Annotated in this window: 100 protein-coding genes; 35 read left to right on the top strand and 65 right to left on the bottom strand. The window is 62.8% G+C overall.

Features of this window, described 5'->3' with window-relative positions; all coding sequences use genetic code 11:
* Positions 1-41: 41 nt before the first annotated feature.
* Entirely contained in the window at positions 42-2,342 is a 2,301-nt protein-coding gene (locus tag P3T42_RS30815) for a heavy metal translocating P-type ATPase (RefSeq protein WP_429308172.1), read from the top strand.
* Here P3T42_RS30815 and P3T42_RS30810 read toward each other — a convergent pair.
* The gene (locus P3T42_RS30810) at positions 2,335-3,642 is read right to left on the bottom strand and encodes a type II toxin-antitoxin system HipA family toxin (RefSeq protein ID WP_429308171.1); all 1,308 of its coding nucleotides are present in this window, start codon (positions 3,640-3,642) and stop codon (positions 2,335-2,337) included. The two genes, P3T42_RS30815 and P3T42_RS30810, sit on opposite strands and share 8 nt — an antisense overlap.
* Complete coding sequence (locus tag P3T42_RS30805) at positions 3,623-3,964, bottom strand: helix-turn-helix domain-containing protein (protein WP_074294056.1); 342 nt, start codon at positions 3,962-3,964, stop codon at positions 3,623-3,625. The genes P3T42_RS30810 and P3T42_RS30805 overlap by 20 nt, the downstream gene beginning before the upstream one ends.
* A gap of 314 nt (positions 3,965-4,278) precedes the next feature.
* Here P3T42_RS30805 and P3T42_RS30800 point away from each other — a divergent pair, with 314 nt between their 5' ends.
* The gene (locus P3T42_RS30800; protein ID WP_429308170.1) at positions 4,279-6,255 is read left to right on the top strand and encodes a methyl-accepting chemotaxis protein; all 1,977 of its coding nucleotides are present in this window, start codon (positions 4,279-4,281) and stop codon (positions 6,253-6,255) included.
* A 59-nt stretch (positions 6,256-6,314) separates the two neighbouring features.
* On the opposite strand, the gene P3T42_RS30795 is transcribed toward P3T42_RS30800, so the two are convergent.
* Entirely contained in the window at positions 6,315-6,968 is a 654-nt protein-coding gene (locus P3T42_RS30795; RefSeq protein ID WP_074294054.1) for a glutathione S-transferase family protein, read from the bottom strand.
* A 228-nt stretch (positions 6,969-7,196) separates the two neighbouring features.
* Between P3T42_RS30795 and P3T42_RS30790 the strand changes: the two genes are divergently transcribed.
* The gene (locus P3T42_RS30790; protein WP_429308169.1) at positions 7,197-8,600 is read left to right on the top strand and encodes a polyhydroxyalkanoate depolymerase; all 1,404 of its coding nucleotides are present in this window, start codon (positions 7,197-7,199) and stop codon (positions 8,598-8,600) included.
* On the opposite strand, the gene P3T42_RS30785 is transcribed toward P3T42_RS30790, so the two are convergent.
* The 8 genes from P3T42_RS30785 to P3T42_RS30750 form a co-directional block, all read right to left on the bottom strand.
* A complete protein-coding gene (locus tag P3T42_RS30785; protein ID WP_429308168.1) occupies positions 8,590-9,024 on the bottom strand; it encodes a cupin domain-containing protein in 435 nt (144 codons plus the stop codon). The two genes, P3T42_RS30790 and P3T42_RS30785, sit on opposite strands and share 11 nt — an antisense overlap.
* A gap of 101 nt (positions 9,025-9,125) precedes the next feature.
* Positions 9,126-9,740 carry a flavin reductase family protein gene (locus P3T42_RS30780; RefSeq protein ID WP_074294051.1) on the bottom strand — a complete coding sequence of 205 codons (615 nt, stop codon included), beginning with the start codon at positions 9,738-9,740 and terminating at the stop codon, positions 9,126-9,128.
* Positions 9,741-9,779: 39 nt separating this feature from the next.
* Positions 9,780-10,655, bottom strand: coding sequence for a 3-hydroxyacyl-CoA dehydrogenase family protein (locus tag P3T42_RS30775; protein WP_429308195.1), 876 nt, complete (start codon positions 10,653-10,655; stop codon positions 9,780-9,782).
* Between the two features lie 189 nt (positions 10,656-10,844).
* Positions 10,845-11,150, bottom strand: coding sequence for a hypothetical protein (locus P3T42_RS30770; protein ID WP_074294049.1), 306 nt, complete (start codon positions 11,148-11,150; stop codon positions 10,845-10,847).
* Positions 11,151-11,573: 423 nt separating this feature from the next.
* Positions 11,574-11,732, bottom strand: coding sequence for a hypothetical protein (locus P3T42_RS30765; RefSeq protein WP_171991580.1), 159 nt, complete (start codon positions 11,730-11,732; stop codon positions 11,574-11,576).
* Positions 11,733-11,944: 212 nt separating this feature from the next.
* Positions 11,945-12,253, bottom strand: coding sequence for a hypothetical protein (locus tag P3T42_RS30760; RefSeq protein ID WP_074294048.1), 309 nt, complete (start codon positions 12,251-12,253; stop codon positions 11,945-11,947).
* A gap of 258 nt (positions 12,254-12,511) precedes the next feature.
* Positions 12,512-13,804 carry a hypothetical protein gene (locus tag P3T42_RS30755; RefSeq protein WP_429308167.1) on the bottom strand — a complete coding sequence of 431 codons (1,293 nt, stop codon included), beginning with the start codon at positions 13,802-13,804 and terminating at the stop codon, positions 12,512-12,514.
* A 119-nt stretch (positions 13,805-13,923) separates the two neighbouring features.
* Positions 13,924-14,610 (bottom strand): MgtC/SapB family protein, encoded by a 687-nt coding sequence (locus tag P3T42_RS30750; RefSeq protein ID WP_429308166.1) that lies wholly within the window; start codon positions 14,608-14,610, stop codon positions 13,924-13,926.
* A gap of 150 nt (positions 14,611-14,760) precedes the next feature.
* Here P3T42_RS30750 and P3T42_RS30745 point away from each other — a divergent pair, with 150 nt between their 5' ends.
* Complete coding sequence (locus P3T42_RS30745) at positions 14,761-15,858, top strand: AGE family epimerase/isomerase (protein ID WP_429308165.1); 1,098 nt, start codon at positions 14,761-14,763, stop codon at positions 15,856-15,858.
* Between the two features lie 45 nt (positions 15,859-15,903).
* On the opposite strand, the gene P3T42_RS30740 is transcribed toward P3T42_RS30745, so the two are convergent.
* Positions 15,904-17,532, bottom strand: a complete 1,629-nt coding sequence (locus tag P3T42_RS30740) for a methyl-accepting chemotaxis protein (RefSeq protein ID WP_429308164.1) — start codon at positions 17,530-17,532, stop codon at positions 15,904-15,906.
* Positions 17,533-17,778: 246 nt separating this feature from the next.
* Between P3T42_RS30740 and P3T42_RS30735 the strand changes: the two genes are divergently transcribed.
* Entirely contained in the window at positions 17,779-18,213 is a 435-nt protein-coding gene (locus tag P3T42_RS30735) for a PaaI family thioesterase (protein ID WP_074294044.1), read from the top strand.
* A gap of 155 nt (positions 18,214-18,368) precedes the next feature.
* Here the strand turns inward: P3T42_RS30735 and P3T42_RS30730 are convergent, their stop codons facing one another.
* From P3T42_RS30730 to P3T42_RS30690, 9 genes are all read right to left on the bottom strand, one after another.
* Positions 18,369-19,217, bottom strand: coding sequence for an ureidoglycolate lyase (locus P3T42_RS30730; protein ID WP_074294043.1), 849 nt, complete (start codon positions 19,215-19,217; stop codon positions 18,369-18,371).
* 88 nt (positions 19,218-19,305) lie between these two features.
* Complete coding sequence (locus tag P3T42_RS30725; protein ID WP_429308163.1) at positions 19,306-20,049, bottom strand: SDR family oxidoreductase; 744 nt, start codon at positions 20,047-20,049, stop codon at positions 19,306-19,308.
* 65 nt (positions 20,050-20,114) lie between these two features.
* The gene (locus P3T42_RS30720) at positions 20,115-20,945 is read right to left on the bottom strand and encodes an amidohydrolase family protein (protein WP_074294041.1); all 831 of its coding nucleotides are present in this window, start codon (positions 20,943-20,945) and stop codon (positions 20,115-20,117) included.
* Positions 20,946-20,951: 6 nt separating this feature from the next.
* Positions 20,952-21,992 carry an aldo/keto reductase gene (locus P3T42_RS30715; protein ID WP_429308162.1) on the bottom strand — a complete coding sequence of 347 codons (1,041 nt, stop codon included), beginning with the start codon at positions 21,990-21,992 and terminating at the stop codon, positions 20,952-20,954.
* A gap of 73 nt (positions 21,993-22,065) precedes the next feature.
* The gene (locus P3T42_RS30710; RefSeq protein ID WP_171991579.1) at positions 22,066-23,388 is read right to left on the bottom strand and encodes a UxaA family hydrolase; all 1,323 of its coding nucleotides are present in this window, start codon (positions 23,386-23,388) and stop codon (positions 22,066-22,068) included.
* Positions 23,389-23,416: 28 nt separating this feature from the next.
* Positions 23,417-23,740 carry a UxaA family hydrolase gene (locus P3T42_RS30705; protein ID WP_143788239.1) on the bottom strand — a complete coding sequence of 108 codons (324 nt, stop codon included), beginning with the start codon at positions 23,738-23,740 and terminating at the stop codon, positions 23,417-23,419.
* 25 nt (positions 23,741-23,765) lie between these two features.
* Entirely contained in the window at positions 23,766-24,809 is a 1,044-nt protein-coding gene (locus P3T42_RS30700; protein WP_074294038.1) for an ABC transporter permease, read from the bottom strand.
* Positions 24,799-26,361 carry a sugar ABC transporter ATP-binding protein gene (locus P3T42_RS30695; RefSeq protein WP_429308161.1) on the bottom strand — a complete coding sequence of 521 codons (1,563 nt, stop codon included), beginning with the start codon at positions 26,359-26,361 and terminating at the stop codon, positions 24,799-24,801. Before P3T42_RS30695 ends, P3T42_RS30700 begins: the two co-directional genes overlap by 11 nt.
* Positions 26,358-27,314, bottom strand: a complete 957-nt coding sequence (locus P3T42_RS30690; RefSeq protein WP_253190105.1) for a sugar ABC transporter substrate-binding protein — start codon at positions 27,312-27,314, stop codon at positions 26,358-26,360. The genes P3T42_RS30695 and P3T42_RS30690 overlap by 4 nt, the downstream gene beginning before the upstream one ends.
* Before the next feature lie 419 nt (positions 27,315-27,733).
* On the opposite strand from P3T42_RS30690, the gene P3T42_RS30685 reads away from it, so the two are divergent.
* From P3T42_RS30685 to P3T42_RS30675, 3 genes are all read left to right on the top strand, one after another.
* Entirely contained in the window at positions 27,734-28,522 is a 789-nt protein-coding gene (locus P3T42_RS30685; protein WP_074296991.1) for an IclR family transcriptional regulator, read from the top strand.
* Between the two features lie 207 nt (positions 28,523-28,729).
* The gene (locus tag P3T42_RS30680) at positions 28,730-29,206 is read left to right on the top strand and encodes a hypothetical protein (RefSeq protein WP_074294035.1); all 477 of its coding nucleotides are present in this window, start codon (positions 28,730-28,732) and stop codon (positions 29,204-29,206) included.
* 278 nt (positions 29,207-29,484) lie between these two features.
* Complete coding sequence (locus P3T42_RS30675; RefSeq protein ID WP_429308160.1) at positions 29,485-30,027, top strand: hypothetical protein; 543 nt, start codon at positions 29,485-29,487, stop codon at positions 30,025-30,027.
* A gap of 75 nt (positions 30,028-30,102) precedes the next feature.
* Here P3T42_RS30675 and P3T42_RS30670 read toward each other — a convergent pair whose 3' ends face one another.
* The 4 genes from P3T42_RS30670 to P3T42_RS30655 all read right to left on the bottom strand — a co-directional run bounded on the left by P3T42_RS30670 (position 30,103) and on the right by P3T42_RS30655 (position 32,183).
* Complete coding sequence (locus P3T42_RS30670; protein WP_429308159.1) at positions 30,103-30,597, bottom strand: septal ring lytic transglycosylase RlpA family protein; 495 nt, start codon at positions 30,595-30,597, stop codon at positions 30,103-30,105.
* Between the two features lie 168 nt (positions 30,598-30,765).
* Positions 30,766-31,458: a murein hydrolase activator EnvC family protein gene (locus P3T42_RS30665; protein WP_429308158.1), complete on the bottom strand. Its 693-nt coding sequence runs from the start codon at positions 31,456-31,458 to the stop codon at positions 30,766-30,768.
* 46 nt (positions 31,459-31,504) lie between these two features.
* Positions 31,505-31,720 (bottom strand): hypothetical protein, encoded by a 216-nt coding sequence (locus tag P3T42_RS30660; RefSeq protein WP_074294031.1) that lies wholly within the window; start codon positions 31,718-31,720, stop codon positions 31,505-31,507.
* Positions 31,721-31,868: 148 nt separating this feature from the next.
* Entirely contained in the window at positions 31,869-32,183 is a 315-nt protein-coding gene (locus P3T42_RS30655; protein WP_074294030.1) for a hypothetical protein, read from the bottom strand.
* A gap of 343 nt (positions 32,184-32,526) precedes the next feature.
* Here P3T42_RS30655 and P3T42_RS30650 point away from each other — a divergent pair, with 343 nt between their 5' ends.
* A complete protein-coding gene (locus tag P3T42_RS30650) occupies positions 32,527-34,083 on the top strand; it encodes a tetratricopeptide repeat protein (protein ID WP_429308157.1) in 1,557 nt (518 codons plus the stop codon).
* Positions 34,084-34,122: 39 nt separating this feature from the next.
* Here P3T42_RS30650 and P3T42_RS30645 read toward each other — a convergent pair whose 3' ends face one another.
* Positions 34,123-36,489 carry a GNAT family N-acetyltransferase gene (locus tag P3T42_RS30645; protein WP_429308156.1) on the bottom strand — a complete coding sequence of 789 codons (2,367 nt, stop codon included), beginning with the start codon at positions 36,487-36,489 and terminating at the stop codon, positions 34,123-34,125.
* Between the two features lie 458 nt (positions 36,490-36,947).
* On the opposite strand from P3T42_RS30645, the gene P3T42_RS30640 reads away from it, so the two are divergent.
* A complete protein-coding gene (locus tag P3T42_RS30640) occupies positions 36,948-37,817 on the top strand; it encodes a LysR family transcriptional regulator (RefSeq protein WP_074294027.1) in 870 nt (289 codons plus the stop codon).
* A 168-nt stretch (positions 37,818-37,985) separates the two neighbouring features.
* Positions 37,986-38,354 (top strand): hypothetical protein, encoded by a 369-nt coding sequence (locus P3T42_RS30635; protein WP_074294026.1) that lies wholly within the window; start codon positions 37,986-37,988, stop codon positions 38,352-38,354.
* Here P3T42_RS30635 and P3T42_RS30630 read toward each other — a convergent pair.
* From P3T42_RS30630 to P3T42_RS30605, 6 genes are all read right to left on the bottom strand, one after another.
* The gene (locus tag P3T42_RS30630) at positions 38,335-38,694 is read right to left on the bottom strand and encodes a hypothetical protein (protein ID WP_143788238.1); all 360 of its coding nucleotides are present in this window, start codon (positions 38,692-38,694) and stop codon (positions 38,335-38,337) included. The two genes, P3T42_RS30635 and P3T42_RS30630, sit on opposite strands and share 20 nt — an antisense overlap.
* A gap of 375 nt (positions 38,695-39,069) precedes the next feature.
* Positions 39,070-40,671 (bottom strand): peptide chain release factor 3, encoded by a 1,602-nt coding sequence (locus tag P3T42_RS30625; protein WP_074294024.1) that lies wholly within the window; start codon positions 40,669-40,671, stop codon positions 39,070-39,072.
* A 327-nt stretch (positions 40,672-40,998) separates the two neighbouring features.
* Positions 40,999-42,027 carry a fimbrial protein gene (locus P3T42_RS30620; protein WP_074294023.1) on the bottom strand — a complete coding sequence of 343 codons (1,029 nt, stop codon included), beginning with the start codon at positions 42,025-42,027 and terminating at the stop codon, positions 40,999-41,001.
* Between the two features lie 374 nt (positions 42,028-42,401).
* Positions 42,402-45,062, bottom strand: coding sequence for a fimbria/pilus outer membrane usher protein (locus P3T42_RS30615; protein WP_429308155.1), 2,661 nt, complete (start codon positions 45,060-45,062; stop codon positions 42,402-42,404).
* 133 nt (positions 45,063-45,195) lie between these two features.
* Positions 45,196-45,936 (bottom strand): fimbria/pilus periplasmic chaperone, encoded by a 741-nt coding sequence (locus P3T42_RS30610; RefSeq protein WP_074293983.1) that lies wholly within the window; start codon positions 45,934-45,936, stop codon positions 45,196-45,198.
* Positions 45,937-46,015: 79 nt separating this feature from the next.
* Positions 46,016-46,588, bottom strand: a complete 573-nt coding sequence (locus P3T42_RS30605) for a fimbrial protein (protein WP_074293982.1) — start codon at positions 46,586-46,588, stop codon at positions 46,016-46,018.
* Positions 46,589-47,306: 718 nt separating this feature from the next.
* Between P3T42_RS30605 and P3T42_RS30600 the strand changes: the two genes are divergently transcribed.
* Positions 47,307-49,361, top strand: coding sequence for an alkyl/aryl-sulfatase (locus P3T42_RS30600; protein ID WP_429308154.1), 2,055 nt, complete (start codon positions 47,307-47,309; stop codon positions 49,359-49,361).
* A gap of 51 nt (positions 49,362-49,412) precedes the next feature.
* A complete protein-coding gene (locus P3T42_RS30595) occupies positions 49,413-49,928 on the top strand; it encodes a hypothetical protein (RefSeq protein WP_429308153.1) in 516 nt (171 codons plus the stop codon).
* A gap of 97 nt (positions 49,929-50,025) precedes the next feature.
* Here P3T42_RS30595 and P3T42_RS30590 read toward each other — a convergent pair whose 3' ends face one another.
* The 9 genes from P3T42_RS30590 to P3T42_RS30550 all read right to left on the bottom strand — a co-directional run bounded on the left by P3T42_RS30590 (position 50,026) and on the right by P3T42_RS30550 (position 58,834).
* Entirely contained in the window at positions 50,026-51,465 is a 1,440-nt protein-coding gene (locus tag P3T42_RS30590; RefSeq protein WP_074293979.1) for an NAD-dependent succinate-semialdehyde dehydrogenase, read from the bottom strand.
* The gene (locus tag P3T42_RS30585) at positions 51,462-52,499 is read right to left on the bottom strand and encodes an aldo/keto reductase (protein WP_429308152.1); all 1,038 of its coding nucleotides are present in this window, start codon (positions 52,497-52,499) and stop codon (positions 51,462-51,464) included. The genes P3T42_RS30590 and P3T42_RS30585 overlap by 4 nt, the downstream gene beginning before the upstream one ends.
* 71 nt (positions 52,500-52,570) lie before the next feature.
* Entirely contained in the window at positions 52,571-53,095 is a 525-nt protein-coding gene (gene fae, locus P3T42_RS30580; RefSeq protein ID WP_074293977.1) for a formaldehyde-activating enzyme, read from the bottom strand.
* Between the two features lie 620 nt (positions 53,096-53,715).
* Positions 53,716-54,006, bottom strand: coding sequence for an H-NS family nucleoid-associated regulatory protein (locus P3T42_RS30575; protein WP_074293976.1), 291 nt, complete (start codon positions 54,004-54,006; stop codon positions 53,716-53,718).
* A 117-nt stretch (positions 54,007-54,123) separates the two neighbouring features.
* Complete coding sequence (locus tag P3T42_RS30570) at positions 54,124-55,323, bottom strand: serine hydrolase domain-containing protein (protein ID WP_429308151.1); 1,200 nt, start codon at positions 55,321-55,323, stop codon at positions 54,124-54,126.
* Positions 55,324-55,506: 183 nt separating this feature from the next.
* Positions 55,507-55,734: a hypothetical protein gene (locus P3T42_RS30565; protein WP_074293974.1), complete on the bottom strand. Its 228-nt coding sequence runs from the start codon at positions 55,732-55,734 to the stop codon at positions 55,507-55,509.
* A 650-nt stretch (positions 55,735-56,384) separates the two neighbouring features.
* A complete protein-coding gene (locus tag P3T42_RS30560) occupies positions 56,385-56,627 on the bottom strand; it encodes a hypothetical protein (protein WP_171991575.1) in 243 nt (80 codons plus the stop codon).
* 107 nt (positions 56,628-56,734) lie between these two features.
* Complete coding sequence (locus P3T42_RS30555) at positions 56,735-57,271, bottom strand: BON domain-containing protein (protein WP_429308150.1); 537 nt, start codon at positions 57,269-57,271, stop codon at positions 56,735-56,737.
* 72 nt (positions 57,272-57,343) lie between these two features.
* Entirely contained in the window at positions 57,344-58,834 is a 1,491-nt protein-coding gene (locus tag P3T42_RS30550; protein WP_429308149.1) for a sigma-54 interaction domain-containing protein, read from the bottom strand.
* 353 nt (positions 58,835-59,187) lie between these two features.
* Between P3T42_RS30550 and P3T42_RS30545 the strand changes: the two genes are divergently transcribed.
* Entirely contained in the window at positions 59,188-60,588 is a 1,401-nt protein-coding gene (locus tag P3T42_RS30545; protein WP_074293970.1) for a GntP family permease, read from the top strand.
* Positions 60,589-60,746: 158 nt separating this feature from the next.
* Here P3T42_RS30545 and P3T42_RS30540 read toward each other — a convergent pair whose 3' ends face one another.
* Complete coding sequence (locus P3T42_RS30540; protein WP_074293969.1) at positions 60,747-61,229, bottom strand: hypothetical protein; 483 nt, start codon at positions 61,227-61,229, stop codon at positions 60,747-60,749.
* Between the two features lie 256 nt (positions 61,230-61,485).
* On the opposite strand from P3T42_RS30540, the gene phaP reads away from it, so the two are divergent.
* A complete protein-coding gene (gene phaP / locus P3T42_RS30535) occupies positions 61,486-61,980 on the top strand; it encodes a TIGR01841 family phasin (RefSeq protein WP_429308148.1) in 495 nt (164 codons plus the stop codon).
* Between the two features lie 105 nt (positions 61,981-62,085).
* Here phaP and P3T42_RS30530 read toward each other — a convergent pair whose 3' ends face one another.
* Together P3T42_RS30530 and P3T42_RS30525 are read right to left on the bottom strand one after the other, a co-directional pair.
* Complete coding sequence (locus P3T42_RS30530) at positions 62,086-62,424, bottom strand: hypothetical protein (protein WP_429308147.1); 339 nt, start codon at positions 62,422-62,424, stop codon at positions 62,086-62,088.
* 137 nt (positions 62,425-62,561) lie between these two features.
* Entirely contained in the window at positions 62,562-63,161 is a 600-nt protein-coding gene (locus P3T42_RS30525) for a J domain-containing protein (protein WP_429308146.1), read from the bottom strand.
* Between the two features lie 175 nt (positions 63,162-63,336).
* On the opposite strand from P3T42_RS30525, the gene P3T42_RS30520 reads away from it, so the two are divergent.
* A complete protein-coding gene (locus tag P3T42_RS30520; RefSeq protein WP_074293965.1) occupies positions 63,337-63,738 on the top strand; it encodes a RidA family protein in 402 nt (133 codons plus the stop codon).
* A gap of 90 nt (positions 63,739-63,828) precedes the next feature.
* On the opposite strand, the gene P3T42_RS30515 is transcribed toward P3T42_RS30520, so the two are convergent.
* Positions 63,829-64,482, bottom strand: a complete 654-nt coding sequence (locus P3T42_RS30515; protein ID WP_074293964.1) for a hypothetical protein — start codon at positions 64,480-64,482, stop codon at positions 63,829-63,831.
* Between the two features lie 192 nt (positions 64,483-64,674).
* Complete coding sequence (locus tag P3T42_RS30510) at positions 64,675-68,193, bottom strand: ATP-binding protein (protein WP_429308145.1); 3,519 nt, start codon at positions 68,191-68,193, stop codon at positions 64,675-64,677.
* A 331-nt stretch (positions 68,194-68,524) separates the two neighbouring features.
* Here P3T42_RS30510 and P3T42_RS30505 point away from each other — a divergent pair, with 331 nt between their 5' ends.
* Positions 68,525-70,174: a methyl-accepting chemotaxis protein gene (locus P3T42_RS30505; RefSeq protein WP_429308144.1), complete on the top strand. Its 1,650-nt coding sequence runs from the start codon at positions 68,525-68,527 to the stop codon at positions 70,172-70,174.
* A 191-nt stretch (positions 70,175-70,365) separates the two neighbouring features.
* On the opposite strand, the gene P3T42_RS30500 is transcribed toward P3T42_RS30505, so the two are convergent.
* Together P3T42_RS30500 and P3T42_RS30495 are read right to left on the bottom strand one after the other, a co-directional pair.
* The gene (locus P3T42_RS30500) at positions 70,366-70,905 is read right to left on the bottom strand and encodes a methylated-DNA--[protein]-cysteine S-methyltransferase (protein ID WP_074293961.1); all 540 of its coding nucleotides are present in this window, start codon (positions 70,903-70,905) and stop codon (positions 70,366-70,368) included.
* On the bottom strand, positions 70,902-72,344 hold the full coding sequence (locus P3T42_RS30495; protein WP_429308143.1) for a DNA-3-methyladenine glycosylase 2 family protein: 1,443 nt from the start codon (positions 72,342-72,344) through the stop codon (positions 70,902-70,904). Before P3T42_RS30495 ends, P3T42_RS30500 begins: the two co-directional genes overlap by 4 nt.
* A 456-nt stretch (positions 72,345-72,800) precedes the next feature.
* Here P3T42_RS30495 and P3T42_RS30490 point away from each other — a divergent pair, with 456 nt between their 5' ends.
* From P3T42_RS30490 to P3T42_RS30475, 4 genes are all read left to right on the top strand, one after another.
* Positions 72,801-73,052 carry a hypothetical protein gene (locus tag P3T42_RS30490; RefSeq protein WP_074293959.1) on the top strand — a complete coding sequence of 84 codons (252 nt, stop codon included), beginning with the start codon at positions 72,801-72,803 and terminating at the stop codon, positions 73,050-73,052.
* A gap of 286 nt (positions 73,053-73,338) precedes the next feature.
* A complete protein-coding gene (locus P3T42_RS30485; RefSeq protein WP_074293958.1) occupies positions 73,339-74,325 on the top strand; it encodes a DedA family protein/thiosulfate sulfurtransferase GlpE in 987 nt (328 codons plus the stop codon).
* 129 nt (positions 74,326-74,454) lie between these two features.
* Positions 74,455-76,176, top strand: coding sequence for an FAD-dependent oxidoreductase (locus P3T42_RS30480; RefSeq protein ID WP_429308142.1), 1,722 nt, complete (start codon positions 74,455-74,457; stop codon positions 76,174-76,176).
* Between the two features lie 120 nt (positions 76,177-76,296).
* Positions 76,297-77,520: a winged helix-turn-helix domain-containing protein gene (locus P3T42_RS30475; RefSeq protein WP_074293956.1), complete on the top strand. Its 1,224-nt coding sequence runs from the start codon at positions 76,297-76,299 to the stop codon at positions 77,518-77,520.
* Between the two features lie 15 nt (positions 77,521-77,535).
* On the opposite strand, the gene P3T42_RS30470 is transcribed toward P3T42_RS30475, so the two are convergent.
* From P3T42_RS30470 to P3T42_RS30460, 3 genes are all read right to left on the bottom strand, one after another.
* The gene (locus tag P3T42_RS30470; protein ID WP_074293955.1) at positions 77,536-77,793 is read right to left on the bottom strand and encodes a hypothetical protein; all 258 of its coding nucleotides are present in this window, start codon (positions 77,791-77,793) and stop codon (positions 77,536-77,538) included.
* Positions 77,794-77,898: 105 nt separating this feature from the next.
* A complete protein-coding gene (locus P3T42_RS30465) occupies positions 77,899-80,091 on the bottom strand; it encodes a hypothetical protein (RefSeq protein WP_429308141.1) in 2,193 nt (730 codons plus the stop codon).
* A 202-nt stretch (positions 80,092-80,293) separates the two neighbouring features.
* A complete protein-coding gene (locus tag P3T42_RS30460) occupies positions 80,294-81,163 on the bottom strand; it encodes a LysR family transcriptional regulator (RefSeq protein WP_429308194.1) in 870 nt (289 codons plus the stop codon).
* 109 nt (positions 81,164-81,272) lie between these two features.
* Here P3T42_RS30460 and P3T42_RS30455 point away from each other — a divergent pair, with 109 nt between their 5' ends.
* The gene (locus P3T42_RS30455; RefSeq protein WP_429308140.1) at positions 81,273-82,703 is read left to right on the top strand and encodes a DHA2 family efflux MFS transporter permease subunit; all 1,431 of its coding nucleotides are present in this window, start codon (positions 81,273-81,275) and stop codon (positions 82,701-82,703) included.
* 148 nt (positions 82,704-82,851) lie between these two features.
* Here the strand turns inward: P3T42_RS30455 and P3T42_RS30450 are convergent, their stop codons facing one another.
* Complete coding sequence (locus P3T42_RS30450; RefSeq protein WP_074296981.1) at positions 82,852-83,748, bottom strand: DMT family transporter; 897 nt, start codon at positions 83,746-83,748, stop codon at positions 82,852-82,854.
* A gap of 163 nt (positions 83,749-83,911) precedes the next feature.
* Here P3T42_RS30450 and P3T42_RS30445 point away from each other — a divergent pair, with 163 nt between their 5' ends.
* A complete protein-coding gene (locus tag P3T42_RS30445) occupies positions 83,912-84,835 on the top strand; it encodes a helix-turn-helix domain-containing protein (RefSeq protein ID WP_429308139.1) in 924 nt (307 codons plus the stop codon).
* A gap of 6 nt (positions 84,836-84,841) precedes the next feature.
* On the opposite strand, the gene P3T42_RS30440 is transcribed toward P3T42_RS30445, so the two are convergent.
* The 4 genes from P3T42_RS30440 to P3T42_RS30425 all read right to left on the bottom strand — a co-directional run bounded on the left by P3T42_RS30440 (position 84,842) and on the right by P3T42_RS30425 (position 91,390).
* Positions 84,842-87,886 carry an FAD-binding and (Fe-S)-binding domain-containing protein gene (locus P3T42_RS30440; protein ID WP_429308138.1) on the bottom strand — a complete coding sequence of 1,015 codons (3,045 nt, stop codon included), beginning with the start codon at positions 87,884-87,886 and terminating at the stop codon, positions 84,842-84,844.
* Between the two features lie 21 nt (positions 87,887-87,907).
* On the bottom strand, positions 87,908-88,672 hold the full coding sequence (locus P3T42_RS30435; RefSeq protein ID WP_429308137.1) for a 2-keto-4-pentenoate hydratase: 765 nt from the start codon (positions 88,670-88,672) through the stop codon (positions 87,908-87,910).
* A gap of 50 nt (positions 88,673-88,722) precedes the next feature.
* Positions 88,723-90,009 carry an MFS transporter gene (locus P3T42_RS30430; RefSeq protein ID WP_429308136.1) on the bottom strand — a complete coding sequence of 429 codons (1,287 nt, stop codon included), beginning with the start codon at positions 90,007-90,009 and terminating at the stop codon, positions 88,723-88,725.
* 160 nt (positions 90,010-90,169) lie between these two features.
* On the bottom strand, positions 90,170-91,390 hold the full coding sequence (locus tag P3T42_RS30425; protein ID WP_429308135.1) for a pyridoxal-phosphate-dependent aminotransferase family protein: 1,221 nt from the start codon (positions 91,388-91,390) through the stop codon (positions 90,170-90,172).
* A gap of 168 nt (positions 91,391-91,558) precedes the next feature.
* Here P3T42_RS30425 and P3T42_RS30420 point away from each other — a divergent pair, with 168 nt between their 5' ends.
* On the top strand, positions 91,559-92,284 hold the full coding sequence (locus tag P3T42_RS30420; RefSeq protein ID WP_074293947.1) for a GntR family transcriptional regulator: 726 nt from the start codon (positions 91,559-91,561) through the stop codon (positions 92,282-92,284).
* A 298-nt stretch (positions 92,285-92,582) separates the two neighbouring features.
* Here P3T42_RS30420 and P3T42_RS30415 read toward each other — a convergent pair whose 3' ends face one another.
* Together P3T42_RS30415 and P3T42_RS30410 are read right to left on the bottom strand one after the other, a co-directional pair.
* Positions 92,583-93,098: a hypothetical protein gene (locus P3T42_RS30415; protein WP_429308134.1), complete on the bottom strand. Its 516-nt coding sequence runs from the start codon at positions 93,096-93,098 to the stop codon at positions 92,583-92,585.
* Entirely contained in the window at positions 93,095-95,563 is a 2,469-nt protein-coding gene (locus P3T42_RS30410) for a DUF6531 domain-containing protein (protein WP_429308133.1), read from the bottom strand. The genes P3T42_RS30415 and P3T42_RS30410 overlap by 4 nt, the downstream gene beginning before the upstream one ends.
* A gap of 387 nt (positions 95,564-95,950) precedes the next feature.
* Between P3T42_RS30410 and P3T42_RS30405 the strand changes: the two genes are divergently transcribed.
* The 3 genes from P3T42_RS30405 (at position 95,951) to P3T42_RS30395 (ending at position 99,633) form a co-directional block, all read left to right on the top strand.
* The gene (locus P3T42_RS30405) at positions 95,951-97,537 is read left to right on the top strand and encodes a Na+/H+ antiporter (protein WP_429308132.1); all 1,587 of its coding nucleotides are present in this window, start codon (positions 95,951-95,953) and stop codon (positions 97,535-97,537) included.
* A 306-nt stretch (positions 97,538-97,843) separates the two neighbouring features.
* The gene (locus tag P3T42_RS30400; RefSeq protein WP_429308131.1) at positions 97,844-98,803 is read left to right on the top strand and encodes a GlxA family transcriptional regulator; all 960 of its coding nucleotides are present in this window, start codon (positions 97,844-97,846) and stop codon (positions 98,801-98,803) included.
* A 74-nt stretch (positions 98,804-98,877) separates the two neighbouring features.
* Positions 98,878-99,633 (top strand): SDR family oxidoreductase, encoded by a 756-nt coding sequence (locus tag P3T42_RS30395; protein WP_429308130.1) that lies wholly within the window; start codon positions 98,878-98,880, stop codon positions 99,631-99,633.
* A 540-nt stretch (positions 99,634-100,173) separates the two neighbouring features.
* Here P3T42_RS30395 and P3T42_RS30390 read toward each other — a convergent pair.
* Positions 100,174-100,635, bottom strand: coding sequence for a hypothetical protein (locus P3T42_RS30390; protein ID WP_429308129.1), 462 nt, complete (start codon positions 100,633-100,635; stop codon positions 100,174-100,176).
* Between the two features lie 681 nt (positions 100,636-101,316).
* Between P3T42_RS30390 and P3T42_RS30385 the strand changes: the two genes are divergently transcribed.
* From P3T42_RS30385 to P3T42_RS30360, 6 genes are all read left to right on the top strand, one after another.
* Complete coding sequence (locus P3T42_RS30385; RefSeq protein ID WP_429308128.1) at positions 101,317-102,030, top strand: OmpA family protein; 714 nt, start codon at positions 101,317-101,319, stop codon at positions 102,028-102,030.
* Positions 102,031-102,729: 699 nt separating this feature from the next.
* Entirely contained in the window at positions 102,730-103,041 is a 312-nt protein-coding gene (locus tag P3T42_RS30380) for an ArsR/SmtB family transcription factor (RefSeq protein ID WP_074293939.1), read from the top strand.
* On the top strand, positions 103,038-104,042 hold the full coding sequence (locus tag P3T42_RS30375) for a 3-oxoacyl-[acyl-carrier-protein] synthase III C-terminal domain-containing protein (RefSeq protein WP_429308127.1): 1,005 nt from the start codon (positions 103,038-103,040) through the stop codon (positions 104,040-104,042). Before P3T42_RS30380 ends, P3T42_RS30375 begins: the two co-directional genes overlap by 4 nt.
* Positions 104,043-104,113: 71 nt before the next feature.
* Positions 104,114-105,310, top strand: a complete 1,197-nt coding sequence (locus P3T42_RS30370) for an ATP-grasp domain-containing protein (RefSeq protein ID WP_429308126.1) — start codon at positions 104,114-104,116, stop codon at positions 105,308-105,310.
* Positions 105,307-106,422 (top strand): hypothetical protein, encoded by a 1,116-nt coding sequence (locus P3T42_RS30365; RefSeq protein WP_429308125.1) that lies wholly within the window; start codon positions 105,307-105,309, stop codon positions 106,420-106,422. Before P3T42_RS30370 ends, P3T42_RS30365 begins: the two co-directional genes overlap by 4 nt.
* Positions 106,419-107,447 carry a Rieske 2Fe-2S domain-containing protein gene (locus P3T42_RS30360; protein ID WP_429308124.1) on the top strand — a complete coding sequence of 343 codons (1,029 nt, stop codon included), beginning with the start codon at positions 106,419-106,421 and terminating at the stop codon, positions 107,445-107,447. Before P3T42_RS30365 ends, P3T42_RS30360 begins: the two co-directional genes overlap by 4 nt.
* A gap of 203 nt (positions 107,448-107,650) precedes the next feature.
* On the opposite strand, the gene P3T42_RS30355 is transcribed toward P3T42_RS30360, so the two are convergent.
* Together P3T42_RS30355 and P3T42_RS30350 are read right to left on the bottom strand one after the other, a co-directional pair.
* Positions 107,651-107,800 carry a hypothetical protein gene (locus P3T42_RS30355; protein ID WP_429308123.1) on the bottom strand — a complete coding sequence of 50 codons (150 nt, stop codon included), beginning with the start codon at positions 107,798-107,800 and terminating at the stop codon, positions 107,651-107,653.
* 173 nt (positions 107,801-107,973) lie between these two features.
* Positions 107,974-109,434 carry an amino acid permease gene (locus P3T42_RS30350; RefSeq protein WP_074293934.1) on the bottom strand — a complete coding sequence of 487 codons (1,461 nt, stop codon included), beginning with the start codon at positions 109,432-109,434 and terminating at the stop codon, positions 107,974-107,976.
* 222 nt (positions 109,435-109,656) lie between these two features.
* On the opposite strand from P3T42_RS30350, the gene P3T42_RS30345 reads away from it, so the two are divergent.
* Together P3T42_RS30345 and P3T42_RS30340 are read left to right on the top strand one after the other, a co-directional pair.
* A complete protein-coding gene (locus P3T42_RS30345; RefSeq protein ID WP_429308122.1) occupies positions 109,657-110,796 on the top strand; it encodes a sterol desaturase family protein in 1,140 nt (379 codons plus the stop codon).
* A gap of 57 nt (positions 110,797-110,853) precedes the next feature.
* Positions 110,854-112,212 (top strand): cytochrome P450, encoded by a 1,359-nt coding sequence (locus tag P3T42_RS30340; RefSeq protein ID WP_429308121.1) that lies wholly within the window; start codon positions 110,854-110,856, stop codon positions 112,210-112,212.
* Here the strand turns inward: P3T42_RS30340 and P3T42_RS30335 are convergent.
* From P3T42_RS30335 to P3T42_RS30320, 4 genes are all read right to left on the bottom strand, one after another.
* Positions 112,209-113,141 carry a lysophospholipid acyltransferase family protein gene (locus P3T42_RS30335; protein WP_429308120.1) on the bottom strand — a complete coding sequence of 311 codons (933 nt, stop codon included), beginning with the start codon at positions 113,139-113,141 and terminating at the stop codon, positions 112,209-112,211. The genes P3T42_RS30340 and P3T42_RS30335 overlap by 4 nt on opposite strands.
* Positions 113,142-113,354: 213 nt before the next feature.
* Positions 113,355-113,873, bottom strand: coding sequence for a hypothetical protein (locus P3T42_RS30330; protein WP_074293930.1), 519 nt, complete (start codon positions 113,871-113,873; stop codon positions 113,355-113,357).
* Between the two features lie 268 nt (positions 113,874-114,141).
* On the bottom strand, positions 114,142-114,621 hold the full coding sequence (locus P3T42_RS30325) for a DUF1348 family protein (protein ID WP_429308119.1): 480 nt from the start codon (positions 114,619-114,621) through the stop codon (positions 114,142-114,144).
* A gap of 14 nt (positions 114,622-114,635) precedes the next feature.
* Positions 114,636-115,274, bottom strand: coding sequence for a TetR/AcrR family transcriptional regulator (locus P3T42_RS30320; protein WP_074293928.1), 639 nt, complete (start codon positions 115,272-115,274; stop codon positions 114,636-114,638).
* Positions 115,275-115,343: the final 69 nt, after the last annotated feature.

Below are 115,343 nucleotides of genomic sequence, written 5' to 3'. Positions count from 1 at the left end.
GACTCATGACGCGGCCCCATGCCGCCCGAGCCCCTATCACCATGACCGATCTTTCTACTCCCGAACCCCTCGCGCAGACAAGCGCCGAACTCGATATCAGCGGCATGACCTGCGCGTCGTGCGCCATGCGGGTCGAAAAGGCACTGGCGAAGCTGCCCGGCGTCGCCAGCGTGTCCGTCAATCTTGCGACCGAGAAGGCCACCGTCAATCTCAGCGATCCCGCCACCGGCATCGATGCGCTTGTTGCCGCGGTGACCAAAGCGGGTTATCAGGCAACGCCGATCGTCGAAGAAGCCGCTCCGGACGCCGCGCCTTCCGTCGCGCAGCGCGCCCAGCAGCTCACCCGCCGCGAACTCGCGGCGGTCGTGGTGTGCGCGCTGCTGACGCTGCCGCTTATGTTGCCGATGATCAGCGAAGGCTTCGGCGGCGCTTTCGGCTCGCACGGCATGAACACGCTCGTCCCGCCATGGCTGCAGTTCGGACTCGCCACGCTCGTGCAAGTGGTCTTCGGTGCACGCTTCTACAAGGCGGCCTACCGTGCGGTGCGGGCCGGCGCGGGCAATATGGACCTGCTGGTCGCGCTCGGCACCTCGGCCGCGTACGGCATCAGCGTCTACGAGCTCATCGTGCATCCGGGCGAGCAGATGCACCTGTACTTCGAGGCATCGGCGGTCGTGATTACGCTGGTGCGCTTCGGCAAGTGGCTCGAAGCGCGCGCCAAACGCCAGACCACGGATGCGATCCGCGCGCTGAACGCGCTGCGGCCCGAGCGCGCGCGCATTCGCGTCGGCAGCGAGGAACACGAGTTGCCGCTGGCGCAGGTGCGGGTCGGCATGATCGTGGTTGTGCGGCCCGGCGAGCGGCTGCCGGTGGATGGCGTGATACTCGAAGGGCGCACTCACATCGATGAATCGCTGATTACCGGCGAGAGCCTGCCCGTGCCCAAGCAAGCGGACGATCCGGTCACGGCCGGTTCGATCAACGGCGAAGGCGCGATCGCCGTCACGACGAAAGCGGTCGGTGCGGAGACCACGCTCGCGCGAATCATTCGGCTTGTCGAAACGGCGCAGGCCGAGAAGGCGCCGATTCAGCGGCTGGTCGACCGGGTGAGCGAAATTTTTGTGCCGGCAATTCTGGTGATCGCTCTGCTCACGCTGGCAGGCTGGCTAATCGCCGGGGCCGGCGGCGAAACCGCGATCCTCAACGCGGTCGCCGTGCTGGTGATCGCCTGCCCTTGCGCGCTCGGCCTGGCGACGCCCGCAGCAATCATGGCGGGCACCGGTGTCGCTGCGCGCCACGGGGTGTTGATCAAGGACGCCGAGGCGCTGGAAATCGCCCATCGCGTCAACCTCGTTGCCTTCGATAAAACCGGCACGCTCACCGTGGGGCAACCGTCACTGACGGCTTTCGAGCCGATCGGGATCGAGCGGGGTGCGGCGCTGGCGCTTGCCGCGGCCGTGCAGCGGCAGAGCGATCATCCGCTCGCGCGGGCGGTGGTGAAGGCGTATGAAGAGGCAGCGCGGGCAATGGACGATGACGAGGCCACGACGGCCTCCAAGGCCCGTGCCGTACCAGGACGTGGTGTCGAAGCCGAGATCGACGGCCGCACCCTCGCGATAGGCAGCACCCGCTGGCTAAACGAACTGGGCATCGCGCTGCCTCCTGCGCTCGCAAGCCGCGCGCAACAACTCGAAAGCGCCGGCAATACAGTCTCGTGGCTGATGCGCGTGGGGAACGGCGCAAGCGGCAACGTCACCCCGCCCGCCGCGCTCGCATTGCTTGCCTTCGGCGACACCGTCAAGCCGACTGCGCGCGCCGCGATCGAGCGCCTCAAACAGATGGGCATCCGCAGCGTTCTCGTGACTGGCGACAACCACGGCAGCGCGGCCAGTGTCGCGGCGGCGCTCGGTATCGACGAATTCCATGCCCAGGTGCTGCCGGAAGACAAAGCCCGGGTGATCCGCGATTTGAAGATCCGCACCGCCGGCATTGTCGCGATGGCGGGTGACGGCATCAACGACGCCCCCGCGCTCGCCGCCGCCGACCTGGGCATCGCCATGGCAACTGGCACCGACGTCGCGATGCACGCGGCCGGCATCACGTTGATGCGCGGCGACCCCGCACTCGTGGCCGACGCCATCGACATCTCACGCCGCACGTGGCGCAAGATCCAGCAGAACCTGTTCTGGGCGTTCGTCTACAACCTGATCGGCATTCCGCTCGCCGCCTTCGGTCTGCTGAATCCGATGCTGGCGGGCGCGGCGATGGCGTTTTCGAGCGTCAGTGTCGTAACCAATGCGCTGTTGTTGCGCACCTGGCGTGGGGCGAAGGGGACTAACTGAGGAGCGCGAGTCCGATGTCCTTCGGATTACGGAAAGCACTCGCCACCTTGTCGCATTCGCTTTGCGGAACCCCAAATTCGTCGAAATAGGTTCGCCATTCCCGCACAACGCTCGCGATCTCGTTGATGTAAGCCACCGCGTCGTTGGCCCGAATGCCAAACTGGCCGGCGGCGGAGGACGCGTTGTCGAGCGTTGCCAGTCGGCCTTTCCGGCCGACGCCAAGAACGAGATACCGCTGTGAGGCGACCTGAGGTTTCGGCACCACGTCATACAGGTCGCTCAACCTCCAACCGCCGCGCGCACCCTCCCAAACAAAGGCATGGTTGCGCAAATGATCGTCGTCGTTAGAGACAAGGATGTTGAACACCATTCGCCGGAACAGTTCGACCTTGTCGTGCGCAACAAAGCCGCTGGCGCCATGAGTGTTTAGGACCTCAGCGAGGTCGGCATACTGCGCCCTGGTCGTATCGTTCTCATGCAACTGGAGCATCGTCAAGGCGCTGACGATATGACGGCGAGCGAACACGCCCGTCGCCAACGGCACCCGGTCAAATCGCTCGATCAGCATGACATCACGCCCATCGGCAAGTTGTACCATCGCAAGTTCCGGCACACGCAGGCCACATTGGCGCGCTAGCTCCAACGTAGCGCGTTCGATCAGAGGCACGTTGAAGCCGTCGTTGAGCGCCGGAAACTTCGCCAGCCATTGCCGCCCCTTGTCCAACAGAACCGCCTTGGGGCGCGCGCCGCCGAACGTTGCGCCGACAGTAAAGTAAGCCTCCAGATTCCGGGGCACAGGCCTGCCCTCTTGAATCATTGCTGAAGCATCGAGCAGATATTTGAGGTCCTTCGCGCCCGGCAGCTTGCCGGTTTCGGCTTTCGCCGTGGGCGAATCGCGGAAGTCGAGCGCTCCCGTCCTGTGCGGCCCTGCGTGCATAAGATAGTCGGTTTCCGGCAGCGAATTCGGTACGGCCTGGACCATGTTTTCGATCACGCGCCGCCCCCACGAGTCGGGGGCCGCATCCCGTATCGCGCCGAAGAGGGCGAGCTGCGCCGGCGGCTCGAATGTCACCGGCTTGCCTGTTCTGTTTGCTGCGACAAGCGACAGTCCCTCTGGATCGACCGAAATCGCGTTCTTGCGCTCGCGGTAACGGTTGCCGTAAACGAAGGTCGAGCGAACCGGCCTGATGCCCTGCTCGTAAACGGTGAGCAAGCCAGCGGGGACGGCTTCACTATCACCCTCGAGCCAAATAAATACGGTTTTCGTCCAGTCCTTCGTGTCAGAAGTCGTAGGGGTCATGCTTCGTATCGCTCCTGCGAGGCCGCTTGCGTGCCTCGGCCTTTCGTTTCGACTCGCCTATGACGTCGGCCTGCAAATTCGACAAGGGCTCGAGAAGCCCAAGCAAACCGGCACGCTCCAACGCCTGAAGCCACGCCAGAAAATTCACGGATACGTCGCCCTTCTCTATCCGAACAAGGGTGCTCGGACTGATGTTTGCTCGCTCGGAAAAGTCTTGCCGACTCATGTTGCGGGCAATGCGGGCAGCAGAAATCGCCGCACCCAGCGCCTCGGAGCGTCGGCTCAGATCCGACGAGACAAATTCCTTGTTCTGGCGTCGCATGGGTCTATATTGACAAATGAGATGACTTATTAGATCAACATAGACCAAATTTTACAAATTCTCAAGGGATGCATCGACGTAATTTATCTATGCTGACTAAATATGACATTTAAATACTCAACATAGACCAAATTATCCGTAACATTGACATCCGCACGGGCTCATTTGAACGCCCCCAACTTCCCCCTGAAAACCCGTCCGTAACCGTTTCCAATCTCAAGAAATCGGGAAATTTGCCGTAAATGGAGCAATAGCGCGATCCGCAGCGACGCACGGACCGCGCGCTCTCCTTGATCCTTACCCGCAGAAATCCCATGGAAATTTTCTCTTTGCGCCGCGCCAGCGTCGGTGCCAGGCTCGCCATGCTTTCGTGCGCGCTAGTGGCGCTGATCTTCGCCGCCTTCACATGGGCACTCACCCGCTCGGCCGGCGCGCAGGTCAGCGAGCAGGTACTGGCGCGCATCGCCGAAAAAGACCGTTCGATTGCCGCGATGATCGCCCTGTTCGACAAGGGGCTTTCGGCGGAAGTCGGCCGCTCCATGACGTTGTTTGCCAGCCTCCTGCCGGCCACGTACACGCTCGACGAAACCCAGAAGGTCGATATCAACGGCGTCGCCACGCCCACCCTCAAGGCCGGCGACAAAGTCCTCAACATGGATTTCTCGATCCCCGACCAGTTTCTGCAAAACAGCGGCGCCATCGCCACTGTCTTCGCCCGCACCGGCGACGACTTCATGCGCGTCACCACGTCGCTGAAGAAGCAGGACGGCAGCCGGGCAATCGGCACCTTGCTCGACCGCAACGGCCCGGCCTACGCTCTGCTCCTGGCGGACAAGCCCTACACCGGGCTCGCCGCCCTGTTCGGCAAGCGCTACATCACCCAGTACCGGCCCATCGCGGATGCGAGCGGCCGGGTCATCGGTGCGCTGTTCGTCGGCGTCGACGTGGGCGCGCAGATCCAGTCGGTCCAGGACGGCATCAGCCAACTCAAGATCGGCGACAGCGGTTACTACTTCGTGCTCAATGCGGCGAATGGCGCGGACCGCGGCAAGTTCCTCGTGCATCCGGCCGCCGCCGGCCAGCTCGCCGACGAGGCCAACGCGCCCTACAAGCAGATGCTCGACATGCAGCAAGGCCAGTTGGAATACCGCTCCGCCGACGCCACGCTAGGCGAAACGTCCGCGCGCGACAAATACGTGTCGTTCACCACGGTGCCGGAATGGCACTGGCTGGTGGGCGGTGTCGCGCCGCGCGACGAGGTGATGGCCGAGGTCACCGCCACCCGCAATCACTTTCTCCTCATCGGTTTTGTGCTGGTAGCGGGCTTCGCCGTGCTGTTCCTGATCGCCGTGCGGCGCCTGGTAAGCCGTCCGATCGAGGCAGCCGCGAGGGCCTCCGAGCGTCTTGCGGCGGGCGACCTCAGCGTACGGCTCGCGGCCGGCCATAGCCACCGCACCGACGAAATCGGCCGCTTGATGCAGGCCATCGACGGCATCGGAGAAGGGCTTGCACGGATCGTGACCCAGGTGCGCAACGCGTCGTCCGACATGACGCAGGGCACCGCGAAGATTGCCGCCGGCAGCGGCGATATCGCCTCGCGCATCGCCACGCAGGCAAGCAGCCTCGAACAAACCGCCGCGAGCATGGAACAGATCACGTCGAACGTGCAGCAGAACGCGGACCACGCCGCACAGGCCAATACGCTGGTGACGAGCGCATCCGAGGCGGCCATGGAAGGCGGCCGCGCCGTGGAGCGCGTCGTCTCGACGATGGGCGAGATCAGCCGCTCGTCCCAGAAGATCTCCGACATCACCAGCGTGATCGAAGGCATCGCGTTTCAGACCAACATCCTCGCGCTGAATGCAGCCGTCGAGGCCGCGCGCGCCGGCGAGCACGGCAGAGGTTTCGCCGTCGTCGCCTCCGAAGTGCGCGCGCTCGCGCAGCGCAGTGCGGCGTCGGTAAAGGAAATCGAAACGCTGATCGCGGAATCGACGGCGAGGGTGGAAGGCGGTTTCAAGATCGCCGAGGAAGCGAGCGCGACGATGCACAGCATCGTCGAACGGGTCGGCCAGGTACGCGCGATCATGGGCGAGATCAGCGTCGCGTCGCGCGAGCAGTCGGGCGGCATCGAGCAGGTAAACCTCGCCGTCACGCAGATTGGCGAGGCGACCCAGCAAAACGCGACAATTGTCGGCGACGCGGAACACGCCGCCGCGGAACTACAGGATCAGGCCGACCGGCTCGCGCAGGTGGTGAGCGTGTTCAAGCTGGATGCGCAGCGGCGGGACTAAGCGTTGGCCGCGGGATAGGCAGCAGCGGGCGAACGGTCGTAGGCTAACGGCCGCCCTGCTCAGAACTCGACGTCCAGTTCATCGATCTCATCCACTTCCTGCTGCGCGTCCGCCATCCATTGCTGCATCTCCGGCAGCGCGAGGATGCGCTGCCCGTATTCGACGATATCCGGGTCGAGCTTGACGTCGTAGGTGACGAAGCGGGTCACCACCGGCGCATACATGGCGTCCGCGGCGCTGCGTTCGCCAAACAGATACGGGCCGCCATACTGCTCCAGACACTCGCGCCAGATGGCAACGATTCTGTCGATATCGGACTGCGCGCGCGCCCACACCTTGAAGCCCGGGAAGTGCGCTTTCAGGTTCATCGGCAGTGCCGAACGAAGCGAGCCGAAGCCCGAATGCATCTCGCCGCTGATGGCCCGGCAATGCGCCCGCGCGCGCCGGTCTTGCGGCAACAGTTTGGCATCGGGCTGCACTTCGTTCAGATACTCGGCAATCGCCAGCGTGTCCCAGACCTTGATGCCGTCATGGAACAAACAAGGCACGAGAATCGATGGCGAGAGCAACAGCAATTCGGCGCGTGCGCTGGGGTCGTCGACCGGCATCACGATCTCTTCGAAAGGCAACCCGCTGAACTTCGTCAGCAGCCAGCCTCGCAGCGACCATGACGAATAGTTCTTGCTGCTAAGGGTAAGCGTGGTATTCGCCATACGAATCTCCTCCTTAAGCGGGCGCACGTTTGTGCCGCGCGGCGTACCGGAGCCGCCGCGTGCACGCCATGGTGCGTCGGCGCACCAAATCACGGCAAAACCAGCACCTCGGGTGAAATAGCGCAAATGCTATGCCAGCGCGAGCCCCTATCGAACGCTTCGGTTAGCGTTGGCACACGTATTGCCTCTATTCGGTCTCCTTTCCTTCTGGGCATTCGTGCGAAGGCTATGAACCTGTTCGCATATCCCGCATACCAGGCGTTCGCCGACCTGATGCTTCCGGCCCGGCACGGCGCTGCGCTCATCAACCGTTCGCTGGATGCCTGGCCGGCCTTCAGCGACACGCCGCAAGGACGCTCGCTGCGCGCGTCGTGCGATCTGATTACCCTGGCGGGTCTCACGCATACCCGGCCGCCGTTCGCGCTGGATGAAATCGAGGTGGACGGCAAGCCCGTCAACATCGTCGAGGAAGTCGCTGCCCACACCCCATTTTGCTCGCTGCTGCATTTCCGCAAGGAAACCGCCCCATCGCCTGCCCAGCCGCGCGTGCTGGTGATCGCGCCGATGTCCGGCCACTTCGCGACGCTGCTGCGCGGTACCGTGAAGACGATGCTCGCCGAGCACGACGTCTACATCACCGATTGGCACAACCCGCGCGACGTGCCGCTGTCGCAGGGACGCTTCGGCTTTGACGAGTTCGTCCAGCACGTGATCGATTTCACCGCGAAAATCGGCCCCGGCACCCATCTGCTGGCGGTGTGCCAGCCCACCGTCGCGGCCCTCGCAGCGGTTGCGTTGATGGCTGCGGACGATCATCCCGCGCAACCCGCCAGCATGACGCTGATGGCGGGCCCACTCGACACGCGCATCAACCCGACCAAGGTCAACGCGCTCGCCAAGAGCAAGCCGATCGAGTGGTTCGAACGCAACCTGATCAGCGCGGTACCGTTCGGCTTTGCCGGCGCGCATCGCCGCGTCTATCCGGGCTTCGTGCAGCTCAACGCGTTCATGGCGATGAATCTCGGCCGTCACCTCGACTCCTTCGAGACGATGTACTACGAGCGCGCCAAAGGCGATCCGGCCAAGGCGGACACGATCCGGGTCTTCTACGAGGAGTACTTCGCAACGATGGATCTGACGGCCGACTTCTATCTGGAGACAGTCGAAACCGTGTTCCAGCGTCATGCGCTGCCGCTGCATGAACTGGAGGTGGGCGGCCGCCTGATCGAGCCGTCGAAGATCCGCCGCACGGCGCTGTTGACCGTGGAGGGCGAAAAGGACGATATCTGCGCGGTCGGGCAAACGCTCGCGGCGCAGGACATGTGCGACAAGCTGCGGCCTTACCTCAAGACGCATCATGTGCAGACGGGCGTGGGGCACTACGGGGTGTTTAACGGCCACCGCTGGGAGCGGCATATCTATCCGCGCGTGCGTGCGGTGATCTACGACAACGAGCCGCGCGCGGTCGCCGTGAGCTCGCGCGCGCAGGCGATCAAACCGGGGGTACCGGTGGCGTTGGCGCCTATCGCCGCGCCGGCGGCTTCCGCTGTCACGGCAGATGTCGCCGCCGCCTCAGCGACCACCGGCGAGGCGCTTGCGCCGCCTCGAAGCCGCCCTCACGTCACGCGGTGACGCCTTTCCACGGCGTGACCGCCGGAACGTCGCATGGCCCTTCGACGTCGATCGACTTGAAATCGGCCGGCGAAACTATTTCGATGTACTCCATATCTTCGGAGTAGTCGAACAGGTAGTGAACAATACCGGGCGCCTGATGCACGCAATCGCCGGCGGCGACCAGCGTCTCCTTGTCACCGTACATGAAGCGCGCCCAGCCCTTCAGCATGATCACAATGTGGAAATCAGCCTCATGACGGTGCCAGCCAGTGCCTTCCTCTGGTGCATGGTTCGCCTTCACGAGCTGGGCCAGCACCTTGCCGCCCGTCGCCTGCGCGATGCCCAGATCGCGGTAGAGAAAGAAGTCGCGCAGCCCCTCGCCCTGATACGAAGTGTCTTGCGGACGGACATGCGAAAACTGCGTGGCGAATTCGGTAGACATGGTCGCGCTCCTGAAGGATGAACGGGCAAGGAAAACGGCACGGTGAGCGTCGTTTCCAAGCATCAAATGTTCCAGCCTGTGGAGCGGCGGCGGAGTCGGTTTCAGGCCGTTGGCCGGAACATCTGGAACATCTCGCCGATCTGCGCATAGTCGGCGCGATAGCCCGCGCGCATGATCGGCTGGGCTGCGTGCGTGTCGAACAGGCCGTCCTTCAGATAGGCGTTCTGGATGTGGACGCCGACCACCTGGCCGAGCGCGAGGTAATTGTCCATCGGTTCGCCGTCGAGGTTGTTCAGCCGCACGATCTGCAGCAGCTTGCATTCGAGCGCCGCCGGCGATTCGCCGACGTGCGGCACCGAAACGCTGCGGCCCGGCGCGGGCGTCAGTCCGGCGAGTTCGAATTCGTCGACCTCCGGTCCAACCGGCGCCGAGCTGCGGTTCATCTGTTCGGCGAGCGGCTTCGTAGCGAGGTTCCAGACGAATTCGCCGGTTGCTTCGATATTGCTGATGCTGTCTTTGCGGCCTTCGCTGCAAAAACCGATGATGGCGGGAAAGGTCGCAAACGCGCCGAAGAAGCTGTACGGCGCGAGGTTGAGGTGACCGTCGGCGCTGCGCGTCGAGATCCAGCCAATCAGGCGAGGGGCGACGATGGCCTTGAACGGATCGTGCTTGAGACCGTGGCCCTTGGCGGGATCGTAGAAATAGGTGTCGTTCATGTCATGCGCTTTGGAATATGAAAGTGATACTGGGACGTGTCAGCCGCGGCTGATCACCCGCTTGCGGCCTTCCTTCACCTGCGCCAGATGGGCGTCATCCCAATCGTAGAAACCGGCGCCGCTGCGGACACCGACGCGCCCCGCTTCGACCTGCTCGCGCAACAGATCGAGCACGTCTTCGTCTTTTGCCAGCTCAGGCATCAGGTGCGTGGAAATATCGAGGAAGGTATCGAGCCCGCCGAGGTCCGCGCCTTCGAGCGGCCCGACGATGCCCCAGCGGCGGCCCAGCGAGGCCTTCATGACACGGTCGACCACGTCAGGCGTCGCCGCGCCGGAGCGCACGATGTTGAGCGCCTCGCGCAGCACGGCGAACTGCAGGCGGTTGCCGACAAAGCCCGGAATCGCCTTGGTCAGCACCACCGGTTCCATGCCGATGGCGCTCATCAGAGCAACGGTCTGCTCGGTGACATGCGGGTCGGTGGCCGTGCCGGGCACCACTTCGACGAGCGGAATCATATGCGGCGGATTCCAGAAATGCGCAATCAGGAAACGCTCTTTGGCACGCAATGGCACCGCCAACTGATCGGGTGTAAAACCGCTGGTATTGCTGGCAAGGATGGCGTCGTCGGCGAGCAGTTGCGCCAGCGACGCATACAAGCGGTGCTTCAACTCGAGCACCTCGGGAATCGCTTCGATCACGAACTGCGCGGCTGACATCGTTTCGAGCGTAGTGTGCGTTTCGATGCGTGCGAGGGCCGCGCGCTTCGCTGCGGCATCGATCCGGCCGGCGTCGATCAGTTCGTCGAGCACCGCCTCGGCCTTCGGCGCCACGCTCGCCAGACGCGCGGCATCGACGTCGTGGACGATCGTCCGATGTCCGTGCAATGCGCTCTGCGTCGCAATACCGACGCCCATCAAACCGGTCCCTACTACGCCCACCACCGCCTTGTCCACGCCGCTCTCCCGCTGAATCGTCGCTGAAAGCGTTTAAGGATAGCGCAGTGCGGAGTTTTGCGAGCCCAAAGCAACAAGGCCGGTCCCCCTTGCGGAAAGACCGGCCTCATCAGATCTCACGACGCATCGACCGCGTCGCTACGCGCTGCATCAATAATCGTGCGGGGGCGGACGATGGTCGTCGTGGTGGCGCGGATCCGGATCGTGCGGATGGCGGTGCATCCAGTCGTCATGCGCCCAATAACGATGGCCGTCCCAGTAACGATCGCCGTGCCAGCCGATGTCGATCTGCACCCCAACCGGAATCATCTGCGGCTGACCATACGTCACAACCGGACCCGGCGCGGAGATGATCACGCGGTCTGCCTGGGCAAACGCGCTGCTTGCGGTCAGCAGCGCGCCGCCGGCCAGCAGGGTTGCGAGAATCGAACGCGATGTCTTGTTCCACGTTTTCATATTGGACCTCCCTTTCAAGATTGATGTCGCCCGGACCGCATGACAGAAACCGCTGTCTAGCACCGGCGCTTGAGAAGGACTTTAGCGAGCCCGAATGCTTAAAGACGTGAGCGCTTGTAAGAGGAAGTTTCCAAATCGGGGAGCAATGAGCGCCCTGCTCCGCAGGCAATGCGCAAGCTTGATAGTGGCTTACCGAAGGCTGTAGGGCGACCCGATGCAATAGGGCTGTCAGCCCCTGTTACATTCATTTCGGCCAGGAAATATTCGGAAACGGGTCTTGGCGACCCCATTTCTTTAGACGTTTGCCGGCGACACGCAAGAACGTAAACAAACAAAAGCCACGGCAAGACCGTGGCTTAAATACAGCATCGCGCGTCCGAAACCACGCGACCGGCGCGACTGACCGCGCCAAAGTCTGGCGAATTAATCGCTCAGCTTGATACCGAACAGCGTAGATTGCGCGCGACGCTGACGTTCTGCTTCGCGGTGACGCGCTTCGTACGAGTAGTCCGAATCCATCGGAAGATGCGGCGACGCAAAGAGGTCGCTGACCTTTTGGAACAATGCAAAGATAACGCTCATGGCGACTCCCGGTTAATTTGGTGCTAGGGTTTTCCCTTAAGAAGAAGTATAGGGTTTTCCCTAGGAAAAAGCTAGTGCAATGCAACATTTCTTTAGTGTGGTCCGTTGTCGCATCGCTTTGGCGGGATGTTGCGTTGCGTCATTACAACGAGAAAGCTTCCTGGAGGGTCATCTTCAGCATCGGGCGTTTTGGCCCTATCACCTTCTCAAAGTCACTGTAACGTGCTGGTGTGCGGCTTCCTGGCGCGGGCGGGGCGCGCCTCCACGGCGCGTTTCCTCGGATTGACGACTGCCGCGTCGATCGCCCCGTGCACCGTACCCTCGGTCCGTACCAGCGTCGCGCTGTTGACCGATACGAGCAGCGCCGGCAGCGTCTTGCCCGGACCGGCAGGCGCATTCGCAGCCGTTCCGGTCGCCAGAAATTCGACATTCAGTGCCCAGTGCCCTTCGTGAATGCCTTGGGCGCGCAGCAGCGCCTGGATCAGCTCATCAATCGAAAACTTGTGCTCGCTCGTCGCCATCGTCGCCCTCGTCAGGAAGCTGGCCGGGGGTCCGGTCCATCGCTTGTGCGTCAGCCATGAAAGTTTAAGTCCCGCGCTTCGCCACGGGAGGCGCTACCGCGGCATCTCTCCTTACAGCGCCTATCACCGAGGACAGGCGCGCACAAAAAAACCACAGCGGATCAAGCCGATGCGGTCAATCGATCGTCGCGAAACGTAAGGAACAGCCGGTTGAGCGGGAGACCGGCGCGCGGGCTCGCGGCCGGCCGGCTCGGTCGATCAGTGGGTCGGCGCCGCTTTGGGCTTGTGAACATGCGCGTGGGCTTTGTGCTTGCTGGCCGGCGCAGGGGCCGTGGCAGGGGTACGAGGCGCCACAGCCGGAGTGGAAGAAGCGGAAGCCGTGGACGGCGCGGGAGCCGTCGCGTTCGCCGCAGCCAGATGTGCGTCGAGGAGACTCGTCATCGCTGCTTGCTGGTTCTGCATCAGTTGTTCAATACGGTGCTGCTGCGCGGTGGTTTCGCGCGTCAGACGCATCAGCAGCACGGTTTGCGTGATGCCGATCGCCACCGTCGCGAGCAGCGCGCCGACCACAATCGATAGCATCCATTTCATCCGGCGCGAGTGATCGGTCGCCGCGCGACGCTGATCGGAAATCACGCCGTAGAGGGCGTCGACGGTATCGGCGAAGGCCGTCGCACGGGCGCGGTCGAGTTCGGGCGCAGTGGGCGGTCCCTCTGCTCCCACGGCATCGTCCACCAACGGCCTTACCGCGTCAGCAGCAGGCGCCTTGACCTGTGCAGCCGCAGAAACAGCAGCGGCCGCCGCCGCACCCTCCGGCGATGCTCCACCGCTCGCCACAGCGCTGTCGCCCGGAGCCGCAGCGGCCTTGGCAAAGGCCGCATCAAACCGCTGAGGAGCCGCGCCCGTCTGCACAACCGCGTCCGTCGGAACAGACGAAGCCCCACCAGCCACCTGACGCCGCGCAGTCACACTGCGCACGAGATTCGCCGCCGCCATCGACGGCGAGATCAACGTCGGACCAACCGGCAACACCGGTTGCGAACCGCCCACCGGCGCTGAGGCATCCGCCTTTTCAGACACCGAACCGCTCGCGCCCACAACACGGTCAGACTCATCCTTAGGCTCACTGACCTTCCGCGTCGGCTCGATACGTTCAAAGCCGTCCAGCGGCACCGAAGCATAGGCTGGCTCGACCTTCTCGCGCGGCGCCCGACGCGCGGCCCGCGTATCGGACGAGGCGCTTGCCACGGCATCCAGACTAGTGGTCCCACCCACCGCAGCCAGCACCACGTCCGGCAATTCAAAGCCATGCAGCGTGCCTTGCCGGATGTCGATATTCATCGCCTCCACGGTCGCGCGGGTCGGATCGTCGGGGAACATATCGAGCGTGCTGTCGTCGCGCGACGCATCGCTCAGTTGGGCGAGGCGCTGTGCCGAGCGGGCGGCGCGCGCCAGTTTGTTTTCGGTCTCGGTGGAGACAGTGTTCGCGCGCCGCTTTGTCGAGCTGGCGCGGGTCGTACGGGACTGCGTGGATGCTGCGGAATCTGCCATAGAGAAAGAAGCGGTCGTCGCCGGCCACCGGGCGCCGTACACCGCTACAAAATGCCATCAGTTTTTTCGAGACCGCATTGTCTCATGGCCACGCGCGCGTGCTAAAGCCAATCGCCTATTTAAGACGTCGAATCGTCTTCGCGGAATTCCTTCACGCAGGGCAATTGACGTAAGCGGTCGCGAATCGCCGCATATTCGGTCGTCGAGACGCGGTGCAACGTAATCATCACCACGTCGTATTCGGGCGCATCGTCGCTCTGCTGCATCACGAACTGCTTGACCCGCGGGCTTGCCGCGCCAAGCGCTTCGTGCAGCGAATGAAACGTCAGCGCGCCGCGCTCGACCAGCAGCGTCACCTGACGCCGCTGCTTGACCGTGATGAAGCGCCGCTCGAGCGGCTTGATGCCCGCCAGGATGATCAGGATGATGATGGTCGCCGCAATCGACGCCGTGTACATGCCGCCACCCACCGCCAGCCCGATGGCCGCCACCGACCACAGGCTCGCAGCCGTCGTGAGCCCTCGCACGATCTCGCCGCGCATCAGGATCGAGCCCGCGCCCAGAAAGCCGATGCCGGAGACCACCTGCGCGGCCATCCGCGAGGGGTCGAGCACGACGTTCTGGGTGCCCAGCACATCGGCAAAACCGAACGCCGACACGATCATGATGAGCGCCGACCCGACGCACACCAGCATGTGCGTGCGCAGCCCCGCAGCCCACGACAGGCGCTCGCGCTCCACGCCGATGACGCTGCCGAGCGCCGCCGCCAACACCAGTCGCGAGATGAGTTCAAGATTCCCCAGCATGCCTGTTCCTCCTTGTCCGAATGGTTGGTAGTGCGTTTGAGTACTGGCCGGCGTGCCATCGCCGACGGTTTGCTTTATGCTTGGTCGCGCGGCGCCCTTGTCGCATCAGGCGCCGCCCCTTTCACGACCTTACCGAAGCCGCTTCTCAGCATGAACACACCCGCCTCTACGACTACCCTTGCCGCCACGCTACGCGATCATTTCGCCCGCGTCGTTTTGCCGATCTGGCGTGGAGCGGGTTTCAATACGGCACTGAAGCTGCCCTACGAGGCGGTCAGCGCCGAAGGCCACCGTCCGCTGCCTGCCGAACGCTACCGCGCGATGGCGTGTGCGCGCCAGTTGTTCGTCTTCTCCCAGGCAGGCGAGGCGGCCCACGCCAACGGGCTGTTCGATTCCCTCGTGCACTACTTTCAGGACAAGCAGCGCGGCGGATGGTTCTTTAGCGTCGACGCACAAGGTGCACCGCTCGATACGACGAAGGACCTCTACACGCACGCGTTCCTGGTCTTCGCGTGTGCCGAATATGGCGCACGTTCCGGCAATCCTGATGCGCTCGCCATTGTTCACAGCACCTCCGATCTGATCGAAGACCGCTTTGCAGCGCAACACGGCCTGTTCAACGCCGCCCTCGACGCCGACTTTTCGAGCGTGACCGGCACACCGGTGCAGAACCCGATGATGCACCTCACCGAAGCGTGGCTCGCCGCGCGCGCGGCCACCCAGGATAGCGCATTCGATGCCGCCCTGCGCAAGCTGGCCGATGCGATCGAGCGCACCTTCGTGCATGTGCCGACGGGATGCATCGCAGAACTGCCGTTGGGCGCGGACGACAATCGTCTTGAGCCTGGCCATCAGTTCGAATGGTTCTGGCTGGTCAAGCAGGCGGGCGCGCTGCTGGATGGAACGGGTCTCGACGACGCGCTCTCACGGGCCTTCGGCTTCGCGCAGCAACATGGCGTGGATCCGGTCACAGGCGGGGTGTGTGCGTCGCTGGACGAAGCCGGGCGCATCAAGGATGCGACGCAGCGAATCTGGGCGCAAAGCGAATATCTGCGCGCACTCGCCACGCGCGACGACGCCGCGGCGCGCGCTGTGCTGCCGGGACAAATCGAACGGTTCCAGCAGCGCTTTCTGCACGCCCAGGGTTGGTACGAGTGCAAGACGGCGGCGGGCGAAGTCTCACGCGCCGACATGCCATCCACGACGCCTTACCACCTCGCCACCGCTTACGCGGCATTGCCAGCCTGAGCGGGGCGGTTGCCGCCTCGGCGGCTACACGCTACCCGCTACCCGCTAGCGCCAGGCAGCAGGCCCGGCGCTCAGCGAAAACTCCTGCTCATGCGGATTGACCGCACCGAACTGCTGCGTCCTCAACACCGCATCGGAAATCTCGAACACCGAGACGGCGTCCTTCAACTGCTGGGTCTGTTGATGCAGCGAAGACGCAGCCGCGGCCGCCTCTTCGACGAGTGCCGCGTTCTGCTGCGTCATCTCGTCCATCTGCACCACGGCCTGATTCACCTGCTCGATGCCCGCACTCTGTTCGAGCGACGACGCGCTGATCTCCGTCATCATCTGCGTGACGCGCGAGATCGACGCCGAGACGTTGCGCATAGCGTCGCCGGCATGCTCGACGAGCGTCGAGCCGCCCTTGATCTCCGCAACCGATTCGCTGATCAGCGTCTTGATCTCCTTGGCCGACTGCGCGCTGCGCTGCGCCAGCCCGCGCACCTCGCCGGCCACCACCGCGAAGCCACGGCCTTGCTCGCCCGCACGCGCCGCTTCGACGGCCGCGTTCAGCGCGAGGATGTTGGTCTGGAAGGCAATGCCGTCGATCACCGAGATGATCTCGGCGATCTTGTCCGAGCTTTGCGCGATGCCGTGCATCTTCTCGACCACCTGGTTGACCACTTCGCTGCCGCGCGAGGTAGCGTCCAAAGCGGTCTGCGCCAGCGCGTTCGCCTCGCGGGCGTGATCGGCGTTCTGACGCACGGTCGCGGTCAGTTCCTCCATGCTCGAGGCGGTTTCTTCGAGCGAAGCGGCCTGATTCTCCGTGCGTGCGGACAGATCCGCGTTACCCGTGGCAATTTCGTCCGCGCCCAGGTGAATCGAATCGGCCGATTCGCGCACCGTCTTCACCGTGCGCGCCACGCTCGCCTGCATGCGCGCCAGCCCCGAGAACAGATGACCGATTTCGTTCGTGCCGCGTGATGCGATGGGTTGGTCGAGCCGGCCTTGTGCGATGCGGTCGAAGTGACGTCCCGCCTCTTCAAGCGGTGCAACTACGCCGCGCTTCAACCCCACGTAAACGGCAATCGTGCCGGCCAGCAGCAACAGCAGGATTACGATGCCCACGGTACGGAACAGCGCGAGCCGGCTATCGATCGAATCGAGCGAGGCCCGGCCCGCGGCGTCGCCGAACTGTACGAAGTTATGCAACTCGGTGAGGTAGGCGTCCTGGAAGGATTGGGTCGGCTGATCGAGGAAAGCCTGAATATTGCCCGCGTCCAGGTCTTGCGCCAGTTCGCCCAGCGCCGAATGCAGCTTCTGATAGCGATCGGCGAGCGCGGCCGCGCGGGCGCTGTTTTCGTCGCTGGTCTTGGGGGCGTTCGAGAAAGCCGCGAAGGACTGATCCGCCGCGGCCAGTTGATCGCGCGCGTGCTGGACGATCTCGGCCGGTTCGGCGCCGCCCTTCACCATCCGCGTACCGGCGCGCGACAGGTTGATACGCGCGTCCATCAGCGCCTGGGTGGTGCGGTTCACCGCGTCGACCTGCGTCATTGCCACGTTCGACAGATCGCCGACGTCATCGTGAGTGCGGGTCAGCGACCAGAACCCCAACCCTTCCGTCACCAGTTGCAGCACACAGAAAGCGGCCAACACACACAACAGGCCGGATGCGACCTTGATCTTGCTAAACATCTTGAACACCTGAATTGCAATGAATGACGGGAGCTACGGGCGTGTTTACGGCAACGCAGACGTTCTCTTGAGAAAAGTGCCGAAAAAGCTGCCTTTCACGCGCTTTCGTCGTGCATCCCCTCTATTTGCGCCGTTTTACGCAATAGTGCTGAAGTCATTTTTGCGATTCACCTTGACGCGGCGCGTTGGCGCTTCCTAGAGTGGGTAGGGACGCCACCACGGGTTTCATCCCCGAAGGACTCGATAATGACCGATCTACTGGACCGGGCGCGCGGCGCGCTGCATGCCCAGCCGTTCAGCATGCTGCTTGGCGCCGAACTGATGCACACGAGCACCAACGAGCTGACGCTATGCCTGCCGATTCGCGACGAGTTGCGGCAACAGCACGGCTTCGTCCACGGGGGAGTGATCAGTTATCTTGCCGACAATGCGCTCACCTTCGCCGGCGCGCTGGCGCTTGGACCGCGCGTCGTCACGGGCGAATACAAGATCAACTATCTGCGGCCTGCCATGAACGGCACACTGGTGGCGCGGGCGCAGGTCGTCTACGCCGGACGGCACCAGGCGACCTGTCAATGCAATATCTTCGTGATGGACGGCGACCGCGAGCGGCTTGTCGCCGTCGCACAGGGGACCATCAACCGGATTGGCGACGGCGGCGAGAGCGTGGCGGCAAGTTGAGGGCCGGCGGACCACGTCGCCGGTCAGCAATGGCGCACGGCTCGCGCTGAGCCACGCCAAGGATCGACGCCGCACAATAAAAAAGGCCGCTCCCGCAAAAACAGGAACGGCCTACGTTCAGACGTAGCGCTTAAGACGCACCAGGCGCCGCGGCGTTACTCCGCCGCGTAAGTTTTCTGCTGCTGCTCGCCCAGCCCTTCGATGCCGAGGCGAATCGTCTGGCCCGGCTTCAGGTAGATCGGATTCGGTTTCACGCCCATGCCGACACCCGGCGGCGTGCCGGTCGAAATCACGTCGCCCGGTTGCAGGCTCATGCAGGTCGACAGATACGACACCAGCTTCGCCACACCGAACACCATCGTCTTCGTGTTGCCGTTCTGATAGCGATGGCCGTCCACTTCGAGCCACAGGTTCAGGTTCTGCGGATCGGCCACTTCGTCGCGCGTGACCACCCACGGGCCGATCGGGCCGAAGGTGTCGAAACCCTTGCCCTTGTCCCACGTGCCGCCGCGCTCGATCTGCCATTCGCGTTCGGAGACGTCGTTGATCACGCAATAGCCGGCGACGTAATCGAGCGCGTTGGCTTCGTCGATGTACTTGGCCGGCTTGCCGATCACCACGCCGAGCTCGACTTCCCAGTCGGTCTTCTTCGAGCCGCGCGGGATTTCGACGTTGTCGTTCGGGCCGCTGATCGCGCTATTCCACTTGTTGAACACCACCGGTTCGGTCGGCACGGGCAGATTCGATTCCGCCGCGTGATCCGCGTAGTTCAAGCCGATGCAGATGAACTTGCCGATCTTGCCGACAGCCGGCCCCAGGCGCGGATTACCCTCGACCACCGGCAGCGAGGCCGGATCGAGCGCGCGCAGTTTGGCGAGGCTGGCATCGCTCAGCGCGGCGCCGTCGATATCGCCCACTACGCCCGACAGATCGCGAATCTTGCCTTGCGCGTCGAGCAGGCCGGGCTTTTCCTGACCTTTCGGTCCATAACGAAGCAGTTTCATCGTTGCACTTCCCTTTCAATCCAGAGTGTCCAGTGAAAAAACAGGCGAGTCCTTGCTCGTGCACCACGCATGCACTGCGCCCTGCCGACTAGTTCGACCAGCCGCCGTCGATTACATGCGCGTGGCCGGTGGTGAACGCCGACTCGTCGGAGGCCAGATACAGCGCCAGTGCCGCGATCTCTTCGGGCTTGCCGATGCGGCCCATCGGCTGGCGGGCGACAAAGGCCGCCTGCACTGCGTCGACGGTGGCACCTTGCGCCTGAGCCTGTGCCGCGATCCGCTGTTCGAGCGACGGCGAAGCCACCGTGCCCGGGCAGATCGCGTTACAGCGTACACCACGTGTGATGAAGTCTGCAGCGACGGCCTTCGTCAAGCCGATCACAGCGGCCTTGGACGCACCGTAAACGAAGCGGTTCGGCACGCCCTTCACGCTCGATGCCGCCGACGACATATTGATGATCGACCCGCCGCCCTTCTCCAGCATGGCCGGCAAAAACGCGCGAATCGTCCGGTACATCGCTTTCGCGTTCAGATCGAACGCGAAGTCCCAATCTTCTTCCGTCGCTTCGAGAATCGAACCAGCGTGCACGTAGCCTGCGCAGTTGAACAGCACGTCGATCGCACCGATCTCGGCAGCAAGCGCGTGGATCGCAGCGCTGTCGCGCACGTCGAGCTTGCGCGCTTCGACCGGTTTGCCGGCGAGCGAATCGATGCGGATGTCGGTCGCAATCACGCGCGCGCCTTCGCGCGCGAACAACTCGGCGGTCGCGAGACCGATACCTTGTCCGGCGGCGGTAATCAGGGCCGTCTTCCCGGCCAGTCTTTGTGTCATCTACGGCTCCAGTCGAAATGGAAATGGCAGTTGCGTCATATCGGGTATTGCAATGCGCGCCCGTCTCACAGGCGATAGAACGCGACGGCATTCGCCCCGAACACCGCGTCGCGCTCCCCGTCGGACAGCCCGGCGAGCAAGGTGTTCGCCACCGAATGCCACAGCAGGTAGTCGCCGTTCAGGTTGAGCACCGGCCAGTCGCTGCCCCACATCAAACGCGCCGGGCCGAACGACTGCAGCAGATGATCGACATACGGCTGCAGCGTCGCTTCGGTCCAGCCGGGTGCGGCCTCGGTCGCGAGTCCCGAGAGCTTGCAATGTACATGCGGCAGACTCGCCAGACGTGTGATGCCGTCTGCCCAGCTTTGCCAGCCGCTGCGGCCGTCGCGGATCGGCGGCTTCGCGCCGTGATCGATCACGATACGCAGCGTCGGAAAGCGTTTGGCGAAGGTTTCGAAGGCGTCGACGTGGCGCGTGAAAATCAGCGCATCGAAAGCGAGGTCGTGCGCAATCAGCGCTTCGACGGCAGGCGTGAGGTCAGGATTGGCGATCCAGTTGTCGTCGGGGATGTCCTGCAGCATCGGGCGAATGCCCTTGAATTGCGGATGACGTGCGAGCTCGGCGATCAGAGCGGGCGCGTCGCCCAAGAGCATCGGCACCCAACCGACCACCCCCGCAATGGATGCATCGCCCTGCGCAAGTTCCAGCAGATAGCGGCTTTCCTCGACCGTGGGCGCCGCCTGCACCACCACCGTACGCTGCACATCGGCGCGCTCGCGCAGCGGTGCGAGATCGGCCGGCCCGAAGATCCGGTACATGGGCTTCAGGTCCGGCGTCAGCCAGCCGTAGTCGCCACGAGCCGGGTCCCAGTAATGCTGGTGCGCATCGATGTGCATGGTCCGTCAATCCTTCGGCACCGGCGCTCGCGGATCCAGCAGACCTTTGTCGCGCAATGCCGTCCACAACTCTGCAGGAATCGGACGCTCGAACGATGCGACGTTCTCGCGCAACTCTCCAACACTGCGCGCGCCGGTCAACACCGTTGCAACGGCCGGGTGGGCATACGGGAACTGCAACGCAGCGGCCGCCAGCGGCACATCGTGCTCGCGGCATACCGCTTCCAGTCGAGCCACGCGTTCGATCACCTCTTTGGGCGCGGCAACATAGTTGAACTTCAGGTCGCCTTGCACGCCACGCGCCAGGATCCCCGAGTTGAATGCGCCACCCAGCAGAATGCCCACGCCGCGCGCTTCGCACGCGGGCAGCAGGTCGTCGAGCGTGGCCTGCTCAAGCAGCGTATAGCGGCCTGCAAGCAGCGCGCAGTCAATGTCGAATGCGGCCATCACCTCGAGAATCGCCGCCCCTTCGTTAACCCCTAGACCGACGGCTTTCACCACGCCCGCCGAGCGCAATTCGTCGAGCGCGCGAAAACCGCCGCCGTCCGTGAGTTGCTTCCAGTAGTGCGGATTTTTCTCGCCATGCGTGACACGGCCAATATCGTGGATCAGCAGAATGTCGATCTCGACGATGCCGAGCCGCTGCTGGCTGTCCTCAAACGACCGCAGGATGCCGTCGTGCGTGTAGTCGAAGATTGCCTCGAACGGCAGGGGGTTTTGCCAGCCTTCGCTACCGTCGTAGGGCGTGGTGCGCGGCACAAAATGCCGGCCGGTTTTGGTCGACAGTCCGTATTGATCGCGCGGATAGCGGCGTAGCGCGTCGCCCAGACGGTGCTCGGCTTTCGTATGGCCGTAGTGCGGCGCCGTGTCGAAAAAGCGCACCCCTGCCTCGAAGGCGGCGGCCACCGTGGCCAGCGCTTCTTCCTCGGACAGATCGTTGTACAGACCGCCAAGCGGCGCGGTGCCCAGACCCAGTCCTGTGACTTGCAAGCCGCGCCGGCCGATCGTGCGGCGCTGGCTGACTTTTGAACGAATCGCCTCTGTCATGCCGAAGTCTCCTGTGTCGATCCCGCGCGGTCTCACGCCGCGCGTAACGGGCCATTCAACGCCATGGCGTCGATCAATGCGAAGCGACCTCAACCACCCGATGCCTCGGCGCGGCGCCCGAAGGCAGGCACGACGGCCCGACCGGTTCGAAGGTCTTATACGTAAGAATAAACTCCTGGTGCCCGAGCGTCTCCGATTTCGACGCCGCGCCCTGCGCCACCGCCAGCGTCTGATCGAACACTTCGCGGCCCACCTCTTCCAGCGTGCCGCGGCCTTCGAGAATCCGGCCGGCGTCGACATCCATATCGCCGGCGAGATTGCGATAAGTGGCCGGATTCGCGCACACCTTGATGACGGGCGAAATGGCCGAGCCGACCACCGAACCGCGTCCGGTCGTGAACAGGATCACATGCGCGCCGCACGCGATCAGCTCGCCGATTTCCGCGTTGTCGCTGATGTTCGGAAAACCGAAACGCGGTTCACCGTCAGGCACGACGTCGAGCAGATAGAGGCCGCCGGTCGGCGGCACATCGCCCGGTTTGATGATGCCGACAATCGGCGACGCCCCGCTTTTCGCATAGGCGCCAAGCGATTTTTCTTCCTGCGTGGTCAGGCCGCCGTCGGCATTGCCCACCGCAAAACTGCCGTGACCGAGAATCGAGTAATAGCGCGCTGCCTTGGCCACGCAGGCGACGATCTCGTCGCCCAGCTCGGGCCGCGCCGCACGCGTTTTCATATGAAACTCGCAGCCGACCAGCTCGCCCGTTTCTTCGAAGATGCAGGTAGCGCCGGCCTCGATCAGATGATCGAACGCGCGGCCCACCGCCGGATTCGCGGTGATGCCGCTGGTGCCGTCCGAGCCGCCGCAGATCGTGCCGATCACCAGTTCGTCGAGCCCCATCGGCACGCGCTGTTGTGCCGCCAGTTGCTTGCGCGCATCGCGTACCCAGTCCACGCCGTACTGAATCGTGCTGCGTGTGCCGCCCTTTTCCTGGATCGTCAGGACTTCGACAGGTCGGCCGGTCGCGCGCACCACGTCGACCAGGTAGTGCTTGTTCATGCTCTCGCAGCCGAGCGATACGAACAGCACCGCCCCCACATTGGGATGCGTGGTGAGCTGTTCGAGCATCTTCTCCGCGTAGCCGTTGGGATAGCACCCAGGGAAGCCGATCAGATGCACGGCCGGTTCGCGTTCTGCTGTGGGGTCGTCGAACGCGTCGAGCGGCTCGCGGAACTGCGTGACGATCTCGCGAGCGACGTGGTGCGCGCATTCGACGAGGTACGCCACCGCGACCACATTGCGGATGCCTTTACGCCCGTCGCTGCGCAAAAAGCCTTGCAGCACGGGTTGCAAGCCGGCGGTTGAGGAGATCGTTGCTTCGGAAGTGTCAGTCATGATCGTTCCAGCGCGGTATCACACCGCGTCAATGATGCACGAATTCGTGGCCCGCATCGTGGGTGTACGTGGGCAGGTAGTCGCTTTCGAGGTTGTGGGTGTGCAGATGCTCGCCGCGCGCGACGGCTTCGGTCACGTGGCCGATCACCGCGCCATAGCGCAGCACCTTGTCGTCTTTGGCCAACGCGCCGCGCGCAACCTTGTGGCCCAGATCGATCGCCTTGCTGAGCGTGACGCGCTCGCCTTCAATCTCGACTTCGGTACCGGCTTCGAGCCGCGCCGCCGCAATCAGACAGTTGTCCTGCGGACTGAGCAGGATCAGGCGGACATCGGTATGCAATGGGCTGCTCAAGATACGTCTCCGTGAACGTGTGCGTTCAATTCTGGCCTTCGCCGCTTGCGAGGCGTGCCACCATCAGCGAGCCAAGGATGATCGCGCCGTAGATGGCCTGAATCCAGAACGACGGCACCTGTGCCAGTGTTAACAGATTCTGCACCACACCGAGCAGCAACACACCGGAAAGCGCACCGAGCATGGTGCCCTTGCCGCCGTCGAGCGAAATGCCGCCGATCACCGCAGCCGCGAACACCGTGAAGATCATGCCGTTGCCCTGATTCGCGTTGATCGCACCCACATAGCCGGTGACGATCAGGCCGCCAAGCGAAGCGAGCACGCTGCCGAGCACGAACACGCCCCACGTAATACGCTCGACGCGAATCCCGGCGGCGCGCGCCGCTTCGGGATTACCGCCGATCGCATACAGCGCGCGCCCAAGCCGATGGTAGCGAAGCATAAAAGCGGCCACCGCGAATGCCACCGCCGCAAGCCACACCGACAACGGCAGCCCAAGGACAATCGTCGTAGCGAGCGTGAAGAACGACGACGGCATATCGAACAGCGTGCCGCCCTTGGTCGCGCCCACCAGCATGCCGCGCAGCACAATCAGCATGGCGAGCGTGACGATGAAGGCGTTCAGGCGTAAGCGGACCACCAGAAAGCCGTTGATAAAACCGATCACCGCGCCGACTACGAGAATCGCCAGCAAACCCGCCGCAGCGGGCCATTGCCAGCCAAAGCCCGCGGAGGCGGCCGGCATCACCAGCATCGCGCCGACCGCAGGCGCAATCCCCACCGTGGACTCGAGCGACAGATCGAACTTGCCGGTCAGCACGATCAGCGATTCGGCGAGCACCACCAGCGCGAGCGCCGCGGACGCACCGAGCACGCTGATCAGGTTCGCCTTGGTCAGAAAGCTCGGGCTGACAAATGCGCCGATCACAATCAACAGGGCAAGCGCGGGCACCAGGGCGAGGTCGCGCAGCCGCGCGAATTCGATCCGCACCCGGCCGCGCTGCGCGGCCTGCGCACCAACCTGTCCTTGGGCCGCGCCGAATGCAGGGCTTGGCACACTATTCTTCATGGAGACTGACTCCTTCAACGGATGCGATCAGGTCGTGGTCCTGCCAACCCGCGGGGAATTCGGCCGCGATGCGGCCACGGAACATGACCAGCACACGGTCACAGGTGCGCAGGTCGTCCAGTTCGCCGGAGACCACCAGCACCGCCTTGCCTTCTTCGCGCACACGGTCCACCACGGACAGCAGCGCTTCTTTCGATTTGACGTCGACGCCCGCAGTCGGGTCGATCAGGACGAGGACGTTCGGATCGGTCGCCAGCGCGCGCGCCATCACCACTTTTTGCTGGTTGCCGCCGGACAGGCCCGATACCACGTGCTCCGGCCCAGGCGCCACGATGCCGAGCGCGTCGATCATCTTGCGACCGAAGGCGTTCTTCTTTGCGGGCGGCGTGAGGCCGAACTTGCCGAGCAGACGCGTGATCGTCATGGAGGCGTTTTCCGCCACCGATTGCGTCAGCACAAGGCCTTCGTGATGGCGGTCTTTCGGCACGCAGCCGATGCCGGCTGCCAGCGCCGCGGGCACATCGCCGCGCGGCAAGGATTGGCCGGCCACGCGGATGTCGCCGCGCTTCGGCGAGCGCAGACCGGCAATCGCCTCCGCGACACTGGTGCGGCCGCTGCTCGTGGCTCCCGTCAGACCGATGACCTCGCCGCGTTTCACCGTGAACGACACGTCTTCATAGTCCGCGCCGCCCAGACCGGCGACTTCCAGCGCCACTTTCGTACCGGCGGGCAGCGGCGCGCGGGCGGCGGCGTCGGCAACGGCGAGGCCGCCGCGTTCGCCGGTCATCGCTTCGATCAACTGCTCGCGCGGCAACGCAGACACCGGCGCGCTGACGATATGCCGCGCATCGCGCAGCACCGTCACGGCCTGGCAGATCTCGTACACCTCCTGCAGATGGTGCGAGATAAACAGAAACGTCACGCCTTCACGCTGCAGCTCCGTGATGCGGCGAAACAGCCGTTTGATTTCGTCGCCGTCGAGTTGGGCAGTGGGCTCGTCGAGAATGATGAAGCGCGCGCCATACGATAGCGCTCGCGCAATCTCCACCAACTGACGCGCCTCGACGCTCAGATCGCCGGCGCGGGCATCTTCGCGCACGTCGATCTTCCAGTGGTCGAGCAATTCACGCGCATCGCGGCGCATGGCTTGCCAGTCGATCATGCCGCGCCGCTCAGGCTGACGGTTGATGAACAGATTCTCCGCGACGCTCAGATCGCGGATGATGGTCGAATGCTGATAGACGCAGGCCACGCGTTCGCGCCATGCGTCGCGGTCGGCGAGCGACGGCGCGGGCACGCCGCCGAAGCGCACTTCGCCGGTGTCGGGCTTGCGCAGGCCGGTGAGAATCGACACCAGCGTCGATTTACCGGCCCCGTTGCGCCCGACGAGTGCATGCGACTCGCCCGCCATCACGCGGATGCTCACGTCGTTCAATGCGGCGTAGGAGCCGAAGCGCTTGGTGACGTCCAAGGCTTCGACGACCGCGGCCGCGGCCCCGGCCGTTGCTGTTTCTGTTGCCGCAATGCCAGGCGTGTGCAGGGGCTCGCTCATTTGACCGTGTTGCCCCACAGGTTCTTGTCGTCGACATTCGCCTTCGTCACGAGCGGCGCAGGCAACTGATCTTCCAGCATGCCCGGCGCGATCTGGATGATCGTGCTGCCGTGATCGGTCGGACCCGGCTTGAAGGTCTGTCCGGCGAGTGCGGCCTTGATGTAGTACAGGCCGTACTTCGCGTACAGGTCAGCCGGTTGCGAGACTGTCGCGTCGATCTCGCCCTTGCGGATCGCGTCGAATTCCTGCGGAATGCCATCGTTGCTGACGATCACGACGTGTTTCGCATCGCCCACCGGAAACAGCATCTGCTTGCGGCGCAGCGTCTGCAGCGTCGGCGACAGGTAGACCCCGCCCGCTTGCATGTAGATGGCCTTCACATCCGGGTTGGCGGTCAGCAAGCTGTCGAGCGCGGTCGCGGCGACGTCGCCCTTCCAGGCAGCCGGGATCTCCAGCAGCGACAGCGCCGGATAGTGCTTCAGGCAGGCGCGGAACGCTTCCGAACGGTCACGTCCGTTCACCGATGCCAGATCGCCCATGATCTGCACCACCTTGCCGGACTTCACGTGCTCGCCGATGTACTTGCAGGCCATCTCGCCGTAGGCGTGGTTGTCGGCGCGCACCACCATGGCCACCTTGCCTTGCGTCGGCGCCACGTCCACGGCCACCACCGGGACGTTCCTGGCCGAGGCGGAATCCAGCGCACGGCTGATCGCGGCCGAATCCAGCGGCCCGACGACGATGCCCTTCGCGCCCAGGTTGAGGATGTTGTTCATATCGGTGATCTGCTGCGCAGGGTCACCGTTCGAGTTGACGGGCGCGAGGATGTCGAGACCCATCTGCTTCGCGTACACCGGCAGGTAGTTGTTGTACGACTGCCAGAACGGCGAGGTCAGCAACGGCAGACCGAGACCGATCTTGCCGGTATCGGCGGCGCGGGCGGCGCCACTCATCGCAAGGCCGGCCACACATGCGGCGGCGACCCCGACGGATAAAGCGCTCTGGATGAAACGGCGGGCCGCGTGCGGCCCTTTTGCGAACGTCATGACTTTGTCTCCTTTCGACCGGGTGGGTGCTTCAACACCTGCTCCGGTCCCATGCGTTGTTGAACTAGCTGAACCGGTTCCGAGGGGAGCCGGAACGTCGTCCTGCGCTTTCTTATGAATATTGGTGTGCGTCAATTCACCAATGAACGTATTATTCATATACGGACTTTTCTAAGTCAAGGACTGTGCACTGCACCATCCGTCCGTACTTTCCCTGGCCACGTGCGGTCCGCTACGCTCTACACTCACGCGCCGGATAACAATGGGGCCTGCACAGCCGTGCATGGGACAGCCATACGACTGCATGGGACCGGAACCTACTCATGATGGATGCGGAAGAAAGAGACGACGCCGACCGTTACCGCGCACCTGCGCTGGACAAAGGCCTCGATATCCTCGAACTGCTTGCCGAGCAGAAGGACGGGCTGACGCGCGCCGAAATCACCAAGCTGTTAGGGCGCAACGCGAGCGAGATGTACCGGATGCTCGAGCGTCTGGTTGCGCGCCAATATGTGGTGCGCTCGGCGGCGGGCGATCGTTATTCGCTGAGTCTGAAGTTGTATGCGCTGGCGCATCGCCATCCGCCGATGAACCGGCTGATCGCCGAAGCCCTGCCGCTCATGCAACGGTTTTCGGACCGCGCGGAGCAGTCGTGTCATCTGGCGGTCTACGACCGTGGCAATCTGCTGGTGATCGCCCAGGTCGACGGCCCCGGCACGTGGGGGATGGCCGTGCGGCTCGGCTCGCGGGTCGGGTTGATCGATACCGGTTCGGGCCGCGTCATGCTGGCGTTTCAGACCGCCGAGCAGCGCGCTCACATGCTCGCGGAACATACCAAGGTGAAGGGCGAGGTGACAATCGACCGCGACGCGCTCGAACAGACCTGCGAACAAATCCGCACCGCCGGCTTTTCGCAGAAAGACAGCCAGCAGATTTTCGGCGTCACGGATCTGACCTTCCCGCTGCTCGGGCCATCCGGCCAGGCGATCGCCGCGTTGACGTGCCCATACCTGCGGCGCATTGACGAATACGTCGCGCCGACTCTCGATGCGGTTACCGCGCAATTGCGGGAAACGGTCGAGGCGTTGTCGATGTTTCGCGAGGAGGCGAGCTAGTGCTCGTTGCGCGGCCGTTTTCCGCTTTGCAATAATTGACAATGTCAGGTGTGCCGCACGTCAGCCGAACACCGAGGTCCCGCGTTTTATCAGGAGTGCGCCTTGACGCGCACAAGAATCGCAGCGAGCCGGCCATTTAGCAGGCCGTATTGTCTGCGTCCCCCGATGAACGCGGCGACCCCGCGGCAGATCCACAGGATCCACACCATGAAACAGCTACTCCTCTCTATGGCCGCTGTGGCCGGGCTGCTCGCAGCGACCGCGAGCTACGCGCAGGTTCCGGCGAGCGCGCCAAGCGGATCGACAGGGCTATGCAAGGACGGCTCGTTCTACTCGGGAGCCACGAAGAAGGGCGCCTGCGCCGGCCATAAGGGTCTCAAGACCTGGTACGGCGCCTCGGCGGCCGCTGCGGCATCCGGCGCTCCCGCGACAGCCGCGACCACGGCCGCACCGGCAGCGGCTAGCAACGCCAAACCGGCACCCGCGATGGCACCGGCTGCGGCCAGCAGCGCCAAGCCGGCGCCCGGCGGCGGTCCCGGCCAGGTTTGGGTCAACACCAGCACGAAGGTCTATCACTGCCCGACCGACAAGTACTACGGCAAGACCAAGCATGGCGCGTACATGACCGAAGCGGATGCAAAAGCCAAGGGCTACCACGCCGACGCCGGCAAGGCCTGTCAGTAAGACCTGACGCACTGCCATCCTCCTGCATCCGCGCCTGATGGGCCGGATGCAGGATCAGGCTTCCACCGCCTGACGCTACAACACACGCTACATCCCCACGCCACCGCCGAGTTGCCCGCCGCACGGACGCGGCTCGCGTGCTAGCCACGTTTCTGCAGCGGGGTGAGATCACCCTGACCGTCTGCTCGCGCTCCCTCCTCCCCTGCATGGTTTAGAATGGCGACCCTCTTAAAAATGTCGCCGCGTGGGCATCCTCCTGCGCGCGCTCTCGATACCTCATGGCGAAACTTCTGACCGATTCCGAATTCCAGCGTTTTTCCGAACTCCAGCAGAAGCAGGCGAGCTTCACGATCACCCCCGAGGAAGCCGACGAACTGCGCGACATCGTGGCCCGCGCCCAGCAAAAGCGCGACGATCGCGCCGCCGCCATGCAAGCCATGGAAGCCTATATCCAGCAGTTCGACATCAGCCCGGACGAGCTGTTTTCGCCGGAGCAGATCGGCGAAGCCGCGCGCACCTACGGCCTGATTCCGGCCGCGAAGAAGGAACGTGTGCTGCCGCCGTCGTTCACCTACAACGGCAAGCCGTACCAATGGACGCGCGCTTTGCCGGACGATATCCGCGTGCCGCTGTTCGACGCGTTCAAGGCAGGGCAGTCGGTGAAGGACTTCATCGCGACCCCGAAGGACGCCACGCGCTGCGCGGCGACGATCGCGCGTCTCGAACGTGAGACGGGCGCCGTCTACGCCGATGCGTGGCTCGAAGAATTGGCCGTAACGCGCGACCAGGTGGATGAGGCGGCGGCCAAGCTGGCCGCCTGAGTCAGCGCTATCGGCAGCGTCACCGTTCGCACGGTCCGTGCGGTCCGTGCGGTGAAATAACTCCGCCAGCCCGCACTACGCGCCGGTTTTCTGCTTTGCCACGGTCTCGATCTTGACCAGCAAGGTGCCGGTGCGTGGCAGATCAAGCGCCGCCGCCGCGGCATAGGAGAGATCGATCACCCGCCCGCGCGTATAAGGTCCACGGTCGTTGATCCGCACGATCACCGAGCGCGCACTCGATACGGCGGTCACCCGTACGTACGAGCCAAGCGGCAAGGTCCGATGTGCGGCGGTCAACGCGTGCAGGTTGTAGCGCTCGCCGCTTGCGGTGCGGTGCCCCTGAGACTGGTTGCCATACCAGGACGCCATGCCGGATTGCCAGAAGCGCGACGCGGCGTCACGCTCGTCACGCGACGATGCGGTTTCGGTCTGCGGACGCGGCAACTCAGGCAGGCTCGATAGGAGCGGCGAGTGCTCCGTGCCAAACGGCGTAATCGCCGTGAGGGCTCTTGATTCTTCCTTATGCGGCGCCTCATAGTTAACCCGCCCGGTTATGCCCGGCGGCTGCATGCAACCCGCCAGTAACGCTAAGGACAACATAATTCCAAGGTTTCGGTAGAAACGAAATGCTTTCAAAACAATCTGCTTGATGAAATGAATTCGGCAGCGCCGCTCGAGCGCAAGACGATCAGGTGATGGGGCAAGCCCCCGACTACAGCCGACGCCGGACGCGAATGCCTAGCCCTGGCGTTTCGGCAGATAGATCAGCGGGTCGACCGGCTTGCCGTCCTTGCGGACTTCGAACTTGAGGGAGCCATTGCCGTTGGTTTCTGCTCCCATCTCGGCAATGCTTTGCCCTTGTTTGACGACAGCGCCTTGCCCGACCAGCAGCTTGCGAAGGCCGCCGTAAGCGGTCACGAAATGGTCGTCGTGCCTGATGACAATCAAGCGGCCGTAAGGTTTGACGCCAACGCCCGAGTACACCACCCGGCCGCCTCCGGCAGCTTTGACCGGGTCGCCCAAACGGCCACCCAGTTCGACGCCCTTGGAGCGGCCCGCGGCGAATTTGGCGGCAACGGCACCGGAAACCGGCCATTTGAAGCGGCTTGCCTCTGCCGAAGCAGGAGCGGGATTCCGCTTGACGCTGACAGCCGGATTGGGTTTAGCGCTCGCCGGAGCGCGTCCGGAAGACTTCGCAATACTGACCAAGGTATCACCGGCGTTGGCGCGGTAAAAACCTGCTTCGACAGGCAACGGCACACCATCCGCCGACGAAACGGAGGACACTTCCACCATCGGTACGGGAAACGATTGCGCCTCGGTTTCCTCGGGCGACGCCACCGGGCGATGCGTACTCACGCAACCCGTGAACGTCGTCAGCGTGGCGCAGAGCAGCAGAAGCCGCCAGCGAGTAGAAGCGTGCAGGTACATGGTCTTTTCTCGATTAGCGAAGCGCGGACGCGACCCGACGCCAGACTTAGGGCTTCATGGCCGGTGCGGAGGCGGGCACTGCCGCGGACGCATGGTGCTTGTGATGTTTGTGACGCTTGTGGTGATGCTTCGCCGTGGACGCTGCGTCGGCCGGGGCTGCGCTCTGCTCCTGCGCGGGCGCTGCGGTGGGTGCGGATGCCTGGGCAAACGCGCCGAGCGAAAACAACCCTGCGAGAGCGGCAATGGTGATCTGCTTGTTCATCGTCTATCTGTCCTGAAAAAAACCATGATTGAGTGGGCGACCGGGTAGCGGTCGTGTGTTTAACGGCTTCCCGCGCAAGCCGTTGACCCATTCGCGCTTTAATCTGGAATCCTTGACGATATTTTTCAACTCTGCACGAAAGCGCAGCTTAAGACCCAACAATCGTGATGGCCCATGCAAACAGACAACCCGCCGGCGCGCCAATCACCCGTCCCAGTACGCTTGCCTGGGTGAACTCGCCAATCCGGCTTTCGATGGCGCCCTTCAGAACGCCGTGATGACGCAACAGCGGCTCGGTGGTGCAGATGACGGTCGCGACCAGCCACGCCATTCCCTCACGCCCCACCAGGTGGTCCGGGTCAATGAGATTGGTCAATTGCAGAACGAAGATGGCGACGGCGCTCAGGAAAAACGCGAACAATAACGATTTGATAAATTGGTCGGAGACGGCGAGGTTATCCATTTGAATATCGGTCGAAACGTTTTGATGTGCTCAGCAAGGCGAACGTGCCCCATGACACTGAACGGGGCACTGGACAGGTGATGCGCCGTTCCTTGAACAGGTCGTTTGAGCCACGCGGGGCATCGCTGAATGAAGCCAAAAAATATAGCGGAAACGACCGCCGCAAACACTCGGAGGATTCTCAAAGGTGCGGCATGAGAAGCCGACGCGCGAGTCAGTCGCCTCCTGGCCAGCAGTCAGCTTTTTCGCATCGAACGCTTCGGAATAGGCCTACAGACTCGCCGCCCCAGAGCACGCATAATTGGCGCCCCATAAAACACCCATCCTCGCGTGCGCATCTCCCATGTCGACCCCATTCCGCTCGCCGTCTGACGACATTCAATCCTGGTATCGCGAGGCGGACGACGCGCGTCAGGCCGGTGATATCGCCACGGCGCAAGCCGCCGTTGAACGAATCCTCGAGCAAGATCCCGAGCGTGCCGGCGCCCTTTACTTGCGCGGACTGTTGGCGCTCGATTCGAACCAGTTCGAAGCCGCGCAAAGCTGGGTTGAACGCGCGATCGCGGTTCATCCCCATGCGGATTTCTACCTGACACTGTGCGTCGTTCAGATCAAGTTGAACGCGTATGCCGGTGCGCTGCAATCAGCAAGGGAAGGTCTTGCGCTGCAACCCGACTCGATCGCGCTGCGCTACTACGAGGCGGGCACGCTGTTCGTGCAGGGGTTCCTCGACGACGCAGCGCTCAGCTATCGCAAGTTGCTCGAACTCGATCCCGATAACGTACAGGCGCTCACCAACCTGGGCGTGGTTGTCAAGAGTCTGGGCGCTCTGGACGAGGCCGAGCGACACCTACAGCACGCCATTGCCCTTGCGCCGGACTACCTCAGCGCTCGCGCCCATCTCGCGACGGTTCTGCTGGCTACGGGGCGTTATGAAGAAGCATGGCCCCGGTTCGAAGACCGCTGGGCCAATTTTGCGAACGCCGACGGAAGCCACGCTCCAGCGGCGCGGCCGCAGATCCCGCTGCCGCAATGGAAGGGGGAACGTCCAGAGTCGGTCATTCGCTCAGCAGATACCCCCACACGCGGAACGCGTCTGCTGGTTATCCCAGAGCAAGGTCACGGCGACAGCCTGCAGTTTGTCCGCTACCTGCCTCTCGCGCTCCAGCGTTTCTCGCAGGTAGGCTACGTCTGCCCGCCCGGCTTGCGTCGCCTCTACGAAGAGTCGCTGTGTTCGCGCTGGCCGGGCCTCGTCATGCTCGATGTAGGCATGCCGCGTTTCGATGAGTGGGACTGGTACTGTCCGATGATGTCGCTACCCATGGCGTTCGGCACCCGCCTGGACAACATCCCGGCCGCGACGCCTTATCTCTTTGCCGATCCCACTCGCGCCGCCTCGTGGCGCGCAAAACTCGCCGCTTTGCCCGGCCCCGTGCTGCCCAAGGTCGGCGTGGTCTGGGCGGGCGGCCATTCAGGCATGATGGAAGACAAGATGCGTAGCCTGACGTCCGCGCAAATCGCGCCCTTGCTCGCGTTGCCGCACATCCGCTGGATCAGTTTGCAGAAGACCGATGATCCGGCGAAGCGTCCGGACGCGTTGAGCCACCTGGGTTTGACAGACTGGACGGACGAAGTCGCGGACTTCGCAGATACCGCCGCGCTGATCGAGAACCTCGACCTGGTGATCTCCGTGGATACCTCGGTGGCGCACCTGGCGGCGGCCATGGGCAAGCAGGTCTGGCTGCTCAACCGCTTCGCCGGATGCTGGCGCTGGCTGCGCAACCGGGATGACAGCCCGTGGTATCCCACCGTGCGCCTCTTTACCCAGCAGCGACGGGGCGACTGGCAAGAGGTACTGACGCGCGTATCGGCGGCGCTGCTGCAGCGATTTGCGCCGTAGTGCCGTAGTGCCGCAGTGCCATGGAATAACCCCGCCCCGCTAAGCCGCCGCTTCCGCCTCATCCAGCGCCATCCTGAACCCCACCACCGAGGGATCTTCGGTGGGCGACACCGTGAAACCACACGCTCTCGCCAGCGCGATCATGGGCCCGTTCTCACGCAGCGCTTCACCCACCAGCCAATGTGTGCCGCGCGAGCGGGCATACGCGATGATCTTCTCCATCAGCAGCGTGCCGAGGTGCCGTCCCTTCTGATCCGAGCGGATTGCCACCGCGAACTCCGCGGTCTCGTTATCGGGATCCGCCACTGCGCGCACCACGCCCAACGTCTGCGTGAAACCCTCCTCGGAAGGAACTGTCGCGATCAGCGCCATTTCCCTGTCGTAGTCGATCTGCGTCATACGCGCGAGTTGCGAATGATCGAAGCTGCCCACCGCGCCGAAAAAGCGCAGACGCAGATCGTCGGGCGTCATGGCTTCGACAAAGTCATGATGAGCGGCTTCGTCCTCCGGACGAATGGGCCGCACCGTGATACGCAGGCCGTGCCAGTCGAGCGTCTCCTCGTAGCGGCGCGGATACGGCATGATGGCGAGCCGGCTGCGTTTGGCGCCGAGCCGGATACGCGGCGCAACGACAACGGTGTGCTCGCGGAACACCCGCAGCGCGAGTTTTAAGCCGACGATCTCGCGAACATCGCACACCGCTTGCGAGAGCGCCGTAAAAGCGGCCAGCACAGGCTCAGGCGCGGCGACCCGCGCATACGGCGAACGGGTCACCATGTCGCGCGCCAGCATGGGGTTAAGCGGCGGCAAACCGAAGACCCGCAGCGGCACGGAGACGCCATCCGCCGAAGGCGTCGTGAAGCGGAACACGGGGCCGAAGTTGTCGTCGTCGTGCAGTTCCACGTCGATGTCGACGATCATGTCCTGGGTGGCCTCGCCTGGCTCGACGCGCAGCCCGAAATGCGCGAGCAAATTCGCCGCGTGCGCGTCAGTGAGCGTGTCCTCACCCGCCGCCAGGGCCGCGCGTGCTTGCGCCTGCGCAGCGTCGATCTCGGCGGGGATTTGCGCCGGCAGCCCCTCTGGCGTCTGCATCAGCAACTCGCGCCCCAGCCGGTAATCGACCAGACGGGCAAACGCTCGTGCCAGCCGCTGTGGCGTCGTATGGACTGGAATGCCCTGCGCATGCAATGCATCGCGAGTCGCCGCGTCCAGGCCGCCGAAGAAACACGCCAGCAGCCCACGATAGGCGAACCGTTGATTTGCGATCAGCGCCCGCGCGACCTCGCTCACCGGCGCGTTATGGGTCGACGCGTGGACCACAAACGCCGTGCCGGTCTCGCGATGCTGCGCGAGAACCTGCAAGGCCGTGCCGAAATGCTCGGCCTGCGCGTCGTCGCCAAGTAGCAGGGGGTTGCCTGCAACCGCGCGCGGCAACGCCTGGGTGACCGCCTCCGTGGTCTCAGCGGGCCACTGCGCCAGCGTGTCGCCCGCGGCAGCGAAGGCGTCACACGCCACCGTCGCGATCCCACGGTCGCTGGTGATCAACGTCGCTGTTGCCCCGGCCGCGACGCGGCCCACGCCGAGGGTTTCGATTTCGTCGAGCAGGTCGTCGAGCGAATCGACGCGCACCATGCCCGCGCGGCGGAAGGCCGCCGTGTAGAGACCGTCGGAGGGATCGGCGCGGCCCGAGCGCAAAGCGAGGACCGGTTTGTTGCGCGCCGCCGCCCGCGCCGCCGACATGAACTTGCGAGCCGCGCGCACCGTATCGAGTTCGAGCAGGATGGCGCGCGTGCCGGGGTCGCTTGCCAGATAGTCGAGCACGTCGCCCGCATCCACATCCGCCTCGCCACCGAGCGCCACCACGTGCGAAAAGCCCAGACCACGCGCATACGCCCAGCCCAGCACGGCATTCGTCAGGGCATTCGACTGCGACACCCACGCCACTCCGCCCGCCTTTACCAGGCACGACGGCGCGCCCAGATGCGCCCGCAGCGCCGGCGACACCACGCCGAGACTGCCCGGCCCCACGATACGCAGCAGATTCGGCCGCGCCGCCGAGAGCGTGTGCCGAAGCGCGACACGGTCTTCGTCGCTGTGCACTTCCCCGACGATGATGGCGGCCCGCGTGCCCAGACCGCCGAGTGTGTGGACGATGCCCGGCCAGGTCGCAGGGGGCGTGCAGAGCAGCGCCACCGTGGGGGCCTCGGGGAGGTCACCGACGTCCGCGACAACCGCGTGCCCGTCCAGCGAGTCGTATTTCGGGTTCACGGGCCAGAGCGGCCCGTCGAAACCGCCGCCCAGCAGACTCGCCCACACCAGCGCGCCCGTGCTGCGCGGCCGTCGCGAAGCGCCGATCACAGCAACGGATTTCGGTCGAAACAGGGCATCGAGATTGCGAACGGTCACGGGGCACTCCGCGAGTCGAAAGGGGGCGCGTTTGGGACGAACGCGCGTTCCCCTCAGGATAGGCGATGTCGGCTGGTTGCGCGGCGGTCCAGGCCAACGAGTCAGCAAAACCGGGTGCTAAGGCCCGCTGTCTTGACTTGTTCGCCGGCAAGCGCCTTTTGTTGCTGGCACCCGCTCAAGACGCGGTCCGAAATGCGACAATCCGCGCCATGACGCGTGTTGAAGACGACGCGCGGTGACGCGGCATCGGTCGAGCCCCAAAGGCAGTAAGATGCGGCGAGGCGGCGGGCGGCCCTTCTGACGGGCCAGCACAGCCGCCTACAGCAGCACGATTGCCGCATGGCACTCTGGAGACGAGGCGCCCCGGCAATCGCAAAACGATGACAACCATTGCGGACGGCAGGACCGCGCCAGCCCGGCGCGCCCCCGGACGACCAGAAAAGACAGAAGGTGAAGTTATGCGGCGCTTGCCATCGCTGATTGCGTTGCGCTTCTTCGAAGAGACCGCTCGTCATTTGAGCTTCAACCGCGCGGCAAGTGCGCTGTGCGTGACGCAGGGCGCCGTGAGCCGGCAGATCAAGATCCTGGAGGAGTCGCTCGGCGCGAAACTCTTCGAGCGCGATCACAAGGGTATCCGGCTGACGGCGGCGGGGTTGCAATTGCTGCCGTGCGTGTCGGAGGCATTCGATACGATCGAGCGCGGCACGCGCCAGGTCACCACCGCCAAAGGGCGGCGGCGCCTTGTGCTGTCCGTGCCACCTACTTTCGCTACGCAATGGTTCTCGCCGCGGCTAGGCTCGCTGGCGGTGGAACTGCCTGATGTCGAATTGTCCATCCGCACCGAACCGACTGAGGATTGCCACTGCAACATCCGTTTCGGCCGCGAAGCGCTGCCCGATGCGCATTCCGAATTGCTGATGATCGAGCGGCATACGCTGGTGGGTGCACCGCATCTTCTCGGGCGGCCGCTGGAGACGCTGCTCGAGCGCATGCCCGCACTCCACGTGCTGCATAACGAGACGCGGCTCGATCTGTGGCCAAACTGGCTCGCCACGGCAGGCATGCCGGCGCATTACGCGGAAAACGGCATTGAGTTCTCGAATCTGGAGCAGGCGATTCATGCGGCGCGTAAGGGCGCGGGATTGGCGGTGGTCGATCGGAACATGATCGTCGAGGAACTCGCGGATGGCAGCCTGGCGCGGATCTCAGAGATTGAAGTCAGCGGACCGTACGGCTACTGGCTCGACGTGGCGCAACGCCACGGGGCGCTTGAGCATGTGCAGGCGTTTGCCAGCTGGATGCGGGAAGAGGTTTTGAAGATGGGGTGAGGGAGCCACATTGATAGCCTGTGGAGCCGATGTGGCAATTGAGCGATGCGTAAAAGGCCGCAACCACTCGATGCTCTATACTTTCGCTGCCAGTGAGATACCGGTAGTGGGTCTGGCAGTCTCATTCATCCTCGGGACTCGCAGAACCCTGCCTAAGGAAGCCGAATCATGACCCAACAAAAGCCTCATAGTCCAGCCGCGGTGGAAGTCCCCGTCAGCGATCAACTGATCGACGGCATTCTCGAGAAAGCGGTGCAGGTGGCACAGCGAAATGTCGAGCGGTTTGCCAAGCTCGCCACACTTGCGCGGGCCATTGAGCAATGCAATTCGTCTCCGGCCACGCGTGCGAAACTGCTCTTCACGTTCGACGAAATTGCCAGCAATGCTGAGTCAGATGCGAAACTCGACGCAGAGTTGTTCGAAGGCTTGCGAAACGGGCAAGTCTTGAAACAGGAATTACGTCGCGAGCACGGGCAACGCGCTGAGTCGTTTCCTGATGTATCGATTGCCGCGCTACCTACGACGACAAAGCACTGACCCGTTTGGCCGATGCGGTCTTGCTCGATATGGCCGCGCGCGCACGTTTGCCAGGCTTGCCCGCAGGCTCGTCTTCCGGTACGGAAGCGAGCGTGGCCGCGAACATATTCGCATCGCCTCGCGCGTGGCCCGCGTACTCATCACTCAGACGAGCCATGACAGCGGCAACCTTGCGGTGATCAGCCGTTCCGGCCGGGTCTGTTTCAACCGCCTTCGTCAACAGTCTCGCCAACGCGCGCAAATCGGCAAACTGATCCGCACAGCGCTTGCTGGCTTCTACGGCGGTGCGTCCGATGCGCATGACCTGGGGATGCACGGAGGAAATAATAGGTTCGTTCATGGCGCGACTCCCAACTGGTACTCGAAATCGCCCGACACTCGATAACAGATGGGTGAGCGGGCACGTAACGAGGTTGGAAGACCGGGACAGTAGCAAACCGGCGAGCCTCGCGGCTCCCTCGCCACGGCCCGCCCATTGAAAATACGCGCGCAGAGGCAGACACACGAATCTGCTTGCGCAGACGGTGTGGTTACTGTCATCAGGCTTCCAAACCCGACCGTCGCTGTTTCGACGGTAGTCCTAATTATAAAGAACGGATCGTGCTTCGGGTAGTCCGTGTGAGCGGACTATGCCAATCGGTCTACCAGTAACGATAACGGCCCATATAAGGGCCGTTAACTTTCTTTCTCCAACGCGTCACAGCAACGGTGCCGTCTACATTGCCTTCTTGAACGGCGCGCCCGAATGTTCGCGCAATTCATTGAACACGATCCTAGGCCACGCCTTCTGCGCGACTTCAATTTCGGAAACGTGCGAGGCCAGATAAGTCGGCGCATTCGACGCATCGAACGCGATCCGCGCCGAATACGCGTCAGTGAAGCGACGCAATTCAGCCGCGTCGTCGCAGGTCACCCAGCGCGACATCCGATAGCGCGCCGGCGCCATCCGCACGTCCACCTTGTACTCGGTGGACAGCCGGTGCGACACCACTTCGAACTGCAGTTGCCCCACGGCGCCGAGAATCATCAGGCCACCGACCACCGGCCGAAACACCTGAATCGCACCTTCTTCGCCGAGTTGCTTGAGCGCTTCGCCAAGCTGCTTGGCGCGCATCGGGTCCACGACTTCGACCGTCTGAAAAATTTCCGGCGCAAAGAACGGCAAGCCCACAAACTGCAGCGTCTCGCCTTCGGTCAGCGTATCGCCAAGGCTCAACGTGCCGTGATTCGGAATACCGATGATATCGCCCGGATACGCCTCGCTCACCGTCTCGCGGCGTTGCGACAGGAACGTCACGACGTTATTGGCGCGGAACGTCTTGTTCGAGCGCGTCACCTTCAACGCCATACCGCGCTCGAAATGCCCCGAGCACACGCGAATGAACGCCACGCGGTCGCGGTGCGCCAGATCCATGTTGGCCTGCACCTTGAACACCACGCCCGTGAACTTCGGTTCATCCGGCTCCACGGACCGCTGGACCGCCATACGCGCCGATGGCGGCGGCGCCAGATCGACCAGCGCGTCGAGAATTTCCTTCACACCGAAGTTGTTGATGGCCGAGCCGAACAGCACCGGCGATTGCTGACCGGCGAGGAATTGCTCGCGGTCGAAATCAGGCGACGCGCCGGTGATCAGATCGATCTCTTCTTTCGCCTTGACCCAGCTATGGCCGAAGCGGCGTTCGCCTTCCTCGTCGCTGAGCGCATGCAGCGTTTCGACCTCGCCGCCCGCTTTATCCTGCCCGGCGCGGAACAGGCGGACCTGGTCGCGCTGGAGGTCGTAGACACCCTGGAATTCCTTGCCCATGCCGATCGGCCAGGTGAACGGCACCGCCGCCACACCCAGATGCTGTTCGATCTCGTCGAGCAGTTCGAGCGGCTCGCGCACTTCGCGGTCGAGCTTGTTGATGAAGGTGACGATCGGCGTCTTGCGGCTGCGGCAGACCTCGAGCAGTTTCAGCGTCTGCGCTTCGACGCCGTTGGCGCCGTCGATCACCATCACGGCGGCGTCGACCGCCGTCAGCACACGATAGGTGTCTTCGGAGAAGTCTTCGTGGCCCGGCGTGTCGAGCAGATTGATGACGGCGTCGCCGTACTCGAACTGCATCACCGAGCTGGCTACCGAAATGCCCCGTTGCTTTTCGATCTCCATCCAGTCCGAGGTCGCGTAGCGATTGCTCTTGCGGCCCTTCACGGTACCGGCGATCTGGATCGCGCCCGAGAACAGCAGCAGCTTTTCAGTGAGCGTGGTCTTGCCCGCGTCCGGGTGGGAAATGACCGCGAACGTGCGGCGGCGTTTGAGTTCGGAGACTGACATCGATCGGGCGGTCACGGATAAAGGTTCGGGCGGTCTTCAGGAGCTTGTGGCTCCTGCTCCCGTCACGTCTGGCGCGGCGGGCGGCGGCGAGCTGCAGAGGTCAGGTCCGGAAACCCGCCTGGCAAAGCAAACGCGCCGCTTCGCAAGCCGGTTGCGAACGAACGTTTTCAAAAAACGGGATTGGCCGGCGCAGAACAGCGCAGGGAACGAATGATACACGTCATGGGGACGGACGGAGGGAAATGGGGTTTGGGGGGCAGATACAGCGGGGACTTTAACGTCGCCCGCCAACGCACCAAAACCCAGAAGCCGACCGCCCCGACCGTATCACTGATACGACATCGTGAACGTGGCCAGACCATTCACTGTTCCGGCACTCAACTTGCCTTCCGTCCGGACGTACCGCGCGGTAAGCGGAATATTCATTGGGCCGCCCGCTGCCGTGCCCACCAACCATTGATTTGTGCTGCCCTGCGCCGACGAGTCAGGCCCGTAAGCAATCGGTCCCGACTTATTGAGGATCTGCAAACCGACGCCGGTCGCAGTCGAACCTGGCGCCAGATTCAGGGTCGTCGATCGATTGGAGATATCCACCGCATCAGTTAGTGTCATGCTTACCAGTGTGCCAGCGGAACAGTAAATCCCCAGGTTCAATGGCGTGCTGCCAGCAGTCGCACCTATGCTCGTCAAAGCCGTCACCGAAATCGCCGGCATGGGCACTTGAACCGCGGTCGTCGTCACGTTACACGTCGGTCCGTTGATCGCTGTGCCAACCGTGACGTTCTGGGTTTGCACCACGGTATCAACGCAACTTCCCGAAAATGTCACGGTCATGCTAGGGATTGTGACGAGCACGCCAGCGCCGACCGGGCCTGTAACCACCAGACGGGCTAGGGTGTAATGGGCACTACCACCCGCTGGAGACGACAGCGTCTGGGTAAGCGGCGCTGTCGACCATGAACCGTTCCATCCGCTGGTGATCATCCATTGCACTCCGATGCCGGGCACATTCGTCTGGTAGACATTCGGACTCCCGGGAACCAGTGTACCGTTCACCGTAACGGCTTTTTGAACCATACAATTCGCGCCTGTGGCACTTATCCCCACAACCTGTGACACATCCGCTACCAACGAATTAACCGTCGCATTCGACGCCACGGAGACCGTTGACGGAAAAACCAGGTCTGGAAGGACTGCCGCGCCGGTACCCAAGTGCACGTTGCCGGCTAGCGCCCCCATCGACGCGAACATCAACGCGAGGGCGCCAAGCGCCCGTGCCTTGCGCATGGCAAAGCCGATCGCAAGTTCTGCAATGTGCAACAACACCAGGTTAGAAACTTCTATCTCGTCGTTCATCTCGATTTTTCCCACTATCAGTTTGCGTTGTGAGTGGCCAATGGGGCGTTCGGCCGAATTCCGTCAGCCGACACGTCAGGCATATAACAGAGAAACTGGAATGCGTCGGGCGCAATTGTTTTTACCGTCGAACCCACAGTGGCATTTACGGGGACCGAAATCGTACCCGCGTTCAGTACCATGTTTAGTGGACCGGGGTCACAGCTTAGGTTTGCGTGCGCAGAGAAAGAAAGCGGCCCCACGAACAACACGAATGCCAGGCGCGCAATGAAACGCATCAGCGAAGAGCCCGATTGGCCCTTGCAAATCGGGTCAATGTTTTGGCCTTGACCAGTCAACTCACAGCGGAATATCCGATTCAACATCATGTCCACCTATTTAATTGAAGCTACATGTTCGCCGCCCACGCAATGCCCTTCAAACAATTGATAAGCCGCCGTGGCCTTCCCGTTCTGCTTCGGCAACACATAATCAATCCGGCACTGCTCAGATCCAGCCTCACCCCACTTCACAAACAGCGAGCCCTTATCTTCAAGCCCGCGCGCAAAGATCCGGCTGTCCTGCGCGACCACGCCCACCGTGCGCCCGTTCGCGTCCACCACATCCACGCCAAACGGCAGCGCGTTATCACCAAGCTGCGGCGCACGAATCAACGCTGCACGACCGCTGACTGTCTTGTACTTCAGCATCACCACCGAACCCAGCCGCGGCGCAGCCTGCTCTGAAGTCGATTCAAACTCGACGTCCGTAGAAGTCCCCTTCGGATCGATATCCACGGTGTTCATGCCATAAGGTGTCAAATACGGCACTACCGCGTAACCATGGCTATTCACCTTCACGCCTGGCGAGCTCGACACGCTCGCCCCTTCCGCGCCCTGCGCATCGACGACGCCGAACGTATCGCCCACCGTCTGCGAGAACGTCACACCGCCCGGATGCGCGACCACGGACCCGCTAATGCCAGCCGACACCTGGTTCGAACCGGAACCCGCGCTGGCCGACGCCGTCATCTGCGCATATGGCGCGCGATACACGCCGCTCACACCCGCGTTCGAAGCACTACCCGTGCTGGCGGCGTTATAAGTGCCGTAAGCGTTGTACGAGTACTGGTTGCTATCGCCCAGCGATCCGCTCAGGTTGGCTTGCATATTCGCAGCGCCGGCGGTGCTGGACAGATTGGTCGACAGCAAAGGTGCATGCTGGTTGTGGCCGAGCGGAATCGTCGCGCTAACCATGAACTGGTCCGACATATCGCCGTCCGAGTTGCGCGTGCGCCCCGCTGTGACGCTGTAGGTGCCGAACTTGAAACTGTTGGTGTAGCCGGCCTGGTAGAACGTGTCGCTGCCACTACGGTTCCAGTACTGTTGCGACGATGCGCTCAGGAACACCGTGCCGTGATCCTTGAAGTTCTGATTCACCGTCAGTTGCAGCCGGTTACGCTGGCGATACACCGAGTTGATGTCGCCGGCATGCATCGCCTCGTCGCGCACAGATGCCGCGTCGGACAGACTCAGGAAACCGGCGGTCGAGTAACGGTAAGCGGCTACCGAGATGTTGGTATCGGTCGGGTCGATGAACTTGCTATAGCCAATGCGCAAGCTGGTGCCGCGCATCGACTCCTGCCCGGGTACTTGCGTCTGTGCGCCGGTCACGTCGGCGGAAAATGCGCCGTACTTCGTGTTGAGCGCAGCGCCGATATCCGCCGCCACATAGCCGTTCGCCGCCACGCCGCCGCCGTAAGCCGTCACCGTGTTGGTGAGGCCGCGTTGCAGCGTGAACTGCGCGAAGGCCGGTTTCGTTTGGAGGGAATCGTCGCGCAACTGCCCCGCCGTCACCGAAAAACGCGTGGTACCGGGGCGCAGCGATTGTGCGACCGAAGCGTAGGGCACCGTAAAGTTTTCGGTGCGGCCGTCGGCTTCGGTCACCGTCACGTCGAGGTTGCCGCCGTATCCCGTGGCATACAGGTCCTTGATTTCGAACGGGCCTGGAGACACGTTCGTTTCATAGATCACCTGACCGTTTTGCCGGATCGTCACCCGCGCGTTCGATTGCGCAGTGCCCCGCACAACCGGCGCGTAACCGCGTAGCGATTCGGGCAGCATGCGGTCGTCGGTGGCGATCTGCACACCACGGAACGCCACGCTGTCGAACACGTCGCCCGTGGTGTTGGCGTCACCCAGGGTCACCTGCGACTTGAGCTTGGTCACATCGTGCTGGACGTAGGTCGCGATGTTGTCAAATTGCGTCTCTTGCCCGGACGTCGAGGTGATCGACGATTGATGGCGGAAATGCCATCCGCCGATGTTCACGCCCGCGTTGAGACCCAGATAGCTCTGCGTCGAATTGATGCCCGCGCTGTCGGTGTGATAGGTATTCGCGTCATAGCTCACGAAGCCCGCGTTCACGCCCTGTTCCCACATCTCCGGCGGCACATAGCCGCGCGCCGCGTTGCGCATGTACTTCTGCGGCACCGTCAGCGTCAGCTTCTGCTCCGAGAAGTCGAAGTCGATGCTCGCGTCCGGTACGGTGGCAGCCAGGTCGATACACTCGCCCGCATCGGCGGCGCCAGAGGCAGGGTTGCCATTCGCCTTCGCGTCCGCCACGTCTGCGGCCGCGTCCTTGCCTGCATCTCCACCCACCTTGGCGAAATCCACACCGAGTGTCTCCAGCATCTTGCGGCTGAAACACGGGCGCGCGGTTTCGCCTTCGCGCGCTGCCACGAAACGCACATCCTGCCGCGCCACGCGGATGTCGTTCACCCAGACGTCGACCGAGTACACGCCCGGCGAAACCATGTTGCCGCGTGCGAAACGCGCGACGTCCACGGTCTGGTTCGGGTCGGTACGGAGAAACGTCGAATCGAACGACACGGCGGCGTTGCCGCTACCGCTTTCGGATGCAATCACGCTCGCCGACTGGACGCCGCCCATCACCGCGAAAACGGTCAGGACAACTGCCGTTACCGGATTCAGGCCGAACGGACCAGACACCGCACTGGTGCGAGCATGCGAAGGATGACGAGGTGAGAGTTTCATGATCTGACTGGCTTCAAACGTTTTGCAACAGGCGTGCGTTGTCCCTGTGCGTTGCCTGTGCAACGCACGCTATGTGCAGTAAAGGGTTGTCTATGGGCGGAAGGCTGCCGCCCGACCGACTAACTGCTGCGGTCTATTGGGCGAGCGTCGCGTCGCCGTTCATGGCGCCGCCGAAATCGCTGATCGCGGTGTAGTGAACCTTCGCGCCTGCCGAGACTGCGTTCATCTGTGCGACGGGAAGCACCTCCGTCGCGTGGGGGGCCACCATGCCGCCCTTTTCGTTCTTGTACGTGTGACCGCCGCTTTCGACATCCACTTCGCTAAACGACACGTAGTACGGCGTCGGATTCGACACGCTTACCGCCTGGCCTTTTCCGTCGGACGCCGCCGCGACCTTCCAGGTCAATTGAGCCGGCGCGTCTTCAGGTTTGCCAGGCAGCTTCGCGGGACGCACGAACACTTTGATGCGCGTGCGATAGGCGAGCTGCAAGGTGTTGGCGTCGGTTGTGCCGGCCACCTTGGGCGGAATATCGAGCACGTTGAGCCAGTACACGGATTCGCGATCGGTCGGCAAGGCTTCGCCGCTATAGATGACACGCAGCGTCTGCGACTTCTTCGCGTCCATCCGGAAGATCGGCGGCGTGATCACGAAGGGCACCTTGATGTCGCCGGGTTTTGCGTCCGGGTGACCGTCGTCCATCCAGACCTGAACCAGCGAAGGCGCCGCACTGTCGTTATCGAGCTTGACCGTGACTTCGCGTTGGTCAAGCGGATACACCACGCGCGTGCCGCCAATCGTCACGCTTGCATCTGCGTTGCCTGCCAGCAGCGCACAGGCAAAACCGATTCCTAGAGCAATTCGACCCAGCTTCATCACATTCACCTTTTGAAAATAATCTTGAAAATTGGCCGTTAAAAAGGCGTTCGCTTACGCGAACGCCTTAGCCTTCGGCTTACTGGTATTGCATCGTGTATTGCACCGACGTGTTCACTGCGCCGGGAGTGGCCGTGCCAGTCGAGTAGTACTGAGCGAAATACTTCAGGTTGGCGTTGCCGCCGGTAATCGTCGCGCCGTTGTTGGCGATGTCGTTGTTCGCGCCGGTCGTGATGTTGATCGGCAGAAGCGAGGCGTTCAGGAGACGGACTTCAACCTTGCCGGCGCCGCCCGAACCCACAGCGGTCTGGTTGGACAGGTTGCCGGTGGTCTGGTCGACGGTCGGGCCGTTTTCGAAGGCGGCTACCGCCTTGGTCGCTTCGCCCGTGCAGCCGCTCAGTGCCAGCACCATTTGGGTCGGGCTCGACGTACCGGCTACAGCGCCTTGCGACGCCAGCGTGCCGGCGGACACCGTCGGCAACGTGACCGACAGATCGGCCGGCGACCCCGAAGCCGCACCGTTAATCGAGCACGTGGTGTTGGACACGGTGCCAGTGAAAGTGATCGTGCCGTCAGCTGCGTGTGCGCCAAGCGATGCAACGCCCAACAGACCGCCCGTTACGATGGCCATTGCGGGGAGGAATGATTTCATTTTGCTGCTCCAATGAGTAAATAACGTTCTTGATAGTCAAAGGCGAATTCGTGTTCGGTACGACGCGCCGTCGCCCCTGGGCGCTCCAAGGTTCATCGCCGGAAAATGGCGGTCTTTGTTTTGAACCATTGGCCTTTCGTTCAGGCGCAACTAAATGGTATGGATTCGCGAGTCCTAAGTACCTAGGACGATTCTTATTTGAGTGGGATTTTTCCTACTACTGAATCGGATACCTCATGACAACAGCCACTCCCACGTCGACACACGACGCGGAGTTATCCGTCAGATAGAGACGTATTGACGCTCGTCAGATAGAGTCGACGACGTCTACCTCGTGACCGAAGGACAACCCGGCCTACGATCGAGCGCCCCGTGTTGCTGAGGATCGGTCTCGGGCTTCGGGCGCAGGCAGGGAGCTGGGGTTCAGCCGCCACCGGCGACACATGCCGCCGGGCAAGGCAACCGTGCATGCAGCCCCAGTCGTCTCATTCGACGAGAACCCGCTAATCTGAAGCAAAACCCATTTCGATTATTATTTTTCCAGATGCAACACTGGATCAATTAGTCACGTTAATCGAAATAGTCACAGGTTATAGGTTATTGCAGATTATCCAACGTTAGCATACGATTAAGCACGGTCGCCGCAGGGCCTGGCGTCCGCAATAAACCCGCATCGGCATTCGCCCGTGGGATATCCGGTAAATCTGGAGGTAGGTGTATGTCCGACGAAAATAATCCGGCTTCCGCTACTAAACGTCGTGATTTTCTAAAAGGCGTTGCAACCGTCGGTATCGCGACGGGCTTCGGCACCGTCGTAGGCGAAGCGCTCGCCCAAAACCCAGCAAGCCCGAAAGCGACGGGTACCGGCGCAAAGCCGCCCACCAAGGCCACCCGTGACGCGAACGCGGTTTATGCCAATCAGCTCGCATTTGACGATACTCAGGACTTCCAGGACGCCACGCGCGGACTCATTGCCACTCTGCCCGATCCCGGCATTATTCCCAGTTCAAAAGGCGGCGCCGCCTGGGACCTGGGTCAATTCGCCTTTATTAGCGGTGGCCCTGATAATAATGCACCTGATTCAGTTAATCCCAGTTTATGGCGTAATGCCAAACTGAATATGAATCACGGCCTTTTTGAAGTCGTGGATGGAATATGGCAGGTTCGCGGTTATGACCTGTCGGTAATGAGCATTATCCGCGGCGATACCGGCTGGATTGTGATTGACCCGCTGATGACCGAAGACGCCTCAGTGGTGGTCTGGAAGCAACTGGTCGTTCCGCATCTCGGTGACCGGCCGATTACCCACGTCATTTACACGCATAGCCACGCGGACCACTACGGCGGCATTCGCGGGATCGTCGACGAAGCCGATATCAAATCGGGCAAGATAAAAATCTACGCACCGGCGGGTTTCACCGAAGCGGCGGTCGGCGAAAACGTGATCGCCGGTAACGCGATGAGCCGGCGGGCCGCCTATATGTACGGCAATCTGCTGCCGCGCAACCCCACTGGGGTAGTCGACGGCGGCTTGGGCAAAACAACGTCCATTGGCGCCATCACACTCATCACGCCGACCGACTTTGCAACCACGACGGGCCAGAAACTGACGCTGGATGGCGTCGACATGACCGTCATCATGGCGCCGGAATCCGAAGCGCCGTCCGAGTTCATGTTCTACATCCCGAAGTTCAAGGCGTTCTGCGCCGCGGAGGATGCTACTCACACACTGCATAACCTCTACACGTTGCGCGGCGCCAAGGTTCGGGACGCCTTGCTCTGGTCGAAATACCTCCAGGCTGCCATCGACATGTTCGGTGGCGAAATGGAAGTGCTGTTTGCTTCGCATTACTGGCCAACATGGGGTAACGAGCGCATCGTCGCCTTCCTGAAAGCGCAACGCGACATGTACCGGTATTTGCACGACCAGACCATGCGCCTTGCCAATACGGGATTCACGCCACTCGAAATCGCAGAGACCGTGCGCTTGCCCGACAGTCTCGCGAAACACTGGTATTGCCGCAGTTACTACGGGACGGTGTTCCATGACCTGGTGGCGCAATACAACCTGCGACTCGGCTTCTTCGACGGTGTGCCGGCCAATCTCCACCGGCTACCGCCTGTCGAAAACGGCAAGCGCTATGTCGAGTTTATGGGTGGCTCGGCCGCGGTGCTGCAGAAAGCCCAGCATTACTACGACAAAGGTGAATATCGTTGGGTTGCCGAAGTGGTGAACCACGTTGTGTTTGCCGATCCGCAGAATGTGGCAGCCAAGCACATGCTCGCCGATGCGTACGAACAGATGGGCTACCAGGCAGAATCGGCGCCATGGCGCAATTTCTATCTCACCGGCGCCATGGAGTTACGCAACGGTGTGCATAAGGTCCCGTTCGGCAGTTCGCAAAGCCCGGACACCATCAAAGCCATGCCGCTGGAAATGTTCCTGGACTATCAGGGTGTTCGCCTGAACGGCACGCGCGCGGCCGGCAAATCCATTACCTTCAACTTCGTGATGACCGACACGAACGAAAACTACGTGGTCGGCGTCGAGAATTCCGCGCTTCATTATTCCAAAGGCAAGACGTCGGATAGTGCGGACGCGTCGGTCACCATGACGCGCGCGGATCTCAACGAAGTCATGATGGGCAATACATCCATGGAAAAACTGGTGATGGCCGGTAAAACCAAGATTACCGGCAGCACGCCGAAACTGGGTGAATTCGTATCCTGGCTCGACAATTTCGACTTCTGGTTCAACATCGTCACGCCGTAACAGGCCTGTGGCACTCAACACGGAACCGAAAAGATGTGCGCAATCTGCGAATTGAAGATCGAGTTTAATATTGGGCACCCTCATGCGCTCACGGTGGCCGTTGCGACGCGAGAAGCCATGGACGCCGGCCTGCTGCCGGAAACGGCGGTTGACGGCGCGTTAAGCAACATGAAGCTGCGCATGGCGGCCATCGAGGCACTTAAGGGCTTGCAAGCCCGTCTGGAAGCTTCGCTGCCGGTCGGCCGTTTGATGGCGCTACCTGATTTCTACGTCCTCCTGATCGAAATCGGCACGTGGGGATTTTTTCACGCCACTGAAGCTGGATTCGATCCGGACATTACGCCGGAGCCACCTGACGTGACCTCCGAAGATCAGGCCGATCGGGATGTGGTGTTTGTTTCATCGGAAGCGGCGCTGCAGGCTATCCTCAACGAAGATCTCTCCGTCGACACGGCGTTCGCCGACAATCTGATCGTCCTGGACGCGGGTGAAACGCATACCAGGCTGCTCCATTCGGTGCTTGATGCGGCGTTTCCCGTAGCAGGAAACAAGGCGGTCAATTTCTGAGCGGAGGATTGCGCGCAATGCTGCGTGGTCCGCTTCGCGCGTGTACAACTGTACAACGCGAAGCGGACCGTTCTTGCCGCTAGTACGACGACGACGCTCAGCGGCCGAGACCGCCCATCATCGTGTACTTCAGTTCCATGTACTCGTCGAGCCCATACTTCGAACCTTCACGGCCCAGGCCCGATTCCTTCACGCCGCCAAACGGCGCCACTTCGGTGGAGAGGATGCCTTCGTTGACGGCCACCATGCCGCTTTCCAACGCCTCGGACACGCGCCACGCGCGGCCGAGATCGCGCGTATAGAAGTACGCGGACAGGCCGAACGGCGTGTCGTTGGCGGCAGCGATCGCTTCTTCCTCAGTCTTGAAACGGAAGCAGGCAGCAACCGGGCCAAACGTTTCCTCTGCAGCGATCAGCATCGACTTCGACGCGTCGACCAGCACCGTCGGCTCATAGAACGTGCCACCCAGCGCGTGACGCTTGCCGCCCGTCAACACCTTGGCGCCCTTCTGCAAGGCATCGGCAACATGGGTCTCCACTTTCTTCAACGCAGCAGCGTTGATCAGCGGTCCCTGCTCGACTTCGCCCTCAAGCGCGTTACCCACACGCATCTTCTGCACCGCCTGCGTCAGCGCCTGGGTGAACGCGTCGTAAACGCCGTCCTGCACGTAGAAGCGATTCACGCACACACAGGTCTGGCCGGTGTTGCGAAACTTCGAAGCCATCGCGCCCTGAACGGCGGCGTCGATATCCGCATCGTCGAACACGATGAAGGGCGCATTACCGCCGAGTTCGAGCGAGAGCTTCTTGAGCGTATCCGCGGATTGCTTCGCGAGCAGCTTGCCCACCCGCGTCGAACCGGTGAACGATAACTTGCGAACCACGGACGATGCCGTCAAGGCGCCGCCAATCGCCACGGCATCGCCGGACACGATGTTGAATACGCCCGCCGGAATCCCCGCACGCTCGGCCAGCACCGCCAGCGCGAACGCCGACAACGGGGTTTCTTCAGACGGCTTGAGCACCATCGTGCAGCCTGCCGCGAGCGCCGGACCGGCCTTGCGCGTGATCATCGCCAGCGGGAAATTCCACGGCGTGATGGCGGCCACCACGCCAACCGGCTCACGCGTCACGATGATCTTCGCCTTTGGATTCGGGCTCGGAATCACGTCGCCATAGGCACGCTTCGCCTCTTCGGCGAACCATTCGAAGAAGCTCGCCGCATAGCCCACTTCGCCGCGCGCTTCGGCAAGCGGCTTGCCCTGTTCGCGCGACATCAATTCCGCCAATGCATCGCGGTTCTCGAGCATCAGTTCGCCCCAGCGCTTCACGCGCGCGCCGCGTTCCTTCGCGGTCAACGCGCGCCATGCCGGATAAGCGCGCTCTGCCGCGGCGATCGCCTGCGCGGTTTCCGCCGCGCCGCCCCTGGCGACATGGGCAATCAACTCGCCCGTGGCGGGATTGGAAACGGGATATGTCTCGGCGCCGGCATACCACTCGCCGTTGATATAGTGCCCGGTACGGAGAAATTCACTCATGCTGCTTTATCCAGAGTTTGAACGAACGTCCCTTGCGCGGGACGCGATTCGCGGGCGATGCGCTTGCCGGCCGTGTAATCGTTGATCAGATCGCACGGCGTGTAGTTACGTTCGAGTTCGTAGAGTTCGTCGGCGGAGAGCTTCGTGTCGAGTGCGGCGAGCGCGCTGTCGAACTGCGCCGGCGTATCCGCCCCCACCAGCATGCTTGCGACACCGCCGTGATTGAGCACCCACGCCTGGGCGATTTGCGCCGCCGATACGCCACGCGCCGCCGCCACCCGCGCCACGGACGCAGCAATCTCGCGCGAAGCTGCATCGCCATACATTTGCGCGGTGAAGAAGTCGGTCTGGTTGCGCGTCGAGTTCGGATCGCTTGTCAGGAGACCGCGTGCAAGCGGGCTGAACACCGACACGCCCACGCCCTGATCCTCGCAATACGGAATCATCTCGCGCTCTTCCTCGCGGTACGCGAGGTTCAACTGCAACTGCATGTTGATGGGCTTGTGCCAGCCATTGCGCTCGCACACCTGCATGATCTTGGCGAACTGCCACGTATACATGGTCGACACGCCGATATAACGCGCCTTGCCGGCCCGCACGATATCGTTCAGCGCGCCCATGGTTTCTTCGACCGGCGTGTTCACGTCGAAGAAATGCAGCATGTAGATATCGATGTACTCCATGCCGAGACGCGTGAGCGACGCGTCGATGCCATCCATGATGTGCTTGCGCGAATGGCCGCCGGCGTTCTGATACGTGCCCATGTCGTAGCCGACCTTGGTCGTCACGACGATCTCTTCACGGCGCGCGATGCGCTTGAGAATGCGGCCCACCACTTCTTCGCCGACACCGGTCGAATAGAAATCCGCGAGGTCGATAAAGTTCACGCCCGCGTCCAGCGCGTGACGCACGATCGGCTCGCTTTGCGCTTCGTCGAAAATCCACGGCTTCCATTGCGGCGTGCCCATGTTCATCGTGCCGAGGCACAAGCGCGAAACCTTCAGGCCCGATTGGCCGAGGCGAATGTATTCCATTGTGTTGTCTCCTCACTGCGACGGCTGCGCTGCTCGCACGGCGCGCAAACCGCGGCGTTTCAATAGGTGCTTTAGCGTTGTTTCGGCGTATAGAACGGGTTCGACACTTCGCGCGCGGCGGCAAATACTTCGTCGCGATGCGGCAGGCCTTTCATCGCCGCGAGAATCGCGTTCTTGCACGCGCGGTAGTTGTTCTCGAACACGGCATCGAGATCGTCGGTCTTCGGATTCACCCAGTTCGCCGACACGACGACCCAGTCGTTTTCCGCTTCCGGCGGCAGCGTGCCATTCTCGAGCGATTCGGCGACCGCCTTGGCGATGCCGGCTTGCGAGGCACCCCACGTTGCGTTGCCGTGAAAGTCGCCTTCGATCTGTGCCTTGTTCACATAGAGCGTGAGCGGCTTGGTCGGAATGCCGGGACGGGCGATCACGACGAACGGCGCGTGACCGGCGGACGGCGTCGACAGCGCGGTGGCGAATGCCTGGCCTGCCGGTCCATTGCGCGGGCCGACCAATACGTTGATGTGCGCGAGGTTCACGCCCGGGCCTTCAAAACCTTCACCGATATACAACTGCTTTTCCGTCGATACGCTCATGTCTGATCCCGTCAAGGGTTGGGTGGATGAGCGGATTGTGCTATTCGAGTTGCGCCACCATGAATCGATGTTTTTTGATCCGGGGTATGAGACGGACTCAACTCCGGGTTTGTCCTGGGCACACCGATGCGTTGGCAACGGTTTCGGCGTTAAGGTGAGGGTTTTCGGGACCTGCGGCGAAAACGGCCGAACAGCCGCTTGAGGTGATGTGGATCAGCATGCCGCGCGCACCGGACATTCTGGACTCCCGGATAAATCGACGGTGCGGCGATAGACGAAACGAGGCAGACAGAAGCGAGGCGAGCGACAAGCCACAGGACGTCATAAAACGCGCAAACGCTTATCAGATAAGGGATTCCAACTTCACGCGAGGCGCCGGTCAGCGCGCACAACGGCGCTCATGACCCGTGCATGCGCACGACGCAAGCTCAACGAAGAGGGATCAAGGAGAGAGGTGTCACGCGAGCGCAAAGCCCGGTCGCGCAGGAACCCAACGGCCGCGGTAAATACGAAAGGTGAGGGTTTTCGGGACCAGTGGGGCGGTGCGCAAAATCGGCGCCGCCGCTTCACTTGTGGGGGAAGGCACGTCGTTGCAGGACGCGCCGTCCCGTACGTAACGCTTAATCGGTGATCAGGAAGCGTTCGCGATTCTTGCCTGCCAGCCAGCCCGGCGAACGGCCGCGGCCACTCCAGGTCTCGCCGGTTTTCGGGTTGCGATATTTCGCCGGCAGCGGCGTCTTCTTCGCCCCCGCACGTTTGCTCGAGAAGCCAAGTTCCTCCGCGGTGATGCCGTATTCCACAATCTTCTGCTTGATATCGGCAATCGCCAGCTCTATTTCCTTTTCACGAGCGACAGCGACTTCCTTGTGAAGCTTTTCGAGCTGCGCAGTCAATTGTTTGTAAGTGGCCATGAAGCGTCGTCTCCAGTCGGTTGGATAACTGCAGTGTGACCCTATCAGATCGAAAAAGTGCCGGATAGCACTCGTTCACGCATTCCCGGATTCGCGCTACCGAAACAAGCCATGCGGTCAATCGTCGATAGCGTCATAAAGGCGCCGCTCGAATTCGATCGGCATCGGAAACGGCTCGAGCGCGCGCAGCTGAATCAACATCAGACCAATCAGATCTTCCACGGGATCGGCAAACCAACTCGTGCCGTATGCGCCCGGCCAACCGAATGAGCCGGTTGACCGATAGCCGAGCGGCAACTGCTGCGCGGGGTCGTCGACAATCGACAAGCCCAGCCCGAAGCCCTGGCCCGCCCAGACGATATGTCCGAACGCCGGCACCCGGCGCTGATCGCGACTGAGGAAATTGGAGCGCATCAGATCGACCGAGCGATGCGAGAGCAGACGTGTCTGCCCAACCCGTCCACGCCCCAGCAGCAAACGCGCGAACTGCAGATAGTCTTCGGCAGTGGACACCAGTCCGCCACCGCCGCCTTGAAAGCGCTTCGGATTGGCCCAGCGGCTCGTCGCCGGACGATCCTCGACGATCCGCTGGCGCGTGCCCGGCTGGATGCCGTAGGCTGTCGCCAGCCGGGCGAGTTGCGCCTCGGGCACCCAGAACGCCGTATCGCGCATGCCGAGCGGCTCGAAGATGCGGGTGCGGAAGAAGTCGCCAAGCGTCAGCCCGCTCACACGCTGAATCAGCACGCCGAGAATATCGGTCGCAATTCCGTAGTGCCAGCGCGTGCCCGGCTGGAACATCAGCGGCAGCGTCGCAACCCGCGCGAGCCAGGCGTCGGGCGTCGCCCGCGATTCAATGCCGTTGAACACGGTCTCGTAAGCCCCGGCGAGCGGCCCGGTGGCGGTGAAGTGGTATGCGAAGCCGGCGCGGTGGGTGAGCAGATCGAGCACGGTAAGCGGGGCGCGCACGGCGTCCGTCTGATCGAGCGGCCCTGCCGGATCGCGCAGCACGCGCGGCGCCGCCAGTTCAGGCAACCATTGCGCAACAGGTGCGTCGAGCGTGAGCTGGTCCTGTTCGATCAGCATCATGATGGCCGCGCTCGTGACCGGCTTGGTCATGGAGGCGATTCGGAACAGGGTGTCGCGTTGCATGGGAAGCTGTTCGGCGTCGTCGCGCCACCCCAACGGCTCGAAGTGCGCCGTTTCGCCGCGCCGCCAGGCAAGCGTGACGACGCCGGCTACCTCACCCCGGTCGACATAGCCCTGCATGGCCGACGTCAATTGCGCGAGTCTTGCCGCGGAAAAGCCTGCTTTCTGCATCGATCGTCCTGGGTGCGCAGTGTACCTGCGTCGCTACGTTGTTGAGGGCGCATCGGCTGACGTCCGGTTCTCGGCCCCGAGAACCTCGCTCATTGCAACCGGCACGGCCCGGCAGAATCTGCAGGTCGCTTCGGCCTGCCAGGTAAGAATGATACGTAACGTTATGGCTTCGTCGGCTCAACGTTACCGCACATTGCCCGCGCTGGGCGCCAGGTTCTCTCTTGCCTCGAGCGCGCTAAGCGCGTCGTTGAGCCGTTTGAGACGGCTCGCCTGCGACGGCACCAAAGCCGCGCCCAATATCGATTTGAGCCGGCTCCGCCAATACGATAGCGGAATGCGGTCCGCGGCGGAAATCCGCGTAATCACGTGTTCCAGATGCTCAATGTCTTTTTCGAGTTGGTGGTGATTCATTGCTTTCCCCGGAAATTCTTATCAGACCGAACACAAAAGCATGAAACGTGCCGCGCGGCGCCTCTTTCACCGTAGACCGGAAATTTTCCTCGCCTGCCTTTTCTTCGCTACGGATTGGCAATATGTCGGCCCGTTGACATGGACGCGACTGCGGGAGCGCTCTACCCATGACGATAAAGGCAGATACAGCGAGCTTCCGTTGGCCGCCGCACTGAACGACATGAGTTCATCGATCAGGCAACGCCGGTGATTAAATTAAATTCATTAAAGATGACGCGGCGGAGGCTACCCATCTATTTCATATTCTCGAAATAAATATCGGGCAATGAATCACTCCCGTCTGGCAATACATTCGCGAAACGGTCTCATAGTCGAATTAAGCCCTGACCAATATGACCGTTTTGTGCGCCGCACTGATGATGCGATGGGAAATTGAACGCTCAACGCGCGGGGGATTCTTGTACGCGGTGGGCCACCCGCCGGTTTCGGCGCGGCGTCGGTTCAGGTCATCGTCGTAAGGGGGAGGCAACGCCAAGGCGTGACACGCCGGCCGGCGCCTTCAATCTGGCGCCAGCCTGAGCTGATCCGTCATGATCCATCGTCATCCGTCCGCCGCTGCACTTGCCCGGCACGAACGGCGGTGCCCGCCTCTACTGTGCCCGTACCGGACACGCGTAGATCAGACTGAGCGTGCCGTTGTCGCTCGACTGGCGCACCACCTCGAACTGGCCGCTGCAATTGGCGCGTGCCTGCTGTGCGCACGAATCGGAGCCTTCCGGACATTGCACGAGCGTAGTCGGACGGCCGTCCGGCAGGAACAGCGGCGGGCTGCTGCTGCACCCGGCGAGCGCCGCCAGCACAGCGAGACCGGTCGCGCCAAGCGCGGTACGCATGAGGCGGCTGGTTCGAACAGAGGATGTGTAGCTGCGTTTCATTGAGAACCCCGATCCCTTTCTAATTCTTCGACCCAGCGATTGTGCCACGCGCGCGCTGCACTGCGTCACTCGTGAGTAGCGGGATCGTTCGCGGGTTCGCTTGCGGGCTGGTTAGGCGCGGCAAGCGTTTTGTAGGGAAGCGGCCCGCGCGCATCCGCGCTGATACGCACGAAGACCTGCTCGACATCCGGAATAGCTTCGAGTTGTTGTTGCAGCGCATGAACATCGAACGCGCGCGGCGCGCATCCTTCGGCGTAGACAAAGCGCCGTTGCACGGTAATCCACACGCTCGTGCCGTCGAAGACATGGGAATCGGCGAAGTGGGCACGAATCGCCCCGGCGATATCCGCGTCGTACATATACGAGTTTGGCTTGGTGCACTTGTGCGCCAGCCAGCAGGTCGTGCCGCGCTCGACACGGTAGTGCGCGTCGTCCTCCATTTCCGCGCGGTTCATGAACGGCCCGAGCGGCACAGGACAGTCGGCGAAGCCTTGCGAAAGCGCGAAGAACGGGTCGTTGTACCAGTTCTTGAGTTCGGGCTCCTGAGCATGAAGCGCCGCGCTCAGCAGGAATGGCAGGATTGCGACAGGCCAGGGTTTCATGACACCTCCGACTGCATCGATTGTCCAAACCGCTCCATGCATCCGCCGTCGCGACGCGGCAGCCGCCTTTGCTCAGACCTCGATGCCGTACGCCGCGATTTTCTTGTAGAGCGTGGCGCGCCCCATGCCGATCTGCGCGGCCGCCTCGATCACGCGCCCACCGTTGGCGCGCAGCGCGTCGCTCAGAAAGCGCTTCTCGAAGCCGGCCATCGCCTCGGCCCACGACGCCTGCACGGCCTCGGGCGAAGTAACCGACGCCTGCGATACGGCCGGCGCAATCTGCCCAACCGGCGCAAACGCCATGCCCTTTGCCCCATGGCCACCCGCCGGCAGCGGACTGATGAAAGACGCAAGTGCGTCGGCATCGATGCGTTCGCTATCCGACAACATCACCGCACGCTCCAGCGTATTGCGCAATTCACGCACATTGCCCGGCCACGTGTGCGAACACAAGAAGCGCAGCGCGTCTTCCTGCAGTTCGAAATGAGCGCCGCCGTGCACCCGCGCCGAGAGGTCTTCGAGCATCGCGTAAGCCAGCGATTCGATATCCGCGATGCGTTCGCGCAGAGGCGGCGCATGGATGGTCAGCACGTTCAGGCGATAGAACAGATCCGCGCGAAAACGCCCTGCCGCCACCAGCGCCGGCAGATCCGCCGAGGTTGCCGCGATGATGCGCACATCCGAGCGCACGATGCGGTTCGAGCCGAGCGGCTCGAACTCGTTGTCCTGCAGCACGCGCAACAGCTTGCCCTGCAACGGCAGCGGCATATCGCCGACCTCGTCGAGAAACAGCGTGCCGCGATTGGCCAGCTCGAACTTGCCGACCCGGCCTTTGCGATCGGCGCCGGTGTAGGCGCCGGGCGCCGCGCCGAAGAACTCGACTTCGAGCAGCGTGTCGGGAATGGCCGCCACGTTGACCGTCACGAGCGGCTGGTTGGCCCGCCCCGACGCGCCGTGGATCGCATGCGCCAGCAGTTCCTTGCCGGTGCCGGTCTCGCCAAGCAGAAGCACCGGCGAATCGACCTGGGCCGCGCGGCGCCCCTGGCGCTTGACCTCGAGACTCGCCGCGCTGGTGCCCACAAAGCTCGCGAAGGTGTATTTCGCCCGCCGTGCTTGCGCCAGCGACTGGCGCGTCGCGATCAGTTCTTCCTGCAGCCGCGAATAGTGGGAGAAGAGCGGCGTCAGCGCCTTCAGTTCGTCGAACAGGGCAAAGCCGACCGCGCCGACCGTTGCGCCGCTATCGTCCTTCAACGGCAGACGCGTCACGACGAGCGGCTCGCGGTCCGTCTCGAGGATATCGAGCAGGATCGGCTTGCCGGTCTTCACGACCTCGCGCATCAGGCTGTTGGGAATCACCGCCTCGCAATCGCGGCCGATCGCCTGTTGCGGATCGGCAAAGCCAAAGCGGGCAGCGTAGCGTTTGTTGATCCAGACCACGCGGGCATCGGCATCGACAATGAACGTCCCCTCGCTGAAATTCTCGAAGGTCCGAAACAGCGATTCCATCGCCCTGCGCAGTACATCGCTGTAGTTGGCGGGCAGTCCCGCCCAGTCGTTCATCATGCCGTCGTGGTCTCCTGTCGACCCGAGTTGGCGCTTTAGCGCTTACTCGGGTCCATGCAAAGCAGTTATCGTTATCGCTGTCTCGATTTGTAGACAAGCTTATCTCATTGCGGAGATCACCGGCAAGCCCGTCAAATAAGGCGCCTCGGTCCGCACGATCGAGATTGAGACGCCCAGCATCCCGAAATTGAGACGATTCGGTACAATCGTTCGAATCGCGCGCCGGCGCTTCGCAGCCAAAGCGAGGCAACAGGCCGGTCTGGCTCGAGTGGCACGGAACCTGCATTCAGGGGCCCGGGTCGCTGCGCCACCGGGCGCGCGGACACGTAGAACAACCAAGCTTTGGAGACTCAATGTCCTTTGTTATCGTCCTCGCCGCTCTGGCGTTTCTGATGTTTGCCGCGTATCGCGGCTACAGCGTGATTCTGGTCGCGCCGATTGCCGCCCTGGGGGCCGTGTTGCTGACCGACCCCGCCGCTGTCGCGCCGGTGTTCTCCGGCATCTTCATGGACAAGATGGTCGGCTTCGTGAAGCTCTACTTTCCGGTGTTCATGCTCGGCGCCGTGTTCGGCAAGGTCATCGAACTGTCAGGCTTCTCCGAGTCCATCGTGGCCGCTGCGATCCGCTACATCGGACGCTCGCGGGCCAATGCGGTGATCGTCGCGGTGTGTGCGCTGCTGACCTACGGCGGCGTGTCGCTGTTCGTCGTGGTGTTCGCGGTGTATCCGTTTGCGGCCGAGCTGTATCGCCAGAGCAATATTCCGAAGCGCCTGATGCCGGGTGCGATCGCGCTGGGCGCCTTCTCGTTCACGATGGATTCGCTGCCGGGCACGCCGCAGATCCAGAACATCATCCCGACCACGTTCTTCAAGACCACCTCGTGGGCCGCACCGTGGCTCGGCACGATCGGCTCGGTGTTCATCATCATCGTCGGGCTGACGTACCTGGAATGGCGCCGGCGCGCGGCGATGGCAAAGGGCGAAGGCTACGGCACGTCGCTCGTCAATGAGCCGGAACGCGTCGAGTCGAAGCAGCTCCCACATCCGCTGCTGGCGGTCGCACCGCTCGTGCTGGTGGGCGTCGCAAACTTCGCGCTGACCAAGCTGATCCCCGACTGGTACGGCGCGTCGTACACGGTTGCGCCGGAAGTGCTGCCCGGCATTCATGCGCCGGTCACGACGGCGATCAAAACCGTGGTCGGCATCTGGGCCGTGGAAGGTGCGTTGTTGCTCGGCATCGTGCTGGTCATGCTGACCGCGTTCCGCCGCATGCGCGAACGTTTCGCTAGCGGCACCAAGGCTGCTGTGTCGGGTGCGCTGCTGGCGTCGCTCAATACGGCGTCGGAATATGGCTTCGGTGGCGTGATCGCGGCACTGCCGGGCTTTCTGGTGGTGAGCGATGCGCTCAAGAGCATTCCCAATCCGCTCGTTAACGCGGCGGTGTCGGTAAGCTCGCTGGCGGGGATCACCGGGTCGGCGTCGGGCGGTATGAGTATCGCGCTCGCCGCCATGTCGGATACCTTTATCAAGGCGGCCACAGCGGCGCATATCCCGATGGAAGTGCTGCACCGCGTGGTGGCCATGGCAAGCGGCGGGATGGATACGCTGCCGCACAACGGCGCGGTGATTACGTTGCTGGCCGTGACGGGGCTGACGCACCGCGAGTCGTATCGCGACATCTTCGCCGTGACGATCATCAAGACGTTAGCGGTGTTCTTTGTGATTGCGGTGTATTACACGACGGGGTTGGTTTAAGAGGTGGGGTGTCCGGTGCGTGTTTTGCTGGCAAAGCTAAAGTCTGTCATTAGCGACAAACTTATGTTGAGGCCGTCATGAAAAACAGCGATACAACGCCTTGACGGCTTCCGATACTAGCTCACGCGCCCGGCGCCCTCGCAAGCGCCGTTACCGCCTCACTTGCACAGCGAAAACGCTTCGCGCGCAGCAATATCGCCGTTACCGTAAATGCCGACCACGGTGCAATCCGCGGCCACGCACTCATAGGTGCTGTCCTGAAACGTGAGGACATAGTGACGAAAGCCGTCCTGCGCCGCGTCCGGCCCCCACGAATCGGCCACCAGCGTCGAGTTCACGATTTCGTGCGCCGAATATCCGCGTAAGCCTTGCGCCGCCAACGGATGAGCATAAAGCCCCTCGTCGTTGGGCGGACCGAACTGATGAAACGCGGCCATCGAAAATTCGACCGCGCAGAACGGATCGTCGTCTTCGTCGAACGGGCCGAAGCGCTCGAAGTTCGCCTTGGCGATCCGGTAGGCAATCACCACACGCCGTTCATTGGCCACCACAAACGGCTCGGGAGCATCGGCGGCCGGACTCGGCACGTCGTCCAGCAGGACAACCTGGTCCTGCTGATGAGAATCAAGGGTGCTGTTCATCTAAGTCGTCCGGCTCCTTCCCGCAATCACCTGTGAATGGGTCGCACTATGCCACGGTGGCACGCCGAGGGCTACGATCCGCATCCTGAAGGCGACGCTCCAGCTCGATCCCCGCCGAAATCGGTTGACATCCCAAAATTCCCCCGTACAATGGGTTTTGTTGCACTGCAGCAATAAACCTTCAGCCCTTGCGGCGCGCGGATCTTGTGTTACTCAGAGCCACCTCGCACTCGCCGCCTTACCCTTTGGAGCAGTGATGAGCACGCCTACCCCCCAACAATTGATCGCCGCACAGCAAGCCAGCCTCGAAACCCTGTTCGGCTTCGCGAACCAGGCGTTTGCGAGCATCGAAAAGCTGGTTGCATTGAATCTGCAAGTCGGCAAAGCCACGCTCGCCGAAACGCAAGCTATCGTGACCAAGGCCGCGTCGGTGAAAGATCCGAGCGAACTGATCGCACTGTCGGCAAGCCTGTCGCAACCCGCATCGGAAAAGGCGGCTGCATACGGCCGTCACGTGCACGAAATCCTGTCGGGTGCGCAAGCTGAGTTCTCGAGCGCCGCCACCGCGCAATTTCAGAAGGCCCAGAAAGAAACCCAAGGCTTTATCGAAAGCCTCACGAAGAATGCTCCGGCCGGCAGCGAAGGCGCAGTAGCAGCATGGAACTCGGCCTTCTCCGCAGCCAACGCTACGTACGAATCGGCCACCAAGGCGGCCAAGCAATTCGTGGCAACCGTATCGGCCGGCGCGTAACGTTTCGTTAGTCGCCAGCAAGCGGTCGGTCATTTCAAAAAGCGAACTTCGGTTCGCTTTTTGATTTTCTGCGGGCGCAATCGCGACAACCCTGCATGGGCCCGTTCATGCCGGCGCGAAAATCACGGCCTGGCGGTCCTCGATATAGCGATGCGTTCGCGTAAAGCGATACACCTGGCCGTCAGCGGTGATGCGGTTCATACCCGGTTCGGTGAGCGCAAGCATCTCCTCTGCGAGGTGGGCCGCGACTGCGTCGCTACTGGATAGCGCATCGAGCGAGTTCTCCGGGTCGCCGATATACACCGAACGTTGACCCGTGCCATAGCGCATGACGACGACAGCCTGGCCGGCGTCGAGCGCCAGTTCGAGATAGTTGGCGAGCTCCCGCAGCGAGGCGGGCGTGCTCGTTCGCATTGCGTAGGCTGAACCGGCTGCTGTTGTCATCGCACCGTTCCCCCGTCAGATGTGCACGTCAAGAGACGGCAGACCCGTCTCTTCTCCGATCCGGCACACTTCTACTATAAGCAATGCCAGCGCGGCCGCGACGCTCTTTTTCGACGGACGCCACGATAGCGCGCGGCTTAAAATCGCAGACTGTTCAGGAATTGAAACCACAATCCGCCGAGCGTACCGCCGTGCCCGGCCGCAGCATGAGCGTCTCGCGACGCAGCATGTTCAAACGGTTGCTCCGGCTCGTCGGATGAAGATTCCTCAGGCACACTAGCCTGTTGACGCGACGCATGCAGCGCCAGCACGCTATCCGCAATCTGTGCCGCGCGGCTTGTATCGCATTGATGCCCTAACAGCACGCCGAACACCACGTCGCGGTTGTAACCCTCATCCGCGTAGCGCATCGCGAGCGAAACCATCTTCGCGTAGGCGGCCTGTTCGGCAGCGCGGGCCGCTTCTTCACGCTCGGCCCGTTCCCGCTCCGCGCGCTGATGATGTGCTTCCCATTCGCGCATCTGCTCGGCAAACACCGCGTCGTACACCTGACGCTGGGCCGCATCGGACAGGATGCCGTAGGCGTCCTTGATGTCCTGAAACGCGGCACGTGCCGCCTCTTCCGCACCGGCATTGCGGTCCGGATGCCAGCGCATCGCGGCCTTGCGGTACGCGCGCTTGATCTCTTCAACGGTGGCGTTCGGCTGAACACCCAGCTTGTCGTATAGGGTTGCCATGGTTCGCTCGCCCCTCAGTCGCATCGCGGACCATCGTAGCATGCGAAAAATGCCGTCCGCGTGACATTGCACCGAGCGGCGTCATCCACTGCTCCATCCATTTTGGCGAGTTACTTTCGACGTAGCCGGCGAGTCCGGCTATTTCAAAGTCAACGTTGTGAATGGAGAAAGCGGTATGACGCAAGGCCCCACATTCTGGATGATTCCGAACGCGCCGACCCCGGTCGCGCCGTTTTCGCATGCAAGCGAAAGCGACGGATGGGTATTCGTGACGGGACAGATGCCCACATCGCCCACCGACGACGCCGCGCCGCTGCCCGAAGGCGTCAGCGCACAGACGCAGCGCGTGATGGACAACCTGAAGATCGTGCTCGAAGGTCTCGGCCTCGGACTCCAACACGTCCTGGTGGCGCGCATTTTCCTGACCGAATTCAAACGCGATTATGCGGCGATGAACGAGGCCTATCGCGCCTACTTTCCACAGGATGCATTGCCGGCGCGAACCTGCATCGGCGTCACGGGCCTCGCGCGTGACGCGCTCGTGGAAATCGATTTCATCGCGAAGCGGCCCGGCTGAATCTGACCGGGCGCCGCGCATCGACGCTTCGCTGCAAAACCGCGGCTCAAAACCGCGGGTTAGACGTGCGCACGGAAAGCGCGCGTTAGGTTAGAAGTGGTAAGTGACGCCGACCTTCACGATCGGATAAAAGCGCAAGCGGTCCGCGGTGTTCTGCAGCGATTGCTTCTCGGCATCGACGTTCGCCTGACCCGCTTCGGCGACGATGTTGGCGGGCACGTCGAAGTCCACCCGCGGCTTGCCATAGGCAACGCCTGCATCGACAAACAGCGAGAAGCCCTTGGTCGCGAGCGGCGAATGGCCGAAGCCGATGCCCAGGTACGGACGCACGGCCGGGAACGTCGCCTTCGCGTGAATGCTCTCGCCGAGCGTCGAATACGCCACACCATTGATCGTGTAAGTGCCCGACATGCTGGTTGCGTTCGCATCCACATTGTCGCCGCCAATCAGCAGGCCGGCGGTGAAGCGAAACGGCACGACTGTCGGAGCCGGGAAAAAGTCGCCATAAAGGCCGGCATGTGCGAGCGTTGCCGTGCCGTCGTAATGCAGCCCACCCGAATTGAAGCTATGGGAGAAACTGACGCCGTTGAATTCCGCGCGAAGGTTGGCGAGCGAACCGAGCGAATGACCGTAGCCAATCCCCGCGCCTTCGGTGCCGATCTGCCCATACACTTCATCCGCCATCGCAAGCGGTCCGTACAGCGCAGTCAGGCCTGCAAGCAAAGCGACAACCAAGCGTTTCATCGTACTAATTCCCGTGAGGTCGAATCGTGTGGAGAGATGACTGAGGCGGGGTGCTACCCGAGGGACATGGCCGCATGCGTAATGCATGCGCCCCAGACAAGCTCGTTTACGACGCGCTCACAGGAATCTTGAGGCTCGTCTTCAAAGAAACCGTAGGGAGAACAGAACGTGTGCGGAAGGGGAAGACGCGCGTCAGTGCGTCGAAGCCTCGTCAAGACCGAAGTGATGGCGCACGCCGTCATGCAATTCGATGGCGAGGCCGGCCAACTGCTCGCTCCACTGCGCCTGCTTTTGACAAAGGGTTTGCAGCTCGCGGCACTGCGCCGCGAACTGCGGTTCGCCTACGATGAGAAAGCCGCCGGCCGCGCTATGGGCCCAATCGCGCAGCGCGAGCCGGTCGCGGCGCTCGACGATTGCGGACAGCCTGGGCAGGTCCGTGCCGAGGTGTTCTTTCAGCATGGCGATATAACGCGCCTGGGTTTCCGCGTCGAAGGACTGTGCGGAGCCTGCCACCGGCTGCGGCTCAGGGGTTGGCTTCAGTGTGGAATCGGGCCTGGCGTCAAGGCTGTCACCGGCCGTGGACTCGAGCGCAGGCGCCGTCCCCTCCTCCTCATTCGCCCCCAACACGCTGAGCGCGGCCTCCAGCTCGGCGAGCGAAGTCGGCTTGGAAATGTAGCCGGTGAAACCACGCTGACGCCACTCGTCGGTCTGCTGCGTATCGGTGACCGCGCTGAAGGCGAACACCGGCAAGCCCGGGTAAAGCCGATGCAGCGCCGCCAGCAGCTCATAGCCGTCCATCACGGGCATGTGGATGTCGGTCAATACTACGTCGACCTCCGTGTGTTCGAGCATCGCCAGCGCCTGGCGACCATCGCCGGCGAGAATCGGCTCACAACCCAGCGCCTTCAACTGCTCGACAATCAGCGACTGGTTCAGCGGGTTATCCTCAGCGACGAGAATCGCCAGACCGAGCAACGCAGGCTCGCCGGAGGCGGAGGCTGCAGGCGGTGCAGCGGCATGGGCCGGACGACGCGCATCCGGCGTCGCCAAGGCCTCGCCTGTCGCCCCCGCATGCGCCTTGTTGGCCGCCAATTCCACCGCCGCCAGAATCGCCACGCGACTGAACTCGCTCACTTCGAACACGCCCTCGCCACGCGCCGTCGGACGATGCGGACCCGTGCGCGTAATCCATACCGCCTTCACCGCTTGCAAAGCGCGTAACGCGGCGATGATCTCAAGGCCGTACTCCCCGGTGACCACCAGCACATCGGGCTGGTTGCCCCGCAGCCAATCCTCGGCGGCGCGCAACGCGTTCACACTGCGCGTGAACCATCCTGCGCTGGCGAGCCAGCCATCGATAATCTGGCCGGACTCCGTCTCCTGGCACAGCACCATTGCGTTGCCGCGCCGCGCCGGCGCGGCAACCGGTACGCGCTCGTCTTCAGGTGGAAGCGCCAGCGGAATCGACACGCTGAACGCGCTCCCCACGCCCTGAACGCTGTCCACGGCAATATGACCGCCCATCAACTCGCACAGGCTCGCGCAGATCGAGAGCCCGAGGCCCGTGCCGCCATACCGGCTGGATGTGCTGCTTTCGCCCTGGATGAAGGGGTGGAAGATGCGCGCGACCAACGCCGGGTCCATGCCGATCCCCGAGTCGCACACGCGGCAATGCAAAATACTGCGCCCCTGCAAGTCCTCGCGCACCTCGGCATTGAGTATGATCTTGCCGCAGGACGTGAATTTATAAGCATTGCTGAGCAAGTTATTGACGATCTGCGCAATGCGGGTCCGGTCGCCGCGCAGCACCTGATCCAGCGTCGGCGACAGATGCGAGTAAAAGCGGATCGGCCGGCCCTCGGCCATCGGCGCATACGAGAGCGCGAGATTTTCGAGGTCGTCGATCGGCCTGAACGACTCGCTCACGAGCTTCATCTCGCCCGCGTCGATCTTCGAAAAATCGAGGATATCGTTGACGATGCGGCGCAGCGCGTCGGCGGCCATGCCGAGCGCTCGCAGGCGCTGCTCGTGCGTCTCCAGACCCGGTGTACGTGAGAGCAATTCCAGGTTGCCCAGCAGCACGTTGAGCGGCGTACGGATCTCATGGCTCATCGACGCGAAGAACGTCGAGCGCGCCCGCATGGTGGTCTCGGTCGCCTGCTGCGCGGCGCGCAACTGCTGCTCGAGCGCGTGCTGCGCGGTGACATCGAGGATCGCGCAGAACAGCACATCCTCGTTGGCATAGCGCGCCGGCGCACACGTCAGTTGCAGGAACTGCCCGCTCGCCGGATCGGCCTGCCCGGGCTGGGCCGGCACGGCGAATACCGCGATCTTCGAGCCATTGACGGAGCCGGGTTGCGTGGCGAACTGCGTCTGGAAGGCGGACACGATGTGCGCGGGCAGCATGTTCGCGGATGGCTCGATGCCCAGCAACTGACCTGCGAGCGCATTGGCCGTCAGGATCGAATAGTCGCTTTGCCGGACAATACAAAGGCCGATGGGCGTGGCGCTGACGAGGACGTGGTTGATCGCCTCGTTCTCGAGCGCACGGGTCGTTTCGTCGTGGCTGGTGCGCAGCAGGCGCATTCCCCAGAACCGCGCGGTGAGCGCGATGCCCACCAGCAGACATAACGCCACGCCCGCAACCGCGCCGAGTTGCCAGGCGATCGTAGCAATCAACACGCCCCAGGATAGATAGCCGATCAACGAGCCGAAGCCTGGGATGATGGGCTCGCGCAAGACCGCGCCATGACGCGTGTACCGATAGCCGCCATCCGGCAGCTCCGCGCCGATCGTGCGCAGCTCGCGCTCGAGCGCGGCGCTCACGGGCGGCGACGACACCGTCGCCCGCTGGTCGTCCGCCAACAGCAGCAGCGTGCCCGCGCGAGGTTGCCGCGAGAGCCGCGCGATCAACCAGTCCACCGGAACGCTCATGGTCACAAGCGTGACCGGCACGTCCCCTTCGTAGTACGCACTGACCGCCGTCATCACCGGCACGCCGAGCCACGGGTCGACATAGGGCCCCACCCACAGGCGCTCGCCTCTGGCCGGCACGCGTCGACCGGTCTGCGCCGCCAGCTGACGCTCGAGCGTATCGCGTAGCGTAATCACGTCCGAGGGCGCGAGACGCGGCGTATGGGCTCCCGTCTGCGATTCGACCGCCGGCAGGATCATGGCGTAGTCCTCACTGACGCCAATCAGCATGGCACGGTGATCGAGTTCGAACGCTTGCTGGGTCACCAGCGTGGACTGGCCTGCCCAGTAAAGCCACAGGAGTTTGTCGTTCAGTGTGGCGTCCCATGCGTTGCGCGTGGCGTCGGCGATCAGCAGGTCGAAGCTGGCATCCGCTGCATCGGCATGGCAGCGCGCCATGCCGGTTTGCCGGATCGACGCTTCGACGCCATCCGGCAGGTTGCGCACGTCGCCCGAGTGGCGGTAGTACCCCACCGTCAGTTCGGTTCGCCGCAGGAACGAGACCTCTCGATGCAGGAGCAAGGAGATGTCGGCGGCATATTGGGTGACGAGGGAGCGGCGGTAATCGAGCTGGTTGTCGACCGCCAGCACGGCCAGCAGCAGCGCCGAGAAGACCACGATCGCCATGAGCGTGACGATGGCCGTCAGGTAGAGCGATTGCTGGCGCTTCGCATTTCTCGCCAGCGAGGCGAACGCCTGGGCGAGCGACGCCTGGGTACGGTCGAGAGTCTTCTGCATAGGGTCGCGTCGATAACGTCGTTGGTACTCGCGGACTGCTGCCAGTCGTGATTGCCGGCAGCGTCGTCCGCAGGCCAGACCGCGTCTTCCGGCGCAGTGTAACCCGTTTGAAGTGCCCTGAAAGCACGATGCACAGGGCATCGGCACAGATGCGCCGGAGGCTGTCCGGCGGACCCCGCATGCTACTAGCAAACCCTGCAATAACGGCAACGCGAGCACAAAACCTGAGCGGAATACCAGGATAACCCTCAAGCTCACGCGGTTATTGCCGTTAAGCCTTGCAGCGACGAAAGGGCTGCGCCGTGTGCGCGCCCACCCTGCAAGGAAAGCCATGCGCAACAATCAGCCTGTTACACAGCAAGAGTTTGAATTCCCCTCCTCACAGATGCTCGTCTCCGCGACCGACCTGACCGGCCGCATCGAGTACTGCAATCCGGCGTTCATTGCGGTTTCCGGTTATACGAAAGACGAACTGATCGGCCAGCCGCACAATCTGATTCGCCATCCGGACATGCCCCGCGAAGCCTTCGCCGACATGTGGGCAACCATTCGCGACGGCCGTCCCTGGACCGCGCTGGTCAAGAACCGGCGCAAGAACGGCGACTATTACTGGGTACGCGCGAGCGTCACGCCGGTGGTCGAGAAAGGCGCTGTGGTGGGCTATCTGAGCGTGCGTGTGAAGCCGGCCCGCGAGGCCGTGCGCGCAGCCGAAGCGCTCTACGCGAAGATCCGCGAGGGCAACTCGCGCTCGCACAAGCTGCATCGCGGCACGGTCGTACGGACCGGCCTGGCGGGGCGGCTGCAGGCGATGATGCGGCTACCGGTCGCAAGCCGCGCGGCCTTCGGCTATGCGCTGGCGCCGCTCGCGTTGCTGCTGACGGGTGTCGCCGCGTGGGGCGGACATCCGCCGCTGCCGTTCTGGATCGCCTTCGGCGTCACTTCGCTGATCAGCGTCGGCTCGTGGCAATTGCTTGCCCGTCATCTGGCCGAGCCCGTGCGGGAGATGTCGGGATTCGCGACGCGTCTGGCCGCCGGCGATCTCACCGCCGACCTGGTGATCGCGCGTCACGACGACCTGGGCGAAGTCCTGCAGGCACTGAACCAGTTGAAAGCGAATCTCGCCGCGATCGTCTACGACGTGCGCACGCAGATCAGCGGCATGCTCGACGCCGCCCGCGAAATTTCGAGCGGCAATGTCGATCTGGCGCGCCGCACCGAATTGCAGGCGGCTTCACTCGAAGAAACCGCGGCGACCATGGAGCAACTGACCACCACCGTGCAGGCCAACGCCGACGCCAGCGTGCGCGCGCTCGATCTGGCCAGAGACGCGCAAGCCGCAGCGGCGGTGGGCGGCAAGATCGCGGGCCAGGTGGAGCAGACCATGGCGGGCATCACCGCCGCTTCGAAGCGCATTGCGGACATCACCGGTGTGATCGACGGCATCGCGTTTCAGACCAACATCCTCGCCTTGAATGCGGCCGTCGAAGCGGCGCGCGCCGGCGAAGCGGGTCGCTCGTTCGCCGTCGTCGCCGGCGAGGTGCGCATGCTCGCGCAACGTTGCGCGGCGTCGTCGAAAGAGATCAAGTCGGTCGTGGAGGCGAGCGCCACCGAAGTCGCGCAAGGTACCGAACTGGTGGCGCGCACCAGCTCGCAAATGCGCGCGATCGATGAGGCTGTCAGCCGCGTCTCGTCGATCATCGTCGAAGTGGCGAATGCGAGCAGCGAACAGGCGGAGGGTATCCGTCAGGTGAATCAGGCCGTCTCGCATCTGGATGGCGCCACGCAGCAGAATGCCGCGCTCGTCGAGCAAGCCGCCTCGACGGCGCAACGTCTCGCGGAACAGGCCGACGTGCTGGACGAAGCCGTGCGCCTGTTCACGGTGGCGGACGTCGCGCCGGTTGCCCACGCAGCGCCTTCGAGGCCCTTGCAACGCAACGCGAAGGCGCGCCAGGCCGAGTCGAAGGAAGCCGCTTTAGTCTGATAGATCGGCGTTACTCCCACCTCGACAAAGGCGCGCGTGCGGCTCAGGATAAGCCCGTCAGTGCCCTGGTTGTGCGGGGCTGGCTGACCCGAGTAATAACGGCGTTTTGGCAGCCCGTCCCATTGCGGACGGGCTATTTTTTATCTGCGCTTTTATCTATGTTGCGTCTGCGTTCGCGCGCCGGATGTGGGCTATCGCACGCCCTCGGTATCGAGCAATTCCAGTTGCCGTGGTTGCGCGGCCGCGGGCCGTTCGAGCGTCAGCAACGCGGCCTTGCGCTCTAGTCCACCGGCGTATCCGGTGAGTTCGCCCGCGCTCGATATCACCCGGTGGCACGGCACGATGATCGACACCGGGTTGCGCCCGTTCGCCGCCCCCACCGCACGCGCACTGCCCGCGGCGAGACCGAGGCGCAGGGCGAGCTGCCCGTAGCTTGCGATCTCCCCAAACGGGATCTTCACGAGTTCGCTCCAGACGCGCCGCTGAAACGTCGAACCCGCCATCTGCAGCCGGACAGTGAAACGCTGCCGCTCGCCGGCGAAATATTCGGCGAGTTGCTCCGCACTTTCCGCCAGTACGCGTGACGGCGCAGCGACCGCCATGTTGGCCGCGTTCGGAGCATCCAGCGGGAAGTACTTCTGGCCGACGAAGTACACGCCGGTGAGCGCGTCGTCTTCCGCGCGCAGCAACATCGTACCGAGCGGACTGGGAATCGACAGGTAGTGTTTCATGCCGCGTGTGCCTTTTCTTCGTGAACGAGCGCGAGGTGCTGCGCCGCGTACGCGCGCCACGGCGCCCATTGCGCGGCGCTGTCGGTCGACGCGGCGCTTGCCGCACGTGCGGCACTCAACGGATCGCCCGCCGGAAATGCATTCGGCCAGCCGATCGCCCGCATCGCGATGTATTGGACCGACCACTCGTCGAAGCCCACCTCAGTGCGCAAATGCGCAAGCGTCTCCTCGAGCGGGGTCAAAGGTTCGAGAAACACCCGCCGCTGGACGACGTCATCAGCGAGTTTCAGCAACAGGTGGACACCCCGTGCCGATAGTCCGGTTGCCCGCAGCGTCTCAGCGGGCACTTGCGCCAGCACGTCCGCCGTGACGAACGCCGCACGCAAGCCCTCCGGCGCCTGTGTCACGCGCGCACCGAACGTCTCGGCGATCCGGCGCAGCCATGCGCATGCGTCGGCGCGCGGCCATTGACGCATGGCGATGGCGCGCACGGCGATTTCGAAGCCGTCGAACGCGCCGGGCACCCGAATGCCCGGCAGCGATGCGGCCAGTTCGCCGAGTCGGGCGTCGATCAGATCAGGACGGCAATCGAGATCGAAGAAGTGCCGCACCTGCGACAGCAGACGCGGCAACACCGCGGTCAGCGAAGCCGTCACCGTGAGCCGCAGCGCGTGCCGCGACGGCACGTCCTCTGCCTGCAGCCAACCGGTGACGTGCCGGCCGTCCTGCCGGATATCGACGGCACGCGCATAGCTGCGCTCCGTTACCTGTTCGACACCTTCGATCGCGTGGTCGGTGAGGTGATAGAGGAGCGCATCCCATGCAAACGGCGGCCGATAGCCCAGTTCGAACGTGAAGGTGTCGGTACTCACCGCCTCGCGCCGACGCTGGCGCAAACGCGCCGGACTAAAACCGTAGCGACTGCGGAACAGGTCGTTGAAACGACGCACGCTGCCGAAGCCCGCGGTCAAGGCAATCTCCGCGGCCTGCAACGTGGTGTCGGTCAGGAGACGCTTCGCTAGCAACAAGCGTTGCGTCTGCGCGTAATCGATCGGCGACACACCGAACTCCGCTTCGAATATGCGCCGCAGATGTCGCGCACTCACGCCGATTCGCGCGGCCAGCGCGGTGAGGTTGCTGTCGTTGAGAAAGCCGCCGTCGATGAGCGCAGCGGCCGCCTGTGCGAGCGGCGCCGAGACATCGAGCAAGCCGTGACCGGGCGCCAGTTCCGGACGGCACCGCAAGCACGGTCGAAATCCCGCATGCTCAGCCAACGCAGCGTTCGCGTAAAAACGGCAATTCGCGAACTTCGGCGGCCGGACCGGGCACACTGGACGGCAATAAATACCTGTCGACGTCACCGCCACGAAGAACCAGCCGTCAAAGCGCCGGTCGCGCGAGAGTACCGCCTGATAGCAGGTTTCACGATCGAGAGTCATGCTGGCAATGTAGCGCATCCCCGGGTGCGTCACTGGCCAGATTCGGACATGAGTATGGCGACGCCGGTCAACGGCGGAACGGGTCGCACCGTTTACAGCAAAAGGGCGGCGGCTGGTGCCGTAAGCGTGCCCGACGCGTGCCCTAAGCGCGTGCAGCGGCCCCGGATTAAACGCCCGCTGCGCACATTCGCGGCGCAACCGCCTAACCCGGCCGCGCGTCAGGGCCGTGACAATCGGGCGGAATGGTTGCACCGCAGCGGGGCACGAAAAATGCATCTTGCGACGCAATGAGTCGCGTTAAACTGGTTGCCACGACGCAGCCGCAGGCCGGATAACATTGCGTGGCGCGGCTCTCCGAGGTGCGTGGGATGTCACGGTATCGGCCATGCGCGAAACACGGCGCGCCAAGCTGCCCGTACAATGGGTTTGATCAACAACGGAACGAGGACAACTTCGATGCGCACTACCGGGTCTTCCGGGTCAATGGCCCTGCTCACCGAATACGACGACGCAACGGCGCGCGAACTTCGCTCGCTGCGCCTCGAATCGACAGAAGACGGCAAGGGTATTCTTCTGATCGAAGTCGACGAACGCAAGCCGGGCATCCACCGCGAAGTGCGTTATGAAATCACCCCGGCGGAACTGATTGCGGCCATTCGCGCGCACGGTGCCGAACTGCCGGGCGAACAGCACAATCACCGTAGTTGACAGGGGTGGCGGCATTGGCGCACGCGAATGCCGCACACCTGCCGCCGAACCGCAAGCGCGCCCCTCGTCTGCAACCCCCGTCCGCCAGCCGCATTTGCCCACCTTGACCGGCTGGCCGGAACGTCGCTCCACGCGCGGCTTTCCGCCCGCTGCGGCTGACCCAGCAAGGCTTCTCCGGCTTTACCCGCACACCACATTACCGGACGCTTGCACGTCACGGAAATGCGTCCATAATCGATAAGTTCCCTCTTCGCTTCCCACCGGAAACGGCCGCGGAAGTAAGCCGATGCTACATGACCTCGTCGAGCAGTACGGGCCTGCACTCGTCTTTGCCAATGTGCTCGCCGCATCGCTCGGGCTGCCCGTGCCCGCGATGCCGTGTCTCGTCCTGTTCGGCGCGATGGCGGCCATGCATCCGGCCACCGTCGGCACACAACTCGCGTCGGTGCTCATCCTCGCCATCTTCGCGACGTTGATCGGCGACAGCGTGTGGTACCTCGCGGGCCGCATCTACGGCGGCAACACGCTGAAGACACTCTGCAAGCTGTCGCTCTCGCGCGACACCTGCGTGAAGAAGACCGAGCGCTTCTTCGGCCGCTGGGGCGTGCGCGTGCTCGCCGTGGCGAAGTTCGTGCCGGGCCTGTCGATCGTCTCCATTCCGATGGCCGGCGCGATGGGCACGGCCTACCGCACCTTCCTGACCTATGACAGCATCGGCGCCGCCCTGTGGTCGGGTACCGGTCTCGTCATCGGCGCGCTGTTCGCGCAGCAGATCGACATGCTGATGGCCGGCGCAGGCCGCCTTGGCCGCATGGCGGGCGTGGCGATCCTCGCGTTGCTGCTACTCTATGCCACTTACCGCTGGATCCGCCGGCGCCAGCTCATTAACAAGCTCGCCACTGCGCGGATGGAAGTCGATGAGCTCTACGCGCTGATCGCCGAGGGCAAGCCGCCGGTGTTGTTCGACATCCGTTCGCGCGAGAAGCGCAAGCTCGATCCGTTCGTGATTCCGGGCACGCAGTTCGCCGACGAGCGCCAACTCAATGAAATCGTCGCGAAGTACTCGCCCGAGCAGAAACTCGTCATCTACTGTTCGTGCCCGAATGAAATTTCGGCGGCCTGGATGGCCAAGCAACTCAACGAAGCCGGTTTCAGCGACGTGCTGCCGCTGCGCGGCGGTCTCGACGCATGGCGCGACGCCGGGCGGCAACTCGAGCCGCTGGACGAAGAGCCGGTCTCCGAAGTGCATCCGGGCGTAGCGCCGGCGGTGTAAAAACGCCGCTTGGCCTCGCACGGTTTGCCGATCGCCTGTGGCCGGTTGCCCGTTTGCCTGGCGTCTGCCCTCGTCGCCGAACCCTATGCTGGACCATAAGCTGGACCATAAAACAGAAGGAGCGGTTTGATGGTTGAGATTCAAGAAGCCGAAGTGCAACAACAACAAGCTGTGGTTGCCGACGCGCCGTTCTCTTCGCTGGCGACACGGGAACATCAGATGTTCCCCGAACTGACCTGGGAAGAAATCAACCGGCTGCGCAAATTCGGCGAAGTGCAACACTGGGAACCCGGTCAATTGCTGTTCGAAACCGGTCATATCGGGCCGGGCATGTTCGTGACGCTGGCAGGACGCGTCAAGGTTTTCCAACGCGATGGACTGGGACGCGAGCGCCTCATTTCCGAGCGTGGTCCCAAGCAGTTCCTAGCCGAAGTCGGTCAACTGTCCGGGCGTGTCTGTCTCGTCAGCGGGATGGCGCTTGAACCCGTCGAGGCGCTGCTGATTCCCCCCATCCGGCTACGCGCGTTGATCGTGGCGGAAGCGGAACTGGGCGAGCGCATCATGCGTGCGCTGATCCTGCGGCGCGTCTCGCTGATCGAAAAGGGCGCGGGCGGCCCGATCCTGGTAGGCAAGAGCAACGACGCACGGCTCGTCTCGCTGCAAGGCTTTTTGTCGCGCAACGGTCACCCGCATTCGGTGATCGACGAACGCAACGACGACGCGCTCAGCCTGATCGAACAGTTCGGCGCGCAGCCTGAAGATCTGCCGCTCGTGATCTGTCCGGACGGTTCCGTGCTGCGTCATCCGAGCGATCCGCAACTCGCGACCTGCCTCGGCATGCTGCCCGAACTCGATGCGTCGTTGATCTACGACGTCGCCATCGTCGGCGCCGGCCCGGCGGGACTCGCGACCGCGGTTTACGCGGCCTCGGAAGGCCTCTCGGTGATCGTGCTCGACAGCCGCGCGCCAGGCGGCCAGGCGGGCGCCAGTTCGCGCATCGAGAACTATCTGGGCTTTCCCACCGGCATCAGCGGTCAGGCGCTGGCCGGGCGCGCGTTTGTGCAGGCGCAGAAGTTCGGCGCACACGTGGCCATTCCGGTCAGGGTCAAAGCCCTGCATTGCGAGGAGTCGCCGCATCGCCTCGAACTCAAGTGCGGCGGCAGCGTGAAAGCGCGCACCATCGTGATTGCGAGCGGCGCCGTGTACCGGCGGCCCGCCATCGAGGGTCTCGAGCGTTTCGATGGACGCGGCGTCTACTACTGGGCCTCGCCTGTCGAAGCCAAGCTCTGCAAGCGCGAAGAGATCGTGCTGGTGGGCGGTGGCAATTCCGCCGGTCAGGCCATCGTCTATCTCGCCACGCACGCGGCGAAAGTGCATGTGCTGATCCGGCGCAGCGGCTTCGAAGCGACCATGTCGCGCTATCTGATCGACCGGATCCGCTCGTTGCCGAATGTGTTCGTGCATCCGCATACGGAAATCGGGCGGCTCGATGCGGATGAGGTCGGTCTCGCGTCGGTGGTGTTGAAGGCGCCGTTGGCGGACGGCACGGACCGTTTCGACACGCGTCATCTGTTTCTCTTCACCGGCGCGGATCCGAACACCGAGTGGCTGCAAACCTGCGGTGTGCAACTCGACCCGAAAGGCTTCGTGCTGACCGGCGAAAAAGGCCTGAACTCCACCTGCGACCTCGGCACCACGGTTGATGGCGTGTTCGCGATCGGCGATGCACGCGCGGGCTCGACGAAGCGCGTGGCAGCGGCAGTGGGCGAAGGGGCTGCCGTGGTCTCGCAGATCCATCAGATGCTGGCCATCGCCGCGGGAGAGCCGGAGGCCGTGGCACTGGGCGCATGACGCCTGGCGCATTCGCGCTAAAGTAGCGGTTGTCCGGCCGGGCGGAGCCTCTTCGGGGTCCGCCCAGGCGCCAGTTCGTCAGCGCCGCTGCGCCGCTCCCTCCACTCAGCGATCGACCGCGTGAAGACTCTCCCGTTATCCGCTGCCCGCACCCTCCATCTGGCCGCGCAAGGTTTGTTGACCCCGCCGCGCCGCAAAGCCACCAAAGCCGACGTCCTCGACGCAATTCGCCGCATGGCGCAGTTGCAGATCGACACGATTCACGTCGTCGCACGCAGCCCTTACCTCGTGCTGTTCAGCCGCCTCGGCGCCTACACGCCGCAGTGGCTCGACGAGCATCTCGCCGAAGGCCAGCTCTTCGAATACTGGTCGCACGAGGCCTGCTTCGTGCCGATCGAAGACTACGGCCTGCTGCGTCACCGCATGCTCGACCCCAGCGGTATGGGCTGGAAATACGCGGCGGAGTGGCACAAGAAATACCGCAAGGAAATCGCGCGCCTGCTCGAACAGATTCGCGCAAACGGACCGGTCCGCTCGGCGGATTTTGTCCGTGAGGCGGGCAAGAGTAACGGCTGGTGGGACTGGAAGCCTGAGAAGCGCCACCTCGAAGTGCTGTTCGCCATCGGTCAATTGATGGTGGCCGAGCGGCGCAATTTTCATCGTGTCTACGATCTGACCGAACGGGTGCTGCCGGGCTGGAACGATCAGCGCGATCTGCAGCCGGCAGAGGCGGTCGCGCAGGAAGTGCTGCGGCGCAGTTGCCGCGCTTTGGGCGTCGCGCGCGCCGATTGGGTCGCCGATTACTACCGCCTGCCGCGCCGGCCCTATGTCGATGCGCTGCACGCACTGGCCGACGAAGGCGAGTTGATCCCGGTTCGCGTCGATGGCTGGAAGCAGGACACCTACGTGCATCATGAGTTTGCACCGCTGATCGACGATGCCATCAACGGCAAACTGACCTCGACCGTGACGACCTTGCTGTCGCCGTTCGACCCGGTTGTGTGGGACCGCAAGCGCGCCGCCGCGCTGTTCGACTTCGACTATGCAATCGAGTGCTATACGCCGGCGGCCAAACGCAAGTACGGCTATTTCGTGCTGCCGATCCTGAGCCGCGGCAAGCTGGTAGGCCGCGCCGATGCGAAGGCGCACCGGACGAGCGGCATCTTCGAACTGAAGGCGGTTCATCTGGAACCGGGAGTGCGCGTCAGCGGCCGTCTCGCCGCGGACCTTCAGCGCGCGTTCCAGCGCTGTGCGGACTGGCATGGCACGCCGAACGTGCAGATCACGTCGGCGCCGGAGGCTCTGCTGGAAGCGCTAGCCGCGCAAGAAAGCGCGGAAGCGTGAATCTCCAGATCAATTTCAGTGTTCGAGCTTGATCCGTAATTCGCGGGCGGTTTCCAGCAAGCCTTCATAGCCGGAACGGGCGTGCTCGGGCAGATCCGGATCGCCCACCAGCGTGCCGAGCGTTTCGATCAGGCTATACAACAGCCCTTTGGCCGCGCCCGATGCAATGCCGCCCGAACTCACCAACTGGTCGACGTGGCTGATGGCTGCGTCAAGGTGTTCGAGATCGGGCCTTTCGCCCGTTTCCTGCTTTTGCGAAACATCACGCGTCATGATGGACCATCTCTCCATGTGTGGCAGGGGTGAATGAATCTCTAATGTTGTTATATACCGATCGCGATCGGTCGTCCATTCGTCCATTCGCCGCACACGAAGCCGTTAAGACGCAGGCGTCCACCGGTACAGCAGGATCTTGGCGCGGGCATCGTCCTCCACCAGCACGTCGTACTCGCCGTTGTCGCGCTCCACTGCGTTGATGCCGAGTTCCACGTCGACCCAACCGCTCGTGTTACCCACACTCGCGCCGGGCGTCATATAGCCGACTGCCTGACCCGAGCGCGCATCGTACACATCGATTTTCTGCGTGAACAACTCGGCCACGAAAATGTAATTGCCCGCCACCGCGACACCCACCGTGGTCACCTGCGGATCGCTTTGCGTATTCCACGGCAGTGCAACGGTGTAGACCAACGACGGGTTGCCGCTGCTCCAGTTGTCATAGCGCGCGAGCAATGGGCCGGCTTCTTTCCAGAGCGTCGAATTCCATGGGTTCGCACTCGTGAAGCCCGTCACGTACATCGTATCGGTCTGCGCTACGTAGACAACCCGTCCGAGTCGGGTGAACTGCGACGGCATTGCGAACGTCTTCGCGCCGGTGTACTGATAGATCGGATTGCCGAACGAATCGAGCCCCTGCAAAGGCATCTCGCGGATACCGCTCACGGGCGTCGCGAGCCAGACGTTGCTGGCGCTGTCCACCCACCAGAAGCCATCGCCGACGGTGCTGCCCGTGGACGGGTTGCTGGTGATCTCGTTCGCATCGACCACGCCGTCGCCATTGCTGTCGCGCCACATCCACTCGCCGGAGGTCGGCTGTCCGGCCGGCCAGGTGCCCGGAATCGGATTCTCGGCCAGCAGGCCAGAGGGAATCGCGACTTCGCCATGGGCCGTGTCGAACCGATACACGCTCAGATAGTGCGAGTACGGGTCAAGCGTGTACAGATACGGCTGGCCGTTGATCCGCCGCATCATCGGCTCGCCGCGCACGTTGCGAGTGAGATAGAAGGAGGGGTCGTCGGGGTAAGCGAAACGGTTCAGCGTAAAGCCGGCATACGACCACTCTTTGCCGGTGGGTTGGCTGTAATCGAGCGTGAAGCGTTTCGAGCCGCTATACACGCTAGTGGGATTGGCCGGGTCGAAGTCGCCGCTGTCGACAAAGGTCAGCCCGTACAAACGCCAGTTCAGTTGCTGCGACGCGAATCCATAACTCTCGAGCACCGCGCCCTCGCCAACCGTCGCCGAGCCGAGGGGCCGCGGCCCCTCGTTGTTCTGCCCCACATACAGATTGCCGCTCTGATCGAAACCGATGCCGGTGATGCCGTTAAAGCGCCAGTTCCCAGGCGTGCCTTCGACCGTATGGAAGAGGCCGTTGCGCGTGCCGAGCGCAGTGTCGAGTTGCGTCTGGCCGCCGGTGAGCTTGTCGAACACGAGAATCTGCTGCGAGGGGCCATTGTCCGCCACGAGAATCTGTCCTGACGGTGCGATCGCAAGGGCGGTGGGGATCGTGCCCGCCGGCAGCGGCAAGGTGCCCGCCAGCAGAGTGCCGGTGTTCGAGTAGTGCACGACACTCGCGCCGCTCGCCGAATCGAAACCGCTGATGACCCACAACGTCGTGTCGGTATCGATCGCGATGCGGCCCGGAGCCGTCACGCTCCATGAGCGCAACTGCCGCATGGTTTGTGCGTCGAGCACGACAATCCGGTTGCCATAGGTATCGGCCACGTACACTTCGCTGTCGGTGGCGGCGAGTCCGCGAATGCCCGCGTCGACGCCGGCGGTTACCGCCTCGACGCGCAGGAAACTGTCTTTGGTTGCGTTAGCGCTGTTGCCGATGCCGGATGCAAACGGCGCACCGGTGGCGATGTTCGACAACAGGCGCCGCGTGAGACCGAACCACGTCTGGTTTTGCGGCGGATAGTCCGCGCCGACCAGCGCGTTGCTCTCATTGCCGATGGACATCGCCGCGTACAGATACGTGCTGTTGGTGGCCACTGCATCGCCACCGGCCGCGCCCCAACCGTGCGTATTGCCGGCTACGGCAAGTTTATTGCCGTTCTGATAGGACGCGATTTCGCTGCCGCTTTCATCCCATGGCGAATTGGTATAAACAGTGCCATTCGGCGCAACATTGATGGATTGAATATCCTGCTGCATCCAATTGCCGTCACCAAATCCAAAGCTATTGCCAATCCAGGAGGTAGTGTAGGTCAGTTGCGATTGAGCAAGCGCGGCACAGGGCACAATGCTCTGTAAAGCGAGCAGTGCTGCGCCAAAGCGGGAGGAGAGTTTCACGATCGTTTCCTTGCGAGGGGCGATTTATCCTCGCATACTTTTCGTGGAAATTAATCGATAAAAAATCTCTTTTATAAATTATCAAAAATCATAATGCAATTCGCATTGCAAAATTTGAAATGGGGGCCTCTTTTGCCGATATATATTTTCAAATATTACGCATTGGGCAAAGTTTTCCGCGCGACGGCGCAACCATGCCGCGCTAGACCGCAGTCGCGAATGCTTCCACTACGGCCGTGACCAGCACCTGCATGCGCGCGGTTTTATACAGATCGGCGTGGGCCACCAGCCATACGTCGAAATGGTTGTAGCGATGCGGCATGACGCGCACCAGTTCGGGTTCGTCCTCGGCGCGAAAACAGGGCAACTCCGCAATGCCCATTCCCGCGATGGTCGCCTCGAACAGCATCGCCGTCGACGAGGTCTGAAACACCGCCCGGCCGCGCGAAGTCGGCTCGCCGCACAACGCGCTCCACATGGAGGGCACAACCGGTTGCTGATACATCACCAGGTCGTGGCCCTCGAACGCCTCGCCTTCACGCGGCTCGCCACGCGCCGCGACATAGTCACGCGACGCATATAAGCGCGATTCCAGTTGCGCGAGCTTTCGCGCGATCAGGTCCGGCGAATCGGGACGTAGCGTGCGAATGGCGAGATCCGCCTCGCGCCGCGTCAGGTTGGCGATCTGCGCCGAAGTCACGCAGACGATCTCGATGCCCGGATGCGCGCGGCGCACCTTGGCGATGGCCGGCACCACGAAACGCTTGCCGAGCGAGTCCGTCGTCGCGACGCGAATCGTTCCGGCCAACTGATCGTCGAGGCCGGCGATGCGCCGTTCGATCAGCAGGGCCGCCTGCTCCATCGACTCAGCGGGCCCAAGCAAAGCCTCGCCCGCCGGCGTCAGGACGAACAGCGCCGGCGTGCGCAAAAACAGCGTCGCCGCCAGTGTCTCTTCGAGCGCCGCGATGCGGCGGCCGACCGTGGCCTGGTCGACGTTCAGTTGCACCGCCGCGCCGCGCAACGTGCCCGTGCGGGCGACGGCGAGAAAGAAGCGGGCGTTGTCCCAGTTCATCATCGAAGGCGTCCTCCTTACTGCAATTCTGCATCATACCGATGCGTATTCATGGCTTTGTTGCAGCGCCCGCGCCGTCTAGACTTCGGCGATGACCCCGGAGCCGCACATGACCGAATGCGCTGTCGAGACACTTGCCCCCGCCACCCTGGTGGCGTCGAAACCCACCACCCGCCCGCGCCTGACGCTGGCGCTGGTGGCGAGCGGCATGTTCATGGCGGTGCTCGACACGACTATCGTCAATGTCGCGCTGCCCGCGATGCATGCCACGCTCGGAGCATCGGTGGGCGGCCTCGCCTGGATCGTCGATGCGTACACGCTCAGTTTCGCCGCCCTGATTCTGGCAGGCGGCGTCGCCTCCGATCGCTTCGGCGCGAAGGCGGTGTACCTGTGCGGACTGGCGTTGTTCGTGGCGGCGTCGGCAGCCTGTGGGCTCGCGCCGAATGTCGGCGCGCTGGTCGTGGCGCGCTTCGTCCAGGGCACAGGTGCGGCGTTGTTCCTGCCGGCCTCGCTGGCGATTGTCCGCAGCACCTTCGACGACCCTGTCGAACGGGCGCGGGCCATTGCGGTATGGGCCACGATTGCGTCCGTGGCGGCGTCGGTCGGGCCGGTGCTTGGCGGCATCCTCGTGCAAGGGTATGGCTGGCGCAGCGCCTTTCTGATCAACGTGCCGACGGGGATTGTCGGTTTCGGCGGAGCGTGGCTGGTGGTGCGTCACAGCGTGCGCAGCGGTGCGCGCCGCTTCGACTGGGCCGGTCAACTGGCAAGCATCGTCGCGCTGGGCTCGCTGTGCTATGCGGCAATCGAACTGCCGTCGCGCGGCATCGCGGCGCGTGAGGTGTGGGGCGCCGCGCTAATCGCCGTGCTGGCGACGCTGACGCTGATTGCGGTCGAGCGGCGCACGCACGATCCAATGGTGCCGCCGCAGTGGTTTCGCAACCGCCTGTTCGTCGCGATGAATCTGGCAGGGACCTCGGTGTACGTCGGCTATTTCGGCTTGCTGTTCGTGCTGAGCCTTTACCTGCACGGCGAGATGGGCATGAATGCACGTCAGACCGGTCTTACGCTGCTGCCGATCGCGGCTAGCCTGTCTCTGGGTAATTTGCTGTCGGGCAAGTTGCATGGCCGCTTCAACGCAACGCAACTGATGGCGAGCGGGCTTGGCTTTGCCGCCGTCGCTGTTCCGCTGATGGCCGCGAGCCTGGAGATGCGCGCGCCGTGGATGCTGACGTATGCGGCGATGATCGTGTTCGGCTGCGGCACCGCGCTCTCGGTAGCGCCGATGATCTCGACGGTGCTGGAACAGGTACCCGGCGAGCTGGCTGGGGTGGCCGCGGGTCTGCTGAACGCCTTGCGTCAGGCGGGCAGTCTGTTCGGCGTGGCGATTGCCGGCGCCGCGACGATTCTCGCACCGCGGGTGTCGATCGCGCTGTGGTGGGTCGGCGGTGTGGGCTTTGTGATGTACGCAGCCGCTGCGCTGATGTCGGCGTTTGCGCCGAGATGGCGCGAGGGTGAGGGCCACGGTGTGCACGCTCGCTAGGCTCAGCGAATTCAGTGTTCCCGTAAGTACTCACCTTCTGCGGTTCTACGGGAAACACTGCACCGGATCAGTTCCCGGAAAGCCTCACCTCAAAGACTTGCCGGTGTGCAACGCGCCTGGCAGACCCTCACCGCCGAGCTGCGCTGAATCAGGCCGTCGCGCGCCGCGCGAAGAACCGCCGCGTCAGATCGAACGCCACCAGATTGCCGGCCACCACCAGCACCAGGCCGACGGCGGCCAGTGCGGTCCAGTGATAGCCCTCGTAGACGGTCGATACCGCCAGCGCCACGATCGGAAACAGCACGGTACAGTAGGCGGCGCGCTCCGGGCCCATCCGCCCGACCAGCATCAGATAGGCCGTAAAGCCGACCACCGAACCGAACACGGCCAGATAAGCCAGCGCGCCGAGATAGCGCGCATCGGGCTCGACAGCAAACGACAAGCCCGCCAACGCGCTGCCCACCGTCAGGATGCTGGCGCCGATCAGCATGGCCCAGCTATTGGTGACGAGCGGGTGCAGGCCCATCGACTGCATCCGGCTCGACAGCAGGCTGCCGGTGGAAAAGCACAGCGTGCCGAGAAACGCGATCGCGAGGCCGAGCCAGGCGGTGCGGTCGCCGAGATGTCCGGCCATCTGCGGCACGAACAGGCACAGGATGCCGATCAGCCCGAGCATCGCCCCCACGATAACCGTGGGTTGCAGCGGACGGCCCATGAACAGCCGGCCGTTGATCGAGTTCAGGAGCGGCGCGATCGAGAAGATCACCGCGACCAGACCGCTCGGCACGATCTGCTCGGCGTAGTAGAAGCACAGGAAATTGCAGCAGAACAGCGCCAGCCCCTGTGCCACCAGATACCGCCATGCGGCGCGCGGCGGCCAGATGGGCCGGCGCAGGATGCGCAGCACTGCGAACAGGATGAGCGCGGCGAGCGCAAAGCGCCAGGCGATCGACACCGGCGGCGGCACCACGCCGAGCTGCCACTTGATGGCAATCCAGGTCGTGCCCCAGATCAGGACGGTTATCGCGTAGAGAAGCAGGTTCATGGCAAGGCTGGCGGAAAAGAGGTTCGGGGATTCGATCACCCGACTGTGCGCCCGCGAACCGCCCGTCACTTGTCCAGGATTGCGCACATGTTGGCCGCGGCGAGCGGGGACGGCCACGCCCGCTCTATACTGCAAGCTATGCTATCCGCCACTCTCTCGCGCCGTGAACACCCACCTGCCTAGCGCCGCCACTGACCCCACCGAGACGCCATTTGGCCTCCAGTCGGTGTGTCACACGCTGCGCGACGCCAATGCGACGCTGCAGCGCTTCGCGTGGCTCGGCGACCATCTGGCAGTGGCCGAATGGACCCGCGTGACCAAAGAGGACGAAACCGTCTACGACAACCCCGGCCATCACACGCTGTCGTGCTACCTCGACGGCGGCTACCGCACCGAGCGCCAGAAAATGCCGGGACTGTACGGCGCGCCGGCACGGCTTTGCGCGCTGCCCGGCGACCACGAATCGCGCTGGTGGGTGCGCGGCCAGATGCACTTCATGCACCTGTACTTTTTGCCGGAACATTTCACGCAGCGCGCCGTGCGCGAGCTTGACCGGGAACCGCGCGAAGTGACGCTGGCTGACCGCACCTATTTCGAAGACGCCCGCATTGCCACGCTGTGCCAGTCCTTGACCCACGAAAGCTGGGACGACGCCGATGGTCTGTTGCGAACCAACGAAACGGCCCACGAAGTCCTGAGCCTGCTGCTGCGCTCGCAAGGCGTGAGCCGCATGGGTGCGGAACTGAAGGGCGGGCTCTCGGTGGCGACACGCCGGCGGCTGCGCGATTACATCGACGAGCATTTGACCCAGCCGCTCACGCTCGGCAATCTGGCCGAGGTGGCGTGTCTGTCGGAGTACCACCTGGCCCGCATGTTCCGCACCTCGTTCGGCTTGCCGCCGGCTGCGTGGATCGCGCAGCAGCGCATCGAGCGGGCACGGGTGCTGTTGCGCACCACCACGCTGCCGATCGCCCAGGTGGCGGCGCGCTGCGGTTACGCCAATGCGAGCCACTTCAGCCACCGCTTCCGCGAAGCGGTGGGTGTGGCGCCGGTGTTATACCGGCAAGCGGTGAGCGCAGCGGCGTAGGTCTGGTTACTTCAAGGCCATCGCCAGCACACGCGCCACATGCACCGCGTCGACGCCTGCACCATCGTGAATCTGATGCCGGCAACTGGTGCCGTCGGCCACCATCACCGTATCGGCGCCGATCTTGCGCACGGCAGGCAGCAACGACAACTCCGCCATCGCCTGCGAGGTTTCGTAATGCTCGGCCTCGTAGCCGAAACTACCCGCCATCCCACAGCAGGATGATTCGACCGTCGACACCGTCAGCTCCGGAATCCATTTCAGCACGGTTTGCACCGGCGTGAAGGCGTCGAAGGCTTTCTGATGGCAATGGCCGTGCACCAGGGCGTTCGGTGTAGGCAACGGTTTGAGTTCCAGCGCCAGACGCCCGGCCTTCTGCTCGCGCACCAGAAACTCTTCGAACAGGAATGCCGACTTCGACAGCCGTTGTGCCTCTTCGCCGAAACCATAGTGGAGAAACTCGTCGCGTAGCGACAGCAGACACGACGGTTCGAGTCCGACAATCGGCACACCGCGTTCGACAAACGGCCGGAACGTGTCGAGCATGCGCCGCGCTTCCTGTTTCGCTTCGTCCACCAGACCCGCCGCGAGGAAAGTACGGCCGCAGCACACCGGCCGCTCTCCCTCGCGTGTGTTGAAGTGCACGGTATAACCGGCGGCCTCCAGCACTCGCTGCGCCGCTCGCGCATTGTCCGGCTCCATGTTGTTGTTGAACGTATCGACGAACAACAACACCTCTTTGACGACGCCGTCTGCATCTGAACGTGTCTTTGCCGCGGTGGCTCTTCCGCTGGCTACAGCACTTGCGAGGAACGATTTGCTGAAGCGCGGCAACGTGCGTTGCGGCGCAAAACCCACCGTCCGCTTGAACCACGTGGAGAGTACCGGCACGTTGTCGGCCAAAGCCATCAGGCCCGGCACCTTGCTGGCGAACGGCGCATAGCGCGGCATGAACGCCACCAGCCGGTCGCGCATGCTCAGACCGTGCCGCTTGACGCGCGCCGCCCGTGCTTCGATCTTGAACTTCGCCATATCGACACCGGTCGGGCAATCGCGCTTGCAGCCTTTGCACGACACGCACAGATCCAGCGTGTCTTTCACGTCGTCGCTCGCCAGCCCTGCCTCGCCGAGCTGCCCAGAAATAGCCAGCCGCAGCGTATTGGCGCGGCCGCGTGTGACGTGCTGCTCGTCCTTCGTCACGCGGTAGCTCGGGCACATCGTGCCCGCATCGAACTTGCGGCAATGGCCGTTGTTGTTGCACATCTCCACGGCCTTGGCGAGGCCGCCGGACAGATCGTTACCTGTCCCCGGCAAGCTCTCCTCGCCGGTGAGCGGATCGCGTTCGACATTCCATGCGGACCAGTCGAGCGCCGTCTCCACCGCGCGCTCCCGATAGCCCGGTGCGAAGCGGAAATTGCGCGTGTCGTCCATCTTCGGCGGCCGCACGATCTTGTCCGGATTGAAGCGGTTGTCCGGATCGAAGAGCGTCTTGATCTCGCTGAACGCCTGGTTCAGGCGCGGGCCGTATTGCCACGCCACCCATTCGCCGCGGCACAGTCCGTCGCCGTGCTCACCCGAATAGGCGCCTTTGTATTCCTGCACGAGCACTGCCGCTTCTTCCGCGATCGCGCGCATCTTGAGCGCGCCGTCGCGACGCATGTCCAGAATCGGCCGCACGTGCAGCGTGCCGACGCTCGCGTGCGCGTACCAGGTGCCTTCCGTGCCGTGACGGTGGAACACCTCGGTCAGCTTGCTGGTGTACTCGGCGAGGTGCTCGAGCGGCACCGCGCAATCTTCGATGAAGGACACCGGCTTGCCGTCGCCCTTCATGCTCATCATGATGTTCAGACCCGCCTTGCGGACCTCCCACAGCGCTTTCTGCTCGTTTGCGTCCGGCATCTGCACGACCGAATCGGGCAGGCCGAGGTCGGCCATCAGCTCGGTCAGTTGCTTGAGACCGGCGAGTTGCGCGTCACGGCTTTCGCCGGCGAATTCCACCAGCAGGATCGCTTCGGGACGGCCGACGAGCGCTTTCTCGATGACCGGGCGGAACGCCGGATTGCCGATCGCCAGATCGATCATCGTGCGGTCCACCAGTTCAACCGCCACGGGCTTCAACTTGACGATGTGCTGCGTCAGGTCCATCGCCTGCCAGAAGGTCGGGAAGTTGACCACGCCGAGCGTCTTGTGCGCGGGCAACGGCGCGAGCTTCAGCGTCAACTGCCGGCTGAACGCCAGCGTGCCCTCCGAGCCAACCAGCAGATGCGCGAGGTTGGCGATGCCATCGTCGGTGTAGGCGCGTGGATTCTGGCAATCGAACACGTCGAGGTTGTAGCCGGCCACGCGCCTCAGCACCTTGGGCACACGCGCGACAATCTCGTCGCGTTCGCGCAGCGCGATGCGCTTCACGCCTTCGACGATCTCCTGCAGACGCGCCCCTTGCGGCGCCTCGCGCAGCGATGCGAAGCGCGCCTCGCTGCCGTCGGCGAGGATCGCTTCGATGGCCTCGACGTTGTGCACCATGTTGCCGTACTCGATCGAGCGCGAGCCGCACGAGTTATTGCCGGTCATCCCGCCAATCGTGCATTGCGCCGCCGTCGATACATCCACCGGAAACCACAGCCCATGGGGCTTGAGCCAGGCATTCAGATGATCGAGCACGACGCCCGGTTCGACCGTCACGGTGCGCGCCTCGGCATCGAACGCGACGATATTGTTCAGCCACTTGCTGGTGTCGATCACCAGCGCTTCGCCCACCGTCTGTCCGCACTGGCTCGTGCCGGCGCCGCGCGCGAGCAACGGCACCTTCTCGCTGCGCGCGACTTCGAGCGCGATGCGCAGATCGTCCTGATCGTGCGGCACGACAACGCCGATCGGCGTGATCTGGTAGATCGACGCATCCGTGGCGTAACGGCCGCGGCTGGCTGCGTCGAACAGCACGTCGCCGCGCAAGGCTTCGCGCAGACGCCTCGCGAGCGGCGTCGTCAACCGCGCGCTGGACGGAACCAGGTGAATGGGTTTGACGAGTAAGGGGGAAGCGGCATTCGTCATATCGTCGGCCCGAAGAAATCTCTAGAAGAGCGTCACACTGACGGGCGCGAGCCCTTCAATGCGGCCGCTCGCCGTGCCTGCGCTCTGCGGGAAAAACATGCCCGTGTAGGAACCGGCCGTGATCACCATGTCCGGCGTAACAGCCATACCGCGATGCACTGCACAGTGATTCACGAGCCACGGGAGCAGGCGGCGTGGATCGCCGGCAGGGTTCGCCGCGGCGGCGAGCACCACATCGCGCCCTTCGAAACTGAAGCGCAGCGACGGCGCGACAAATGGAAAGTCGTCACGATAAGGCGCGAATTCGCCAACGATGAGCGCACCGTTGTTTTGCAGATCGGCGAGTTGCGCGAGCTTGTCGATGTTCGGCCATGCGGCGTAGCGGCTCGCGACAATTTCAATCGTTGTGCCAAACGATCCGATACCCGCGAACACTTCGTCTTCGCTGTACGGTTCGCTTGCCGGTTCGAAGCGGCGGCCGAAGCGAAACGCAATCTCCAGTTCGAGCGCGAGCGGCGCAAACGCCTCACGCGAGAGTTTCGCGCCGTCGTCATACACATCGCCGGCCGGCAGCGGCGCACCTTGAATCGGGCCGGTCTCGGATTTCGCGCCGATTTTCCAGCCGCCGATCCGCGCGCCCGACGCACGCAGAATCTCGTGCTGAATCGCGTAGGCGGCGTCTGCGTCAACTGGGATCAGTTCCGGCGGCACGCTGTCGAGCGTCAGGTGATGTGCGCGCGCATCGGCGAGACGCTGGCTCAAGGGGGAAATGTCGGTAGAGGTCATCGTTACGTCGTTACGGGTCAGAGATTAAAAACCGGGCGTGCTGCGCGCGCTCAGACTTTGAAGCCAGTTGCCGGCTGCGCGCCCGGTGTCGCGTTCACTTCGAATTTGCTTTCCGGCTGCATGCGGAAGGCGAGCACCACGCCGATGCCCATCAGCAGCATGCTGCCGACGAACGGCAATTCCCAACTGCCGAAGCGGTCGATCAGAAAGCCGCCGGCTACCGGCGAGATGATGGCGGCCAGCGCCGAACCGGTGTTCATCATGCCGCTGGCGGTGCCGGAGTATTCCGGTGCGATGTCCATCGGAATCGCCCACATCGGACCAATCGTCATTTCCGCAAAGAAGAAACCGGCGGACAGGCATGCCATAGAGATATAGAGGTTGTGCGCGAACATCAGCGGCACCAGCACGGCGAGCGTCAACAGCATGCAGATCGACACCATCCAACTACGCGCACGTTTCAGGCTGCCGGTGCGGGTGAAGATCCTGTCTGTCACGATACCGCCGAGCGTATCGCCGAGTACGCCCGCGAAAAACACCGTCGAGGCGAAGATGGCCGACTTCTGCAGGTCGAGGTGATAGCTATGCAGAAAGTACTGCGGAATCCAGCTGAGAAAGAGCCACAGCGTCCAACCGTAGCAGAAGTAGACAATCGTGACCGGCGCCATGCGGCGAAACAGGGCTTTCCACGGTACGTTGGCGGCCTTCGGCTTGGGCTGCGGCAGGACCTCGAGTTCATCAGCCGTGATGCGCGGATGGTCTTTCGGATGCTCCGTGAACGTGATTGCCCAGACGATCACCCACACGAGACTGAATATCCCGCAGATGTAGAACGATTCGCGCCAGCCCCAGGTGGCCATCACGAGGACGATCGCACCCGGCGCCACCGCATTGCCGATGCGCGAGGCCGCGTGTGTGATGCCTTGCGCAAAGCCGCGCTTTTCTTTGGCGACCCAGCGCGCCATCGCGGCTGTTGCGGCCGGAAACGTTGCCCCTTCGCCGAAACCCAGCAACAAGCGTGCGGCGAGCAGCGAAGTAAGGCCGCCGGCGAGGCCGGTCAGGATGGTGGCCAGCGCCCACACTGCGCCGCAGCAGATCAACGTGCGCCGCGCGCCGAACCGGTCGCTCACCCAGCCGCCGATGATCTGAAACACGAGGTACGGATACGCGAAGGCCGAGAAGACGAGGCCAATCTGAGTATGAGAAAGTTGGAACTCCTTACCGAAGCCGGCTGCTGCGGTACTGACGTTGACGCGGTCAAGGTAGGTAATGAAGTACATGATGCATAGCATCAATAAAACGATACTGCTCGCACTGGTCACACGAAACCGCTTCATCGTACGTCTCCGTTGCTGGTGTCGACCGCGTGCCTGGAACGGCGCGCTGCGTCGTTGATCCCCTAGCGTGCGCTGCCTGGGCGTAGCGCTTTATGAACCGCTACGCCCGCTTACCGTCAGGAGAAGGCTCCCCACCCTCCCCGTCATGTCCCGCCGCTGCTCAGGCGGCGGCCTTCAATCCTGCGCCTTGCGCCTGGCTGGCGAGCCACTCCATGGCCGCCGGCAAGCCGCTCGCAGCAACCGGCACGCCCGCCAGTTTCAGGCCCATTTCGCAGCCGGCCAGCGTCGCCAGCAGCGTGAGGTCGTTGCAGTCGCCCAGATGACCGATGCGGAACATGCGGCCTTTCATCTTGCCGAGACCCGTGCCGAGCGACATGTCGAAGCGTTCGTAGATGGTCTTGCGTACCGCGTCGGCGTCGATTCCCTCGGGCATCATCACCCCCGTCAGCACCGGGCTATAGACAGCGGGGTCGGCGCACTGGATCTCGAGACCCCACGCCCGCACGGCGCGGCGGCTGGCTTCGGCGAGGCGCTCGTGACGCGCGAACACGTTGTCGAGCCCTTCGCCGAGAATCATGTCGAGCGCTTCCGACAAGCCGTACAGCAGGTTCGTGTTCGGCGTGTACGGCCAGTAGCCGGACTTGTTCATTTCGATGATCTCGGTCCAGTCCCAGAAGCTGCGCGGCAGCTTGGCCTGCTTGCTAGCGGCGATGGCCTTCGGCGAGACCGCGTTGAAACTGATGCCCGGCGGCAGCATCAAGCCCTTTTGCGAACCGGACACCGTGACGTCCACGCCCCATTCGTCATGGCGATAGTCGGCGCAGGCCAGACCCGAAATGGTGTCGACCAGCAGCAAGGCCGGGTGACCGGCGGCGTTGATCGCGCGACGCACGGCGGCGATGTCGGAGGTGACGCCCGTCGAAGTCTCGTTGTGCACCACGCAGACGGCCTTGATGGCGTGCTGCGTGTCTTCGCGCAGACGCGCTTCGATCATCTGCGGCTGCACGCCACGGCGCCAGCCTTCGATGCCCGGCAGACCGAGAAACTCCGGCTTCAGCCCGAGGCTTTCCGCCATCTTCTTCCACAGCGTCGCGAAGTGGCCGGTCTCGAACATCAGGACGTGGTCGCCGGGGCTCAGCGTGTTGGAGAGCGCGGCTTCCCATGCGCCGGTGCCCGAGGCCGGGTAGATCACCACCGGCTGCTGGGTCTTGAAGATCTTCTTGATGCCGTCGAGCACCTTCAGGCCAAGCGCGCCGAATTCCGGGCCACGGTGATCGATGGTGGGATAGCTCATCGCCCGCAGGATGCGGTCCGGCACGGGGCTCGGCCCCGGGATCTGCAGGAAGTGACGGCCAGCGGGATGAAAGTCGAGTTTCAGCATGGGTCTTCTCCGATTGAATTTTGCATGCAAAAAACTATATCAGCAGTTCGATGACGAACCCAAGGCAAATGTGCACGGTCCGGACCGGTGTTTACCCGCTATCTTACCTAATGCCTTTATGCATCAGGTTCCTATAAAATTGTCTGAAATAGGTATGAGGGTTTTTGTATGCAAAATTCGGATTTCGAGGCGGACACGGCTGGCACCCCGCTCATGCCGAAGGTTGAGCGGCAGCGACTGCACGACACGGTCGTCGAGCACATTAGGCGCTTTATCGTCGAAGGCGTGTTGGAGCCGGGCAAGAAGCTCAACGAGCGCGAGTTGTGCGAGACGCTCGGCATTTCCCGTACGCCGTTGCGGGAAGCGCTGAAGGTGCTCGCGGCCGAAGGGCTGATCGAGATCTGGCCGAACCGCGGCGCGTCGGTGTCGAAGATGTCCGAGGCGGAGTTGCGCGAGACGTTCGAACTGATGAGCGGGCTCGAGGCGTTTTCGGGCGAGCTGGCGGCCGAGCGGATCACCGCGGTGGAACTGGCCGAGATCAAGGCGCTGCACTACGCGATGCTGGCGTGCCGTGCGCAGAACGATCTGGCGGGGTACTACAGCCGCAATCAGGCGATCCACGACAAGATCAATGAGGCGGCGCGCAATTCAGCCTTGCGGCAGACCTATATTTCGGTCAACCGACGATTGCAGGCGCTGCGTTTTCGCTCGAACTTTCAGATTCCTAAGTGGGACCGCGCGGTTCATGACCATGGCGAGATGCTGGAAGCACTGGAAGCGCGGGATGGCAAGCGCCTGAGCGCGATCTTGCGGCAGCATCTGCTGGATAAGCGGGATGCGGTGCTGCAGGTGCAGTCGAGGGAGGATGTGGCGGGTGGGACGTTGAAGGCTTGAGGGGGGTGAAACAACGTCACCCGAAGTCGTGGCCGCGCGACATGATCGAACTTCAGTTGGTCGTGTCGCGCAGCGTCTGACTGCTCAATGCCCTGATGGTCTGTCAATTGGCTCTTGCGTTGCGGTCATGTATTGCTTGATGTCAGGTTGGCCCAGTGAGATCGCATTGAGCATGGCGACTCCAAGCCAACGCGCGAATTCGTCGTCATGCTTGAAATCGAAATCGTCTGGCAGGATCGGCACGGCGAATATTCCGGCCACGACCAGGGCCGACCTGGCTGGGTCAACTTCAGCTTAATTAGTCAACAATCTTGAAGCCTTCCCCAGGATCAAGAAAAAACGGATAGAAATTACGTGCAAATGAAATGATATCCGGAGGCCCGGATAGGACGCCCATCTCCCATTTTCTGTCTGCGTACACGAACCAATCTCCGGGGATCGGCAAGACCGCATATCGTTCTGAGTTTGCCCAAAGACAGTCCGCCGGACTGTCGCCTGGGTCCTTTTGCCAAGACTCAAAGAAGTCATCATCGGTGTGTTCAGCCCGATGTATAAAACCAGGGTACTTGCCGAAATGAAAATGAAAATAGCTGAACGGATCTGGCTTAAGAACTAGCGAGGCAAAGTCCGTGGCGCCCTTGAAAGCAAGCATAGCTCGAATGAGATCGAAGAATTTTTGAGTCGATATGTCGACGGAATCAAAATAAAGCAGATCCCTCGACGGGATGCTGGCTAGTGCTTGTGCGCTTGCGCTCGCACGCTCCCAAAGCGGCAAGAAGGTCGCAGAATCACCCATAAAGTCAATGTCGTTCATTTTGGAAGCCGGATCTTAATGGTGCCGCGCGCTGCGCCAGCGGGTACATACTCAGCGGTAGGATATCCTGCGTTTGAGTCTTCTCTGACGGTGTAACGCGCCCCGCCCTTTGAAAAGATGTCTGCTTTGCCATCCTTACTAAGAGACTGGACATAGCCGCTCTCTACGAGGTTTGCCTCAAACTCCGCTTTGCCAACATCGGTTCGGATGTTGCGAATACTACCCCCCGTTGTGATATCAGTGTATTCCGAGGTGATCCGCCCCGGCGGAATCCCATCGACCTCCGTCTCAGCCGCGGGCTTGCACATCTCCTTGATGCGCTCCCAGTTTTCCGCGACCTTTCTTGCACCCTGACCGATGCCGTATCTGACTACCGGGTTCTGTAAAAGTCGATAGACGATCAAGATACCGCGCACAGAGCCGTCAAACAGTCCTGCCGAAAAGTGACAGTCACCGCAGACGGTCGACGTGCTCAGCAAGTTGTCACCCAGCAACCGACGCGCACCCTGGAGATTGGCCGGCGGTCCTACCGGAGAGTCACCATAGTTGTAGTTATCGATCCACTGATTGATCTCGTCGCTGCTGATCGGAATGTCCGTGCCGTCGTTCAGGTCGAGAATGCTGCCGTTCCTTGCGACGGTGCCACTACGTGACACGATCTGGCCGTCGGGTGAATACCCGAACCTGACCTTGAAAACGCGTCGCACACCGCCGTTCGCCGGACTTGCATATTCATTGAATTTGAAGAGATCGATTCGTCCACGTCGGTCGTAGCGCAAGCTGAAATCGCCCGTCGGGTTATAACCCAGCAGCGCGCGATGGGCGGCATCCCGCGTGATCATCTCCGTGGCTTGCTGAACCTCCCCTAGTGCGACGATCGCAAAGGCATTGCCCGTTGCATCGCGAGTGACCTTCCACTGGCCGGCGACCTTCCCGCCGGTCATCTGTTGAACGAACGCGAGCCGGTTCATTGCGTCATAGGTCATCCCATACGCGATCGTCGCCCCATCTGCCTCGCCTGCTTCGAAGCCAGTGGCGCCGGTTGGATCGGTGGTCGGTGTCTCGCTAACCCCAGTCGTGTTGCCGTTCGCGTCATACACGAAGGACTGCATCAGTTTCGGCGACGCAATCATCGAGGGACGCAAAGTCGTCCCATCGGCATAACGGATCGTGGTGATCGACGTACCGGTGACGTCCTTTACGATCGCTCGGACTGGCCGTCCTTTATCGTCGTAACTGTATTCAGAAGTGCCGCCGCTTGCGTCGGTGTCCTTCAGCAGATTTCCCGACGCATCCCACGCGGAGCTGCTATTGCCGGCGGCGGAGGTTGTCCCCGTAGGCCGAAGCATCCCGCCAATCGACGACATGTTCAGCGTGGTGGCACCTTTACGACCAGTGATGACCGTCGAACCGGTGTTATAGGCAAACTGCGCATTCTGCGTGGTACCCGGATGGCTGACGTCTACCGCACGGCCCTGAGCATCGTAGCTCCACGTCGCAATGCGGTTGCCCGCCTCGTCGATCTCTCCGGTCAGCGCATTCTTGAAACGCGCGTCGTCGTAGACATAGCGGTGTACATAGCCATCGGGCCAGGTAACAGAAACAAGATTGCCGTTCGCGTCATAACCGTACTGCGTCATGCGGCCCAAGGAGTCGTTCAGGCGTGACAGGCGGTTCTTGTCGTCATAGTCGAGGCGAAGCGTGATGTCGTTGTTAGCGTCAGTGCTCGCCGCATGCTGCGTAATCGCGGTCAGCAGCCCTGAACCGCCGTAAGTCAACGTTCGAACAAATCCCGTCTTCGTGCTCTCCGAAAGCAGCACGCCCTGGGCCGAATACGATTCGACGGTATCGGTCTTGAGATCGGTCAGCGTCCATCCAGAGCCGCTCTGTGCCAGTGCAAGGCCGGTAAAGCCGGCTGTACGCCACGTGCCGGCTGCCCAGTTGAAAGTGACAGGTTCACCGTTCTCGCGATACGCAAGCACTTTGGACGAGCTACCGCTGTTGGCGTTCACGAGTCCCAGGTTGCGCTGCCAGCTATGGAACCAGACCGGCCCCATCGCCGTGGCGGAGCTACCCAGTGACCTGGATCGATAAGTCCGTGTGAATCGCATCGGAATGTCGTCGCCGCTGACAAAGTCGGCTTCAGTCAAGGTGACGGCACCATTGCCCGGATACACCGGGTCAGCGACGGGACAACTCGCTTCGGGTTCTTCCGCAGTCGGTGTCGCGCACCACGCGTCGATGAGGGACCATGTGTTGATGCACGCGTAGTTGGCCATGCTGCCGGGCACACGGCCGTAAACGTCCCACCGGCAGGTGGGGGAACCCGGTACTGCACCGGTAGCCGCATAGAGCGCGTTGCAGTCCGTTGCGTTGGCGCCAAACGCGACCAGGAGCAGCACAAATGCAGCCAGCAAGCGTGCCGCCATACTTGCAGGACTCTCAGTAACTTTGTTGTTTTTCATAGTCATCCTTATTGGTTGTACTTGTTTGAAACCCAAGCACCCTATAAGGAGCGTTCCACACGAACTATCCGACAATTCCTAAAATTTCGGACGCCATGCAAATCGACAACAAATGCCCTGATTCAGGACATCAAAATTCGTGAGGAATTGCGAAGAAATCTGTCAGACGATCACCCTCAACGTCGAACAGTTCAACGTGATACGTTTTCAGCTGCGCCGATAGTTGCGGACTTCGCGATCAGATAGCGCAAAGCATCCAACTCGCAGACTTCCGCATGGAGGCTTCGCACCCAGCCCCCACACAAAACCCAAACACATCCACCCACCCCCCGCCATATGGTAGAAACCCAGTTCCACCGCATGAAGTGAACTCACCGAGACCGCCCTATGTCCTCCGTTGTGGCCTTCAAACTTGTCCTGCTGTCGCTCATCGCGATGATCGGGCTGCAACTCCTCGCGAAGCGCCTGCGCTTGCCGCCCGCCGCGGCTTTGCTGATCGGTGGCGCTGCGATGGCCTTCGTGCCCGGCCTGCCAACCGTCACGCTCGATCCCGCGCTCGTGCTGATCGTGTTCCTGCCGCCCCTCCTGATGGACGGCGCTTACTTCTCCGTCTGGGTCGAATTCAAGCGCAACCTCGGCGGCATCCTGCTGCTTGCGATCGGCGCGGTCGCCTTCACGACGCTGGTGGTCGGCGTGGTCGCGCATGAGGTCGTGCCCGGTCTGCCGTGGGGCGCATGCTTCGCGCTCGGCGCGATCGTCTCGCCGCCGGATGCGGTGGCCGCCAAGGCCGTGCTCGAACGCGTCGCGCTGCCCCGACGCCTGATGGTGCTGCTCGAAGGCGAGAGCCTGTTGAACGACGCGGCTGGGCTCGTGCTGTTTCGCTTCGCGGTCGCGGCGGCGTTGACTGGCGCCTTCAGCACCGGACATGCAGTAGCAAGCTTCGCGGTCCTGGCGTTAGGCGGCGTGGCCGTGGGTATCGCGCTCGGCTTTCTGGTCGTGAAGCTGCTCCAGTATCTCGACGACGCTTACCTGATGATCACGGCATCGGTGCTGGCCGCGTGGATCAGCTATATCGTCGGCGAGATGCTCGACGTCTCCGGCGTGATCGCTACCGTCAGTTGCGGCATGATGCTCGGCTGGTATCAGCACGAAGTCTTCCCAGCTGCGGTGCGCACACGCGGCACGGCCTTCTGGCAAGTCGTGATCTTTCTGATGGAAGCGCTGGTGTTCATCCTGATCGGCTTGTCGCTGCGTGGCGTGATCGTTCGCCTCGGCGGAGTGGGCGACGCGTTGACCGCCTTCGCGCCGGCGGTGGCGGCCGTGCTGGCAGCCGTCCTCGTTTCGCGTTTCGTGTGGGTCTTCAGTGTCGAAGCGTTGAACGGCGCGCTATGCAAGCTCATGCGACGCAGCAGCGCCGCACCCGACTGGCGCTCCGCGACCGTCACGAGTTGGGCCGGCATGCGTGGCGTCGTCACACTCGCCATTGCGTTGTCGTTACCCGATGCGATGCCCGGCCGCGACCTGATTCTCGTGGCCGCCTTTGCCGTGATTCTGGTGACCGTCCTCGGCCAGGGCACGACGATCGGTCCGCTGATCCGTTGGGTCCAGCCCGCTCATGTGGCCGAACCCGGTGATCGTCTGTTGACCGAGCCGCAAGCGTGGGCGCGTCTCGAAGCGGCTCAGCTCGCCGCGATCCAGCCGCTCGTCCACGGTCCGGACGGCAGCGTGATCCATCCACGCCTGCTCGAGCAATACACTTACCGCGCACGCATCACCGAGGCCTATCAACTCGAAGCCGCCTTCCCAGCCAACGAGCGCGCCGCCCACTTCGACGTCGTGTTGGCAGCCATCGCCGCGGGACGCACGGAGTTGTTGCGGATGCATCGATCGGGGCAGATCGACGATGAGCTGCTCACCATCCTCGAATACGACCTCGATCTCCAGGAGATTGCCGCGCAGCATGGACGCGGGTGATGCCGCGACGGTCGGAACCGGCATGCAAGCATGCCTCCCGAAAAGCCTCACCTTTGGCATGGCAGGTGATGTGAACCGCAACACCCGGCGCACCATAAGTCACGAATCTAGGCACCGTCTGCATGCTTTGCGACACATCGCCGAGACCGCCTGGCGTTTATGATCATCATCGCGACGCACACAAAGGTGAGACTATCCGGGAGATCACGACACGTGAGTGCCGCGTCATCAGACCGATCACCTTTGCGTGAAAAAATCGACTCCCTGGAAATCCTCACCTTTTCCCAATCTCACTGAGGTCATTCGATGCCAACCGTCGCTGTTGCGATTTTTCCCGGGGTGCAAGCGCTCGACGTCGCAGGGCCGGTGGATGTCTTTTCGGAAGCCAATCAGTTTCTGCCCCGCGGCGCGCACTACGAAGTGACCTTGCTCAGCGCGGAGCCGGGCGCATTGCGCGCCTCCAATGGCATGGCGCTCGTCGCCGACGATACGTTCGAAGGAGCCCGGCGCGACTTCGATCTCGCGCTGGTAGCCGGCGGCCCCGCGCTGCCGGACAGCGCGCCCGACCCGCGACTGACGCGCTGGCTCACCACCGTCGCCTCGGGTTGCAAACGCTATGGATCGATCTGCACCGGCGCGTTCGCACTCGGCCACGCGGGTCTGCTCGACGAACGCAACGTCACGACCCACTGGCAACACGCCGAGCAACTGGCCACGCAGTTTCCGCTCGCGCGGGTCGACTTCGACCGCATCTATCTGCGCGACGAGCGGCTCGTCACGTCCGCAGGGGTGACGGCCGGGATCGATCTGTCGCTCGCGCTCGTCGCCGAAGATCATGGGCCGCACACCGCGCTCGCGGTCGCGAAGCGGCTTGTCGTCTTCGCGCAGCGTCAGGGCGGCCAGTCGCAGTTCAGCCCTTATCTGACCGCCCCTGCGGATGAGACGTCGGCGGTGGCGAAAGTACAGGCGCATGTGATGGAACACATCGGCGAGCGCTTCACGGTGAAGCAGCTCGCGGATGTCGCCGCCATGAGCGCGCGCAATTTCGCCCGGGTCTTCGTGGAAGAAACCGGAGTGACGCCGCACGAGTTCGTCGAACGCGCGCGAGTGGACGCGGCCCGCAAGCGGCTGGAGAGCAGTACCGCCGCGCTCAAGGCGATCGCCTACGACTGCGGCTTCGGCACCGCCGACCGCATGCGCATCGTGTTCGTGCGGCGCATCGGCACGACGCCGGCGCAGTACCGGGAGCGCTTCCGCTCGGCGTGAGGGGCGCGCGGCTGCAGACGCAACGTGCCTCGTGAGAAAATACGCGCTCTTATCTGCCCTCTCTGTCGACCCTCATGACTTCACCCATCACTCGCGCCATCGTTACCGGCCATACGCGCGGCCTCGGCGCTGCGCTCGCGGAACAACTGCTGTCGCGCAACATTGCCGTGCTGGCGCTCTCGCGCTCACGCAACAACGCGCTCGCACAGCGGTATCCCCAAACACTCGAAGAAGTCGAGCTGGACCTTGCCGATCCGGCGCGCGTCGCACAATGGATCGCGGGCGACGCGTTGAGCCGCTTCGTCGACGGTGCGCATAGCGTGCTGTTGTTCAACAACGCGGGCATGGTGCAGCCGATCGGCCCGCTCGAATCGCAGGACGCGATTGCCATCGCGAGCGCGGTTAGCCTGAACGTGGCGACGCCGTTGATGCTGGCGAGCGCCGTCGCCACGGCCAGCACTTCCGCGAACGACCGGCGCATCGTGCACATCTCGAGCGGCGCGGGTCGCAATGCCTACCCCGGTTGGAGCCTCTATTGCGCGACCAAGGCCGCGCTCGATCACCATGCGCGGGCTGTCGTCCTCGATGCCAACCGCGCGCTGCGTATTTGCAGCGTGGCGCCGGGCGTCGTCGACACCAACATGCAGGCGGAGATTCGCAGCAGCGGTAAAGAACAATTTCCGTTGCGCGAGAAGTTCGAAGAACTCAAACGCAATGGGCAACTCGTTTCGCCGGAGCAGTGCGCTATCCAGTTGGTCGACTTCGCATTGAGCGACGTCTTCGGCGAGGTACCCGTCGCGGACATCCGTGAGTTGACGCAGCGCGGTTGACTCACCTCAGGTCCACGGCGTTCGACTCCCGAAAACCCTCACCTATCACGAGCCCGCACCCGGGCTCGCGTCCAACGTGCGTACGTGACGCACCCTCAGCCGCGCTGATCGCGCTATGCGACACGCAAGCATAAAACGCGACCCTGTATACTGTTTTCGCGGAAACAGCCGTGGCGGGTCAACAAAAATGCCCTGCACTTCGCGATCGTGACGCCCGTCTTTTCATCGCCACATTCGGCATTATTCGCCGCCGCGTTCGCGCTCCCGAAAGTACTCACCTTTCCCTGAGCGATACGCGCGTCGTCTTTGTCTGCAGTGTGATTCGACACGTTAGCGTTCGCGATGCCTGCGTTGCATCTGGCGTGCCGAGCGAATAGAGGCGAGCGCCTCTGCACGGCTCAAGCTCCCGAAAAGACTCACCTTTGGCAAGCGCAGCGATACAACCGGGCGACCCAAACTCGCGGCGGCCACATCCACCGTTGCTGATGACGCGGCGCAACCCGTCGCAGCTTGGCGTGCTGTGGCGCGGCCTCGCGCCGTTTAGTGAGCCGCGGTCTGATGCGACGGTTTAGCCGGCCGCCCCGTCTTGACCGTCTCGACCGCGGCAATCGCTTCGAGCAACTGGGCAAGCGGCGCCGCTTCGAGCAGCAGCAGACCGGCTCGCAGCAACTCACTCTTTTTCACGGCTACGCCTGCGCTCAGGCATTTCGCCTTCAGCTCCCCGAGTTTCTCGTAATCGGGTTTCGGCATGGTGAAGCTGTCGCGGACAACCTTCTCCTTCTTCACGCGCTTCGGCTTGTGCTCGGCGGCCACGCTGACCGGTTCGGCTTCCACTGGGCTGCCACGCTTCGCGCGCGGTGTGGTCGGCCGGGCCGCTTTGGCCGTCACCGCTTTCTTCCGCGCTGCCTCAGCCGGCGCGCCGGCGGCCACGGCAGTGCCGTTCGAGCGAGCAGGCGATGAAACAGCTTTCTTTGCTGCCTTTCTGGTGCTGGGTGCGGCCATGGTCATCATCTCCGAGTGGGAAATACTAAAAACAGTATATATCGTTTGGCCCGTTTCTCTTGCCGCGCGGCGAACCACGGCCGAATGGCCGAGTTGTCCACAGATTCTGTTCGCAAGGGTGTGTATAACTTGCGGGCAAGCAAGGCAAGTCGTTGAAATGCCTGGCGTTATGACGCAGGAGTCAGGCATGTGCAGACTCCCGCTCACGGACCGATGAACACGCTGCGGCCCGGTTGAGAAGGTGATACGCGAATGCAGCATGCCCCTCACCTACGATAGACAAAAGGTGAACACCATGCAGATGCGTGAGCGCACCTGTTCGTCACGACGCGCAGCTCCCGAATAATCTCACCTTCGAAGTCCACCGCCCATTATTCTGCATTCCCAGGTAAGCCATCCGCTACGCAACGCAATGTGTGCCTGGCCTGATCCTGCTCCCGAATCTCCTCACCTTCGTCGATCCAGCGTGATCGACAAGAACGCGCCGCTCAACACAGCCGTTTAAGCGCGTTTAACCATTGTTTTCAATTCATTCGTGGTGAGCCCAGGCGTTAAATCACAAACACGTAACGACGCACACGTCTCGTTACAAACCGAGAGAGCTTGTTATATGCGCTCTTTCTAGAATGCGCATGTGCCTCCCCCGCTCATGGCGGCCCATAACAATCTGGAGTTGTCCTGATGACGTTCCTACAATCACAATCGGTCGAATACCACTCGCTCTCGTCACGCAATCGCGCATCGCGGTCACGCACGCTCTTGCGCAGGATCGCCGCTGCTGCTGTCCTCGTCGCGGCAGCGCCGGCAGCCTTCGCGCAAGCCGTGCTCGTTCCTGTTCCTGGGCCTGTTTATGAGCATGTTCCGCCGCCCCGCCCTGGGCATATGTGGCATCACGGCTATTGGGCGTGGGCTCACGGCCGCTACGTGTGGGTGCCCGGCGACTGGGTGGTGCAAGGGCCGGTGGTGTACGGCGCCTATCCGGCTCAGGTTCAACCCGCGCTAGAAGCGCCGCCACCGCCACGCGTCGAGCGTCTGTCGGCGGACGCGCTGTTTCCTTTTGACCGGGGCGACATCAACGACATCCGTCCCGCCGGCCTCTCTGACCTCGCGCAAATCGCCGCTCGCCTGCGCGCCAGTCCGTTCGGTCACGTCGAGGTGCGCGGCTACACCGACCGCCTCGGGTCCGACGGCTATAACCTGGATTTGTCGCGGCGCCGCGCTGAGGCTGTGAAAGCGGTGCTGGTCCAGCAAGGCGTGCCGGCGGACAAGATTCGCGCTGAAGGACTCGGCAGCCAGGATCCGGTGACGCAATGTGGAACTACGGACAACTCGGATCTGGTCCGCTGTCTTCAACCGGATCGTCGCGTGGAGATCGTGACGTATGTGCGCGGTTAGTCACGCATTGTGCTGAAGGCTTGGGTTCCGTGACGTGTCGTTCTGCTTCAGGCACCGAACGACACGTCGAGGGGCGCGCGGTCATGGCGCGGGCATGTGCTTAACGCAAGCTTGCCGGCGGATGCAATGCCGTCGCATGCCATCGCCAGGCATCAGCCCTGAGCAACGTGAGCGGGGACCGTGATCGAGCCGTGTGGCCCATCGCCGCCCGGACCACCAGGACCGCCTCCGCCAGGGCCGCCCCCGCCAGGACCACCGGGCCCGCCCCAACCCGGTCCCCACCAGCAACCGCTCAATGTTGCGGTCAGCGCCGCCAGGACCGCGACTATCGCGAACTTTCTCATACGTTTCTCCTTCGTGAGTATTGCGAACCCAGGCACCAATGCTTTGGCGCCCGTGAAATGCAATGCCCGCACCCTATCAACCCGCGAAGGATCGTGTTTTACAACGCCGTTACAACCCGGACAAAGGCTTAACGCCGATCCGGCCAATAAGCACTTCGATCCGGCCGGCGCGGCGCTGTTGTCGCGCCTATCGCGCCGTTTGCGGCACGCGACACCTCTACGTCTTGTTGCTGTAAGTAAACCCTCGTAAGGCGTCGCACTCGCAAAGACGGCCGGACGGCTCGTTGCACCACCGGGTAGATTTCCCCTTAATAAAAACTTGACCTAAAATAACTACATATCTAGATTTATAGATATGAGAAACGCATACGCCAACAGTATTCCCGCGGACTGGGAGCAATTCGCCGCCGTTTTTGCGGCGCTGGGCGACAGCTACCGGCAGCGCATCCTGCTGTTCTTCGAGCCGGGCGAGCGGCTGACGATCAAGCAGATCGCCGACGTGCTTCCGCTCAGCCGTACCGCCGTGCTGCATCACGTTCGCGTGCTGCAGTCGGCGGGGTTGCTCGAGAGCAGCAAGGAGGGCCGCGAGGTCTTTCTCACAGTCAATAAAGCGCTGTTGCTAGAAGCGCTTACAAGCACGGTCCGCTATGCGGAGGAACAGATATGACGAACCATCGACGCAATATCCGCATCTGCGGAACCGGCGTTGCCGTACCGGAACAGGTGTTGACGAGCGATGAAATCGACCGGCGCTTCGGCCTGCCGGCCGGCACGGTCTTCAAGCGATACGGTGTGCGCACGCGTCATCGCACGGTGCATGAGAACTCGGCTTCGCTTGCGGTCGCAGCGTGCGAAGCGGCGCTCGCGCAGGCCGATCTGAGCTGGAGCGACATTGACTGCCTGGTGTCCGCGTCCGCCACCATGGACCAGGCGTTGCCCTACAACGCGGCGCTGATTCTGGCGGCGCGCGGCGGCGATGCGAAGCGGATTACCGCCTTCGATATGGGCGCGAGTTGCCTGTCGTTTCTGGTGGGGCTCGACACGCTCAGCTATCTGGTGGAAAGCGGCCGGTACCGCAACGTTCTGATCGTCTCCGCCGATATCGCCACGTTCTCGCTGGACTGGTCGACGCTCGGCGAATCGGCGATCTTCGGCGATGGCGCCGCAGCCGCCGTGATCCGCAAAGCCGCGCCGGGCGAAAGCTCGTCCATCCTGGCCTCGCGCATCGAAACCTATCCCGAGGGCGCGGAGTATTGCCACATTAAGGCCGGCGGCTCGCGCTACCATCCGAGGCGCCTGAGCAGCAGCATCGATCCGCTGGCGCTGTTCCATATGGACGGACCGCGCCTCTTCAAGACCGTATCGCGGGAGATGCCGCGCTTCGTCAACGACCTGCTCGGCGCCGCCGCGCTCACACTCGATCAACTGCGTCTCGTCGTGCCGCATCAGGCCAGCCGCCTCGCGCTCGACCACCTCGCCAAACGGCTGCGTGTCGACGCCGCTCGCACGGTGGATATCCTGGCGGACTTCGGCAACCAGGTCGCGGCGTCGCTGCCGTCCGCGCTGCATCACGCGATCAAGGGTGGACGCGTGCAGCGCGGCGACCCGATCATGCTCATCGGCTCGGGCGCGGGCCTGACGATCGGCGGCATGGTCATGGTCTACTGACATGCGCCAGCTCGCTGACGGCTCGGCCCGCTCTCTCCGCTTGCGGCATGGCACGGTCGCGAGGCGGCAGCATGGCGCGTAACGTCCTGATCCTCGGTGGACGTGCGCCCGCGGCGCTCGATCATGCGCGCCGCTTTGCGCATCAGGGCTGGAAAGTGTGGGTGGCCGACAGCATTCCCTGCCAGATCAGCGGCGCTTCGCGCGCGGTGAGTGAAACGCTGCGGGTTGCGTCGCCGCGTCACACGCCGGCGCGTTTCGTGGACGACTTGCGGCGCGCGTCATTGACGCATGGCATCGACCTGATCGTGCCCACTTGCGAGGAAGTGTTTTTCGTCTCCCGCTATCGGGACCGGCTGCCAGCCCATGTGCGCGTGGTCGCCGACGACTTCAATAAAATGCGCGACGTCCACAGCAAGTGGCGTTTTCTTTCTCTCGCTCAGGACTGCGGCGTCGAAGTGCCGGACTCGGCACGCGTCGCATCTCTCGACGAGGCCCGCGATTGGGCCGGCACACGACCGGTTGTGCTGAAACCGGAGTACTCGCGCTTCGGTGTCCACGTGCGGATTTATCCTCACGGCATTCCCGCTGCAGCGCCACCTCTCGCGCCGTTGGGTCACTGGGTGGTGCAGGCGTTCGCCGAGGGCCGCGAATTCTGTTCGTACAGCGTGGCGGATCGCGGCCGGCTGGTGGCGCATAGCGTCTATCGGCCCGGTTGGAGAATGTCGACCAGTTCGAGCTTCTATTTCGAAGGCGTGCGTATCGAAGCGATTCGCCGCTTTGTCGAACACTTCTCGCGCAAGCTCGAGTTTACCGGCCAGTTGTCGTTCGACTGGATCCAGCACGCAGATGGACGTGTGAGCGTGCTCGAATGCAATCCGCGTGCGACCAGCGGCTGCCATCTCTTCACGCCTGACGACCCGCTGCCCGATGCACTTAACGGCACACTTGGCCGCGCCCTCAGCGGCACGCCCGGCAGTACGCAAACGACACCCATCGAGCCGTCCTCAACCGCGCCGCGCATGATCAGCGCGATGATGCTGAGCGCGGGGCTGATCGATGCGCTCAGGCGCGGCGAACTGCGTCGCTGGGCGCACGACTATCGCCGCGCCTCCGATGTGATCGGCACGCCTCACGACCGCGGCCCGCTTGCGGGTGCGATCCGCGATCTGGCGTCGTACGCCCGGCTCGCGCTGGCACAGCGCTGCAATATGCGCGAAGCGGCAACGCAGGATATCGAGTGGGACGGCCAGGAGCTGCCCGAAGCATGAGCACCTGCCTGTACGTGCCGCACGCCTGTTTCGCCGACAAGGCCGCGGCCTTCGCCACGCTGCATGCGGGGGTGGCGACGCGCGGCTTCGTTTCGAACATCGACGCCCGCGTGGAAACCTTCGACGCCGGCGGCCTGACACTGCCCGTTACCGTCAACGACGTCACGCCGGGAAACGCCTGGGTCTGCTCACCGTTGACGACCTACAGCGGCTACGCGCTCGAAGAGACCCGCCGCGTCGCGCCACGCTTACTTGCGGCACCGCTGGGCGGCGTAATAGGCGTGGTCGACCGGTGGCTACGCCGGGCCAAACTGGACAGCGCGGTGTCGTTGAACAACTGGTTGCTCAGCACGAACCTGTACCCCGCAACCGAGGGCATCGATTTCGCCGCGCTCGCCGCATCGTGCGAGGCGCGCTGGCCGCGTCACGCGTTCTGGTTCCGTTCGCTCAATGCCGTGCAGCACGCGGACTGGCTGCAGGCGCTGATGACGGCCGGCTTCGACCTGATCCCCACGCGGCAGGTCTATCTCTTTCGCGACATGAAGCAAGGCGCCATGAAGCATCAGAACCTGCATCGCGACCTGCATCTGTTACGCACCACGCCGTTGACGCCGGTCTTCCACGACGCGTTCACGGATGCGGACTTTGTGCGCAGCGAAGCGCTCTACGCGCAGCTTTACCTCGACAAGTATTCGCGACTCAATCCGAGCTATACGGCGGCATTTCTGAAAGCGTGGCATCGCGCGGGACTGCTGGAGTTCGCCGGGTTCAGGGACGACAGCGGGGAACTGCGCGCGGTGGTCGGGATGTTTGGACAGGGATCGTTGCTGAGCGCGCCGATCGTCGGCTACGACACGAACTGGCCGGCATCGGCCGGCTTGTACCGTCTGCTGATGGCACATGTGCTCAAGACCACGCTCGAACGCGACGCCGTGCTCAATCTGAGCGCCGGCGCGGCGCACTTCAAACGACTCAGAGGCGGCGAGCCCGCCATCGAATACAGTGCAGTTCTCAGCCGCCACTTGCCCATGGCGACGCGCCGCACGCTACGCGGCTTGCAAATGCTGACGACAAAACTCGGCGTGCCGATCATGAGGCGCTTTCAGTTATGAACGCATGGAACCCCGCGCTGTATCGAAGCTGGTTTGTCGTCGCCGAATCGCGACGCCTGAAATCGGAGCCGTTGGGCGTGACGCTGCTCGACCGGCCGCTGGTACTCGCGCGCTTGCAGTCGGGCGAACTGCTCGCGCTCGACGACTGCTGCCCGCATCGGCATGCGCCGCTCTCGGCAGGACGCGTCACGCCCGCAGGGCTGCAATGCGGCTATCACGGCTGGACCTTCGGCGTCGACGGTCGCTGCACGGCGTTGCCCGGACTGCCGGCACACGCGTGCAAACCAGTGGTGCGAGTCGGTTCGGTCAGCGCGATGGAATACGACGGACTTATCTGGGTCAAACCCGAGGCATTGGGCAGCGCCGGTTCGCAGGATCTACCCGAATTTCTGCGCAGACTGCCAACGGGAAGCCGCCGCTTTACATGGAGTAGGACGTGGAAAGCACACGCGGTCGACGCGCTGGAGAATTTTCTCGATCCCCTCCACACGCATTTCGTGCACCCCGGACTCGTGCGCGGCGACGGCAACCGCGAGATCGTCAGCGCAACCATCACGCGCTCCGCGGGCGTGCTGCAAGTGGACTATCGCGGTCAGCCGCAACAAGGCGGCTGGTTGTACCGTTTGTTCGAGTCGCCGCGCGAACTCGAACGCGCGCATTTCACCGCGGGCGCGGCAGGCTCGGCGCAGCTCGAATACCGCTACCAGGATGGCAGCGCACTATACTTCACGATCCATTTCAGCCCGATCAGCGACGCGCTAACCCAGGTGCACGGCACCTTGCACGTCGAAAATCGCTGGGCGCCCGAATGGGCGGTGCGGACGCTGGCGTGGCCGTTTCTGCGCCGGGTGGCGCGGCAGGATCAGGAGGTCGTGGAGACGCAAGCCGCGAACAAGACACGCTTTCGTCGCGACGCGGGCGTGTCGACCGAACTCGATCTGGTGAGGCCCAGTCTCGACGCAGTGTGGGCGCTACCGTCGGGGCCGCTCACGGCGCAAAGCCAGCGCGTCGATATCATGCTTTGAGAGGATGGGTCCGGTAGGTAACGGAAACGCTCGTTAAAAACAGACTCCTGGAAGTCCTCACCATTCGGCGTCCGCCTTGTGGATTGCCCGGCTTCGTTGAACTCCTGGAAATGCTCACCTCAAGGATGCCAGCTCCTGGAAGTCCTCACTATCCCGAATCCTCTCACCTTATCGAACAACTGATGCGCGACACCGGACGCCTTCTAGTTTCCGTCACGCTCATTCGCGGTGTCTCGCCGCATAAAAACATCAATGCCATCGACCCGCGACGAGGCAAACGCCCTGACCACCACGATACCGACGACACTCAAAATAACCACGACAGCCGCAATCTCAAGCAAAGGCATATCCACGAGAAGACTCCACATAGTCTGGGAGCCGCCACGACGAAGCGAAAACCACACCGCGCATGGCGACACCGTTCACGTCTACCAGCATAGGCAGACGGAACGTGTGCGCCAAACGAGCATTTTTCACGGCTATGTGAGAAATATTGCGATAGCGCCGATGCGGCGCCACCGGTCTCTCACTGACGTTCGGGGAAGCGCAGCTTCGAATGATTGCGGCCATACGACACATAGATGATCAGCCCGATCACCAGCCACACGACGAGCCGCACCCATGTGACGAGCGGCAGTCCCGCCATCAGCAACAGGCAGAACAGGATGCCCAGAACCGGCACGATCGGAACCCCCGGCACCCGGAAAGGACGTGAAGCGTCGGAGTCGCTGCGCCGCAGATAGATCACGGCGCCGCACACCAGGATGAACGCGAACAGCGTACCGATACTGACCATCTCTCCCAGCACGCTGATCGGTGTGAGCGCCGCCACGATTGCGACGATGGTGCCGATCATGATCTGGCTCAGGTGAGGCGTCTGCAGACGCGGATGAACCCGCGCGAAGAGAGGCGGCAGCAGGCCATCCTGCGACATCGTGAAGAAGATGCGGCTCTGTCCGTACAGCAGCACGAGGATCACGGTGGTTAGCCCCGTCAGTGCGCCGATCTTGATCAGTACGGAGAACCAGGTAAGGCCGATAGCGTCGACGCCCTTGGCGATCGGATCCGGAACATTCAGTTCCCCGTAAGGAACGAGCCCCGTGAGAACGCCCGCAACCAGGATGTACAGCACCGTACAGATGACGAGCGACCCGAGAATGCCGATCGGCATGTCCCGCTGCGGCTTTTTCGCTTCCTGCGCGGCGGTGGACACCGCATCGAAACCGATGAACGCGAAGAACACCACAGCCGAGCCACGCAAAATTCCGCTCATGCCGAAGTTGCCGAACTCACCGGTATTGGCCGGAATAAACGGATGCCAGTTCGCCGGCTTGATGAAAAACACGCCAAGCGCGATGAAAGCCACCACCACGACCAGCTTGACCGCCACCATGATGTTGTTGAGCCGTGCGGATTCCTTCGTACCGAGCACGAGCAGGGTGGTGAGGATCGCGATGATCAGTATTGCCGGCAAATTGATGATGCCTGTCGCCGTCGTGCCGTCGGCGAGCTTGATGATGGTACCGGGCGCGGCGGCCAGATCGGGCGGGATAGTGATTCCCGCGTTATGCAGCAGGCTCACGATATACCCGGACCAACCCACCGCGACGGTCGCGGCGCCCATTGCGTATTCGAGGATCAGGTCCCAGCCGATGATCCACGCGAATATCTCGCCCAGCGTGGCATAGGTGTAGGTGTAACTGCTACCGCATACGGGCAGCATAGCCGCCAGTTCCGAGTAGCAAAGACCGACGAACGCACATGCAATGCCGCCAAGCACGAAGGACAGGATGATGCTAGGCCCGGCGAATTGCGCTGCAGCAGTGCCGGTCAGGACAAAGATGCCCGCGCCAATGATGGCGCCGATCCCCATGGCCGTGATGCTGGTGGCGCCGAGCGCTTTCGATAGCGAATGGCCTCCGTCTGCATCGGCGCTTCCCACGATATCGGCGACGGATTTCCGTGCCATGTAGCTCGTATCAGCCATGATGAGTCGTCCCGTTCAAATGGTTTTGGGCACGAACCGACTCGGCTTGCTTCGGCTCGCGGAGCACGACAAAAGCAACTGTTACCGAAGACTGGCAGGGGTGAAGTGGAAGAAAACCTCAAATTCAGTGTAGTCCGAATTGAAGGTAAAGTGAACAAGGGGTACTGCCGGTGGCCGAGGGCGGCCCGTGTGTGATGCGTATGCTATTCTGACCGGCGATTTTTGCCTCTGGAATTCACTTCCTCAAATATGAACATGTTCGCAATTCCCTTTGCCGTGGGCTTGTTGCTCACGGCATGCGAGCTGTTGTTCCTGAAACTCGTCAAGAGACAGGACATTCCATGGAAGGAAGTGGTATTCAATCTCGACTCCGGCCATATCCTGATGTGGGTGTTCAGAGGCGTTGAAATCGCCGCCTATGGGGTTGCGCTGAAGTACCTTAGCCTGCACTGGCTTGATGGGTGGAACCCGGTGGCGAAATGGGTGTTCGCGTTCTTCGCGTGGGACCTCTGCTTCTACTGGCGACACCGGATGCATCACCGGTTGCAGTTCTTGTGGGCCGTTCACGTGGTCCACCATCAGGGCGAACATTTCAATCTGTCGCTATGCAATAGAAATTCCTGGTACGCGTCGCTGACGGACTTTCCGTTCACGGGCGTTCTCGCAATACTGGGCGTGCCGCTGGAAATCTATGTGGCCGTGTCTTCATTTCACTATTCGGTCCAGTTTTACAACCATAGCGGGATGATTCGAACATCGGGCATGCTGGACCGCTTCCTGATCACGCCGCTCCATCATCGTGTGCATCACAGCGCGGATCCGCAGCACTTCAACCGGAATTTCGGCGGCACCTTTCTTATCTGGGACCGGTTATTCGGCACCTTCCACCAGGCGCATCCGGGCAACGAAATGCGCTATGGCGTAGCGGGCGGCGAAGCCAGTAACAATCCGTTCTGGGCCAGCAACGCGCCTCTTCTACGCTATTTCGGCGTCAACTTGCCTCGTTCGTCAGAGCGGCAGGACTTCATCGCCTCTGACGGTTTTATTGCTTCGGGCGGCCTGATACTCTTCGGGCTGCTGATCTACTACGTCAATGGCGACATCGGCAACATGACGGCTGAGCGATGGACCTTGTTCACCGGTATTCTTGCCGCGACAGTCGCACTGGGCGGCATTTCGGATGGACGCCGCTGGGGCGCGATCTGCTGGATCGCGTTGGCCTTCACGATACCGGCGTTGTTCATCGGCCATCTCGGCCTGCGCGGACCCGTTCCCGTTTTGCTGTTTTCGGTTTGGTTGCTGCATGGCATCGACGGCTTGCGGCGCTGGCTGGAAAACTCGAAGCGCATCTCGGACGCCTGAAGCGAGCGCCAATCCCATGGCATGCCTAAAGAACCAACTCTTCGCAGAAGGATGAGCGTGTCGTCCCACTTCAGGCCCCCCGTTCCAACGCCGCGCGCCAAGCCGCCCGGCCCCCTGCAGCTTCTCGCGGTCCTGCGTCGAAACGTTCTGGAAGTCTGGTCGGAGGCCGACTTCGAGATTCCCATCCAGATCCGCAAGACCATCGTCGACAGGCGTGCGCTCGTTAGCGATCCCGTTGGTATCAGGCATGTCTTTCTGGAGAACGCGCGCAATTACCCCAAGAACGAGTTGCAGTTGCGACTGCTGCGTCCCGCCGTCGGCGCCGGCCTGCTGACCTCCAACGGCGACAACTGGAAGCGTCAGCGCCGCATCCTCGCGCCGCTGTTTTCCCCGAAGCAGGTCGAGGCCTTCGCGGCAGCCAAGGAACGTGTCGTGGCGCAATCGGCGGAGCGTCTGATGCAAAAGCCGGCTGGCGCGATCGTGGACCTCTCGGAGGAAATGGGGCGGCTCACGCTCGAAATTCTCGAGCACACGCTATTCGGTCAGGGCCTGGGACGCGACCCCAGCGAATTCCAGCATGCCATCACGCGCTACTTCGATACGCTGGGACAGCTCGATCTGTTCGACATGCTTGGACTGCCGAGCTTTGTGCCACGGCTCAACCGCCTGCGCGGACGGACGACGCTCGGCTTCGCAGAACGCGTCGTCAACGACATGATCTCTGCGCGGCGCCGCTTGCTGGCCTCCGGCGAGGCGGCACCGCAAGATATGCTGACCCTGCTGCTGCAGGCGCAGGGTTCGGACGGCCCGTCCGTCAGTGCAAGCGAAGTACGGGATAACATCGTGACCTTCATTGGCGCGGGTCACGAAACCACCGCCAATGCGCTGACCTGGACGCTCTATACGTTGTCGCAAGCGGCGGACTGGCGCGCACGCGTCGAAGCGGAAATCGACGAAAACGTGAGCCGGGGCGCGCCCGTCACTGAGCTCGCGATCACGCAGGCGGTGCTGGAGGAGACCATGCGGCTTTATCCGCCGGTGTCGATGATGAGCCGCCTGGCCTTGCAGGACGATACCGTAGCGGGCGTGCACATCGCCGCCGGCACGATCGTCACGGTCGCCCCCTACGTGTTGCATCGCCACCGGACGCTGTGGCGCGATGCCGACCTGTTCGATCCTGAACGCTTTCTCGGAGCGAATCGCGATGCTATCGATCGCTATGCCTATTTGCCGTTCGGGGTCGGGCCAAGGGTGTGCATCGGGATGGGCTTTGCCATGACCGAAATGCTGCTGATCCTGCGGCATCTCCTCAGCCGCTTTCGTTTCGATCTGGTCCCCGGCCATCGCGTCGAGCCACAGGTGCGTCTTACCATGCGTCCCGCCCATGGGATGAAAATGCAGGTGACGACGCGTTAGGCCACCTCTTCGCCATCGACATCGTGCTGTGCGGTATCAATGGATTCGGCAGGCCGCGCAATGGTTAGCGTGGACACGTGCGCATCGCGTCGGTCGCCGGCAAGCGCGTAGGTGCGCTTTCTTAACTCGTGCATCAATGCGCGATCGTCGCCAATCGACGCGAGCTCAGGGTATGAGATGACCTCGCCAATCTCAACGTCAAGACGAGTGCCGATGCGCGCCTTCACCTCGTGGAAAATCAGTGACAACCGCAGCGCTCGGCTGATGTGGCTCACCATCTGAAACACGCGGCCGTTCTGCCCGCAGAAGAAAACGGGGAGCACGCTTGCGTGCGAGCGGCGGATCAGTTGTGCGGCGAACGGACCCCAAGGTGGATCCACGGCCACCTGGCGGCCCCATCGGTCAGGCGACGTCGAGATGAGTCCCGCTGGAAAAATGACGAGCGTTTTGCCGCTGCGCAGATGCGCGAGCGCTTTCCTGCGCGTTGCCAGATTCGTGCTTTTCGCTGACGGGCGATCGGACAGGTCGACGGGCAGAATGAACGGGTGCGTCTCCGGCGCCTGAGCCAACACCGTGCTGGCGAGAATCATGAAGTCTGCCCGGACCTTCTCGACCAGCCAGGCCAGGGTTAGGCCATCCAGCACGCCATAAGGATGATTCGCCACAACCACCAGCGGCCCTTCGGCCGGGGCTTTGGATAGCGCCGCTTCGTCATACTTCACGTCAAGCTGAAGCTGCCGGATGCAGGCGGCCCAGAAGCTTTTGTCCTTACCCGGTGTGCGTTGGTTCGCCTTGTAGAGCCGTTCCAGATAGGGTTGCCCCGTCATCGCTTCAACTACACGGATCAGGCCTCGTTTGAGCGGTTTGGTGACCTGCTCCGCATAGGAAAATTTAATCTCGTTGGTCATGGTTGCCTTTGCCGGCTTCACGCGAGATTCTACGTATGGCGATAATGTGAAGGCAATTGGAAAATGGTTAGAAATTGCATGCTGAGGAAATCAGCTATGCAATATGGATTTTTATAAAATGGTGAGGACTTCCAGGAGTCGAAAACGAGGCAACCTGTATGGCTGTTGCTTGAATCATCAACGGCAGTCCTCCCGAAAGGTCTCACCTTCGGCAGCACTGCCGCGATAGTTGCGTCAGAACTTCACCTTCACCTGAAACCCGATCGTGAACGGCAAATTGTCGGAGGGAATCGGCGGAATGAAGATCAGGTTCGCGCCCACCCGTTTGTAGTCGAACATCACGATCGGCGCCGCCACCGGTCCGACGGTGTGATTCCGGCCAAGGCCCCAGTTGCCATAGTTATAGCCGGAGATAATACCGGCGATCGCCGCGAGCCGTACGAAGCCAAAGTGCGCAAATTCCGGCGCCCACAGTCCGCCGCCATAGTACGAAGGACGGCGCAGCGAATTGCGAAAGCCGCCTGCCGTCACGCCCCATTGACCGTTGAACCAGCACTCGACGCCAAGACCCGGATTGAACTCGTTGAAGTGCGTGCCGGGATCGGGATCGATATGGTACGAACCGAGCATTGCGTCGACCCAGACGCCGCCCCCGCACCAGTCCGCCGCCTGCGCGGTGGAAGCCACCGCAAAACTGGCAATCAGGGCGACGAGCAAGCGCCGGAATTGATTGTGGGTCTGCCGCAAATGCATATCCGCTCCGTCACCGGTCGAGCGCCGGTGTCATGAATGTGCTGGTTATATTCGATGTGTCGTCCGTCGGGCACTGTACCTCAACATATATGGCCAATGTTGAGGTGACGCTCGGAAACACGGGCACGCGCCCTGCGCGCGTTACCCAGCCAGCACAATAACGGAAAAGCAGTGGCAGATCGGTGAATGCGCAACAAACGCTCATCCACCGGTTAGGGCCGCAGATCCACGGCGGCATTCAGTCGACGCGCCGCAAACGTTCAACCTGTCATAGCCCCAGATCGGAAAGACTCGGATGGTCGTCAGGACGGCGCCCCAGCGGCCAGTGATAGAGACGGTCCGCTTCGCGGATCGGCATGTCGTTGATGCTCGCATGACGACGCGCCATCAGGCCGTGCTCGTCGAACTCCCAGTTTTCGTTGCCGTACGAACGAAACCAGTTGCCTGAATCGTCGTGCCATTCATAGGCAAAGCGCACCGCGATCCGGTTGCCCGTGAACGCCCACAACTCCTTGATCAAGCGGTAGTCGAGTTCCTTCGCCCACTTGCGGCGCAACAACCCGACGATCTCGGCGCGGCCCGTCACGAACTCCGCGCGATTGCGCCACACGCTTTGCGGCGTATAAGCGAGCGAGACCCGCTCCGGGTCGCGCGTATTCCAGCCGTCTTCTGCGGCACGCACTTTCTGGATGGCCGTTTCGCGCGTGAAGGGCGGCACCGGGGGACGGGTTTCGATTGGCTCGGTCATGATGGCTCCAAAGGTCAGGTGGGAGAGCGCCGCAAGGGCGCGTGAGTGTGTGCGGCTTCGGCGTTCAGCAATTGCTCGGCCGCGGCGCGTGCGTCCAGTGCTGCATCGGGGTCGCCGCTGACCAGCGCCACGCCGATGGCGCCGTCGATCAGGATCAGCCACTGCCGCGCGAGGCGCTCGGCGCGCCGGCCGTCGACGCCGGTTGCGGCCATGTGCTCGTCGCACTGCTCGCGCACGAACGCCAGCAAGCGCTCCTTGTGCTCGCGTGCGACGACGCGAATCGGATCGTCCGCCGCGGCAATCTCACCGGACGCATTGAGAAACGCGCAGCCATGGAAATCTTCCGAGGCAAACCACTCGCGCAACACGTCGAACATGCCGAGCAGGTGCGCGCGCGCGTTCTTGCCGCGGCGCAGCGTGCCTTCGATGAACCAGTTCATCCACCGTTCGTCACGGCGTTCAAGTGCGGCGGCAACTAGCGCATCTTTCGATTCGAAGTGCGTATAGAAGCTTTTGCGCGCCGTGCCGGACTGACGGACGATCGCATCCACCCCGGTGGCATGGATGCCGCCGGCGTAGATCAGCGCTTCGGCCGCGTCGAGCAGACGTTCGCGCGCGCTGCCTGGGGTCGGAGGTTCGGTAGAAGTAGCCATGGACGAAGGGTAGAACGATCATTCTCCTTCGTCAACAAAAATCGGGAAAATTTCCGGGAAGGGAATTTT

Source organism: Paraburkholderia sp. GAS38 (genome assembly GCF_050434965.1).
GTDB classification, from domain to species: domain Bacteria; phylum Pseudomonadota; class Gammaproteobacteria; order Burkholderiales; family Burkholderiaceae; genus Paraburkholderia; species Paraburkholderia phenazinium_A.
Note: the sequence above shows the minus strand (reverse complement) of the source record. Positions and strands in the feature narration are given on the sequence as shown.

Excerpts from the sequence above, each read along its gene's own strand:
- P3T42_RS30815 (WP_429308172.1), top strand. The coding sequence starts at position 42 with ATGACCGATCTTTCTACTCCCGAACCCCTCGCGCAGACAAGCGCCGAA.
- P3T42_RS30810 (WP_429308171.1), bottom strand. The coding sequence starts at position 3,642 with ATGACCCCTACGACTTCTGACACGAAGGACTGGACGAAAACCGTATTT.
- P3T42_RS30805 (WP_074294056.1), bottom strand. The coding sequence starts at position 3,964 with ATGCGACGCCAGAACAAGGAATTTGTCTCGTCGGATCTGAGCCGACGC.
- P3T42_RS30800 (WP_429308170.1), top strand. The coding sequence starts at position 4,279 with ATGGAAATTTTCTCTTTGCGCCGCGCCAGCGTCGGTGCCAGGCTCGCC.
- P3T42_RS30795 (WP_074294054.1), bottom strand. The coding sequence starts at position 6,968 with ATGGCGAATACCACGCTTACCCTTAGCAGCAAGAACTATTCGTCATGG.
- P3T42_RS30790 (WP_429308169.1), top strand. The coding sequence starts at position 7,197 with ATGAACCTGTTCGCATATCCCGCATACCAGGCGTTCGCCGACCTGATG.
- P3T42_RS30785 (WP_429308168.1), bottom strand. The coding sequence starts at position 9,024 with ATGTCTACCGAATTCGCCACGCAGTTTTCGCATGTCCGTCCGCAAGAC.
- P3T42_RS30780 (WP_074294051.1), bottom strand. The coding sequence starts at position 9,740 with ATGAACGACACCTATTTCTACGATCCCGCCAAGGGCCACGGTCTCAAG.
- P3T42_RS30775 (WP_429308195.1), bottom strand. The coding sequence starts at position 10,655 with ATGGGCGTCGGTATTGCGACGCAGAGCGCATTGCACGGACATCGGACG.
- P3T42_RS30770 (WP_074294049.1), bottom strand. The coding sequence starts at position 11,150 with ATGAAAACGTGGAACAAGACATCGCGTTCGATTCTCGCAACCCTGCTG.
- P3T42_RS30765 (WP_171991580.1), bottom strand. The coding sequence starts at position 11,732 with ATGAGCGTTATCTTTGCATTGTTCCAAAAGGTCAGCGACCTCTTTGCG.
- P3T42_RS30760 (WP_074294048.1), bottom strand. The coding sequence starts at position 12,253 with ATGGCGACGAGCGAGCACAAGTTTTCGATTGATGAGCTGATCCAGGCG.
- P3T42_RS30755 (WP_429308167.1), bottom strand. The coding sequence starts at position 13,804 with ATGGCAGATTCCGCAGCATCCACGCAGTCCCGTACGACCCGCGCCAGC.
- P3T42_RS30750 (WP_429308166.1), bottom strand. The coding sequence starts at position 14,610 with ATGCTGGGGAATCTTGAACTCATCTCGCGACTGGTGTTGGCGGCGGCG.
- P3T42_RS30745 (WP_429308165.1), top strand. The coding sequence starts at position 14,761 with ATGAACACACCCGCCTCTACGACTACCCTTGCCGCCACGCTACGCGAT.
- P3T42_RS30740 (WP_429308164.1), bottom strand. The coding sequence starts at position 17,532 with ATGTTTAGCAAGATCAAGGTCGCATCCGGCCTGTTGTGTGTGTTGGCC.
- P3T42_RS30735 (WP_074294044.1), top strand. The coding sequence starts at position 17,779 with ATGACCGATCTACTGGACCGGGCGCGCGGCGCGCTGCATGCCCAGCCG.
- P3T42_RS30730 (WP_074294043.1), bottom strand. The coding sequence starts at position 19,217 with ATGAAACTGCTTCGTTATGGACCGAAAGGTCAGGAAAAGCCCGGCCTG.
- P3T42_RS30725 (WP_429308163.1), bottom strand. The coding sequence starts at position 20,049 with ATGACACAAAGACTGGCCGGGAAGACGGCCCTGATTACCGCCGCCGGA.
- P3T42_RS30720 (WP_074294041.1), bottom strand. The coding sequence starts at position 20,945 with ATGCACATCGATGCGCACCAGCATTACTGGGACCCGGCTCGTGGCGAC.
- P3T42_RS30715 (WP_429308162.1), bottom strand. The coding sequence starts at position 21,992 with ATGACAGAGGCGATTCGTTCAAAAGTCAGCCAGCGCCGCACGATCGGC.
- P3T42_RS30710 (WP_171991579.1), bottom strand. The coding sequence starts at position 23,388 with ATGACTGACACTTCCGAAGCAACGATCTCCTCAACCGCCGGCTTGCAA.
- P3T42_RS30700 (WP_074294038.1), bottom strand. The coding sequence starts at position 24,809 with ATGAAGAATAGTGTGCCAAGCCCTGCATTCGGCGCGGCCCAAGGACAG.
- P3T42_RS30695 (WP_429308161.1), bottom strand. The coding sequence starts at position 26,361 with ATGAGCGAGCCCCTGCACACGCCTGGCATTGCGGCAACAGAAACAGCA.
- P3T42_RS30690 (WP_253190105.1), bottom strand. The coding sequence starts at position 27,314 with ATGAGTGGCGCCGCCCGCGCCGCCGATACCGGCAAGATCGGTCTCGGT.
- P3T42_RS30685 (WP_074296991.1), top strand. The coding sequence starts at position 27,734 with ATGGATGCGGAAGAAAGAGACGACGCCGACCGTTACCGCGCACCTGCG.
- P3T42_RS30680 (WP_074294035.1), top strand. The coding sequence starts at position 28,730 with ATGAAACAGCTACTCCTCTCTATGGCCGCTGTGGCCGGGCTGCTCGCA.
- P3T42_RS30675 (WP_429308160.1), top strand. The coding sequence starts at position 29,485 with ATGGCGAAACTTCTGACCGATTCCGAATTCCAGCGTTTTTCCGAACTC.
- P3T42_RS30670 (WP_429308159.1), bottom strand. The coding sequence starts at position 30,597 with ATGCAGCCGCCGGGCATAACCGGGCGGGTTAACTATGAGGCGCCGCAT.
- P3T42_RS30665 (WP_429308158.1), bottom strand. The coding sequence starts at position 31,458 with ATGTACCTGCACGCTTCTACTCGCTGGCGGCTTCTGCTGCTCTGCGCC.
- P3T42_RS30660 (WP_074294031.1), bottom strand. The coding sequence starts at position 31,720 with ATGAACAAGCAGATCACCATTGCCGCTCTCGCAGGGTTGTTTTCGCTC.
- P3T42_RS30655 (WP_074294030.1), bottom strand. The coding sequence starts at position 32,183 with ATGGATAACCTCGCCGTCTCCGACCAATTTATCAAATCGTTATTGTTC.
- P3T42_RS30650 (WP_429308157.1), top strand. The coding sequence starts at position 32,527 with ATGTCGACCCCATTCCGCTCGCCGTCTGACGACATTCAATCCTGGTAT.
- P3T42_RS30640 (WP_074294027.1), top strand. The coding sequence starts at position 36,948 with ATGCGGCGCTTGCCATCGCTGATTGCGTTGCGCTTCTTCGAAGAGACC.
- P3T42_RS30635 (WP_074294026.1), top strand. The coding sequence starts at position 37,986 with ATGACCCAACAAAAGCCTCATAGTCCAGCCGCGGTGGAAGTCCCCGTC.
- P3T42_RS30630 (WP_143788238.1), bottom strand. The coding sequence starts at position 38,694 with ATGAACGAACCTATTATTTCCTCCGTGCATCCCCAGGTCATGCGCATC.
- P3T42_RS30625 (WP_074294024.1), bottom strand. The coding sequence starts at position 40,671 with ATGTCAGTCTCCGAACTCAAACGCCGCCGCACGTTCGCGGTCATTTCC.
- P3T42_RS30620 (WP_074294023.1), bottom strand. The coding sequence starts at position 42,027 with ATGAACGACGAGATAGAAGTTTCTAACCTGGTGTTGTTGCACATTGCA.
- P3T42_RS30615 (WP_429308155.1), bottom strand. The coding sequence starts at position 45,062 with ATGAAACTCTCACCTCGTCATCCTTCGCATGCTCGCACCAGTGCGGTG.
- P3T42_RS30610 (WP_074293983.1), bottom strand. The coding sequence starts at position 45,936 with ATGAAGCTGGGTCGAATTGCTCTAGGAATCGGTTTTGCCTGTGCGCTG.
- P3T42_RS30605 (WP_074293982.1), bottom strand. The coding sequence starts at position 46,588 with ATGAAATCATTCCTCCCCGCAATGGCCATCGTAACGGGCGGTCTGTTG.
- P3T42_RS30600 (WP_429308154.1), top strand. The coding sequence starts at position 47,307 with ATGTCCGACGAAAATAATCCGGCTTCCGCTACTAAACGTCGTGATTTT.
- P3T42_RS30590 (WP_074293979.1), bottom strand. The coding sequence starts at position 51,465 with ATGAGTGAATTTCTCCGTACCGGGCACTATATCAACGGCGAGTGGTAT.
- P3T42_RS30585 (WP_429308152.1), bottom strand. The coding sequence starts at position 52,499 with ATGGAATACATTCGCCTCGGCCAATCGGGCCTGAAGGTTTCGCGCTTG.
- fae (WP_074293977.1), bottom strand. The coding sequence starts at position 53,095 with ATGAGCGTATCGACGGAAAAGCAGTTGTATATCGGTGAAGGTTTTGAA.
- P3T42_RS30575 (WP_074293976.1), bottom strand. The coding sequence starts at position 54,006 with ATGGCCACTTACAAACAATTGACTGCGCAGCTCGAAAAGCTTCACAAG.
- P3T42_RS30570 (WP_429308151.1), bottom strand. The coding sequence starts at position 55,323 with ATGCAGAAAGCAGGCTTTTCCGCGGCAAGACTCGCGCAATTGACGTCG.
- P3T42_RS30565 (WP_074293974.1), bottom strand. The coding sequence starts at position 55,734 with ATGAATCACCACCAACTCGAAAAAGACATTGAGCATCTGGAACACGTG.
- P3T42_RS30560 (WP_171991575.1), bottom strand. The coding sequence starts at position 56,627 with ATGCGTACCGCGCTTGGCGCGACCGGTCTCGCTGTGCTGGCGGCGCTC.
- P3T42_RS30555 (WP_429308150.1), bottom strand. The coding sequence starts at position 57,271 with ATGAAACCCTGGCCTGTCGCAATCCTGCCATTCCTGCTGAGCGCGGCG.
- P3T42_RS30550 (WP_429308149.1), bottom strand. The coding sequence starts at position 58,834 with ATGATGAACGACTGGGCGGGACTGCCCGCCAACTACAGCGATGTACTG.
- P3T42_RS30545 (WP_074293970.1), top strand. The coding sequence starts at position 59,188 with ATGTCCTTTGTTATCGTCCTCGCCGCTCTGGCGTTTCTGATGTTTGCC.
- P3T42_RS30540 (WP_074293969.1), bottom strand. The coding sequence starts at position 61,229 with ATGAACAGCACCCTTGATTCTCATCAGCAGGACCAGGTTGTCCTGCTG.
- phaP (WP_429308148.1), top strand. The coding sequence starts at position 61,486 with ATGAGCACGCCTACCCCCCAACAATTGATCGCCGCACAGCAAGCCAGC.
- P3T42_RS30530 (WP_429308147.1), bottom strand. The coding sequence starts at position 62,424 with ATGACAACAGCAGCCGGTTCAGCCTACGCAATGCGAACGAGCACGCCC.
- P3T42_RS30525 (WP_429308146.1), bottom strand. The coding sequence starts at position 63,161 with ATGGCAACCCTATACGACAAGCTGGGTGTTCAGCCGAACGCCACCGTT.
- P3T42_RS30520 (WP_074293965.1), top strand. The coding sequence starts at position 63,337 with ATGACGCAAGGCCCCACATTCTGGATGATTCCGAACGCGCCGACCCCG.
- P3T42_RS30515 (WP_074293964.1), bottom strand. The coding sequence starts at position 64,482 with ATGAAACGCTTGGTTGTCGCTTTGCTTGCAGGCCTGACTGCGCTGTAC.
- P3T42_RS30510 (WP_429308145.1), bottom strand. The coding sequence starts at position 68,193 with ATGCAGAAGACTCTCGACCGTACCCAGGCGTCGCTCGCCCAGGCGTTC.
- P3T42_RS30505 (WP_429308144.1), top strand. The coding sequence starts at position 68,525 with ATGCGCAACAATCAGCCTGTTACACAGCAAGAGTTTGAATTCCCCTCC.
- P3T42_RS30500 (WP_074293961.1), bottom strand. The coding sequence starts at position 70,905 with ATGAAACACTACCTGTCGATTCCCAGTCCGCTCGGTACGATGTTGCTG.
- P3T42_RS30495 (WP_429308143.1), bottom strand. The coding sequence starts at position 72,344 with ATGACTCTCGATCGTGAAACCTGCTATCAGGCGGTACTCTCGCGCGAC.
- P3T42_RS30490 (WP_074293959.1), top strand. The coding sequence starts at position 72,801 with ATGCGCACTACCGGGTCTTCCGGGTCAATGGCCCTGCTCACCGAATAC.
- P3T42_RS30485 (WP_074293958.1), top strand. The coding sequence starts at position 73,339 with ATGCTACATGACCTCGTCGAGCAGTACGGGCCTGCACTCGTCTTTGCC.
- P3T42_RS30480 (WP_429308142.1), top strand. The coding sequence starts at position 74,455 with ATGGTTGAGATTCAAGAAGCCGAAGTGCAACAACAACAAGCTGTGGTT.
- P3T42_RS30470 (WP_074293955.1), bottom strand. The coding sequence starts at position 77,793 with ATGACGCGTGATGTTTCGCAAAAGCAGGAAACGGGCGAAAGGCCCGAT.
- P3T42_RS30460 (WP_429308194.1), bottom strand. The coding sequence starts at position 81,163 with ATGAACTGGGACAACGCCCGCTTCTTTCTCGCCGTCGCCCGCACGGGC.
- P3T42_RS30455 (WP_429308140.1), top strand. The coding sequence starts at position 81,273 with ATGACCGAATGCGCTGTCGAGACACTTGCCCCCGCCACCCTGGTGGCG.
- P3T42_RS30450 (WP_074296981.1), bottom strand. The coding sequence starts at position 83,748 with ATGAACCTGCTTCTCTACGCGATAACCGTCCTGATCTGGGGCACGACC.
- P3T42_RS30440 (WP_429308138.1), bottom strand. The coding sequence starts at position 87,886 with ATGACGAATGCCGCTTCCCCCTTACTCGTCAAACCCATTCACCTGGTT.
- P3T42_RS30435 (WP_429308137.1), bottom strand. The coding sequence starts at position 88,672 with ATGACCTCTACCGACATTTCCCCCTTGAGCCAGCGTCTCGCCGATGCG.
- P3T42_RS30430 (WP_429308136.1), bottom strand. The coding sequence starts at position 90,009 with ATGAAGCGGTTTCGTGTGACCAGTGCGAGCAGTATCGTTTTATTGATG.
- P3T42_RS30425 (WP_429308135.1), bottom strand. The coding sequence starts at position 91,390 with ATGCTGAAACTCGACTTTCATCCCGCTGGCCGTCACTTCCTGCAGATC.
- P3T42_RS30420 (WP_074293947.1), top strand. The coding sequence starts at position 91,559 with ATGCAAAATTCGGATTTCGAGGCGGACACGGCTGGCACCCCGCTCATG.
- P3T42_RS30415 (WP_429308134.1), bottom strand. The coding sequence starts at position 93,098 with ATGAACGACATTGACTTTATGGGTGATTCTGCGACCTTCTTGCCGCTT.
- P3T42_RS30410 (WP_429308133.1), bottom strand. The coding sequence starts at position 95,563 with ATGAAAAACAACAAAGTTACTGAGAGTCCTGCAAGTATGGCGGCACGC.
- P3T42_RS30405 (WP_429308132.1), top strand. The coding sequence starts at position 95,951 with ATGTCCTCCGTTGTGGCCTTCAAACTTGTCCTGCTGTCGCTCATCGCG.
- P3T42_RS30400 (WP_429308131.1), top strand. The coding sequence starts at position 97,844 with ATGCCAACCGTCGCTGTTGCGATTTTTCCCGGGGTGCAAGCGCTCGAC.
- P3T42_RS30395 (WP_429308130.1), top strand. The coding sequence starts at position 98,878 with ATGACTTCACCCATCACTCGCGCCATCGTTACCGGCCATACGCGCGGC.
- P3T42_RS30390 (WP_429308129.1), bottom strand. The coding sequence starts at position 100,635 with ATGGCCGCACCCAGCACCAGAAAGGCAGCAAAGAAAGCTGTTTCATCG.
- P3T42_RS30385 (WP_429308128.1), top strand. The coding sequence starts at position 101,317 with ATGACGTTCCTACAATCACAATCGGTCGAATACCACTCGCTCTCGTCA.
- P3T42_RS30380 (WP_074293939.1), top strand. The coding sequence starts at position 102,730 with ATGAGAAACGCATACGCCAACAGTATTCCCGCGGACTGGGAGCAATTC.
- P3T42_RS30375 (WP_429308127.1), top strand. The coding sequence starts at position 103,038 with ATGACGAACCATCGACGCAATATCCGCATCTGCGGAACCGGCGTTGCC.
- P3T42_RS30370 (WP_429308126.1), top strand. The coding sequence starts at position 104,114 with ATGGCGCGTAACGTCCTGATCCTCGGTGGACGTGCGCCCGCGGCGCTC.
- P3T42_RS30365 (WP_429308125.1), top strand. The coding sequence starts at position 105,307 with ATGAGCACCTGCCTGTACGTGCCGCACGCCTGTTTCGCCGACAAGGCC.
- P3T42_RS30360 (WP_429308124.1), top strand. The coding sequence starts at position 106,419 with ATGAACGCATGGAACCCCGCGCTGTATCGAAGCTGGTTTGTCGTCGCC.
- P3T42_RS30350 (WP_074293934.1), bottom strand. The coding sequence starts at position 109,434 with ATGGCTGATACGAGCTACATGGCACGGAAATCCGTCGCCGATATCGTG.
- P3T42_RS30330 (WP_074293930.1), bottom strand. The coding sequence starts at position 113,873 with ATGCATTTGCGGCAGACCCACAATCAATTCCGGCGCTTGCTCGTCGCC.
- P3T42_RS30325 (WP_429308119.1), bottom strand. The coding sequence starts at position 114,621 with ATGACCGAGCCAATCGAAACCCGTCCCCCGGTGCCGCCCTTCACGCGC.
- P3T42_RS30320 (WP_074293928.1), bottom strand. The coding sequence starts at position 115,274 with ATGGCTACTTCTACCGAACCTCCGACCCCAGGCAGCGCGCGCGAACGT.